The 115343-nt window shown below is 70.0% G+C and carries 101 protein-coding genes and 2 tRNA genes; 49 read left to right on the top strand and 54 right to left on the bottom strand.

Translation table 11 applies throughout. The annotated features are described in order from the left end of the window. Nucleotides 1-62: 62 nt before the first annotated feature. Complete coding sequence (lat, locus tag AB0C30_RS45825; RefSeq protein WP_357956081.1) at nt 63-1349, top strand: L-lysine 6-transaminase; 1287 nt, start codon at nt 63-65, stop codon at nt 1347-1349. Between the two features lie 378 nt (nt 1350-1727). Here the strand turns inward: lat and AB0C30_RS45820 are convergent, their stop codons facing one another. Next, entirely contained in the window at nt 1728-2465 is a 738-nt protein-coding gene (locus AB0C30_RS45820) for a TetR/AcrR family transcriptional regulator (RefSeq protein WP_357956079.1), read from the bottom strand. 269 nt (nt 2466-2734) lie between these two features. Here AB0C30_RS45820 and AB0C30_RS45815 point away from each other — a divergent pair, with 269 nt between their 5' ends. Further along, entirely contained in the window at nt 2735-4198 is a 1464-nt protein-coding gene (locus tag AB0C30_RS45815) for a serine hydrolase domain-containing protein (RefSeq protein ID WP_357956077.1), read from the top strand. Nucleotides 4199-4455: 257 nt separating this feature from the next. On the opposite strand, the gene AB0C30_RS45810 is transcribed toward AB0C30_RS45815, so the two are convergent. The 9 genes from AB0C30_RS45810 to AB0C30_RS45770 form a co-directional block, all read right to left on the bottom strand. Further along, entirely contained in the window at nt 4456-5226 is a 771-nt protein-coding gene (locus AB0C30_RS45810) for a helix-turn-helix transcriptional regulator (protein WP_357956075.1), read from the bottom strand. Nucleotides 5227-5613: 387 nt separating this feature from the next. Further along, the gene (locus tag AB0C30_RS45805; protein ID WP_357956073.1) at nt 5614-5841 is read right to left on the bottom strand and encodes a response regulator transcription factor; all 228 of its coding nucleotides are present in this window, start codon (nt 5839-5841) and stop codon (nt 5614-5616) included. A 156-nt stretch (nt 5842-5997) separates the two neighbouring features. Continuing rightward, nucleotides 5998-6073: transfer RNA gene (locus AB0C30_RS45800), tRNA-His, on the bottom strand. Nucleotides 6074-6139: 66 nt separating this feature from the next. After that, complete coding sequence (gene orn, locus AB0C30_RS45795; RefSeq protein ID WP_357644114.1) at nt 6140-6733, bottom strand: oligoribonuclease; 594 nt, start codon at nt 6731-6733, stop codon at nt 6140-6142. Nucleotides 6734-6803: 70 nt separating this feature from the next. After that, nucleotides 6804-7922: a DUF2510 domain-containing protein gene (locus AB0C30_RS45790; protein WP_357956071.1), complete on the bottom strand. Its 1119-nt coding sequence runs from the start codon at nt 7920-7922 to the stop codon at nt 6804-6806. Nucleotides 7923-8011: 89 nt separating this feature from the next. Continuing rightward, entirely contained in the window at nt 8012-9367 is a 1356-nt protein-coding gene (locus AB0C30_RS45785) for a hypothetical protein (protein ID WP_357956069.1), read from the bottom strand. 23 nt (nt 9368-9390) lie between these two features. Beyond that, the gene (locus tag AB0C30_RS45780) at nt 9391-11037 is read right to left on the bottom strand and encodes a serine/threonine-protein kinase (RefSeq protein WP_357956067.1); all 1647 of its coding nucleotides are present in this window, start codon (nt 11035-11037) and stop codon (nt 9391-9393) included. A gap of 113 nt (nt 11038-11150) precedes the next feature. Beyond that, entirely contained in the window at nt 11151-13586 is a 2436-nt protein-coding gene (locus AB0C30_RS45775) for a serine/threonine-protein kinase (protein ID WP_357956065.1), read from the bottom strand. Nucleotides 13587-13672: 86 nt separating this feature from the next. Then, a complete protein-coding gene (locus AB0C30_RS45770) occupies nt 13673-14311 on the bottom strand; it encodes a pyridoxamine 5'-phosphate oxidase family protein (RefSeq protein WP_357956063.1) in 639 nt (212 codons plus the stop codon). A gap of 71 nt (nt 14312-14382) precedes the next feature. Between AB0C30_RS45770 and AB0C30_RS45765 the strand changes: the two genes are divergently transcribed. After that, nucleotides 14383-15768 (top strand): PLP-dependent aminotransferase family protein, encoded by a 1386-nt coding sequence (locus AB0C30_RS45765; RefSeq protein ID WP_357956060.1) that lies wholly within the window; start codon nt 14383-14385, stop codon nt 15766-15768. 45 nt (nt 15769-15813) lie between these two features. Here the strand turns inward: AB0C30_RS45765 and AB0C30_RS45760 are convergent, their stop codons facing one another. Both AB0C30_RS45760 and AB0C30_RS45755 read right to left on the bottom strand, forming a co-directional pair. Continuing rightward, nucleotides 15814-16920 (bottom strand): DegT/DnrJ/EryC1/StrS family aminotransferase, encoded by a 1107-nt coding sequence (locus tag AB0C30_RS45760; protein WP_357956058.1) that lies wholly within the window; start codon nt 16918-16920, stop codon nt 15814-15816. Further along, nucleotides 16917-17999, bottom strand: a complete 1083-nt coding sequence (locus tag AB0C30_RS45755) for a GNAT family N-acetyltransferase (RefSeq protein ID WP_357956056.1) — start codon at nt 17997-17999, stop codon at nt 16917-16919. Before AB0C30_RS45755 ends, AB0C30_RS45760 begins: the two co-directional genes overlap by 4 nt. Nucleotides 18000-18152: 153 nt before the next feature. On the opposite strand from AB0C30_RS45755, the gene AB0C30_RS45750 reads away from it, so the two are divergent. The 9 genes from AB0C30_RS45750 to AB0C30_RS45710 all read left to right on the top strand — a co-directional run bounded on the left by AB0C30_RS45750 (nt 18153) and on the right by AB0C30_RS45710 (nt 28196). After that, nucleotides 18153-19193, top strand: a complete 1041-nt coding sequence (locus AB0C30_RS45750) for a phosphotransferase family protein (protein ID WP_357956053.1) — start codon at nt 18153-18155, stop codon at nt 19191-19193. 53 nt (nt 19194-19246) lie between these two features. Further along, nucleotides 19247-19996, top strand: coding sequence for an SDR family NAD(P)-dependent oxidoreductase (locus tag AB0C30_RS45745; RefSeq protein WP_357956051.1), 750 nt, complete (start codon nt 19247-19249; stop codon nt 19994-19996). A 94-nt stretch (nt 19997-20090) separates the two neighbouring features. Then, nucleotides 20091-21476 carry a xylan 1,4-beta-xylosidase gene (locus tag AB0C30_RS45740; RefSeq protein WP_357956048.1) on the top strand — a complete coding sequence of 462 codons (1386 nt, stop codon included), beginning with the start codon at nt 20091-20093 and terminating at the stop codon, nt 21474-21476. Nucleotides 21477-21904: 428 nt separating this feature from the next. Further along, nucleotides 21905-23782: an ABC transporter ATP-binding protein gene (locus AB0C30_RS45735; RefSeq protein WP_357956332.1), complete on the top strand. Its 1878-nt coding sequence runs from the start codon at nt 21905-21907 to the stop codon at nt 23780-23782. Nucleotides 23783-24113: 331 nt separating this feature from the next. Beyond that, nucleotides 24114-25589: an ATP-binding protein gene (locus AB0C30_RS45730; protein ID WP_357956046.1), complete on the top strand. Its 1476-nt coding sequence runs from the start codon at nt 24114-24116 to the stop codon at nt 25587-25589. Between the two features lie 16 nt (nt 25590-25605). Then, the gene (locus tag AB0C30_RS45725; RefSeq protein ID WP_357956044.1) at nt 25606-26025 is read left to right on the top strand and encodes a roadblock/LC7 domain-containing protein; all 420 of its coding nucleotides are present in this window, start codon (nt 25606-25608) and stop codon (nt 26023-26025) included. Continuing rightward, complete coding sequence (locus AB0C30_RS45720; protein WP_357956041.1) at nt 26022-26381, top strand: DUF742 domain-containing protein; 360 nt, start codon at nt 26022-26024, stop codon at nt 26379-26381. The genes AB0C30_RS45725 and AB0C30_RS45720 overlap by 4 nt, the downstream gene beginning before the upstream one ends. 31 nt (nt 26382-26412) lie before the next feature. Further along, nucleotides 26413-26970: an ATP/GTP-binding protein gene (locus AB0C30_RS45715; protein ID WP_357956039.1), complete on the top strand. Its 558-nt coding sequence runs from the start codon at nt 26413-26415 to the stop codon at nt 26968-26970. After that, nucleotides 26967-28196, top strand: a complete 1230-nt coding sequence (locus AB0C30_RS45710; RefSeq protein WP_357956036.1) for a cytochrome P450 — start codon at nt 26967-26969, stop codon at nt 28194-28196. Before AB0C30_RS45715 ends, AB0C30_RS45710 begins: the two co-directional genes overlap by 4 nt. Before the next feature lie 60 nt (nt 28197-28256). Here the strand turns inward: AB0C30_RS45710 and AB0C30_RS45705 are convergent, their stop codons facing one another. From AB0C30_RS45705 to AB0C30_RS45695, 3 genes are all read right to left on the bottom strand, one after another. After that, nucleotides 28257-29849, bottom strand: a complete 1593-nt coding sequence (locus tag AB0C30_RS45705; RefSeq protein WP_357956033.1) for an alpha/beta hydrolase — start codon at nt 29847-29849, stop codon at nt 28257-28259. Nucleotides 29850-29969: 120 nt separating this feature from the next. Further along, nucleotides 29970-30395 carry a nucleoside deaminase gene (locus AB0C30_RS45700; RefSeq protein ID WP_357956030.1) on the bottom strand — a complete coding sequence of 142 codons (426 nt, stop codon included), beginning with the start codon at nt 30393-30395 and terminating at the stop codon, nt 29970-29972. Nucleotides 30396-30406: 11 nt separating this feature from the next. Next, nucleotides 30407-31261 carry an LLM class flavin-dependent oxidoreductase gene (locus AB0C30_RS45695; RefSeq protein ID WP_357956028.1) on the bottom strand — a complete coding sequence of 285 codons (855 nt, stop codon included), beginning with the start codon at nt 31259-31261 and terminating at the stop codon, nt 30407-30409. Nucleotides 31262-31354: 93 nt separating this feature from the next. Between AB0C30_RS45695 and AB0C30_RS45690 the strand changes: the two genes are divergently transcribed. After that, nucleotides 31355-31810, top strand: a complete 456-nt coding sequence (locus tag AB0C30_RS45690; protein ID WP_357956026.1) for an Lrp/AsnC family transcriptional regulator — start codon at nt 31355-31357, stop codon at nt 31808-31810. Here AB0C30_RS45690 and AB0C30_RS45685 read toward each other — a convergent pair. The 11 genes from AB0C30_RS45685 to AB0C30_RS45635 form a co-directional block, all read right to left on the bottom strand. Next, on the bottom strand, nt 31789-32970 hold the full coding sequence (locus AB0C30_RS45685) for a DUF418 domain-containing protein (RefSeq protein WP_357956024.1): 1182 nt from the start codon (nt 32968-32970) through the stop codon (nt 31789-31791). The two genes, AB0C30_RS45690 and AB0C30_RS45685, sit on opposite strands and share 22 nt — an antisense overlap. A 78-nt stretch (nt 32971-33048) precedes the next feature. Further along, a complete protein-coding gene (locus AB0C30_RS45680) occupies nt 33049-35868 on the bottom strand; it encodes a hypothetical protein (protein WP_357956021.1) in 2820 nt (939 codons plus the stop codon). 8 nt (nt 35869-35876) lie between these two features. Then, nucleotides 35877-37193, bottom strand: coding sequence for a hypothetical protein (locus AB0C30_RS45675; protein WP_357956019.1), 1317 nt, complete (start codon nt 37191-37193; stop codon nt 35877-35879). Continuing rightward, the gene (locus tag AB0C30_RS45670; protein WP_357956016.1) at nt 37186-37989 is read right to left on the bottom strand and encodes a polysaccharide deacetylase family protein; all 804 of its coding nucleotides are present in this window, start codon (nt 37987-37989) and stop codon (nt 37186-37188) included. Before AB0C30_RS45670 ends, AB0C30_RS45675 begins: the two co-directional genes overlap by 8 nt. Next, a complete protein-coding gene (locus AB0C30_RS45665) occupies nt 37989-38927 on the bottom strand; it encodes a glycosyltransferase family 2 protein (protein WP_357956014.1) in 939 nt (312 codons plus the stop codon). The genes AB0C30_RS45670 and AB0C30_RS45665 overlap by 1 nt, the downstream gene beginning before the upstream one ends. 11 nt (nt 38928-38938) lie before the next feature. Continuing rightward, nucleotides 38939-39772: a glycosyltransferase family 2 protein gene (locus tag AB0C30_RS45660; RefSeq protein WP_357956012.1), complete on the bottom strand. Its 834-nt coding sequence runs from the start codon at nt 39770-39772 to the stop codon at nt 38939-38941. Nucleotides 39773-39922: 150 nt separating this feature from the next. Then, nucleotides 39923-41041 carry a GNAT family N-acetyltransferase gene (locus tag AB0C30_RS45655; RefSeq protein ID WP_357956009.1) on the bottom strand — a complete coding sequence of 373 codons (1119 nt, stop codon included), beginning with the start codon at nt 41039-41041 and terminating at the stop codon, nt 39923-39925. Nucleotides 41042-41049: 8 nt separating this feature from the next. Further along, complete coding sequence (locus tag AB0C30_RS45650) at nt 41050-41418, bottom strand: hypothetical protein (protein ID WP_357956007.1); 369 nt, start codon at nt 41416-41418, stop codon at nt 41050-41052. 368 nt (nt 41419-41786) lie between these two features. Next, complete coding sequence (locus AB0C30_RS45645; RefSeq protein WP_357956005.1) at nt 41787-43331, bottom strand: sigma-70 family RNA polymerase sigma factor; 1545 nt, start codon at nt 43329-43331, stop codon at nt 41787-41789. Between the two features lie 181 nt (nt 43332-43512). Beyond that, the gene (locus AB0C30_RS45640) at nt 43513-45288 is read right to left on the bottom strand and encodes a substrate-binding domain-containing protein (RefSeq protein WP_357956003.1); all 1776 of its coding nucleotides are present in this window, start codon (nt 45286-45288) and stop codon (nt 43513-43515) included. 134 nt (nt 45289-45422) lie between these two features. Next, nucleotides 45423-45995 (bottom strand): cation transporter, encoded by a 573-nt coding sequence (locus AB0C30_RS45635; protein ID WP_357956001.1) that lies wholly within the window; start codon nt 45993-45995, stop codon nt 45423-45425. 211 nt (nt 45996-46206) lie between these two features. On the opposite strand from AB0C30_RS45635, the gene AB0C30_RS45630 reads away from it, so the two are divergent. From AB0C30_RS45630 to AB0C30_RS45620, 3 genes are all read left to right on the top strand, one after another. Then, entirely contained in the window at nt 46207-46980 is a 774-nt protein-coding gene (locus AB0C30_RS45630; protein ID WP_357955999.1) for a DUF4184 family protein, read from the top strand. Further along, the gene (locus AB0C30_RS45625; protein ID WP_357955997.1) at nt 46928-47788 is read left to right on the top strand and encodes an RNA methyltransferase; all 861 of its coding nucleotides are present in this window, start codon (nt 46928-46930) and stop codon (nt 47786-47788) included. The genes AB0C30_RS45630 and AB0C30_RS45625 overlap by 53 nt, the downstream gene beginning before the upstream one ends. Before the next feature lie 257 nt (nt 47789-48045). Further along, entirely contained in the window at nt 48046-50592 is a 2547-nt protein-coding gene (locus AB0C30_RS45620) for a M4 family metallopeptidase (RefSeq protein WP_357955995.1), read from the top strand. Nucleotides 50593-50638: 46 nt separating this feature from the next. Here AB0C30_RS45620 and AB0C30_RS45615 read toward each other — a convergent pair whose 3' ends face one another. Further along, nucleotides 50639-53551: an AAA family ATPase gene (locus tag AB0C30_RS45615; protein ID WP_357955993.1), complete on the bottom strand. Its 2913-nt coding sequence runs from the start codon at nt 53549-53551 to the stop codon at nt 50639-50641. 476 nt (nt 53552-54027) lie between these two features. On the opposite strand from AB0C30_RS45615, the gene AB0C30_RS45610 reads away from it, so the two are divergent. The 4 genes from AB0C30_RS45610 to AB0C30_RS45595 all read left to right on the top strand — a co-directional run bounded on the left by AB0C30_RS45610 (nt 54028) and on the right by AB0C30_RS45595 (nt 58030). After that, a complete protein-coding gene (locus tag AB0C30_RS45610; protein WP_357955992.1) occupies nt 54028-54525 on the top strand; it encodes a hypothetical protein in 498 nt (165 codons plus the stop codon). Nucleotides 54526-54603: 78 nt separating this feature from the next. Continuing rightward, the gene (locus AB0C30_RS45605; protein WP_357955989.1) at nt 54604-54966 is read left to right on the top strand and encodes a hypothetical protein; all 363 of its coding nucleotides are present in this window, start codon (nt 54604-54606) and stop codon (nt 54964-54966) included. A gap of 114 nt (nt 54967-55080) precedes the next feature. Next, nucleotides 55081-55782 carry a hypothetical protein gene (locus AB0C30_RS45600; RefSeq protein ID WP_357955986.1) on the top strand — a complete coding sequence of 234 codons (702 nt, stop codon included), beginning with the start codon at nt 55081-55083 and terminating at the stop codon, nt 55780-55782. Nucleotides 55783-56446: 664 nt separating this feature from the next. After that, nucleotides 56447-58030 (top strand): NAD(P)/FAD-dependent oxidoreductase, encoded by a 1584-nt coding sequence (locus tag AB0C30_RS45595; RefSeq protein ID WP_357955983.1) that lies wholly within the window; start codon nt 56447-56449, stop codon nt 58028-58030. Between the two features lie 205 nt (nt 58031-58235). On the opposite strand, the gene AB0C30_RS45590 is transcribed toward AB0C30_RS45595, so the two are convergent. Then, nucleotides 58236-59081: a serine hydrolase gene (locus AB0C30_RS45590; RefSeq protein WP_357955981.1), complete on the bottom strand. Its 846-nt coding sequence runs from the start codon at nt 59079-59081 to the stop codon at nt 58236-58238. Nucleotides 59082-59143: 62 nt separating this feature from the next. Next, nucleotides 59144-59638, bottom strand: a complete 495-nt coding sequence (locus AB0C30_RS45585) for a VTT domain-containing protein (RefSeq protein ID WP_357956329.1) — start codon at nt 59636-59638, stop codon at nt 59144-59146. Nucleotides 59639-59787: 149 nt separating this feature from the next. Here AB0C30_RS45585 and AB0C30_RS45580 point away from each other — a divergent pair, with 149 nt between their 5' ends. Next, nucleotides 59788-60309: a hypothetical protein gene (locus tag AB0C30_RS45580; protein WP_357955979.1), complete on the top strand. Its 522-nt coding sequence runs from the start codon at nt 59788-59790 to the stop codon at nt 60307-60309. Here the strand turns inward: AB0C30_RS45580 and AB0C30_RS45575 are convergent. The 3 genes from AB0C30_RS45575 to AB0C30_RS45565 form a co-directional block, all read right to left on the bottom strand. Next, on the bottom strand, nt 60278-63646 hold the full coding sequence (locus tag AB0C30_RS45575) for a BTAD domain-containing putative transcriptional regulator (RefSeq protein ID WP_357955976.1): 3369 nt from the start codon (nt 63644-63646) through the stop codon (nt 60278-60280). The two genes, AB0C30_RS45580 and AB0C30_RS45575, sit on opposite strands and share 32 nt — an antisense overlap. A gap of 81 nt (nt 63647-63727) precedes the next feature. Further along, on the bottom strand, nt 63728-64783 hold the full coding sequence (locus AB0C30_RS45570; RefSeq protein ID WP_357955974.1) for a lysylphosphatidylglycerol synthase domain-containing protein: 1056 nt from the start codon (nt 64781-64783) through the stop codon (nt 63728-63730). Between the two features lie 49 nt (nt 64784-64832). Next, nucleotides 64833-65651 (bottom strand): PIG-L family deacetylase, encoded by an 819-nt coding sequence (locus AB0C30_RS45565; protein ID WP_357955972.1) that lies wholly within the window; start codon nt 65649-65651, stop codon nt 64833-64835. Nucleotides 65652-65690: 39 nt separating this feature from the next. Between AB0C30_RS45565 and AB0C30_RS45560 the strand changes: the two genes are divergently transcribed. Beyond that, nucleotides 65691-66773: a glycosyltransferase family 4 protein gene (locus AB0C30_RS45560; RefSeq protein ID WP_357955970.1), complete on the top strand. Its 1083-nt coding sequence runs from the start codon at nt 65691-65693 to the stop codon at nt 66771-66773. A 10-nt stretch (nt 66774-66783) separates the two neighbouring features. On the opposite strand, the gene AB0C30_RS45555 is transcribed toward AB0C30_RS45560, so the two are convergent. Continuing rightward, complete coding sequence (locus tag AB0C30_RS45555) at nt 66784-68241, bottom strand: DUF2079 domain-containing protein (protein WP_357955968.1); 1458 nt, start codon at nt 68239-68241, stop codon at nt 66784-66786. Nucleotides 68242-68367: 126 nt separating this feature from the next. After that, nucleotides 68368-68748 (bottom strand): hypothetical protein, encoded by a 381-nt coding sequence (locus AB0C30_RS45550; RefSeq protein ID WP_357955966.1) that lies wholly within the window; start codon nt 68746-68748, stop codon nt 68368-68370. Nucleotides 68749-68942: 194 nt separating this feature from the next. Here AB0C30_RS45550 and AB0C30_RS45545 point away from each other — a divergent pair, with 194 nt between their 5' ends. After that, a complete protein-coding gene (locus AB0C30_RS45545; protein WP_357955964.1) occupies nt 68943-70052 on the top strand; it encodes an aromatic ring-hydroxylating dioxygenase subunit alpha in 1110 nt (369 codons plus the stop codon). On the opposite strand, the gene AB0C30_RS45540 is transcribed toward AB0C30_RS45545, so the two are convergent. After that, nucleotides 70022-70576 (bottom strand): DUF1707 domain-containing protein, encoded by a 555-nt coding sequence (locus tag AB0C30_RS45540; RefSeq protein ID WP_357956327.1) that lies wholly within the window; start codon nt 70574-70576, stop codon nt 70022-70024. The genes AB0C30_RS45545 and AB0C30_RS45540 overlap by 31 nt on opposite strands. Nucleotides 70577-70771: 195 nt before the next feature. Here AB0C30_RS45540 and AB0C30_RS45535 point away from each other — a divergent pair, with 195 nt between their 5' ends. Both AB0C30_RS45535 and AB0C30_RS45530 read left to right on the top strand, forming a co-directional pair. After that, nucleotides 70772-71701: an anti-sigma factor RsbA family regulatory protein gene (locus AB0C30_RS45535; RefSeq protein WP_357955962.1), complete on the top strand. Its 930-nt coding sequence runs from the start codon at nt 70772-70774 to the stop codon at nt 71699-71701. A 166-nt stretch (nt 71702-71867) separates the two neighbouring features. Then, nucleotides 71868-72497, top strand: a complete 630-nt coding sequence (locus tag AB0C30_RS45530; protein ID WP_357955961.1) for a DUF998 domain-containing protein — start codon at nt 71868-71870, stop codon at nt 72495-72497. Here the strand turns inward: AB0C30_RS45530 and AB0C30_RS45525 are convergent. Further along, complete coding sequence (locus tag AB0C30_RS45525) at nt 72458-72823, bottom strand: hypothetical protein (RefSeq protein ID WP_357955959.1); 366 nt, start codon at nt 72821-72823, stop codon at nt 72458-72460. The two genes, AB0C30_RS45530 and AB0C30_RS45525, sit on opposite strands and share 40 nt — an antisense overlap. Nucleotides 72824-72881: 58 nt before the next feature. Here AB0C30_RS45525 and AB0C30_RS45520 point away from each other — a divergent pair, with 58 nt between their 5' ends. The 6 genes from AB0C30_RS45520 (at nt 72882) to AB0C30_RS45495 (ending at nt 76607) form a co-directional block, all read left to right on the top strand. Then, nucleotides 72882-73346, top strand: coding sequence for a universal stress protein (locus AB0C30_RS45520; RefSeq protein WP_357955957.1), 465 nt, complete (start codon nt 72882-72884; stop codon nt 73344-73346). 69 nt (nt 73347-73415) lie between these two features. Further along, nucleotides 73416-73592: a class I tRNA ligase family protein gene (locus AB0C30_RS45515; RefSeq protein WP_357955955.1), complete on the top strand. Its 177-nt coding sequence runs from the start codon at nt 73416-73418 to the stop codon at nt 73590-73592. Nucleotides 73593-73639: 47 nt separating this feature from the next. Then, nucleotides 73640-74617, top strand: a complete 978-nt coding sequence (locus tag AB0C30_RS45510; protein WP_357955953.1) for a phosphotriesterase-related protein — start codon at nt 73640-73642, stop codon at nt 74615-74617. A gap of 41 nt (nt 74618-74658) precedes the next feature. Beyond that, complete coding sequence (locus AB0C30_RS45505; RefSeq protein ID WP_357955951.1) at nt 74659-75045, top strand: STAS domain-containing protein; 387 nt, start codon at nt 74659-74661, stop codon at nt 75043-75045. Between the two features lie 10 nt (nt 75046-75055). Beyond that, nucleotides 75056-75949, top strand: coding sequence for a sigma-70 family RNA polymerase sigma factor (locus tag AB0C30_RS45500; protein WP_357955949.1), 894 nt, complete (start codon nt 75056-75058; stop codon nt 75947-75949). A 166-nt stretch (nt 75950-76115) separates the two neighbouring features. Then, nucleotides 76116-76607: a hypothetical protein gene (locus AB0C30_RS45495; RefSeq protein ID WP_357955947.1), complete on the top strand. Its 492-nt coding sequence runs from the start codon at nt 76116-76118 to the stop codon at nt 76605-76607. Between the two features lie 322 nt (nt 76608-76929). On the opposite strand, the gene AB0C30_RS45490 is transcribed toward AB0C30_RS45495, so the two are convergent. After that, the gene (locus tag AB0C30_RS45490) at nt 76930-77169 is read right to left on the bottom strand and encodes a hypothetical protein (protein WP_357955945.1); all 240 of its coding nucleotides are present in this window, start codon (nt 77167-77169) and stop codon (nt 76930-76932) included. 32 nt (nt 77170-77201) lie between these two features. Between AB0C30_RS45490 and AB0C30_RS45485 the strand changes: the two genes are divergently transcribed. Next, nucleotides 77202-77450: a Scr1 family TA system antitoxin-like transcriptional regulator gene (locus AB0C30_RS45485; RefSeq protein ID WP_357955943.1), complete on the top strand. Its 249-nt coding sequence runs from the start codon at nt 77202-77204 to the stop codon at nt 77448-77450. A 91-nt stretch (nt 77451-77541) separates the two neighbouring features. Here AB0C30_RS45485 and AB0C30_RS45480 read toward each other — a convergent pair whose 3' ends face one another. After that, a complete protein-coding gene (locus AB0C30_RS45480; RefSeq protein ID WP_357955941.1) occupies nt 77542-78666 on the bottom strand; it encodes a hypothetical protein in 1125 nt (374 codons plus the stop codon). A gap of 164 nt (nt 78667-78830) precedes the next feature. Here AB0C30_RS45480 and AB0C30_RS45475 point away from each other — a divergent pair, with 164 nt between their 5' ends. Continuing rightward, on the top strand, nt 78831-79124 hold the full coding sequence (locus AB0C30_RS45475; RefSeq protein ID WP_357955936.1) for a hypothetical protein: 294 nt from the start codon (nt 78831-78833) through the stop codon (nt 79122-79124). A gap of 315 nt (nt 79125-79439) precedes the next feature. On the opposite strand, the gene AB0C30_RS45470 is transcribed toward AB0C30_RS45475, so the two are convergent. The 3 genes from AB0C30_RS45470 to AB0C30_RS45460 all read right to left on the bottom strand — a co-directional run bounded on the left by AB0C30_RS45470 (nt 79440) and on the right by AB0C30_RS45460 (nt 83684). Then, complete coding sequence (locus tag AB0C30_RS45470; RefSeq protein ID WP_357955934.1) at nt 79440-81983, bottom strand: Tex family protein; 2544 nt, start codon at nt 81981-81983, stop codon at nt 79440-79442. A gap of 27 nt (nt 81984-82010) precedes the next feature. Next, on the bottom strand, nt 82011-83174 hold the full coding sequence (locus tag AB0C30_RS45465; protein WP_357955932.1) for an amidohydrolase: 1164 nt from the start codon (nt 83172-83174) through the stop codon (nt 82011-82013). 75 nt (nt 83175-83249) lie between these two features. Further along, nucleotides 83250-83684: an RpiB/LacA/LacB family sugar-phosphate isomerase gene (locus AB0C30_RS45460; RefSeq protein ID WP_357955929.1), complete on the bottom strand. Its 435-nt coding sequence runs from the start codon at nt 83682-83684 to the stop codon at nt 83250-83252. A gap of 345 nt (nt 83685-84029) precedes the next feature. Between AB0C30_RS45460 and AB0C30_RS45455 the strand changes: the two genes are divergently transcribed. From AB0C30_RS45455 to AB0C30_RS45425, 7 genes are read left to right on the top strand one after another with little or no spacing between them, the layout of a single operon-like run. After that, a complete protein-coding gene (locus AB0C30_RS45455) occupies nt 84030-85109 on the top strand; it encodes a DUF917 domain-containing protein (RefSeq protein ID WP_357955926.1) in 1080 nt (359 codons plus the stop codon). Next, nucleotides 85102-86673, top strand: coding sequence for a hydantoinase/oxoprolinase family protein (locus AB0C30_RS45450; protein WP_357955924.1), 1572 nt, complete (start codon nt 85102-85104; stop codon nt 86671-86673). The genes AB0C30_RS45455 and AB0C30_RS45450 overlap by 8 nt, the downstream gene beginning before the upstream one ends. Before the next feature lie 23 nt (nt 86674-86696). After that, nucleotides 86697-88316, top strand: coding sequence for an ABC transporter substrate-binding protein (locus AB0C30_RS45445; RefSeq protein ID WP_357955922.1), 1620 nt, complete (start codon nt 86697-86699; stop codon nt 88314-88316). Between the two features lie 3 nt (nt 88317-88319). Then, the gene (locus tag AB0C30_RS45440; RefSeq protein ID WP_357955920.1) at nt 88320-89336 is read left to right on the top strand and encodes an ABC transporter permease; all 1017 of its coding nucleotides are present in this window, start codon (nt 88320-88322) and stop codon (nt 89334-89336) included. Beyond that, nucleotides 89333-90235: an ABC transporter permease gene (locus tag AB0C30_RS45435; RefSeq protein ID WP_357955918.1), complete on the top strand. Its 903-nt coding sequence runs from the start codon at nt 89333-89335 to the stop codon at nt 90233-90235. Before AB0C30_RS45440 ends, AB0C30_RS45435 begins: the two co-directional genes overlap by 4 nt. Continuing rightward, on the top strand, nt 90232-90966 hold the full coding sequence (locus AB0C30_RS45430) for an ABC transporter ATP-binding protein (protein WP_357955916.1): 735 nt from the start codon (nt 90232-90234) through the stop codon (nt 90964-90966). Before AB0C30_RS45435 ends, AB0C30_RS45430 begins: the two co-directional genes overlap by 4 nt. A 2-nt stretch (nt 90967-90968) precedes the next feature. After that, the gene (locus AB0C30_RS45425) at nt 90969-91832 is read left to right on the top strand and encodes an ABC transporter ATP-binding protein (RefSeq protein WP_357956324.1); all 864 of its coding nucleotides are present in this window, start codon (nt 90969-90971) and stop codon (nt 91830-91832) included. A gap of 34 nt (nt 91833-91866) precedes the next feature. Here AB0C30_RS45425 and AB0C30_RS45420 read toward each other — a convergent pair whose 3' ends face one another. Beyond that, nucleotides 91867-92343, bottom strand: a complete 477-nt coding sequence (locus tag AB0C30_RS45420; RefSeq protein WP_357955914.1) for a MarR family winged helix-turn-helix transcriptional regulator — start codon at nt 92341-92343, stop codon at nt 91867-91869. Between the two features lie 72 nt (nt 92344-92415). Here AB0C30_RS45420 and AB0C30_RS45415 point away from each other — a divergent pair, with 72 nt between their 5' ends. Next, nucleotides 92416-93807, top strand: coding sequence for an MFS transporter (locus AB0C30_RS45415; RefSeq protein WP_357955911.1), 1392 nt, complete (start codon nt 92416-92418; stop codon nt 93805-93807). A gap of 30 nt (nt 93808-93837) precedes the next feature. Here the strand turns inward: AB0C30_RS45415 and AB0C30_RS45410 are convergent, their stop codons facing one another. After that, the gene (locus AB0C30_RS45410) at nt 93838-94194 is read right to left on the bottom strand and encodes a DUF742 domain-containing protein (RefSeq protein ID WP_357644254.1); all 357 of its coding nucleotides are present in this window, start codon (nt 94192-94194) and stop codon (nt 93838-93840) included. Then, on the bottom strand, nt 94187-96088 hold the full coding sequence (locus tag AB0C30_RS45405) for a nitrate- and nitrite sensing domain-containing protein (RefSeq protein WP_357955909.1): 1902 nt from the start codon (nt 96086-96088) through the stop codon (nt 94187-94189). Before AB0C30_RS45405 ends, AB0C30_RS45410 begins: the two co-directional genes overlap by 8 nt. Nucleotides 96089-96249: 161 nt before the next feature. Between AB0C30_RS45405 and AB0C30_RS45400 the strand changes: the two genes are divergently transcribed. Beyond that, nucleotides 96250-97812 carry an ABC transporter substrate-binding protein gene (locus AB0C30_RS45400; protein WP_357955907.1) on the top strand — a complete coding sequence of 521 codons (1563 nt, stop codon included), beginning with the start codon at nt 96250-96252 and terminating at the stop codon, nt 97810-97812. 7 nt (nt 97813-97819) lie between these two features. On the opposite strand, the gene AB0C30_RS45395 is transcribed toward AB0C30_RS45400, so the two are convergent. Then, nucleotides 97820-97987, bottom strand: coding sequence for a hypothetical protein (locus AB0C30_RS45395; RefSeq protein WP_357955905.1), 168 nt, complete (start codon nt 97985-97987; stop codon nt 97820-97822). A 20-nt stretch (nt 97988-98007) separates the two neighbouring features. On the opposite strand from AB0C30_RS45395, the gene AB0C30_RS45390 reads away from it, so the two are divergent. After that, nucleotides 98008-98634: a hypothetical protein gene (locus AB0C30_RS45390; RefSeq protein WP_357956321.1), complete on the top strand. Its 627-nt coding sequence runs from the start codon at nt 98008-98010 to the stop codon at nt 98632-98634. A gap of 45 nt (nt 98635-98679) precedes the next feature. Here AB0C30_RS45390 and AB0C30_RS45385 read toward each other — a convergent pair whose 3' ends face one another. After that, nucleotides 98680-99849 (bottom strand): MFS transporter, encoded by a 1170-nt coding sequence (locus AB0C30_RS45385; RefSeq protein WP_357955903.1) that lies wholly within the window; start codon nt 99847-99849, stop codon nt 98680-98682. Nucleotides 99850-99922: 73 nt separating this feature from the next. On the opposite strand from AB0C30_RS45385, the gene AB0C30_RS45380 reads away from it, so the two are divergent. From AB0C30_RS45380 to AB0C30_RS45370, 3 genes are all read left to right on the top strand, one after another. Next, complete coding sequence (locus tag AB0C30_RS45380) at nt 99923-102613, top strand: AAA family ATPase (protein ID WP_357955902.1); 2691 nt, start codon at nt 99923-99925, stop codon at nt 102611-102613. Between the two features lie 66 nt (nt 102614-102679). Then, nucleotides 102680-104020, top strand: a complete 1341-nt coding sequence (locus AB0C30_RS45375) for an AlkA N-terminal domain-containing protein (RefSeq protein ID WP_357956318.1) — start codon at nt 102680-102682, stop codon at nt 104018-104020. After that, entirely contained in the window at nt 104017-105189 is a 1173-nt protein-coding gene (locus AB0C30_RS45370; protein ID WP_357955900.1) for an MFS transporter, read from the top strand. Before AB0C30_RS45375 ends, AB0C30_RS45370 begins: the two co-directional genes overlap by 4 nt. On the opposite strand, the gene AB0C30_RS45365 is transcribed toward AB0C30_RS45370, so the two are convergent. The 7 genes from AB0C30_RS45365 to AB0C30_RS45335 are packed head-to-tail and all read right to left on the bottom strand — an operon-like array spanning nt 105134 to nt 111833. Next, nucleotides 105134-105952 (bottom strand): ABC transporter ATP-binding protein, encoded by an 819-nt coding sequence (locus tag AB0C30_RS45365; protein WP_357955898.1) that lies wholly within the window; start codon nt 105950-105952, stop codon nt 105134-105136. The two genes, AB0C30_RS45370 and AB0C30_RS45365, sit on opposite strands and share 56 nt — an antisense overlap. Further along, a complete protein-coding gene (locus AB0C30_RS45360; protein WP_357955896.1) occupies nt 105949-106740 on the bottom strand; it encodes an ABC transporter ATP-binding protein in 792 nt (263 codons plus the stop codon). Before AB0C30_RS45360 ends, AB0C30_RS45365 begins: the two co-directional genes overlap by 4 nt. Beyond that, complete coding sequence (locus AB0C30_RS45355; protein ID WP_357955894.1) at nt 106737-107549, bottom strand: ABC transporter permease; 813 nt, start codon at nt 107547-107549, stop codon at nt 106737-106739. The genes AB0C30_RS45360 and AB0C30_RS45355 overlap by 4 nt, the downstream gene beginning before the upstream one ends. Nucleotides 107550-107586: 37 nt before the next feature. Next, a complete protein-coding gene (locus AB0C30_RS45350) occupies nt 107587-108552 on the bottom strand; it encodes an ABC transporter permease (protein WP_357955892.1) in 966 nt (321 codons plus the stop codon). Further along, on the bottom strand, nt 108552-110063 hold the full coding sequence (locus AB0C30_RS45345; protein WP_357955889.1) for an ABC transporter substrate-binding protein: 1512 nt from the start codon (nt 110061-110063) through the stop codon (nt 108552-108554). Before AB0C30_RS45345 ends, AB0C30_RS45350 begins: the two co-directional genes overlap by 1 nt. Before the next feature lie 47 nt (nt 110064-110110). Next, a complete protein-coding gene (locus tag AB0C30_RS45340; protein WP_357955887.1) occupies nt 110111-111067 on the bottom strand; it encodes a cobalamin biosynthesis protein in 957 nt (318 codons plus the stop codon). After that, a complete protein-coding gene (locus AB0C30_RS45335) occupies nt 111048-111833 on the bottom strand; it encodes a phosphotransferase (RefSeq protein WP_357955885.1) in 786 nt (261 codons plus the stop codon). Before AB0C30_RS45335 ends, AB0C30_RS45340 begins: the two co-directional genes overlap by 20 nt. A 95-nt stretch (nt 111834-111928) precedes the next feature. Here AB0C30_RS45335 and AB0C30_RS45330 point away from each other — a divergent pair, with 95 nt between their 5' ends. After that, nucleotides 111929-112663 carry a ZIP family metal transporter gene (locus tag AB0C30_RS45330; protein WP_357955883.1) on the top strand — a complete coding sequence of 245 codons (735 nt, stop codon included), beginning with the start codon at nt 111929-111931 and terminating at the stop codon, nt 112661-112663. Nucleotides 112664-112737: 74 nt separating this feature from the next. Here AB0C30_RS45330 and AB0C30_RS45325 read toward each other — a convergent pair whose 3' ends face one another. Continuing rightward, the gene (locus tag AB0C30_RS45325) at nt 112738-113691 is read right to left on the bottom strand and encodes a tyrosine-type recombinase/integrase (protein ID WP_357955881.1); all 954 of its coding nucleotides are present in this window, start codon (nt 113689-113691) and stop codon (nt 112738-112740) included. Nucleotides 113692-113783: 92 nt separating this feature from the next. On the opposite strand from AB0C30_RS45325, the gene AB0C30_RS45320 reads away from it, so the two are divergent. Beyond that, nucleotides 113784-113857 (top strand) — tRNA-Arg (locus tag AB0C30_RS45320). 309 nt (nt 113858-114166) lie between these two features. Beyond that, a partial coding sequence (locus AB0C30_RS45315) for a hypothetical protein (RefSeq protein ID WP_357955879.1) occupies nt 114167-115343 on the top strand: 1177 nt, incomplete at its 3' end.

Here is a 115343-nt window from a genome sequence, read left to right as displayed (position 1 = left end):
CCGCATAGACCTAGGTTCGGCCGGGAAACGTATGCCATGTCTGGTTTCAACGTGGAGGTGACATGGACGTACACGACCGCCTTGCCCGCCATCTGCTCGTCGACGGTTACCGGCTCGTGCTCGATCTGGAGCACAGCCAGGGCTCCTGGCTCGTCGACGCCGGCAACGGCCGCCGATACCTTGACTTCTACACGTTTTTCGCCAGCGCGCCGCTCGGCGTGAACCCGCCCTTCGACCCGGAGTTCGTCCGGCTTCTCGGCGAGGTGGCCCGTAACAAGCCCGCCAACTCCGACATGTACACCGCCCACCTGGCGGACTTCGTCGAGACCTTCTCCCGTGTCCTCGGTGACCCCGAGCTGCCCCACCTGTTCTTCGTCGAAGGCGGTGCGCTGGCCGTCGAGAACGCCCTGAAGACCGCCTTCGACTGGAAGAGCCGGCGCAACGAGGCGGCGGGCCGCTCCCGCGACCTCGGCACCCAGGTCATGCACCTGACGAAGGCGTTTCACGGCCGCAGCGGCTACACCTTGAGCCTGACCAATACCGAACCAGGTAAGACCGACCGTTTTCCCCAGTTCCGCTGGCCGCGCATCGACGTACCCGCCGTACACCTCGGAGATGTGGAGGCCGCCGAGGAGCACGCGCTCGCCCAGGCGCGCGCCGCCTTCGAGGCGCACCCGCACGACATCGCCTGCTTCATCGCCGAGCCCATCCAGGGCGAGGGCGGCGACAACCACATGCGCCCGCAGTTCCTGCAGGCGATGCAGCGGCTGTGTCACGAGTACGACGCGCTGTTCATCATGGACGAGGTGCAGACGGGCGGCGGCACCACGGGCACCCCCTGGGCCTACCAGCAGCTCGGCCTGGCGCCGGACATCGTGGCCTTCGCGAAGAAGGTCCAGGTGGGCGGCATCATGGCGGGCCGCCGCGTGGACCTGGTCCCCGACAACGTCTTCCAGGTCAGCGGCCGGATCAACTCGACCTGGGGCGGCGGGCTGGTGGACATGGTCCGCTCGCGCGGCCTCCTGGAGATCATCGAACGCGACAACCTCATCCCGCGCGCCGCCACCCTCGGCACCGTCCTCGTCGAACGCCTCGTCAAGCTGCAGGCCGAACACCCGGACCTGGTCTCCAACGCCCGGGGGCGCGGCCTGATGTGCGCGTTCGACCTGCCCGACGGGGCCACGCGCGACGCGCTGGTCACGCGGTTGCGGGACGAGGCGGGCGTGCTGCTCCTGGCGTGCGGGCCGCGGTCGGTACGGCTCAGGCCCGCGCTCAACATCCCCGAATCCGACCTGGAACACGGCCTCACGGCCATCTCGGCGGCCCTCCCACTGAAGGCGCGGGCCTAGGCCGCCTGGCCTCTGGCACGCGTCCACGGGGCGTCGTCCACGTGATGTCGTCCATGCGGCGTCGTCCACGCCCCGCGGGCCAGCGACACGGCACTGGCTCGGGGGGCGATTTATCCGGCGTTGACGGTGTTCCCGCTGATCAGCGAGCCGAGCGTTTCCCTGCCGCAAAACGCGGCCCGCGCCACCAGCCCCGACGCCCCGCCCCAGCCAGAACCGCGCCCGTGTCCTGCTCGACACCTACGCCGGACTCGACCCGCATCGTTCGGCTCGACGAAGCCGAACACCATGGCCGGCTCGGAGCCGGCCGCGAAAGCGCTCCGCATCGGCCGCCTGCAGAAGTGGGCTACCGGTTCCGCTCCGTCGCCCTCCGGCCGTGTCTCAACGGGCGGGGGTGCGGCCGAGCCTGGTCTCCAAGCCATCCAGGATGCGCTCGACGCCGTAGACGAAGGACTCTGCGCGGATCTGCTCCGGATCCTTGGTCTGCTCCGCGGCGCGCCCGTCGCGCAGGAGCGGGTAGTCCTGCAGGGCCTGTTCGGTGGTCGGTCGCAGGCTCTCAAGCCAGTCCTGCTCGTTCTGGCCACTGCGGGCGAGCACCGACAGGTAGGCGGCCTCGCTGGTGGTCATTCCGATGACGTAGGCGATGAGCAGATTCATGGCCTGATCGGCCTCGTCAACGGCAATGCCCGCCGCCTTGAACAGGGCGAGCATGCGCTCCGACTGCCGCATCAGGTTGGGCCCGAGGTAGGCGAGCCCGATCTGGCCGAGCACGGAGACGACCCAGGGATGACGCAGCACCATCGAGCGCAGGCTGTGGGCGGATTCGGTGACGGCCACCCGCCAGCGTGCGGGGTCGGCGGCGGGCACCCGTACCTCGCCGTAGATCTCGTCCACGACCAGCTCGATCAGCTCGTCCTTGTTGGCCACGTGCCGATAGAGAGACGTGGCTCCGGCGCCGAGCCGGGCGCCGAGGCTGCGCATGCTCAGGGCGTCGATGCCCTCGGTGTCCAGGAGGTGGATGGCCTCGGACACGATCCGGTCGCGACTCAGCGACGGCTGCTCCCGTTTGGGACGCGGGCGGGCCCATACCGAGGGGATGGGCTGCTTCTCGGCTGGCATCAGGTCTCCTCGTTGCGGGACCCCCATGGTAGCGTACGGCGTTCGCAGCATGCGTACAGTGATCCCACCCTGTGACCAACGAAGGCCCGCCAAGCTGCACGGCCGCACGGCTGGAGCGCCGCACCGCTGCGGCTGCTGCACGGCCGCCCCGCCGCTGGGCGGGGCCCCATGTCTGCTGACCGCCTCGACCGTTTCACCGTGCGCTGTTGCGTACACCGATCCACTATGCGTACAGTGTGCGCATCAGGGAACGGCGTACAGGAGGAAGCATGGCGACGAACGTGCAGTGGACCGAGCAAGGTGGCTGGACGGCCAGCGGCGACTGGGGGAGTGCCGGCTCGCAGGGACAGACCTTTGACCTGGCCCGCTGGCAGGCGCGCTTCGACGAGCTGCGCCGGCGGCATCACGTGCCGGGCGCATCGCTGGCGGTGCTGGTCAACGGGCGGGTGCACGAGCTGGCGAGCGGCGTGCTGCACCGGGGCACCGGCGTGGAGGTGACGACCGACTCGGTGTTCCTGTCCGGCTCGATCGCCAAGGTCTACACGGCCACTCTGGTGATGCGGCTGATCGACGAGGGCCGGCTGACGCTGGACACCCGGGTGGCCGACGTCCTGCCCGAGTTCGCTACTCCCGACCCCGTGGCCACCCGGACGATCACCGTCCGCCAACTCCTGTCGCACACCGGCGGCGTCACCAACGACTTCAATTACGACGGCGGGCGCGGCGACGACTGCCTGGCCCGCTACGTCGAGGCCGCCCGGGACGTGCCGCTGGACTGCCCGCCCGGCACTGCGATCTCCTACGGCGGGCTCGGCTACATCGTGCTGGGCCGCCTCATCGAGGTCCTCACCGGCCGCACCTGGGACCAGGCTCTCAAAGACCTGCTGTTCACCCCGCTCGGCCTGGAGCGCTCGATGACGCTGCCGGAGGAGGCGCTGCGCTTCTCGGCCGCGATGAGCCACCTGGGCGAGCCCGGCGCCGACCCCGACCCGGCCCCCGCCTGGGACCTCATGCCGCGCTCGGCCGGCCCCGCCGGCCGCGTCATCACCTCCGCCGGCGACATGGCCCGCCTGGCCGCCATGCACCTGGCCGGCGGCGGCCCGGTGCTGTCGGCCGAGGCGGTCGCCGCCATGCAGCGCCGCGAGACCGACGTGCCCGACAAGTGGACCGTCTCCGCCGACGGCTGGGGCCTCGGCTGGACCCTCTACGACTGGAACGGCGTTCCCGGCTACGGCCACGACGGCGCCGCCATCGGCCAGTACGCCTACCTGCGCGTCGTCCCGCACGCCGGTCTCGCCCTGGTCCTGCTGACCAACGGCGGCAGCGCCCGGCTCCTGTACGCCGACCTGTTCCGCGACCTGCTCGCCGAACTCGCCGGCGTCACCATGCCCGCCCCCTTCGGCCCGCCCGCCGAACCCTCCACCGTGGACGTCACCCCGTTGCTCGGCACCTACCGGCGCGCCGGCGTCGTCATCACCGTCAGCCAGGACAGCGGAGGCGCCGGTGATGACGACGGTGACAGCCTGCGCATGCGTTACGAGTTCGTGGACGACATGAAGGACATGTCCCCGCCCCTGGACATGGAGCTGCTCCCGGTGACCCAGACCGTCTTCGCGGCCACGGGGGCGGGCCCGTCCTTCAGCGAGGACTACATGCCCGTCGTCTTCTCCACCCTGGCCGACGGCACGGCCTGCGTGTACGTCGGCATGCGCGCCACCCCCAAGATCGCCTGACGCCGGCGAGCAGGCATACGACCTGGCGGAGGTGATGCGGGCCACCGGACAGCCCGCTCACCCTCCACGCCGGACTCTCACTCGCTACCTGGAGCAGGCAGGGGCAGAGTGCCGGTGGAAGCTCCGGTCAGGCGGCGACGCCGCGTGAAGTCCGCGACGCCTGCTTGCGTGGGAGGCCGGGAGGGGGTTAGTGGCGGGGGAGCGGGCGGGTCGGGCCCAGCCGACAGCGGTCATGGGCGGGGTCGGCCAAGTCGGGGTCAGTGGCGGTGGCGGGACCGCAGGAAGGCCGCTGTGGCGGCGTCGGCGGGCAGGAACGCCTCAAGCTTGAGCTCGGCCAGCGTGACGTCCACCGCGGTGGCGAAGGACGTGAGCGTGGTCAGCAGTCGCAGCTCGGCGTCGCCGGTACGCAACCGCAGCGGCACCGCGAACCCGAGATGATCGCTCCCCGGCACCGCGTCGGGCACATAGGACTCCAGCTCGGCGATGAACGCGTCGAGCCGCGGATCCGGGCTGCGGAGGAGTTCGGCCCGCAGGCTCTCGATGATGTGCCGGCCCCAGTCCGCGAGGTTGACCACCCGAGGGGCCATGCCCTTGGGATGCAGGGCGAGCCGCAGCACGTTGACCGGCGGCTTCAGCAGCTCGGGCGCCGCCCCCTCGGTGAGGACGCCGAAGGCCGCGTTGGCCGCCAGCAACTCGCCGTAGGGCCGAACGACGACCGCCGGATACGGCAGGTGCCCGTCGAGGATGCTGTCCAGAGCCTCGCGTACGGGGCGCAGCATGGCGTCGTCCAGACCCGACTCGGGGAACACGGGAGCGTAGCCGGCCGCCAGCAGCAGGCCGTTGCGTTCGCGCAGCGACAGCTCGAGTGACTCGGCCAGGCGTACGACGATGGCCCGCCCGGGGCGGGAACGGCCTTGCTCGATGAAGCTGAGGTGACGCTGGGTGGTGCCGGCCCGGTTGGCGAGCTCCAGCTGGCTCACCCGCCGACTGCTACGCCATCGCCGCAGCTCGCTCGCGAATCGTTCCACGCCCCCTTTCTAGCCCACCCGGGTGACGGAGCACGATTCCCCGCAGGGAATCGCCGGGCCTCCCCGTAGGGCGTCATCAGAGGGTGGGCTCGGGCTCACAAATGGCCCTTAGACGGTCTCACCGTCTCGTAACGGCGGCTGACCACCTCCACCGGAGGAGCGTCCCCCTGGACAGAGCTCAGCCACGTGTGGCGGGTGGGGGTGCCCCATGCCGGCCGTAAAAAGACATGCGGACCGTAAGACAAAGGCCCCGCAACTCCCGCGCGGGGATCTGCCACGCGCGGGGATCTGCCACGCGCGGGGGTTCGCCACGTGAGGTGGCCCGCCACCTGAGAAGGGCCGTCACGCGAGACAGCCCGACACGGCGAGACGCGCGAGATCGCCGGGTCAGGGCAGGGGACGAGACTGCCAGAGGCCGATCGCGGTGACGCGTGAGTCCACGCCAAGCTTGGCGTAGATGCGGTTGACATGGTTCTTGACCGTTTTCTCGCTGAGAAACAGCCGCTGCGCGATCTGCCCATTCGACTGCCCAGTGGCGATCAGGTCCATGACCTCGGTTTCGCGCTTGCTCAGGGACGTGAACACGCTATCGAACGCTGCGTCTTCGACTCTCATCCGGCCTCCGGGGGCGCGCGCAGACGGTCAGATCGCCGAGGCCCCCGCGCATCCGGCGTAAGCGGTAGACAGCGAGCATAACTCGCAATGTCATGTTTTGGGGACGTTGCCGTAGAAAAACGACAACGGCCGGTCCCGAAGGACCGGCCGCGTGCATGGGGTGAGTGAAGGGACTTGAACCCTCGACATCCAGGACCACAACCTGGCGCTCTACCAGCTGAGCTACACCCACCATTGGCCGCCGACGTGGCGGCACAGGAAAAGTGTAGCGTTCTTCGGGAGTCTTTACGCCACTCGATTAGCCGCTGACACGCTCGGCGACCGCTCTGGCGGTGGCCGAATCGGGGCCGGGCTGGCCGACGAAGATGGCCGCCCGGTAGTAGCGGAGCTCCCTGATGCTCTCCGTGATGTCGGCCAAAGCGCGGTGTCCGCCCTGCTTTTCCGGGGCGGCGAAGTAGACCCGGGGGTACCAGCGGCGGACCAGCTCCTTGATCGACGACACGTCGATCATCCGGTAGTGCAGATAGCCATCGACCACGGGCATGTCGCGCGCGATGAACGTGCGGTCGGTGCCGATGGAGTTGCCGCAGAGCGGCGCCTTCTTCGGCTCGGGGATGTGGCGGCGGATGTAGTCGAGCACGAGCGACTCCGCCTCCGCCAGCGTCACCCCGCTCGCCATCTCGGGCAGCAGCCCCGAGGCGGTGTGCATCTCGCGGACCACCTGCGACATCTGCTCCAGCGACTCGGGCGGCGGCTTGATGACCACGTCGACGCCTTCGTCCAGCTGGTTGAGCTCGCTGTCGGTGATGATGCACGCCACCTCGACGAGCGCATCGCGACCCAGGTCGAGCCCGGTCATCTCGCAGTCGATCCAGACCAGCAAGTCACTCATTCGATCTCCTCGCCCAAGCGGCTCGGAGTCATCCGCCCGCCTGAATACCCCACCAGCCTAGTGCCACCGGTTACGCGGGCTTGAGCGAGCTGAGAACCTTCTCGACCACGTCGGTGCCCAGATTGTCCGGAACTGACACGTATACGAGGGCTGGGCTCTGGCCCGCGCCGCGATCCATCACCACGATCGCGCCGTTTTCCTTGTTCCACTTGTAACCTTTGGCCTTCGACTCCTTCGAGAAGTCGAGCTGGAACTGGAGCACCCAGGCGGACTTGTCGCCGATTTTGAGTGCTTTGTCCTGAATGATCTTGTTGGTGTGGGTAACTGGGTAGTACTGGGCGAAGTCCACGAACACCGCCTTGGCCGTGTCCACCAGCCCGTCCGTCCCCGTGTAGGGGTATCTCTTGCTGAGCAGTCCCGTGTAGACGTTGCCGCTCCAGTCGTCCTTGCCGTTGTACTTCTCCTGCGAGGTCGCCCCCACGCCGCTCGACCAGGCCTGCTGGGACGGGTCGCTGCCGTTCAGGGAACTGGCGGCCGGCACCTTCCAGCCCTCGGGCACCTGGTATGACAGGTTGGCCTGCGGGTCGGTGATGCGGCCGTCCTGGGGCTGTGGCAGCTCTGTGATGCTCGGCGGCGGCTCGGTGGTCTCCTGTTGCTGCGGCAGCTGCTCCGTCTCGCTGGGCGTCGGCGACGAGGCGAGGGTGCCGTCGGTGTTGCGGTTGACGAAGAAGATCCCGGCCACCACGATCAGGCCGACCACCACCAGCGCCGCCAGGCCGCCGAACACCCAGGGCAGCGGATTGCTCTCCTTCGGCGGCGTACCGTAGCCGGGTCCGGGCAGCGGCGTGTTACCCCACTGACCCTGCCCGTAGGGGGCCGAGCCCTGACCAGGTTGCCCATAAGAGGGCTGGCCCTGGGTGGATTGCCCGTACGCGGGCTGTTCCTGCGTCGGTTGCCCGTACGCGGCCTGTCCGTATGTCGGCTGCCCGAACTGCCGCGTCGGGTTCGCCGGCGTGGCGGACCAGTCGGGGCTCGACTGCTGCTGCGGTCCGGACGGCGGTTGCTGTTGCGGTGACGCCCCCTGCTCCAGCGGGTGGGTGGCGTCCGTCCACTGGCCGCCGTCCCACCAACGGAGTTGGGGCGATCCGTACGGGTCGGGGTACCAGCCCGCGGGGGTCTGCGTGGTCATGTTCGTCAGCGTAGTAACAACAGCTTTGATATGCATTGCTGGCTCGGCACCAACACTCAAGATCAGCGCCCAAGATCAGCGCTCAGGGATCAGCACTTGTACGTGAAGCTCGCCTTGTCCGTCCTGAGCGGACCGGGAGACAGCACCCGCAACGTGGCCGTGGCCTTGACGGTGCTCTTGCCCTTGAGCGTCCACCGGAGCGGCACGGTGTAGGAGGTCTGGTCGGCGGTCGTCTGGAGTGTCTGCTTGACGACCTCCTTGTCCAGGTTCTTGCGCCACTCGTAGCTGATCTCGCCCGCCTCGCCATTCGTGACGATCTTGCCCGTGACCACGACGGCGCTGTCGCAGCCCTGCGTCTTCTTCGGGGCCACGACGTCGATCGACTTGATCGCCAGCTCCGGCGCGCCGCTCAGCTTGAGCCAGGCCAGGATCGCGCCGCCCATGATGACCGCGAACAGTATCGCCGAGAGGATGGTCCGGCGCCGCCGCGCCCGTGCCGCCTTACCCGGCTTGCCGCCGCGCTGGACCGTTCCGACCTGCTCCCGGCCCTCGCGCCAGATCCGTTCGGCCGTGGTGGCGGCCTGCGGCGACTCCGTGCTCACTCCAGAGCTCACGCCGGGCCCGAAGTGCACCGGCGTCTGATGCGGGCTGGGAACGGCGAGCAGCGTGACGATGTCGCCCTCGTCGAGCGGCGGCTGCGCCTCCACGGGAGGATGCGCGAACGCCGACCTGCCCCGGGCCGCCTGGGCCAGCTGATCGTGCCTGATCGCCCCACCCGGCAGCGCAGCGGGTTCGGAGAGCACGACGGACCTGGCGGTGCCCAAGCCGTGCGTCGTCGTGGTGACCGCGGCCCGCTCGAACAGCGCCGCCGCGCGCGGGGCGCTCCGCGTGACCGAGGCGGCCAGCGCCCGCGCCAGGGACGCCCACGCCGCCACGTCCCGCTCCGGTGGGGAGACCTGGCCGCGGATGGCGTCGGATAAGCCGCGTTCCGACAGCAGCGCCGCGCCTTCGGCGGTGATGACCACCGAGCCGGGATGCACCGAACCGTGGGTGACCCCGGCCGCGTGCAGCGCGAGGAGGGTCTGGGCCGTCTCCGCCAGTACGGCCGCCGCGCCGCTCGCTTCGATCGCCCCCGAGGCCAGCAGGTCCGACAGCGTCGGGCTCACGGCCTGCGCGGTGAGCAGCCAGACCTGCTCGCCCGCCGCGACGACGTCGGCGACGGGGATCAGCCCGGCCAGCCCGCCCAGGACCAGCCGCTGGTCGGTCAGAACCGTCGCCACGACGCGCTCGCGCACCCCGGGCAGCCCGATGATCTTCGGGTCGAACAGCAGGGCCCCTGCCCGGCGCCCGTCGGGCGAGATCGCGTCGATCCAGTTGCCCAGTTCGGTGTTCCAGGTGTGCTCGGTGAGCCGGAAGCCGGCGATACCGTTCCTCGGGTTGTCCATCGCCGTAGCCCCCCGACGCCTTTCTAGCGCTTTCTCCGATGTCGTCCCGCCATACGGCGCTTAACCGCAAGTGTGACCGGAAGCGCGCCAGACGTCACCAGCACGAGCCCCAGGAGGGCGCCGTCCTGCGGTGACGGAGTCCGCGTGGATCCTTCCCCGCTGCCGCTGCCGCTGCCGCTGCCGCTGCCTTCCCCGCTGCCGGGGCTGCTCGGCGGGTTGGAGGAGGGCGCCGGGCTGCTGAGGGTACGCGTCGGACGGACGGTCGGGGGCGCGGTCGTGGGCGCCTTCGTGGCGGCGGCCGTGGCCCCCGACGGCGGGCTGTCGACCGTGCCGGTGAACTCGGGCTCGGCCGACTCGACCGGCGGCGGAGTCTTGATGACGGTCTTCGACGGCCTGGGCTTCACGGTCCTGATGGGCTTGCGAGTCGGCGTGGGCGTCGGCGTCCGCTTCGGCGTCGCGCTGGTGACGGGCGGTGGCGCGGTGCTCGCCGGGGTCGTCGGCTCCGGCGTCGTCTCCTTCGCCGTCGGCGTGGGTTCCTCGGAGGGCTCCTCTTCCTCCTCGGCCGCGGCGGACGGCTCCGGCGCCGTCGTGGTGGGCGTCACCTGCGTGGTCTGCGCCTGCAGGGCGGGCTCGCTGGACATGGTCTTCACCAGGACGACCGCCACGCCGATCAGCAGGCCCGTGCAGGCGGTGCCGACCAGGATCTTCGTGGAGAGCCTGCTCAGCAGCCCGCGCGGCTCGGTGAAACGGGTTTCGGCGAGCGAGGTCTGCGTCTCGGCCGGCACCTCGGGCGGGCTGGGGAACAGCATGAGCAGCAGGCCGGACAGCCGGGCCAGGCGGCGCCTGCCGCGCTCCTCCCAGTCGGACCCGTACGCCCTGGCCGCGACCGCTTCGAGCTCGGCCAGGAAGGCGTCGGCGGACGGCGGGCGGTCGAGGGCGTTCTTGGCCAGGCCGCGCTCGACCAGGTTCCGCAGCGGGCCGGGCACCTCCTCGATGGGCGGTGGCGAGCCTTGGTGCTGGCGGGCCAGCGCCGCGAGGTTGGGCGAGCGAAAGGGGCGGGTGCCGGTCAGGCACTCGAAGAACACGATGGTGGCGGCGTACACGTCGGTGGCCGGTGCGGCGGAGGCGCCCGACCACTGCTCGGGCGCCATGTACGGCGGGGTGCCGGCGGCGCTCGCGTCCTCGCCGGTCCTGACCGCGATGCCGAAGTCGACCAGCTTGCTGGAGCCGTCGCCCTGGACCATGACGTTCTCGGGCTTGAAGTCGCGGTGCACGACGCCGATCGCGTGGGCCGCGGCCAGGCCCTGTAACGAGCCCTTGAGCACCAGCAGCGCGGCCTCCGGGCCCGTGGGACCCTCCGACCTCAGCAGCTCCCGTAAGGAGACCCCGTTGACGAGCTCCATGACGATGGCCGCGCCCCCGCCGGCCTCGACATAGTCGATCAGGCGGGCGTTGTGCGGGCTGCGCATGGTGCCCAGCAGCCGGGCCTCGTGCCGGAACCGGGCCACGAAGCCGACATCGGACCGGAGCTCGTCGGACAGGTACTTGACGGCCACCTCCACGCCGTCGTGATCCCGCCGGGCCAGCACGACCCGCCCGGCGGATCCCGCGCCGAGTTGGCGAATCTCGGTGTAGCCCGGGACCCCCCACTGACCATGGTCGTCGTACATGCGGTCTCCCTCTGCGGTCCTCTGGGCCCCCACCCTCATCAGACGGACCGTAGCTTAACCAGAGGCGACCGCTTTCCCACAGTTAATGTCCGGACACAGTATGAATCTGGAGGTCAACCGATGGTGCCCGAATCGTCGTCCGACGGGGTGTCGGGGGCCGGGGTCTTCGGTCCGTCCTTCGTGGGGTCGTCCTTCGTCGGGTCGTCCTTGGGTGGGTCGTCGTCCGTGGGCGGGTCCTCCTGGCAGGCCGCGGTCCTGCCGCCCGAGCTGTCGCCGCCGTTGTCCGCCGTGGGCCGGGTGGCGGCCGTCACGAGCCAGGACGTGCCGCACGGCACCTTGTCGAAGGTGTAGCTCACGGTCCTGGTGTAGGAGGTGTCGCCGGACAGGGTCAGGGTCTCGGTGTGCGCGATCCGGCCGCCCAGGGAGAAGGCGACGCTGAGCCGTACCGGCTGGTCGTTGTCCGTGGTGACGGCGACGACCGCGGTGGCCGGGCCGCGCGGGCTGAGCGAGGCCCGCACGATCGACACCTTCCGCACGCTCGGCGGGCAGGTCACCCTGGTCCGGGCGGTGGCCGTCCGGTCGCCCGCGCGGACCACGACGGAGACGGTGGTGTCGCACGGGCGGGACCTGAAGGTGTAGGTGAACGTCCGCGAGTAGGCCGTCCGGCCGGACAGGGTGGCCGAGCGGGTGGCGACCTGGTCGCCGTTCAGCGCGAACGCGGCCTCGGCGGGCACTTCGGCGGTGCCGCTGGTGGTCATCCTGACCCGGGCCTGAGCCGTACGGCCCGGCGAGGCGGCCAGATCGAGCGAGACCCGCAGGCCCGTCACCCGCGTGGGACACGGCGGTACGTTCACCGTGGCCGTCCGCGCCCCGCCGGGAGCGGCAGGGAAGGTGGTGACGGTCAGCGTGACGGTCTTGCCGCACGGGCGCTCGTCCGCGGTGTAGCTGAGCGCGCGGTCATAGGACCGGTCGCCGCTCAGCCGCAGGGTCTGGCTGCGGACGCCGACGCCGCCCACGGACCAGGCGGCGGTCGCCGTGACCGGTCCCGTGCCGGTGGTGCGGATGGACAGCGAGGAGCCGGCCACGTTGTCGTCGTTGAACGTCAGCCCGCCGAGCGTGAGGCCCGCGACCGAGGTCACCGGGACCGGCGTCGGCGTCACCGTCGGCGTGGTCACGGTGACGATGGGCGTCGGCGTGATGGTCTTGGGCGGCTTAGGCGTCTTGGTCGGCGTGGGCTTGCCGGGTTTGGTGACTGTGGGCGTGGGTTTGACAGGCTTGGTGACAGTGACCTTGGGAGTAGGCGTGGGCGCGGGCTTGGTGGTCGGTGGCGTGGTGGCCACCACGGGCTCGGCGGTGTGCGGCTTGGGGCTGGGGGAGGCTACGGCCAGTGCCGTCGGCTGGTCGCGGGGCAGGCCGACCGGGGACTCCTCGGGCGGCTGGCTCAACGTGACCGGCGTGGCCGGCGGTGAGCCCTCCTCGGCCGGTCCCTGCGACTGCGAGGGCCTCGCCAGGGCCACTTCCACGGCCTGGTCGCGGCTCGACAGCACGACGATCACGGCGATGGTCGCGACCGCGGCCACCCCCACGCCCATGGCCAGCCGCGCCGCGTTGTGCTTGGCCGTACGCAGCGTCGTACGGAAGACGGTCTGCGCCAGCGAGGTCGTGACCTCGGCGGGAGGCGTCTGGGGCACGGGCAGGAGGAGGGCGAGCAGGGCCACCAGCCCGGCCAGCCGCCGCCTGCCGCGCTCCTCCCAGTCCTCGCCGTACGCGGCCCGCGCCGCCGCCTCCAGCTCGATGACGAACGCGGCGGCGCTGACGGGCCGCGCGGCCGGGTCCTTGGCCATTCCGCGGGTGATCAGCTCGCGCACCGGCTCGGGCGCGTCGTGGACCGGGATCGGCGCGTGCATGTGCTGGTAGCCGAGCACGCTCGGCTCGGTCGACCGGTACGGCCGGTGCCCGGTCAGGCACTCGAAGAACACCGCCGTCGCCGCGTACACGTCGGTGGCGGGCGAGGCGGGCATGTTCTCCCACAGCTCGGGCGCCATGTAAGGGGGCGTGCCCTCGGCCCGTGAGGCGGTCCCCTGCCGCACCGCGATGCCGAAGTCGACCAGCTTGCTGGCCCCGTCGTCGCGGACGATCACGTTCTCGGGCTTGTAGTCCTTGTGCACCAGTCCGTGCGAGTGGGCTCGGGCCAGGCCGAGCAGCGAGCCCTTGAGCATGGCCAGGGCCGCCTCCGGCCCCGTCGTCCCGTGCTCGCGCAGCAGCGCCCGCAGGGACACGCCGTTGACCAGCTCCATCACGATGGCCGCGCCGTAGCCGTCCTGGATGTACTCCCACAGCGTGGCGATGTTCTGGTCCCGCAGCGTGGTCAGCAGCCGCGCCTCCGACTGGAACCTGGACAGGGCCACCGGGTCGCTGAGTAACCGCTGCGAGAGGTACTTGATCGCGACCTTGACGCCGGTCTCATCGTGCACCGCGAGCACGACTCGGCCGCTGCCGCCCGCCCCGAGCTGCTTGATCTCCGTATAACCAGGAGCGTTCCACTCCATCGCCATCCCCCATCAGGAGTTGGGCCCACCTGATGAGACGTGTGATCAAGGAGAGAAGTTTGCCAGGTGGTTCCTGAATTATGGAACTACCTCCGGCCGCGGATGTGAACAGGTACATCGATACCTTCTGGGAGTGCCGTGTCCGGCAGGGGCTCTCCCCAGGACGTCACGAGCGGCAGAACCCCGGCCCAGATGGGCAGCTCGTAGTCCTCCTCCTCGTCCAGAGGACCGCCGCGCCGCATCTTCACCGACGCCTCTTCGAGCGACAGGGCCAGTACGGCCGTCGCGGCCAGCTCCTTGGGCGAGGGCTCCCTGACGTAGTCCCACTGGCCCGGCGCGAGCTGCTCGGACACGGCGCGGAGCCCGGCCAGCCGCTCTTCCGGGTCCGTCAGCAGTCGGGCGCGGCCGTAGATGATCGCGGAGCGGTAGTTGACGGAGTGGTGGAAGATCGACCGGGCCAGGACGATGCCGTCGAGGTGGGTGACGGTGACGCACACGTCCGTGCCCTCGCTCGCGCGCAGCGACCGCGCGCCGGTGGAGCCGTGCAGGTAGAGGGTCTCGCCCAGGCGCCCGTATCCGGTGGGCACCACCATGGGGTGGCCGTCGACCACCACACCCAGGTGGCAGATCAGCCCGGCGTCGAGCACCTCGTACAGGTCGTTCCTGTCGCTGCTGCCCCGGTCCTTCGAGCGGCCGAGCGTGGTGCGGGGTGTGGTGGAGAGCATGGGGCCACGGTAATGAGAAAGTGGACATAGCCTGTAGGGCCACTAATGACCGCTTCCCGGAGACCACTTTCGTGCGCACCCTCGTCGACCTGCCCGTATCCCTGTCCAGGGAGTCGGGTGTCCCGCTCTCGGCACAGCTCACCGGCTGGCTGCGCCAGGCCATGCTCGCCGGGACGCTCGCGCCGGGGGAGCGCCTGCCGTCCTCGCGCGGGCTCGCGGAGCAGCTCGGTGTGAGCAGGACCGTGGTCACGGAGGCGTACCAGCAGCTGTACGCGGAGGGGTGGCTGGAGGGGCGGCACGGCTCCGGCACGTTCGTGGCCGCGCTGGAGGCGTCACACCTGGCCGTCGAGCCGCCGGCCGCGCCGCAGCCGCCGCCGCGTCCACCGGCCGAGCGGATGATCGACCTGACCCCTGGCACTCCCTGGGTGCGCGACTACGACCACGCGGCCTGGAAGCGGGCCTGGCGCCGGGCCGCCGACCTGCCCCCTGGCGCACACCCGGACCCGTACGGCCTGCCGTACCTGCGCGAACTGCTCGCCGACCACCTGCGGCGGGCCAGGGCCGTGACGGTCGGCCCCGAGAACGTCCTGGTCACCAGGGGCACCGGCAACGGCCTCGACCTGTGCGCGCTCGCGCTGCTGCGTGAGGGCGGCCGGGCGGGCGTCGAGGATCCCGGCTATCACGTGGCGCGTACGGTGTTCGGGGCCAGGGGCGCGAAGGTCGTGCCGTGCCCCGTCGACGAGGAGGGCGTGATCGTCGAGGCGCTCCCCGACGACCTCCGCGTCCTCTACACCACGCCAGCCCACCAGTACCCGCTCGGCGGGCGCCTGCCGATCCCGCGCAGGGAACGGCTGCTCGCCTGGGCCAGGAGCACCGGCGCGATCATCGTGGAGGACGACTACGACGCCGAGTTCCGCTACGACGTCGCGCCGCTGCCCGCCCTCTACGGCCTCGACCCCTCGCGCGTCGTCCTGCTCGGCACGCTCTCGAAGACGCTCGCCCCCGACATCGGCGTCGGCTGGCTGGTGGGCTCGCCCGAGCTGCTCGACCGGATCGCCGCCATCCGTGTCTCGATGTCCGACCGCACCAGCGGCCCGGTCCAGCAGGCCGTCGCGACCCTCCTGGAGCGCGGCGACCTCGACCGCCACCTGCGCAGGATGCGCCTGGAGTACGCCCGCAGGCGCGGCGCGATCGTCGAGATCCTGGGCCCGGTGTGCCGCCTGCGCGGCGACACGGCCGGCCTGCACCTGGTGGCGGAGCTGCCGCTGGAAACGGTCCCCGGGCTGGTCGCTTCCGCGCGGCGGCAAGGCGTGCTGCTCGACTCCACCGCCCGCCACCACTACGGCACCGAGCGCCTGCACGGCCTGGTGATCGGGTACGGTTCGGCCACGCTGGCCGAGGTCAGGCGCGGCTGCCGGACGGTGGCCGCGCTGATCCGCTCGGCCACCGGCGCGTAGCTCAGCCATCCGCGCGGAGCTCAGCTACCGGCGCGCGCGGCCGTCTCAGGCGGGCTCGAGCTCGCGCAGGATCGGTAGGGAGCGGGCGGCGTAGAGCGGGTCGACGGGCAGGGCGTGGCGGGCCCACCAGCGGGCCGGGGCCGGATCGGGGGAGGGGTCGGTGAAGGCGGGCGCGTAGTCGTCGTACGGCGGGTCGTAGAGGTAGCCCGTCACCACCCCACGCCGCTCCAGCGCGGCGATCGCCGCGTCCCGGTCGCGCACCAGCAGCGGCACCCGGAACAACGGCTGGCCGACCTGATCCTTTACGCCCGCCGCCACCGACGGCAGCTCCGCCAGCGAGCGCACCCCCGCCAACCGGCGGGCCCGCTCCCCGGGCACCTTGGCCAGCCGCCTCGACTGGTACCAGCGGGCGAGCGCCCCTCTCCGGGCGCGGTAGTCGTGCAGGTCGGCACGGACCCACGGATCGAACGGCGGCAGCGACGGCACCTGCTTCATGGCCGCCGCGAGCTCGTCGGCCCGTAGCGGGATGCGGTAGCCCTCGCGCGACTCCTCCATGCCCAGCAGGCGCGAGAGCCGGAGCGCGGGCCGGACCAGGTCGAGCCGGAGGGCGGCCTGGCGGGCCATCGAGGTGGTCACGGCCAGCAGTTCGGCGCGGAAGGCGCCCGGCTCCAGCAGCGCGTCGCGGGCCCGTTCGAGCGCGCGCAGGTCCGCCTGGCTCTCCACCGCGAGAACCCCACCCGAGCCCGCGCCCGGGTGCTTGGACAGGCTGAAGACTCCGGCCTGGCCGAACGTGCCGAGGGGGCGGCCGGCGACGCTGGTCTCCATGGCGTGGGCGACATCCTCGATCAGGATTTTTCCCGTGAAGGCGGACACGGCGTCCGGCAGGCCGTACAGGTTGGTGGTCAGGACGGCGTCCACCTGGCCGAGGTTGACACGGGTGGCGTCGATGTTGCCGTCACGGCGCGACAGCGGCGCGATCACCGGGCGCAGGCCCGCCGCCAGCACCAGGAAGAGGATCTCGTCGGCGGAGATCGGCGACATGAGCAGCCGCTGGCCCGGCGTGCACCAGTGACGCAGCGCGAGGTAGAGCCCGAGGCGGTTCGAGGGGAGCAGCAGGCAGTGACGCCCGGTGCGCTCGGCGATCCCCCTCACGACTGCAGGGCCGTGCGCAGTCGCCCGAACGTCTTCAGCGCCCGGTCGGCCGTCCTGTGCAGCAGCGGGTTGGCCAGCACGGTGGCCCGGGTCTTGCGCGCGGGCACCCGCAGCAGCCAGTGGACGGCCGAGGCCGCGCCGACCGTGGCGACCCGCCCCTCGGCCACCTGGAACTCGCCGTTCTTGAGCTTCTCCTTGTACTCCTTCTCGCCCCGGCCCATGTCGATCACCTGGATGCCGGAACCGGCGGCCTGCTCGGCCATCGCCAGGTGATGGATGAGGCCGGGGGAGTATTTGGCGTAGTGGGTGTCGTAGGCCGGGAACCAGCCCGCGAGCGTGGTGCGCGTGCGGAGACCGAAATGCCCGGCCATCGGCAGGTCGTTCACGTAGATCATGTCGAGCACCCCGGCGAAGCCCTCGGTCTGCGTGGCCAGCAGCCGCTCGACCAGCTCGACGATCCACTGCTGCGCGAACCGGTCGGTGCGCCCCGTGCGCCGGTATTGGTCGGTCTTCCAGCCGAGCAGCGTGTGCAGCGGCGCCGGGTCGGTGGTCGCGTAGTCGTGCCGGATCGGCCCGACGTCGCGCTGGAGCTTGCGCGACTTGGCCAGGGTCGTCTTGTACGTCTTGCCGGAGTGCAGGCGCAGGAACTCGGTGTAGGGACCGTGCCCCTCACGCAGGTCGATGATCGGCGACGGGTGACGCTCGTGCCGCCCGGAGATCAGCGGCTGTCCCGCGACCAGGTGGTCGAACTCGTAGACCGACAGCCCGCACTGTTTGATCAACCGGCGTGGGTCGATCTCCAGGTCCTTGGCGTGGACCAGGCCCTGCGCGTCGGTGAGCCCGGCGGCCACCGGCTTGCCGATGCCCATCGGATGGCGCTCGAAGGGGAAGAACCCCACGATGTCGGGCCCGTCGTAGAGCACCGCGACGCGCACCATGTCGCGCAGCTCGCCGACCGTGATCGTGAACTCGGGAGACAGGAACGGATTGTCGAAGGCCGCGTGCCCCTCCTGGAGAGCCCGCCATCGGCTCAGCTCAGGTGCTCCCAGCTCGCTAGGGTGAGCAAGTGTGACGCGCATGGGCTCCTACGTTCGGCATACCTTCAGTTAGTTTGGAGGTAGCTGTGTATACCCAGGGTAAATGGTCTCGCATGATGGTCGTCTCCGCAGCTCCGGAACGTTACACAACTCTCAGCTAGCGTTCAGGACAGAGTGACGTTCTAATGTGTGTGCATGACCGTACCTGGGATTGACCGGCCCCGGCTGTTCGGCTGGATGGGCGCGAACGTGCCCGAGGCGGGCGAACCCCTGTCCGTCTCCCTGATCTCCGGCGGCAGGTCGAACCTCACGTACCTCATCGAGACCCGCGAACGCCGGGTGGTGCTGCGTCGCCCGCCCCTCGGTCACGTGCTGCCCACCGCGCACGACATGCGGCGCGAATGGCGGGTCATCTCCGCGCTCGCGGGAACGCCGGTCCCGGTGCCGGAGCCGGTCGCGTTCTGCGCCGACGAGGAGGTCATCGGAGCGCCGTTCTACCTGATGGGGTACGTGGACGGCCTGGCCGCCAGGACCCGCGAGCAGCTCGGCGAGCCCGCGCCCGCCGAGACGCGGCGGCTGGCGGAGCGACTGGCCGAGGTGCTGGCCGCCATCCACGCCGTCGACTACCAGGAGGTCGGGCTCGGCGACTTCGGCCGCCCGGACGGCTACCTGGCCAGACAGCTCGGCCGGTGGTGCCAGCAGTGGGACCGCTCGAAGACGGCCGACCTGCCGGAGTACGACCGTCTGGTCACGCGGCTGCGCGCGGGCATGCCGGCCCACTCGGCCAGCACGCTCGTGCACGGTGACTACCGCCTCGACAACACGCTCGTACGGCTGGCGCCCGGTCCGCCCGAGATCCTGGCCGTGGTCGACTGGGAGATGTCCACCCTCGGCGACCCGCTGGCCGACCTGGGGCTCACGCTCACCTACTGGCAGGACTCCGGTGACGAGGAGCGGGCGGGGATCCCGGTGGCCGGAGATGTGACGCTCACCCCCGGGTTCCTCAACGCCGCCGAGTTCGCCGCCCACTACACGAAGGTCTCCGGCCGTGACATCCCCGACCTTCCGTTCTACGTGGCGTTCGGGAACTTCAAGCTCGCGGTCATAGTCGAAGGTATCCACGCCCGTTTCCGGCAGGGTAAGACCGTGGGTGAGGGCTTCGAGAACATCGGCTCCGCCGTACCCGCGCTCATCGCCCGCGCGCACCGCATGCTGGACCAGCCCGTGAACCCCTGAGCGTGAACGCCGGACCCGTGAACCGCCCGAGCATGAGCCCCTGAGGAGCGCACATGAGCACTGTGGCACTGATCACCGGAGCGGCGAGCGGCATCGGCGCCGCGGTGGCACGGCGGCTGTCGGCGGGCGGGGCCAAGTGCGTCCTCCTCGACCTCGACGCCGAAGGGGCCGAGCGCCTGGCGAAGGAGGTCGGCGGCGTCTGGCTGGCCGGTGACGTCGGCACCGAGGAGGCTTCGCGGCAGGCCGTCGCGCTCGCCGAGGAGACCTACGGCCGGCTCGACCTGGTGCACCTCAACGCGGGGATCTCGGGCGGGGTGGACCTCGCGGCGTTCGACGTCGAGCGGTATCGCCAGGTCGTCGGAGTGAATGTGGACGGCGTGGTCTTCGGCGTCGCCGCCTGCCTGCCGTCGCTCAAGCGCTCGGGCGGTGGCGCGATCGTGGTCACCTCGTCGCTGGCCGGGCTCGTCGGCTTCGCCGGTGACCCTGTGTACACGATGACCAAGCACGCCGTGGTGGGGCTCGTCAGGGCGCTGGCCGCGCCGCTGGCCAAGGAGCGGATCCGGATCGGCGCGGTCTGCCCGGGGTTCACGGACACGCCGCTGGTGGCGGGAGCGCGCGAGATGTTCGTCAACGCGGGGTTCCCGTTGCTGAGCGCCGCCGACGTCGCCGCGGCCGTCGAAAGCGCCTTCTACGCCGACGAACCCGGCACGCTCCTCATCGTGCAACCGGGGAGACAGCCAGTGCCGTACCGTTATGCGGGAGTCCCCGGACCGGCTGGAGGGCAGCGCCCGCCAGCCCCTTGATCGACCGCAAGTCCCTTGCAAGTACTGATATATACCGTGGGAAGGGCTGGGAGAGGCGTCCCGGCCCTTGTCTACGCGCGAGGGTGGAGGCACCATGATTCCCACCGATGGCAAACACGCACGCAGACGGCCGCCATGGCCGATCGCGCTGGGCGTCGGCATCCTCGCGGTCGCGCTCGTCGCGGCGATCATGGTGTACGCGGGCACGCGAGGCGGCCCCCGCGACGAGTACAAGGGCGGCGAGATCGCCCAGACCCAGCCGAGTGAGCCGCCGCCCACACTGGAGCAGCCGCCGGCCCTGGACGACTGGCCGCGCTGGGGCGTCACCCACACCCAGTACAGCGCCGACAACGTGCCCCGCGAGATCACCGAGCGGGCCAAGAACATCCTCGGCCGCGTCCCCATGGTGCAGAACCAGCACATCATGGGCTGGGGCGTGGGCAACCCGGAGCCGAGCCCGGACCAGTACAACTTACGGGACCTCGACCGGCGGCTGAAGCTCATGGCCTCCTCGCGGGCCGTCCCGGTCATCACGCTGTGCTGCGCGCCCGACTGGATGAAGGGCGGTCAGGCCGGTCGTACGGACTGGTCCAAGAACCACACGGTCGCCCCCAAGCGTGAGCATTTCGACGATTACGCCAAGCTCGCCGCGCGGATCGCCAGGCAGTATCCGACGGTGAAGTACTTCATGGTGTGGAACGAGTTCAAGGGCTTCTGGAACGCCTCCACGAACCGCTGGGACGCCGAGGGCTATACCGAGCTGTACAACAAGGTCTACGCGGCGCTGAAGAAGGTGAACGGCGACATCCAGGTCGGCGGCCCGTACATCCCGGTCGAGACCAACTCCGGCAGCGGCCCCTCCGAGCTCAGCGGCCCCTGGGGCACGGTCGACCAGCGCGCGCTCGACGCGATCGAATACTGGATCGAGCACAAGAAGGGCGCCGACTTCATCGTGGTCGACGGCGCCTCGATGACCAACGACAAGGCCAACGTCCCGGACGACTTCGCGGCCCAGGCCAAGTTCAGTGCGGTCACCGCCTGGCTCAGGCAGAAGAGCAACGACATGCCGGTGTGGTGGGCCGAGTGGTACGTCGAGCCCACCAACTCCGGCTGGAGCGAGGACAAGCGCACCGCCGTACAGGCCACGACGCTGATGGAGTTCGCCAGGAGCGGTGTGACGACGGCGCTCTACTGGAACCCGGAGCAGAAGGACGGGACGGAGTGCCCCGGCTGCCTCTGGTCGTCCGGCACGGGCCAGGAGCTGCCGATGGCGGGGCTGCTGAGCGGGTTCGCGAAGTGGTTCCCCGCCGGGGTGAAACTGGATGCCGTCACCACCTCCGACCAGCGCATCAAGACGCTGGGGCAGGAGCGGCAGATGGTCATGGTCAACACGGCCGACACGAGCGTCACGGCCACCGTGGACGGCAAGCGGGTGACCTTGAAACCGTACGAGATCCAGTGGGCGGGACGCGGCGCCTGAGGCCGGTCAAGGGCTCTGTCCGTCTGCTCGTACGGACGGGCGGGGCCCTTCTCTCACCATTCTTCGGAACAATCATTGCCGTCCCCCGGAATTCCATTGCCCAGGGCGACTTGCGGCGGACGGAAAAACGTCAAACCGCTTTTCCACTTCTGTGGTGATCGAGGCGTCGGCTTGGGTTTGGCCAGGTCCCAGCGGGGTTCTGGTATGGGGCGGGATGTGCGCGCTTTAGCGGTGATTTACATATCACACACGCGCAGATCTTTTCCATGAGCACCGGTCAAATCCGATCAAAGAACGCCCCCAAGCCCTGATTTTTCACCATTTGGGTGCTAGCGTCCTATTTTGAAAGCCGAAATAGTGCTACTGGCACAGGGGGGAATCATGACTCTCGGTAAGCTCTTCCCGGCTCACCGTAGCGACTGGTGGGGATGGGGCCGTCGCGGTTGTGGTCGACGTCGCTGGTGGGGTGGATGCGGCGGCGGCTGCGGTGGCGGCTGGCGCAGGCGGTGGTGGTGGTAGAAGAGGTGCCACCTGAGAGCCGTCGGGTTACCCAACGGCTCTCACTCTCCGCTCAGCCCCTGGCGCCGACGGTGTCCATCCGGAACACCTTCCGGGAGTTCTGGCCGGACACTCGTGGCGTCAGGGCGCTGTTCGCGGCCGGGGTCGTTTTCGCGATCTTGGCCGCTCTGTGTGAGGTCGCCGCGATCGCCCTGTTCGGCTACATCACCGACAAGGTCCTCAGCGAACGGGACCTGGGCGCCTTCTGGGCCCCCGCGGCCGCCTGGCTCGGCCTGGCGGTTCTGGCCGGTCTCGTCTCCTTCGCCGGCGCGTACATCACCGCCGCGGGCGCGGAACGCTTCCTCCTCAAGCTCCGCGACCGCGTCTTCGGCCACGTCCAGACCCTCACACCCGACTTCTTCGAGAACCGCCGCACGGGCGACCTGATGGCCCGGCTCACCGACGACATCGAGGCCATCGAGGAGCTCGTCGGCTCCGGCCTGGTCAAGATGTTCACCACCGTGGCCAGCGTGATCTTCTTCGCCGGCGCGGCGTTCATCATCAGATGGGACCTGGCGCTGGTCACGTTCGCGCTGATCCCGGCGTTCCTGGTGGTCTCCAAGGTCTTCGCGTCCCGGTTCAGGAACGCGGCGGCCCGCGAGCGGACCAGCAACGGCTCCATGAACAGCGTCATCGAGGAGAGCCTGTCCAACCAGTCGCTCGTCCAGGCCTACAACCAGCAGGAGACCGAGGCCAGGCACCTGCACCGCGAAGGTCGCACCTGGTTGCGCGCGAACCTGTCCCAGGCGTGGCTCTCCGGCCTCTACGGCCCCGCCGTACAGGTGCTGGAGACCATCTGCCTGATCGTCATCCTGGGCTTCGGCGCCTGGGAGATCACCCAAGACCGCCTCACGCTCGGTGGCCTGCTCGCCTTCGCGGCCTACCTCGCCTATCTCTATCCCGCCGTCCAGGGTCTGGGCCAGCTGGCCCTCACCGTCTCGGAGGCCGCCGCCGGTTCGGACCGCGTCATGGAGGTCCTCTCCGTACGCCCGTCCGTCGTCGACCGTCCTACCGCCGTGCCGGTGGTCGGGCGCAGCAAGGGGCGGATCGAGTTCTCGCGGGTCGGCTTCACCTATCCCAAGCGGATCAGGGCGACACTGCGCGAGCTGTCGTTCGTGATCGAACCGGGGGAACTCGTCGTCTGCACCGGAGCCAGCGGTGCGGGCAAGTCCACGCTCGCCAAGCTGCTCCTGCGTTTCTACGACCCGAACACCGGCCGCATCCTCCTGGACGGGGTGGACCTGCGCGACCTGACCCGATCGTCACTGCGCGACACCATCACGCTCCTGCACCAGGAGAACCTCCTGTTCTCCGGCACGGTGCGTGACAACATCGCCTACGGCTCACCGGGCGCCGACGACGCCGCCGTGATTCTGGCGGCCGAGCTGGCCGACGTACACGATTTCATCCAGACATTGCCCCAGAAGTACGACACGCCCATCGGTCAGCGGGGCCGCCTCATGTCAGGCGGCCAGCGCCAGCGCCTCGCCATCGCCCGCGCGATCCTGCGTGACACGCCGGTGCTGGTGCTGGACGAGCCGATGACCGGGCTGGACGTGGTCACGGCCGAGCGGGTGATGGTGCCGTTGCGCCGGTTGATGGAGGGGCGGACGACGCTGCTCATCACCCATGACCTGCGGCATGTGCCGGAAGGGGTGCGGCGGATCGACCTGGAACCGGTACGACGTTCGGATCGGATCCGGCTCCGGCCGAAACGAAGTGACCTCGGGGTGCATGGCGCGTACTGACCTGACAATTCACCGGCCTGGGCGGGGAACCGCCCAGGCCCTGTCATGTGAACGCCACCCCCACCCCGGCCAACTGTGCCATGATCAACAACGCTGCGGATGTCGAAGCGCGACCGCCGCTCAGTAGCCGGGAGCCTACTGATCCGGCATACTCCACACCCAGCAAGATCTGTTGTCAGATCCGGCGCCCTTGCTCAAGGAGCTCGACTATTGGGCAGGGCAGGCGACAATGGCCGCAATTGGTGACCAAGTGCCCACGTAAAGCGAAGATTCCCCTACAATCCGATCAAGACTTCCAGGCCGTATGTTTCTGACCTCCGACGAGGACTTGATGTCAGCAACTCACATACCTGTTCACCGTCGGGCCCTGCTCGTACCGCTTGGCGTCGCCGTCGTGGCCGGCGTCGCGTGCGTATGGGCCGTGGCCGAGGCGCCGGTCGAGGGGCGGACGCTCGTGGCCTGGTGCCTGGGCATAGCCGCCCTGCTGCTGTGCGCCGCCATCACCTATGGCTTGTACGGCCGACAGCAGGCGAGCCTGCTGCGTGACCGGCTCGCCATGAGGGAGGCGGACCTCGCCCAACTGGCCGACCACACACTGCCCGCGCTGGTGAAGAGGTTGCGTGACGGGGCATCGGTCGACACCGCGCTCGCCGAGGTGCCCAGGCCCGCCGACCTGGCTCAGCAGCGCATCCTGTGGACGCTGGCGCAGGAGGTCGGCAGAGGAGACCGGATGCGCGCGGCCGCGATGTCGGCCTGCGCCAACGCCGCCGGCCGGGTGCAGGCACTGGCCACCAGCATGCTGGCCGATCTGCGGGAGATGGAGGACCGGCATGACGAGAAGGTCCTCGGGGACCTGCTGAGGCTGGACCACAGCACCGCCCAGGCGGGCCGGCTGGCCGACAGCATCGCCGTGCTGACCGGTTCGCGTTCCGGGCGGCGCTGGACCAAGCCGATCGTGATGGAGAGCATCATGCGCGGCGCGGTGGGCCGGATCAGCGCCTACCAGCGGGTTCGGGTGCACTCGGCCAGCACCGTCGCGATCGCCGGGCACGCCGCAGAGGGCGTCATGCACGCCCTCGCGGAGCTGATGGACAACGCCACCAGCTTCTCGCCTCCGTCCGAGGAGGTGCACGTGTACGTCGAAGAGGTGAGCACGGGCATCGTGATCACCATCGAGGACTGCGGTCTGGTCATGAGCCCCGTCGCGCTGGCCCGCGCGCGGCAGGCCGTCTCGTCCGAGCCCCTGGATCTGACGACGCTGTCCGGTACGCGCCTGGGCCTGGCGGTCGTGGGCTGCCTGGCTCGCAAGCACGGTCTGACCGTCTCCTTCAGGCCGTCCTCACGCGGGGGCACCGGAGTGGTGGTCATGATCCCGCAGAAACTGGTCACCCAGCCCGCGCCGGCTCCCCAGGTGGAGGCCCCGCGTAGGCCGAGCGTCCCGGCCGCCCGCCGGGCCACCTCGGCCCCCGTCCCCGCGCCGGCCGACCCCGCGAAGGCCGACCCCGTCGCGGATGGCGAGCTGCCCAGGCGACGGCGCGGTCAGACGCTCGCGGCGGCGACGTCCGCGGCTCCCGTGCCCGAGCAGGCTCCGGCGCGGCCCAGGCCGTCCCTCTCCGAGGCCGGAGCGAGATTCAGCGCTTTCCGCCAGGCCAGCCGTGGGGCCGGCGCCGGCGCCGGCGCCGCCGCGGCGGGCCAGGAAGTGGAACACCCGCAAGCAGAGGGCCCGGCAGCAGAAGGCCCGAAAACGACACCCGGTGACCAACTTACAGATTGGAGGGAGGGCTGCTCGTCCGGCGACGCCGGATGACCGTCCCAGACTCTCGATGAGAACCTCAGACCGCGACCTCGCCTGGCTGCTGGAGAACCTCCTGGAGAGGACACCGCAGACCCGGCACGTCTTGGTGCTGTCGAAGGACGGCCTCAAGCTCTCCCACACCCACGGGTTGTCGGTGGACCGGGCCGATCAACTGGCCGCCATCGCCTCGGGCATCCAGAGCCTGGCCCACGGGGCGTCGATGGAGTTCGGCGACGGTTCCGGCGGGCTGCGGCAGTCCATGACGGAGTTCCACGGCGGGCTGCTGTTCATCGTGGAAGCGGGAGAAGGCGCCCATCTCGCCGTCATAGCGAGCGACGACGCCGACCCCGGCATCATCGGCCACAACATGAACGAACTGGTCGAGCAGCTGGGGGAGTATCTGACCGCCCCGCCGCGTGAACCTCAGCAGAGCAGCCGCTCGCTATGATCTCGCGGCGAGTGGCCAGCGAGAACCCGGATCGGCTGTACACGGTCACCGGGGGGCGCAGTCGCGCGGACGAGAGTGCCATGGACGTGGTCACGCTGATCGTGAGCGAATGCGATCCGACCCCCGGCATGCAGTCCGAGCACGTCAAGATCCTCCAGATGTGCCGCCAGCCGATGGCGGTCGTGGAGATCTCCTCGGAGCTGAGACTGCCCGTCAGCGTCGTACGGATTCTGCTGTGCGACCTGCTGGACACCGGACGCATCACCGCCCGCCATCCGCCCAAGGCTCCCGCCAAGGCGCAACTGCCCGATCCCGAAATCCTGGAGCAGGTGCTTGTTGGACTTCAGAACCTCTGACCCACCCGGCCGTACACCGCTACAGAGCACGATGACCACCGGTCTCAAGATCGTGGTCGTCGGCGGGTTCGGCGTGGGCAAGACGACCATGGTCCGCTCGGTCAGCGAGATCCGGCCGCTGAGCACCGAAGAGACGATGACCCAGGCAGGCATGGGGATCGACGACGCGAGCGGCGTACAGACCAAGACCACGACCACGGTGGCCTTCGACTTCGGCCGCATCAGCCTGAACGAGCAGATGGTGCTCTACCTGTTCGGGGCGCCCGGCCAGGACCGGTTCTGGTTCCTGTGGGACCGGCTGTTCTCCGGGACGCTGGGAGCGGTCGTCCTGGTGGACGCCCGCCGCCTGGCCGACTCGTGGTACGCCATCGACCGGCTCGAACACCACGGAATGCCGTTCATCGTCGCGCGCAACAACTTCGACGAGCCGACGCACCCCCTGGAGAAGATCCGGGAGGCGCTGGACCTGTCCGAAGAGGTTCCGCTGATCGACTGTGACGCCCGTCAACGTGACTCGAGCAAGGCCGTGCTGATCGCCCTCGTCAACCACCTCCACGCGATGTCCTCCGCCCAGGGGGTTACCCGATGACCGATACCCACTACACACCCGAGCCCATCCGGATGTACGGGCCCCAGTTCCAGGAGGATCCGGAGCAGCTGTACCGGGACATGCGCAAGCTGCACGGGCCCGTCGTCCCGGTCCTGATGGAGGGCGATATTCCCGCCTGGCTGGTGGTCGGCTACCGCGAGCTGCGCTACGTCCTGAGCAATCCGCAGCTCTTCGGCCGCGACTCCCGCCGGTGGAACGCCTGGGACCGCATCCCGCCGGACTGGCCGCTGATGGCGTTCGTCGGCTACCAGCCGTCCATTCTGTTCACCGAAGGCGCCGAGCATCAGCGGCGGGCCGGCGCCCTCAGCGACGCCCTCGCCTCCGTCGACCAGTTCGAGCTGAGATCGCAGTGCGAGAAGGTCGCCGACAGCCTGATCGACGCGTTCACCGGCCACGGCCGGGCCGACCTGATCGCGCAGTACTCTCAGCCGATGCCGCTGCTGTCCATGGTCACGATGTTCGGGTTGCCGGAGGCGGAGACGCCCCGCATCGTGGCCGACGTGACCATGGTGCTGAACGTCGGCCCGGAATCCGCGGAGGCGTACGGGCGAGTCACGACCGCGATGCAGCGGCTGATCGCCACCAAACGCGAGCGCCCCGGCCCGGACCTGCCCTCACGCCTGCTGGCCCATCCCGCGGGGCTCAGTGATGAGGAGATCGTCCAGGACCTGGTCGTGCTGTTGAGCGGGGGCCAGGAACCGACCGCCAACTGGATCGGTAACACCCTGCGGTTGATGCTGACCGACGAACGGTTCGCCGTGACCCTGTCGGGCGGCCGCCGCAGTGCCAGCCAGGCCCTGAACGAGGTCATGTGGGAGGACTCGCCCGCCCAGAACAGCCTGGGCCGCTGGGCGGCGCACGACACGCAGCTGGGCGGGCAGCGCATCCGCGCCGGTGACGCGCTCATCATCGGTCTCGCCGCCGCGAACGCCGACCCGCAGGTGCGGCCCGACTCCTACGGCGGCTCCGCCGGCAACCACGCGCACATGTCCTTCGGCCACGGCGAGCACGGCTGCCCGCACCCGGCGCCGGAGCTCGCCGAGGTCATCGCCTATACGGCCGTCGAGGTGCTGCTGGACCGGCTTCCGGACATGGGGCTGGCGGTGCCCGCCGACCAGCTCGTCTGGCGGCCGTCCTTCCGGCTGCGCGCCCTGACCACCCTGCCGGTCGAGTTCACGCCCGGCTACCTCAGGGGACCCGGCTAGGACTGCCGAAGTGGTGTGTCCCCTGACACGTCAGAGGACACACCACCGGTCAGCTCGCCGTCAGTGGACCGGGCGGCCCGTGATGGACCGCGGGGAGTCCTGCGGGGCCAGCGTCGTCGCGGGCGGTTCCGTCGGGAACTGCGTGGCGCAGTGCGTTCCCGGCGCGGGCATGGTGCGGTTGATCAGGTACTTCTCGATGTAGTCGCGCGCACAGGTGCTGTTGCGGAACTGGCCGTGGCCGACGCCGTCGTACTCCAGTACGACCGAGCGCGGGATCTGCCGTGCGGCGGCGTAGTTCCAGGCCGCCGGAGTGGCCACGTCATCCTTCGCCTTGATGACCAGGATCGGCGGAGTGCCGCTGATCTTGAGGCGATGCTGCGGGTTGGACGTCTTGCCCTGCCAGTTGAGGCAGCTCATGACGTCGGTCCAGAACGGGGAGAGCTCCGTGTGCGGGGCGATGGCCTTGAGACGGCGCTTGTAGGCGTCGAGTTCGGCGAAGCTTCTGATGTTCCACTTCCAGTCGGAGCACCAGATGACCGGGTAGGCGTAGTTGACGCCCTCGGCGGTCGACGTCGAAGCCTCGGCCGAGGCCTTGGCCGTCGATTTCGCCTCCGCCGATTCCGCGGCCACCGGCTTGTCCGCGACCTGCTGCTCCGCCTGGCCGACCGCCAGCGCCTTCAGCCGCTCGGCCAGCGGGAAGAAGCCCGTCGACGGCTTGTACATCGGCTCGAACACCTCGATCCGAAGCTCCTCGTCCGAGATCACGGCGCCGGTCTCCGGGTCCTTCAGGGTGCCGGCCCTGGCCTTGGCCAGCAGGCCGTCCAGGACCGCCGTGGCGTCCTGGCCGTGCAGCGCGCAGGCCGCCGTCTCGCCGCACCACTTCGCGAACGCCAGGTAGGAGCCTTCGAGGTCCTCGGTGGCGGTCTTCATGTACTGGTAGGCCGAGGTGATGCTGTGGTCCATGTTGGAGTCGATGGCCATCGCGCGCAGGTTCTTCGGGAACATCTCGGCGTACTGCTGGCCGACCTGCGTGCCGTAGGAGATCGCGAAGAAGCTGATCTGGCGCTCGCCGAGCGCCGCGCGGATCGAGTCCACGTCGCGCACCACGTTGGTGGTGCCGACGTGGTCGAACAGCGGGCCCGTGCGCTCGCGGCAGTCCTTCGACAGCTTGGCGTTGAAGGCCAGCCAGTTCTGATACTCCGCCTCGTTGGCCGGATAGGTGAGCGGGGTCTCGTTGACCACGTCCTCGCCGCACAGAATGGGCGTGCTGCGGCCGACGCCGCGGGGGTCCACGCTGACGATGTCGAAGTACTGGCGCAGCGGGCTGTCGTCGGGGATGCCGCGGCCCATGATGTACGCGTTGAGGCCGGATCCACCGGGACCGCCCGGATGCACGAACAACACGCCCTGCCGCTTGGCCGGGTCGAGCGCTTTCAACCGGCCGATGGCCAGGTCGATCTTCGCGCCATCGGGCTTCGCGTAGTCCATCGGTACCTTGATGGTCGCGCACTCGCCCTTGTACGTGGTGCCACATTCCGCCCAATCGATCGCGGTCGATGGGGCTGCCTGCGCTGTCTGGGCTGATGCCGCTCCGGCGAGCTGGGTCATCAGCGCGGCACCGGCCAGTGCCGCGGTGAACAGTCGTAACCTCACTGTCTATCCTTCCCATGCATCAAGCGGGCACATCGGCGCCGATGTGCCCGCTTTGATCATCCTGGCGGACGACAGTGTGGTTTGCGTGGCTTTACTGGGCTTGTTGATGAAATATGAGCACTAGACGTAGTAGCCCTCGACCGGGGCCCGAGCCTCCTCGTACAGTGCCGGTCCGTCGAGTCGCGCCCCGGTGTTCCCGGCGGGTGGCTTGAGGCCGCCGAGCTGTTCGGTGGACAGCGCGAACACCACCCGCCCGAGCCTCGACCGCTCGATGGCGCCCGTGCACATGCCGCAGGGCTGGCAGCTGGTGTACATGACGGTGGTCGCCGCGGCCTCGGGGCTGAGCTCACGGGCCGCCCAGCGGGCCAGCTTCAGCTCGGGGTGCGCGGTGATGTCACCATCGCTGATGGAGGTGTTGACGTCCTCGGCGAGCACGCTGCCGTCCGGCCCCACCAGGAGCGATCCGAAGGGCGGGTTGCCCGCCGCCCGCGCCTTGGCGGCCAGCCCGATGGCCCGGCGCAGGAACTGCTCGTCGTCGTGTGTCATGGTCGCTCCGTTCATAGGTGGTTCGCGTGAAGGTCCCAGGAGGCGGCTACGGCCGCGAGGGCGTGCCAGGCCACCTCGGGGTGGCACGTCTCCTGCGGGTCGCCGTCGAAGGGGTCGAGGACGACGGTGTCCGCGCCGAGGAGGCGTAGCTGTTCGAGGTCGTCCACGATCTGCTCGATCGTGCCCTCACCGGCGCGCCGCTCGGGATCGGTGATCGGGGACGTGGTGAGCCTGAGGATGATGCGGGGTGCCTGGGCGGGCATCGGGCGGCCCTGCTCGTCGGCGAGGGACTTGAGCCGGCCGAAGGCCTCGCGCAGCCAGGGCAGGGTGCTGCGCAGCGGGTGCCAGGTCTCGCCGAGGCGCACCGCGCGGCGCAGGCCGGCGTCGCTGTTGCCGCCGATCCAGATCGGCACCGGCCCGCCGCGGTAGTCCGCGCCGTCCGCCCAGGCGGCGCGCAGCGCGTCGAGGTATTCGTCGGTCAGCGCCCCGCGCCGGTGGAACGGCATGCCGAGCGCCTCGAACTCCTGCCGCGCCCACCCCACGCCCACGCCGAGGACCAGCCGCCCGCCGCTGAGGTCGTTGAGGTTGGCGGCCATCCGGGCGACGAGCAGCGGATGCCGGTACGGCATGATCAGCACCGTGGTCCCGAGCCTGATCCGCTCGGTGATGCCCGCCAGCCAGGCCAGCGTGGTGAAGGGCTCGTAGAACGGGGCCGGATACTGCTGGGCCACGTCCGGTGTCACTACCACGTGGTCCGACAGCATCAGCAGGTCGTAGCCGAGGCCCTCCACCGTCCGCGCCCAACGGCGCAGCACGTCGGGGTTGGTGCCTGGTCCGAAGTTCGGGACGTTCACGCCTATTCGCACCCGTGCAGGCTAGCTAATGGGTCATAGCGGTAGGAAGGGAGTTCTCCCTGCGCACGGGACGATTGGCCGGGGAATTGCCGGTATTTTGGGCCGATGACCGAGAGCCTTGACGCGACGGACTGGGCGATCATCGCCGAGCTCCAGAGAGACGGGCGCGTCGCGCTCACCGAGCTGGGGCGGCGGGTCAACCTCAGCTCCTCCGCGACGACCGAGCGGGTCAAGCGGCTGGAGGCGGTCGGCGTCATCACCGGCTACCGAGCCGAGGTCGACCTGGAGAAGGTCGGCTACGCCGTGCTCGCCGTGGTGCGGCTCAAGTATCCAGGCAGTCGGCACGAGCCGCTGCATCGGCTGCTCGGTGAGCGCTCCGAGATCCTCGAATGCCTGCGCACCACCGGCGACGACTGCTACCTGCTGAAGGTGGCCGCGGCCTCCATGGCCCATCTCGAACGGGTCGTCGACGAGCTCGCCCAGTTCGGCAGCACCACCACCAACCTGGTCTACAGCCGGACGCTGCCCTACCGGGGGCCTCAGGCGCGCGCCGACTTCTGATGAGCGCCCCGCTGGCCGGGCCGGCTCCAGTACGTCACGGCGCGGAGCAGCCATTCCACCGGCCCGTACCGGTGCCCACGCAGCCACCAATGGCTGAGGAAGACCTGCGCGACGAAGACGACCAGCGCGATCACCACCTCCACAGGTGGGCTGACGCGGTCCACGAGCGCCAGGCCGTACCCCGTGAAGATCAGTGAGCAGATGAGGGACTGCCCCAGATAGTTGGACAGCGCCATCCGGCCCGGCGCCGCCAGCGCCCGTCCGATGCGCGGCAGGTGCGGCAGCAGCCGCAGGAACGTCGCCGCGTAGGCGGCGGCGAGCAGGGGAGCCGTGACCAGGTCCACGGCCTCGCCGAGGAACTTGTTCACGCTGCCGTGCCAGGCCGACAGCGTGTAGACGAACGCGCCGCCCAGCCCGACGGTGAACCCGAGCCACTGCAGCCGGCGGAGCGTGGCCGTGTGCGCGGACACGTCGCGCAGCACGCCCAGCTTGCCGACCGCCAGACCGATCAGGCAGGCGGCCAGTACGGCCGGACCCTGGAAGAGCACGCGCAGCACGACGATGAGGGAGAGCTTGCGCAGGTGCTCGCCGATGATCTGGAAGCCCGAGCCGCGCAGGGCCGTGTCGGAGTGCACCGCCTCCGCCACCCCGTGCGAGACCGTCCCGGCCGTGTCCAGACCGACCATCGCGAGGACGGCCAGCAGCACGAAGCCCAGGGCCAGCATGGAGGTCAAGGCGATGGCGAGCATGACCGCGGTCTTGGGCGAGACCTTGCGGAGCAGCAGCAGGGCCAGGCCGACCGCGGCGTAGGTGGTGAGGATGTCACCCGGGAACAGCAGCACCGCGTGGGCCAGCCCGATCAGGAACAGCCCGGCCAGGCGGCGCAGGAACATCGGCACGAACGCCTTGCCCCGCCGTACGGCCGAGTCGACCTGCAGCGTGAAGCTGTAGCCGAACAGGAAGGAGAACAATAAGTAGAACTTGTTCTCCATGAACAAGGTCACGGTCCACCGCACCGCCCAGTCGAGCGGTGAGATGAACGCGGGCTCCGCCATCCCGGCCATCCGGTAGCCGGACGCCAGAAAGGCGATGTTCACGACGAGGATGCCGAGCAGCGAGAAGCCGCGCAGGGCATCGACCGAAGTGATGCGTGTAACCATGGATCGCCCAGGGGAAATGGCGGGGTGTGTCCTCATCAGCGAACATCATTCCGCAAAACCTGTGGGTTTCCTGTGAATCTAGGTATTTGATGCGATATAGATAAATCGCTCGATGATCACGCCCACGGCCACGGCGAATGCCGGGATGGCCACCCACAGCAACCGCCGGCGCGCCTTGACCGCCCGGTTCGGCCCGTTGAGCCGGATCACCTCGTAGCCGAACAGAGTTACCCAGGTCACGGCCAGTGCCGCGAGGCCGACCGGCGTCCAGGGCGAGGTGGGGTCGCCGCGTCCTGTGTACGGGAGGGGTTCCGGGATCTCGGTGCCCTTGACGAACTTCTTCCAGGTGTACAGAGCGGCGTCCTTGTTGGCGTAGACCCTCTTGACATCCGGCGAGGCGTCCAGCGCGGCCCTGAACCTGGGACCCCAGTCTGCCGGGAAGCCCTCGTTGAGCTGCAGGTAGGCGATCTGACCGGTGCTGACGGCGAGATAGGTGTTGCGCGGGCTCGCCTTGAGCGTCGCGACCGCCTTGGCGATGTTCGTCGGATCCTGGTAGACGAGCGCCTGGCCGTTGAAGTTGACCAGTTCGATGTCCTTCTCGCCCCACGGCAGCGTCGGCGTGACCTCGGGACCCTCCTTGGCCGTCAGGTAGAGGACCTTGGCGCTCGGCTTGTCGTGCGCGTAGATGTAGTGCATCGCGGCGACCTCGCCGGTCGTCACCCGCTCGAACTTCTCGTTGCCATAGCGGGCGATCAGGAACGCCCCCGCGAACACCACCGCGAAGCAGGCCGCGAGCACGACCGACAGCTTCCTGGTCAGCTCGGGGTTGAAGCGGACATTCCGCTTGCGCATGGGCACGGTCTCTTCGCGCACGTCCGCGCTGTCGGCGGGCAGGTTCGGGAAGAACGCGTACGCGGCCAGCAGGCAGGCGCCGGGCAGCGCGAACATGTAGATGCGCAGCCCGATCTCGCCGCCGTAGCTCTGCAGCCCCAGCGCCAGCACCGGCACACAGAGCAGGATCAGCGCCGCCCGGTCGACCACCCCGCGCCGCAGCCGCCTGAACAGGCCGGTCGCCGCCAGGGCGAGGATCACGACCAGGATGCCCAGCCGCGCCTGCAGCACCATCGCGTGCGCCGGGTCGCTGCCCGCGATGCGGTCGCCGGTGTTGCGCTGCAGGTTCGTCAGAATCCGGCCCAGGCCGCCGAAGATCGCGTCGATCTGGCCCGCCCAGAAGCCCACGGTCTCGTAGCTGATCCAGGCCAGCACGGCCAGGCCGAGGAAGAACGGCAGCGCCCAGGTCAGCTTGGTCCGCTTGAAGATGAGGAAGGCCGTCACCACGCCGAGCATCATGAACGGCGTGATCTGGTGCGAGGCCGTCGCCGCGAAGAACAGCGCGAGCAGCATCAGCAGCATCAGCAGCCGGTCGGCCCGGAACGTGCCGGTGTTGGCGATCTCGCCCGGCGTCATCGCGTCGAGACGGCCGAGCAGCTTGCGCAGCCCCTTCGGCGCGATCGGCTTGGTGCGCGGCTCCACCCGCCCGAACCAGCGCAACAGGATCGCGACAAAGGCCAGATAGAGCGCGAAGGTAAAGCCCTGCGGCGAGAAGTAGTCCTGCCCGATCCACTGCACCAGCACGAACAGCAGCGCCGCGTACCAGCGCGCCCGCGTGGTGGCCACCACCTGGCGCAGGATCAGCACGAACGGCAGCAGGTAGAGCAGGTTCGTCAGCAGCGGCGTCCACTGGAGGATCGTGGTCATGTCGCTGATGCCGGCGGCCTTCGTCACGAAGGCGAACAGCGCGAAGTAGCCCGGCCAGCCCATGCGGGCGTCGATGCTGATCGCGGTCTCGCCGGTCCGGCCGATGAAGTCGACGAAGCCCGCGTGGATGTACGCCGTGGGGAACCTGGGCTCGCTGGCCACCAGCGAACCGGCGCCGTGCAGGGCGAAGGTGATGACGGCGATCTGGAACAGCAGGAGGAACTTACGGTCGGTGCTCTGGGCGACGGTGACGAAGAACGACACCAGCATGATCAGGATCGCGGCGAACGCGCTGGCCGGGAGGGCGGCGATCAGGCCGAGACCGTTGATGTCGGCCGGGTCCACGCCGCGCAGCGGGCCCGGGGCCACGCGCAGGGCGAGGACGTACATGATCAGGCCCTCGACCGTGAGCAGCGCGGGGAGCCACATGGGCGCGCTGCGCCCCAACTGCCGCAGCCGCTCGCCCAGGCCCCTCGCCTTGGCGGGGGCGGGTTCGGTAGCGGCGGGTGCCTTGGCCGGAGGCTTGGCCGGAGGCTTGGCCGGGGTCTTGGTGGCGGTTGAGGCGGGGGGTGGGGCGGGGGGCTCGACGGGCGTTTTCGCGGGAGCCGGGGGAGCTTCCACGGCCAGACTCGCGACCGGGGCGGCCGCCACCTTCGTCGGCACGGTCCCCGCGGCATCGTCATCCGCGGCGGACACCGCCTCGTCCGCGGCCGGACCCTTGGCGCCCTTCGGCTCCTTCGCGGCCTTGGGCGCCTGCGGGCCCTCAGCCTCCTTCGGGTCCTTGGCGGCCTTGTGCTCCTGCGGGTCTTCGGGCCGCTGCGGGTCCTCCGACTCCTTCGCATCCTTGGTGTCCTCGGGGGCTCTTGGCGGCGAGCCGATGTGGAGGGTGGCGGGCAGGCGGATGGCGGGCAGGGTGCCCGTCTCCGCCTCGTCATCACCGTCGTCGTCACCGTCGGCGACGTCCGTGGCGGGGCCGGTCGGGCCCTTCGGGACCGGCGGCCGGGGGATGATGCCCGTGGCGTCCGGATCGAAGGGCACGCCCGTTTCCCCCTCTGCCTCGGTGCCGTCCGTGGAGTCGCCCACGTGCTCGGAGGAGCCCGTGATCCCCGTTGTCATGCCATCGCCGTCGCGTTGCCTCACGTTGACCATCATGCGGCCCCGGACGACCCCTGAGTGACGGGAGTCCGCCGTGTATCGCCAAGAATGAGTATTTTGCGAAGAGATTTGAAGATCAAAAGTGCCATCAAAGTCTCGCTGAGCAACAAGCCGTACCCAACGGCGTTGACTCCGGCGAACGGGAACAGCGCCAGGATCGACACGAGAACGAGCACCGCGAGCCCGATCTGCACGAAGGCCAGCTGCCGCGCGTCACTCCGCGCCCGCAGCACGCTCAGATAGACCTCGATCAGCACCCGTGGCAGCACGGCCAGCGCCATGAGCCGCAGCAACGTCGTACCCACCGCCGCGAAGCCGTCCCCGAAAACGCTCAGGATGAGGGGCGCGCCCGCGAGCACCACGACGATGATCGGTACGATGATCATGAAGGCTCGCTGCAGCGCCCGGCGGCAGTTCTCGGCCAGCTGCGACCGGTCGAAGGAGCCCTCGACGGTCAGTGACACGGCCATGTTCATGGCCAGCAGTTCGATCATGCTGGCCAGCGTGTGCGCCATCGAGAAGCGGCCGAACGTGGCCTCGTCCACCCGGGTCGCGACGACGGTGGGCACGAGGTAGACGATGGCCAGGATCGACAGCGTGCCGGGGAAGTCGCCGGCCAGGAACCGGCCGATCTCGCGCAGCCGCGGCGGCTGCTGGACGGTCTCGGTCCGCTTCATGTGCCGGGGGACGATGACGCCGAAGATCAGCCAGTTGACCGGGATCAGCGCCAGCGCCGTCGGCACCATCCAGGAAGTGAAGATGCCGCCGTCGGGCAGCGCGCCGGCCATCGCGATCAGCAACCCCATCTTGGCCAGGCCGAAGACCAGGTTGTTGAGCGGCACCCAGGTGGCGTTGCGCAGTCCGGTCAGCACCACGTCCTGCAACGTGAACACCGACCAGACCAGCACCGAGCCGAGGAAGAACAGGCCGGGCCCGAACGCGCCGAGCACCGAGTAAGTGCGTCCCCACAGCGGCAGGGTCAGCAGGAAGCCGAGTGCCGCCACGCCGCCGGTCGCCGCCGCCAGGCCGTACCCTCGCAGGATGAGCTCGGGGATGCGGCGGCCCGCCAGCGGGAGAAAGCGGGAGAGCGCGCCCACCAGGCCCAGCGCGGTCAGCGACGCGAACAGCCGCATCGCGGTGATCATCGCCTGGCCCCGGCCGAACTCCTCGGGCGTGTAGAAGTGGGCGGCCAGCAGCCAGTAGCCCATGCCGAGCGTCGCGGTGATCGCCGTGTTGGCCATCAGCGCGTAGCCGTTGCGGAACAGGGGGTTACGAAGGTCGCGCAGGACCCTCCCCCAGAGGCTAGACATTTCCACGCACCCGCTGCAGGCCGTACCTCGTGCGCCTGACGATCGCGTAGCCCTTGGTGAGGACCCGTTCCTTCAGGTAGATCAGGGGCACACCAGTGCCTTCGACGGCGCGCTTGAACATGCTGATGGACGTGTGCCGGGCCACGGTCAGCCGGGGGATGGCCAGCATGTCGTGACGGTCGGCGGCGATCGAGTTGTTCACCGCGCAGGCGGCGAAGTAGCCGGCCTTGCGCACCTCGCGGCGTACGCGGGCGCTGGAGTAGCCATAGGGGTAGGCCATGGTGGCGACCGGCGCGCCGATCTTCTCCTCCAGCAGGCCCTTGTTCTTACGCAGCTCCTGGCGCAGCTCGTCGATGTGGAGCTGGTCGAGCTGCGGGTGGCTGTGGCTGTGGCCGCCGATCTCCATGCCGGCCTGGGCGGTCTCGCGGGCCTGGCCCCAGGTGAGCATGTCGTCGAGCGGCCGGCCCGCGGCGTCGTCGCCGGCGTCCGCCACCCAGCCACTGGTCAGGAAGACCGTGGCCGGGAACTTGTAGCGGTCGAGCAGCGGCAGCGCGCGGCTGTGGAAGTCGGCGTAGCCGTCGTCGAAGGTCAGGACGATGGGTTTGTCCGGCATGCACCTGCCGTTGTTCTTGTTCAGTGAGGCCACCAGATCGCCCAGCGTGAGCGGGGTGAACCCGCTCTCCGACAGGTAGGCGAGCTGCTCGTCCAGGTCCGACGGCCGTACCGAGTGAGGGAGTGTCTCCTCGTTCGGGTCGTCGGCGACAGAGTGGTACATCAATATCGGTACGCGGATCATCAGCGCACTGCCTTCAGTCGTGCCGAGCCGATCAGGTAACCCCAGGTGGTCCAGGCCAGGCCGACCACGATCGCGGCGGCCCGGCCGAGCCCGCCGACGTCGCCCCGGAACGCCTCGCCGACGCCCCGCAGCGCGCCGAGCGGCAGCGTCTTCAGCGCGTGCGCCCGCTCACTGGCCAGTCCGTCCTGGGTGCCCACCTCCTGCGTGACCAGGGCCTTGGACAGTCCCTCCGCGTAGCACCTGGATCTGAAGTAGGCGAATCGCTCGCGCTGGCGCGACACCTTGTGCCCGATCAGCGCGCGCGGCTCGAACAGCATGACCGAGCCGGGCTTGCGCTGGCTCAGCCTGATGCAGAACTCGGTCTCCTCGCAGCCCAGCGGCCGGCTCTTGCGACCCTGCACGCTGCGCCCGATGCCGCTGTGGAAACCGCCCACCTCGGAGACGACCTCGCGCAGGAAGGCGGCGTTGCCGCCCATCACATTGCGGATCGGCGCTCTCACCGCGGGCATGCCGCGATAAGAGCAGCCGACCGTCCAGTCGAACTCGTAGGGGAACCAGCGCGGCCTGCGCTGGGACGCCCACAACGGCTCGGTGCGACCGCCCACGCCGACGACACCCGGTTCCTGGAAGCCCTCCTCCAAAGCCTCCAGCCAGCCGGGATCGGCGACGGCGTCGTCGTCGAGGTACGCGACGATGTCACCGGTGGCCGTGGCCACGCCGGTGTTCTTGCCGCCGGACAGCCCCTTCTCGTGCGTGTTCTCCACCACAATGGCCTGTGGGTAAGCACGCTTGAGTTTCAGGTGCAGGTCCGGGTTGTAGTCGACGACCAGGATCAGCTCGTACGGTCGTCGCCGCTGATTCTCGACCGACTCGACGGCTTGCCTGATGTCCTCCCACCGCTCGTCGGTGTATACGCAGATGACAACAGACGTCTTCACAACGGACCTTCTTACGCGACACCCCGGTCCGCGGCCGGAGCAGTGGCGGGCTTGGGCTGCGGAGGGGCGGGCTGGCGGCGCCACTCTCGCAGGATGGTCTTCAGCACACGCATGCCGTCACGCACGACGCGCAGGTTGCTCTCGCCGTGGATCCGGTTGCGCTCGTGGCTCGGCACCTCGTGCACCTTCAGTCCGGCCTTGGCGGCGCGGACGTTCAGCAGCGTTTCCACCTCGAAACCGTCGCAATCGAGGTCGAGCACCTCGAGGTGGCGGGCCCAGAAGGCGTTGTAGCCGTAGCACAAGTCGGTGTACTGCGTGCCGTACATCATATTGACGATGCTGGTGAGGACCTTGTTGCCCAACCGGCGGCCGAAGGTCAGGTCGTCGCTGCCGCCACCGGCGGCGTAGCGCGATCCCTTGACGAAGTCGGCGCCGGTCACCAGCGCACCGACGAACGTGATGATCTCGTGGCCGTCGGTGGAGCCGTCGGCGTCGATCATCACGATGATGTCGCCGCTGGCGGCGGCGAAGCCGGCGGCCAAGGCGTCACCCTTGCCCTTGCCGGTCTGGGTGACCACCTTCAGGTTGGGCCGCAGGCGTCTGGCCACCGCCACGGTGTCGTCGACGGAGTTGCCGTCGACCAGGATGATCTCATCGATCCACTGGGGCAACGTGGCGAAGACATGGGGCAGGTTGTCCGCCTCGTTCATGGCCGGGACCACGACGCTCACCGTGGGAGAGATGGCCAGGTGAGGCGTGACCGGGGTGAAACGCTCAATAGGTGGCATCGATCGCAGCGGCGCGATCTGCACTTTGCCGTTGTGCTTGGTGATGTCGGGACTCATGGTGAGGGAATTCCTTCCGAGACCCAGCACACTGGCCGGACGCAGCCACTCCCGGGTGCAGGAGGAATGGCGGTGCTGCGAACGGTGCATGAAGGGTCCACTGGGAGCGAGGGTTGCGCGGGGATTGCTAGGGCTGTACGGGTGGGAGCGCTAGCGCGCTCCCGTTGGTTCCTTGACGACTGCGTTGGATGACTCCTGGTGCTGCAAAGTGCTGCGCACCCGACCGAAACCCTTCAGGACTCTGTCGGCTGCCCTATAGAGAGACGGCCGGTCCATGACAATTGTTCGGGCTTTGTTGAAAGGAGTTCTGCCCATCCAGTGCACCGCCGCCGACGCGGAGGGTCTGGAGACCCGGCCCTCGGCGACGTACAGCACCCCACTCTTGAGCCAGTCCTTGTATTCCTTGCCGCCCTTGCCCATGTCCACCATGTGCAACCCGGCCGCCGCGGCGGCCTCTGCCATTTGCAGATGGTGCACGATGCCCGGTGAGTACCGGGCGAACTCGGTGTCGTAAGCGGGGAACCACCCGACGAGCGTGGTGGCCGTGCGCAGTCCAAAATGGCCGGCGACTGGCACGTCTCCCGCGTACAGCATGGTCAGGACACCCGAGAAGTCAGCCGACTTCTCGGCGAACATCAGGTCGATCAGCTCGACGATCCAGGGCTGGGCGAACCGGTCGACCCGGCCCGTCCGTCTGTACTGGTCGGACTTCCACGCGAGCAGGGTGCGCAGCACCTCCGGATCGGCCGAGGCCCATTCGAAGCGCAGCCCACCGTGCTCCCTGCCGAACTTGCGCTCCTTGTAGCGCACGGTCTTCAGGTTCTTGGGGGAGTTGGTCTTCACCTGCTGGAGCCAGGCGTCGAAGCCCTGGGTGAAGTCCATGACCGGCGCCGGGCGCACGTCGCTCTCGTAAGGAGCGAACGTCGGCTGCCCCGCGACCAGGTGGTCGAAGTCGAAGACGCTGAGCTTGCAGGCCCTCAGCAGCGCGCGGGCCTCTAACTTCAGGTCCGGCTCGGAGATCAGGCCATGGCAGGTGGTGAGGAAGCCGCCGAGCGGCTTGCCGATGCCGAAGCTGTGGCGCTCGTACGGGAAGAAGCCGGCGATGCCGGTCTCGTCCTGGATGACCGCGACCCGGACCCGATCCCGCAGGCGGTCCATCGCCAAGGCGAATTCGACGGAGAGGAATGGGTTGTCCAGGCTCGGGTCCGCCTTCTGAAGCGCCCGCCACCTGGCCCGCTCGGACTCGCCGAGGTCTCCGGGGCGAACCACTGTGATGTTCACCTTGGCCTGGCCCCCTGTTCGGTCTGCATGTTCTTCCCCCGGTACAACACGCGAAGCACGTACATGAAGCCTCCGAGCACGGCGACCGTTGCCACACCGGCCCGAGGCGACCATGCGTTGAACTGCAGCATGGCTTGGGCGAGAAGCACGTTAAGCACGAGACTTGCCGCAGCTCCTACTGATAGTGCGGCAAGCGGGTCACGATCACGCAACAGTCCTACGACTGCGGCTCCTGGCACCACCAGAAGGAAAAGAGAGATGAGGAGCGGGCGCAGCGGTGTCTGGATGTCGAACAGCGCGATCACCGCTCCCGCGATGCAGGCGAGCGCGAGGAGCCACGTCAGCGCTCTGCGGTGCTTGAGCATCTACTTGTCTTCTCTCCTGGGGCCTAGCTGGGTAAAGGCGCGATTGATCGCATTTCATGGGACCAATGCACCCGTGGACACGTCAATGCCGACGCTTGGCGACGCGCTCCGGTTTACCGGCAGGCAGATATTCTTCGTGTGTTTTTGAACACACGGTCATACTCCGGCCTCCGTTGCGGTCCCCAAACCACAAGGATGCCCTACTTGCGGCAAGATCTTCGAGCTATGGTCCGTTTTATCCCCACTTGTCACGTAAGTGTACTCCGGGCTCAGCAGTCACTGGCGTGGGGGCGGGCCATTTGACGACCGGGAGTCAGAATTTCCTGCCTTATCAGGCGGAATATCATCCCGAGTAACCATGTCACACATCAGGAGTCGTGGGGCGGGTCTACCTGGACGTTGTCCACGGACGTGCTCTGCGTCGGCCCGCTGGGCGTCTCGCTCGGCTCGGGACCGCTCGTCGGCTGGTCCGTGGGCGGCTCCGGGGTCTGCTCCGTGCCGCCGTGCCACGACAGCGAGCATTTCGCGCCGCCGCCGTTGGAGCTGAAGGACACCGAGCCGCTGCCACCGGTGCCGGGGTCGTCGACCGTGACCCAGATCGCCATCGAGCCGCCCGCCTTGATCGACCCGCTCGCGGGATACACCTGCAGCCCCGCGGACGCGGTCGCGCGCCAGGCGACGGTGGCGTTGCGCGCGGTCAGCCCGATCTTCGCGGCGTCCTCGACACCGTCCGGGCAGGAGGTGGCGAACCGGGCGCCGCGCACGGTCTGCCGACGGGTGGCCGTCGGGGCGGCCGCGGGCTTGGTGGTGGCTGGTCTCGTGCTCGGCACCCCGCTGCGGGACGCTGTGGGCGACGGATCAGGCGTGGGCGTGGTGTCGTCCTCCGACTCGGGCTCCGGCGTGGTGCCGGTCAGGTCGTCAGGAGAGCCGGTCAGGTCGTCAGGAGAGGCAGCGGGGGAGGCCGAGGGGGCGGGGGCCACGCGCAGCGCGGTCTTGGCGGGGTCGCCGCTGTTCATCGCGACCATGGCGCCGGTCGCCGCGAGCACCGCCGCGCCGGCCAGCAGCACGGGCCCGAGGCGGCGCGGCCGGCGGCGGCGCGAGCGCCGCTCGACCGCCACCGGAAATCCCGTGCGGTCGAAGCTGTCACCCCGGTCGGTGATCAGCGTCCGGGTCTGGTCCCGCTCCGGGTTGACGCAGGTGTCGACCACCCTGCGGCGCAGCGAAATGGGGGGATAGGCCACCGGCACCATGTCGAGCAGCCGGGTGGCCGCCACCTGCCGGTGCCGCCCCTCCGTACACACCTCGCACCCTGAGATGTGTCCCGACAACCGCCGCCGCAGCAACGAGGTGAGCGGCCCTTCCCACGAGTCCAGCATCGCCGACAGGTCAGGACAGTGCGCCCGCCCGGTCCTGGCCAGGATCACGGCGGCGGCGGCGTTCTCCAGATGATCGCGGGCCCGGCCGAGCCGGGCGGTGGCCTGGCGAGAGGTCAGCCCGAGCACAGCGCCGACCTCCGCCGGGGTGAGCCCGTGACGCAGTGACAGCTCCAGGACCTCGCGCTCGTTCCTGCTCAGCTCCCCGAGCGCCTCGTGCACCAGCGCGGCGAGCTCGGGATCCTCCGGCTCGTCGAAGACCGGCAACGGAACGCTGTCGGTCTTGGCCGAGCCGCTCCTGTGGGCCAGCCGGGCGACAGCCTGGAACCTGGTCAGCGCGTACAGCCAGGCTCTCAGCCGGCCGGTCTCCTTCAACCGCGAGACGCACCCGTGCGCGGTGACGAGCGCGTCATGTACGGAGTCGGCCGCGGCGTCGCGCTCCCCGGTAAGAGAGCACGCGTAGTCGTGCAACCGCTCGGCATAAGCGTCATAGAGCTTGGCCGCGCCTTCGACGGCACCCATCCGAAGCGCGTCGACCACCTGCTGATCGTCACCGCGGTCAACAGCCGGCCATCCAGACACGTTTCCTCCCCGCTGGTCGAGGGCGGAAGCCCTCACGGCGGGTAGGACGCCTCCCCGCGCGAGCGGGGTTACCACAGCGTGCCAGTCCATGCCCAACTGGCATGAGCTGGGAAAACGGTGTCAGATGTGACTAATGGGGTCAGCCATCGCAGCGCGGCGCGCAGAGGCGGCGCTGCATGCCCTGGAGGAAGAAGTCGCGCACCTGCAGCACGTTCTTGGCGATGTAAGCCTCGCCACCGGTCGCCTGCGCGAGCGCGTCCATCTGCTGCTTGCCCTTGGGCGCGTCCGGGCCGAAGGCGATGAGGAGGATGCTGACCGGGCGCTTGGGGTTATACGTCTTCTTGAGATAGTTCAGGATCTGCTTGTTGCTGAGCCCGCCGTCCGGATCGTCGTTGCCGGCGCCGTCGGTGAGGATCACGATCGTGTTGATCTTGTCTTCCTGGTACGACTTCGTCATTTCCGCGTACGCGGCCTTGAGCGTGTCGTTCAGTCCTGTGTCACCCGTGGCCTTGGCCTGGGCGGCCCCCAGTTGCCGGCCCAAGGCGTCCTTGCGGAGCACGCCGTTGACGCTCTCGCTGAGCGGCCCGACCGAGACCACCTCGCGCCAGTCCTTGCCCTGTCCGTCGAGGTGGGTGGAGAACGCCCACACCCCGATCTCCGCGTCGGCGGGGAACAGCCCGAGCCCCTCGACGGCGATCTTGCCGATGGCCTGCATGCGGGTCATCTTCGTGCCGGGGACGGGCAGTGCCATCGTGCCCGAGACGTCGAGCAGGGTGAGCAGGCGGGTGCCGAGGTTCAGCCGGGACCAGGTCTGCGCCATGCTCACCACGGTCTTGTCGTCCGGGGTGGGCAGCGGTGTCGGCGGGGCCGGGGTGAAACCCTTGTCCTTGGACAGGGCGTCGCCGGCCTTGCCGTCGGGTGTACGGAAGCCCTGCTCGCGCAGCGTCCGGTGGGCCGACTCGGTGCCGAGCTCCTGCTTGAACGCCGCGGCCGCCTTCTGCGCCGCCGCGTCCTTGGTGACGATCACGAGCGGGTAGTCGAGGCTGAGCGTGCCTTCGGCCGGGTAGAGCGGCACCACCGGGGTGTCAGGCTTTTTCGTGTTGTGGAGGTAGATGGTCTGCTCGGACGTGACGCCGATCGGGACCTTGCTCCCGGACTTCACGGTCAGGCTGGCCAGCAGCGCGGCCGGGTCGGCGACGAGCTGGCCCGACAGCTCCTTGAGCGCGCCCACCAGCGCCTTGCTCTGACCGGCCTGCTGGGCCGAGCCGGCGGCGGCCAGCAGCGCGGCCATCCCGGCCGAGTTCTTCTGCGGGTCGAGGGCCAGTACACGGACCTTCTTACCGGGTCCGTCCGGATTGGCGACGTTCGCCGCCGCGATGACGCCCGCCCAGCTCGGCTGGAGGCTGCTGGCCAGCTTGGCCGCCGCGGCCTTGGCGGCCACCAGCACGACCGGCGAGGTGGCGATCGAGCCGCTGGACTCCGGCAGGGCGGCGCCCGCGGCCTGGCCGCGGAGCCTGGAGACGACGAGGCTGGAGTCGGCCACCCACAGGTCGGCGTTGATCTTGCCGGCGGCCAGCGCGTTCGCGGTCCGCGCCGCGGCCTCCTTGGCCACCGTCACCTCGACGCAGCGGCTGTCGATCGAGTGCATGGCCTTGTTGTAGTTGCCGGCGATCTTGTTGAGCGCGGGCTGGATGTCCGGGCTCGCGACGACGCGCAGTGGCAGCTTGCCGTTCGAGCAGTCGTGGTCGCGGTTAAAGATGACGAACGCCGCGACGCCCAGCAGCACAGCGAGTGCGACCGCCCCGGCGAGCGGGACGAACACCTTGCCGCGGCCACCACCGTTCCCACGCTTTCGGGGAGTCGGTTCCTGAGCTTGGTAGCCGCCGTCGAGCTCGTCTGTGCGGTGTCGCCCCACGATGTCCTCTTCGGTGTGTCGGGACCTTTCGGAGACCCTAGCGGGAGATGCTCCGCAATACTTCCGGAACGATACTCGGTGCGCTTACTGTGGCAAAACAGCCCGTTTGGTGCGACGATTACCTGGTGTGACGGTCAATGGCAGCATGAGTGACCGCGCCAGGCCCGAGTTCCCTCCCTCGTGGCGACCGCCGCCAGAGCCAACGCCACCACCGGATCGACCCACCACCAGCCGAGCGTGTTCAGCCACAATCCCGTCAGGACGCCCGCGGCCATCGCGGCGCAGATGAGGTTCTGGGTGCCTTCCCCCGAGGTCGCGGGGGACCCGAGCCGCCGGCCGAGCCGCCGCTTGACCAACCCCAGCACCGGCATGCTGGCCAGGCTGACCGCGGTCACCACGATGCCGAGCGCGGTCGGTACGGCCCGATGGCCGGCGTCGAGATCGTGGGCGACGTGGATGACCAGATAGGGCGCCAGCAGCCAGAAGCTCACCGCGACCGCCCGCCCCGCCCGGCGCTCCGCGCTCGGCGACAGCGTGCGCGAGCCGGTGAACCGCCACACCACGATCAGGCTCGCCACCGCCTCCACGAGAGCCGACAGCCCCCAGCCGATCAGCGCCACCGAATGCGCCCCCAGCCCCGCGGCCAGCCCGAGCGTGCTCTCCACCGCCAGCCACACGAGGGTGAGCACCGAAAGGGAGCGAGCCACGCGCGCAGCGCGCAGCCAGGCGGCTGACGCGGCCGGATGAGCGTGAACTCGCTGTTCAGGCACCTTGAACCCCCGAATCCCGACTCCGGCCGTCGACAGCGATAAGTAAGCTACCCATTACTAATGGTGACCTTAGGGTCTACGAGCAAAGCTTGTTCAAGGTTCGCGAGGTAATCTTCGAAGATCAGCTACGGGGGAGGAGTTGGGGCCGGTGCCGTTCACGCCCAGTCACATCGCGGCGGTGCTTCCCCTGGTGTCGTCGCCCCGATTCCGCAGGCTGGCCAACCCATGGGCGCTGGCGATCGGCGCGATGGTCCCCGACCTGCCGATCTTCCTGCCGTTCCTGCCCGACTACACCGACTGGCACTCCTGGCGCGGCGTCGTCACCATCGACCTGGCCGCCGTACTCATCCTGCTGGCCCTGTTCCATCTCTTCTTCCGCGAGCCGCTGATCTCCCTGCTCCCACCCGCCCTCGCGGGCCGCGCCGCGACCCTGCTCCCGCCGCGCCTCCGCGACCTGCCGGCCATCCTGGCCGGCGCCCTGATCGGCGCCGCCTCCCACGTCCTGTGGGACTCCTTCACCCACTCCACCGGCCCCGGCGAGTGGGGTCCGTGGCTGGGGGTGTCGGTGTTCGGGGTGATCAGGCTGTTCCGCCTGCTCCAGTACACCTCCTCAGTGGTGGGCCTGGCCATCGTGGTGTGGTGGGCCTGGCGCGGCCTCACCCGGATGGGCGCCGCGACCGTCCCCGACCGGCTGCGGCTCCACGCGGGCGTACGACGGGCGGTCCTGGCCCTCTGCATGGCCGGCACCGTCGCGGGCGCCTTTCTCTGGCCCCTGGTCGACGAGCCCGTCCCCCAGCTCGGCATCGCCAGCGTCATCACCAAGGTGGGCGCGGGCACGCTCGTGGGCCTCTGCCTGGTGCTCAGCTGCTATGCGGTGGTCTGGCAGGTCATGCGCCTCATGGCAGTATCTGAAGGTGCCTGACTACGTAACGGACCCCGCCGACCCACGCCTGACCGACTACACCCGGCTCAGGGACGTGGACCTGCGCAAGAGCCTGGAGGCGGAGCGCGGCCTGTTCGTGGCCGAGGGCGAGAAGGTGATCAGACGCGCGATCGGCGCCGGCTACCCGATCAGATCGGTCCTGACGACCCCGCGCTGGCTGGAACCGCTGGCGGACGTGCTCGGGGACGCGACGGTGTACGTGGTGAGCGACGAGACCATGCTGGGCGTCGCCGGGTTCCAGGTGCACCGGGGAGCGCTGGCGTCGATGGAGCGCCTGCCGCTGCCGTCGGTGGAGCGGGTGCTGGCGGGCACCTCACGCGTGGTGGTCCTGGAGGACCTCGTGGACCACTCGAACGTCGGCGCGATCTTCAGGTGCGCCGCCGCGCTGGGGGTGGACGGGATCGTCCTGTCGCCTCGGTGCGCTGATCCGCTGTATCGGCGGTCGGTGAAGGTCTCGATGGGCGCGGTGTTCTCCATCCCGTACGCGCGCATGGACGACTGGTACAACGGGCTGGAGCAGATGCGTGACGCGGGCTATCAGCTGCTCGCGCTGACCCCTGATCAGAGCGCCACGCCGCTGGACGCGGTCAAGATGACGGATCGGGTGGCGCTGCTGCTGGGCTCCGAAGGAGACGGGCTCTCCTCGCGGTGGTCGCAGGAGGCCGATGAGCCCGTGTGCATTCCCATGAGCCCGGCGGCCATGGCGGCCGGTGTGGACTCGCTCAACGTGGTGGCGGCGGCTGCGATCGCTTGCCATGGCCTCATGCGCGGCAGTGCCGGGCTCTAGGAGTCGTCTCTCTCGGAGGCTCTGACCAGGGCGGATCGAAAGATCGGTAGGGCTACCGATAAACATACGTATTTGCACACCCGATCGCAGCGCTTAGCGTCTGGCGGCAGCAAGGTCAACGGTTCGGCGCTCAAACCGCTCCCTCACCCACCCCCCTTTCCCGGTCGGTTCCGCGGCCCAGGCGATCCCTGAGGCGGCGTGGTCGGCGTGCGCGCGCACGCCGCGGCGTCCGGGAAACGCCGAAAGGAGCACCACGCGTGAAACGCACTGCCTTAGCCGCCGCGGCTGTGGGACTCGCCACTGCCGCGTCGATGGTTCTCGCCGTCCCCACCGCGTACGCCGCCCCACCCGGAGCCGGCAAGCAGGACTCCGGCGCGCAGGCACGAGCGGCGGCCGACCCGGCCTCCCTCGCCGCGGCGGTCGCCGACAAGGCCGTCTCCAGCGGGCTCGACAAGCTGGCCAAGGGGTCGGACGAGGCGTACAGCCGCGTGTCGGTCACCCGCGGCACCAGCGACATGTACTTCGTCGGCTACGAGCGCACCTACAAGGGGCTGCCGGTGGTCGGCGGGGACGCGGTCGTCGTCACCGACTCGGCGGGGCACGTCCGCGACACCGTCGCGGCCGGGCCGAGCGCCCAGGACGTGCGGACCACGGCCGCGATCAGCGCGGAGAAGGCCACGGAGGTGGCGAAGACCCGGCTCTCGCGCGTCGACGACTCCGCCGCCCCGCGCCTGGTGGTGCTCACCTGGAGCGGTACGCCCACGCTGAGCTGGGAGGCCGTCGTCAGCGGCCTGGTCAAGGGCCGGCCGAGCATCCAGCACGTGTTCGTGGACGCCCGCACCGGCAAGATCGCCGACTCCTACGACCTCGTACGTGAGGGCAGCGGCAACGGCTACTACTACGGCCAGGTCACCATCAACACGAGCGGCTCCGGCAGCTCGTACTCGATGACCGACACGACCAGGCCCGGCATCCAGTGCGGTGGGCAGGGCGGCACCGCCTACACCGGCACCGACGACGCGTGGGGCAACGGCAGCGGCACCAACCTGGAGACCGGCTGCGTCGACGCGCTCTACTCCGTCCAGCGCGAGTGGGACATGCTGGGTGCCTGGCTCGGCCGCAACGGCATCAACGGCAGCGGCAGGGGCTTCCCCGCCCGCGTCGGCCTGGCCGACGTCAACGCCTACTGGAACGGCAGCTACACCAACTTCGGCCACAGCCAGGACAACGCCCGGCAGGCCACCAACATCGACGTGGTGGCGCACGAGTTCGGGCACGCCATCTTCCAGACCACGCCCGGCGGGGCCGGTTCCGGAAACGAGAACGGCGGCATCAACGAGGGCAACGGTGACATCTTCGGCGCTCTCACCGAGGCCTACGCCAACAACCCCAACGACCCGCCGGACTACCTGGTCGGCGAAGAGGTGGACCTCGTCGGTGACGGGCCGATCCGCAACATGTACAACCCGAGCGCGCTCGGCGACCCGAACTGCTACTCCTCCTCGATCCCCAGCACCGAGGTGCACGCGGCGGCCGGCCCGCTGAACCACTGGTTCTACCTGCTGGCCGAGGGCAACAATCCCGGCGGCGGCAAGCCGACCAGCCCCATCTGCTCCGGCGGCCCGTCGTCGGTGACCGGTGTCGGCGTGCAGAAGGCCGGCCAGATCTACATGGGCGCCCTGAACCGCAAGACCTCGAGCTGGCGCTACACCAACGTCCGCGCGGCCTCGGTCGCGTCCGCGATCGAGCTGTTCGGCGCCAACAGCGCCGAGTGCAACACCACCAAGGCGGCGTGGAGCGCGGTGAGCGTGGCGGCGGCGACGGGCGAGCCCGCCTGCGGCACGTCCACCAACGACTTCTCGCTCTCGCTCAACCCGTCGACCGGTAGCGCGCAGCCCGGCCAGCAGGTGACCACCACGGTCAACACGCAGACCACATCCGGCAGCGCCCAGACGGTCACCCTGACCGCGTCCGGGCAGCCCACCGGTGTCACGGCGAGCTTCAGCCCGTCGTCGGTCACCTCCGGCAACTCCTCGACGCTGACCCTGTCCGTCGGCTCCTCGGTGGCGCAGGGCTCCTACCCGATCACCGTCACCGGTGCGGGGTCGGCCACGCACACCGCCGTCTACACCCTCCAGGTCGGCACCGCGACCCGCGACTTCTCGATCTCGGCCAACCCGACGTCCGGCACGGTGCAGGCCGGCTCCGCGGCCACCACCACGATCGGCACCACCACGACGGCGGGCACCGCGCAGACCGTGAACCTGGCCGCGACCAGCGGTCTCCCCACGGGCGCCACGGCCGCCTTCAACCCGGCCTCGGTGACCTCGGGCGGATCGTCCACCCTGACGATCTCGACCGCGCCGACCACGCCCGCCGGCTCGTACACGGTGACCGTGACCGGCACCGGCGTGACGGCGACGCACACCACGACCTACGCGCTCACGGTGCAGAGCACCTCGGGCGGCAGGACGTTCACCAACGGCACCGACTACACCATCAACGACTTCAGCACCATACAGAGCCCGATCACCTCCACGGCGACGGGTACGGCGGTCTCGCCGGTCAAGCTGTCGGTCACCATCGCGCACACCTGCGCGGAGGATCTCGACATCCGGCTCCGCGGGCCGAACGGCACGTGGTACTCGGTCGACAGTTCCGGCGGCACCAGCTGCACCTCGTACGGCACCAGGACGTACTCGGTCCCGGTGAGCCAGCAGGCGGCGGGCACCTGGGTGCTCGAAGTCACCGACGACTACTTCCTTGACACCGGGCGCCTGGACACCTGGAGCATCACCCTCTGACACACGACACCGAAGCCCTGGCCGGTCATCCGGCCAGGGCTTCGGCTCATGGCGGGAGAGCCACTTCGTTACGGGTGCGGACGCCGAGTTTCTGCAGCACCCGCGCCACATGGGTGTCGACCGTGCGACGTGACAGGAACAGCACCTCGGCGATCTCCCTGTTGGTCCGGCCGAGCACGACCAGCCTGGCCACCTCGCTCTCCCTGGGCGACAGCACCCCGCCGGCCGGCTTCCGCCCCCGGCGCGGCCGGCCGCCCGCGCCGATCTCCCGCAGCAGATGGCGGCAGCGTGCCGCGTCGTGGGTGGCGCCGAGCGCGGTGAAGCGCTCGTCCGCGTGAGTGAGGATCTCCGCGGCGGCCGCCCGGTCGCCGAGCGCGAGCCGCGCGCCCGCCTCGGCCTCCGCCGCCCGAGCCGCCCCGTACGGCCTGGGCATCGCCTCGTAGGCGGCCCGCGCCCGACCGTAGTAGCGGGCGGCCTCCTCGAACCGGCCGCCCGCTCCGGCCAGCGCGCCGCGCGCCGACTCCAGCGCCGCCTCGGCCGCCGGCGCGGTCGTGCCCGCGACGCCCGCCGCGAACTCGGCCACCAGCTCGGCGGCCTGGGCGCAGTGCTCGGCCCTGAGCAGCGCGGTGACGGTCGCCGGCACCACCTGCTCGCCCCACACCCACACGCCCTTGCGCCGCAGCCTGGACACCGCGCTGTCGGCCTCCGACAGCGCGTCCTCCACCGAGTCGCGGGTCAGGTGCAGCTCGACCAGCCCGCCGGAGGCGGCGGCCGCGACCGGGAGGAAGGCCGAGTCCGGCTCACGCGGGCCGGCCGCCTCCAGGTGCTCGCCGGCCTCCTGCCACTCGCCCCTGGCCAGCGCCAGCATGCCCAGGACCAGCCGGGCGTCCACGCTGAGCAGCGGCGTCTCGGGGGTCATCTCGACCGCGGCGAGTGCCCGCTCCCGCAGGCCGTCCCAGCGTCCGGTCAGCCAGTCGAGCTTGATCGACGACACCTCGACCAGGTAGGCGGGGTACAGGGCGCCGGTCTCCCCGGCGATCCGCCTGCCCTCGCGCGCGAACCGGCCGGCCGGGCCGTAGTGGCCGAGCGCGGTCGCCGCGTCGCACAGGTTGGAGTAGCCGCGCGCGGCCTGCCTGCGTATCGCCGCCGACGGATCGCTCACGGGCAGCGTGTCGGCCAGCGCGAAGGCGTCGGGCGCGCCCACGAGCATGGCGAAGGTGACCTTGTTGACGTACACCGTCGCCGTCAGTTCGGGGTCCTCGTCGGCGACGGTGACGAGGAGGCTCTCGGCCTGGTCCATCCACTTCTTGTGGGTGGCGATCGGCTCGCCGCCCCAGGCAGGCATGGCCAGCAGCGCCAGCCCTCTGGCGGCGATGCCGGGCCGGCCGGTCAGGTCGGGGAGCGCGGCGAGGACCTCCTGGCGTCCCGCCGCGATGTCGCCCGCCTGGTTGGCCAGCAGTACGCCCAGGTTCAGCCTGGCCTCGCCGCGGACGTCCCCGGTCAGGAAGTCGTCCGACAGCAGGCGGCGGAGCATCCGCACGGCGCGCCGATGCGAGAGCCCGATCGTCGCGAGCCGGCTGAGCCGGAGGACCAGCGGGCCGCGGGCCTCGCGCGGCAGCTTGGGGTCGGCCAGCATGCCCTCCAGCAGTTCGACCACGAGCGGGACGTCGCCGAGCGCCGCCGCCTGGTCCGCGGCGGCGACGCCGTGTCTGCGCCACGCCTCGTACTCGCCCGCGCGCCTGGCATGGTAGGCCAGCTGTACGAGCGGCGGCGGGTCCAGTGCGGCCAGTGCCGCCATGGCCCGTCTGTGGGTGAGCTGCCTGTCGGGGCCGGGGATCGCGTCGTAGACGGCCTGCTGGGCGAGTGCGTGGCGGAAGCCGTACTGGCCGTCGGGGTGCTCCAGCAGGACACCGGCCTTGAGCGCCTCGCGCAGGGCGGCCCCGGCGGGGGCGATCGTCGGTTCGTCGGTGGTGCTGGAGATGGCGGCGATCGGCGGTTCGTGGGCGGTGTTGGAGACGGCGGCGATCAGTGATTCGTCGGCGGGGAGCTTGAGCACGGCGGCGGCGTGCACCGCGCGCAGCGCGGGCGGCGACAGGTCCGCGAGCCGCTCCGCCATCGCCTCGCGGAGCAGCAGCGGCACCGCGACGCGGTCGAGCGCCTCCGGCTCCTCCACGCCGCCGGGGAACTGGCCGTCGCCGTCGAGCAGCGAGCGGACGACCTCCTCGATGAGGAACGGTACGCCGGCGGTCCGTTCGCGCAGTCTGGCGGCGAAGCCCGCCGTCACCTGGGGGTGGCCGAGCAGCGTGCTGGTCAGGGTCCTGACGGCCTCGACGTCCAGCGGCTTGAGCGAGATCACCACGCTATTGGCGCCCGGCGGATGCCGGTAGGCGTGGCCCAGCGGCAGCCCGGTCACGGGCAGGTCCTCCCGCCGGAAGGTCACCACCAGCGCCAGGCCCTCGGGCGGTTGCTGGGTGAGGAACCGCAGCAGGTCCCGGGTGCCGTCGTCGGCCCAGTGCAGGTCCTCCACCACCAGGACGACCGGCGCCGCGGCGTCCAGCAGCGCGTGGACCGCGCGGAACAGGCGGTGCCGCTCGGCTCGCGGGTCGTCGACCGGCGGTAGCGAGGGCGGCAGGTGCCCGGCCAGCTCGGGGAGGTAGCCGCGCAGCGCCCCCGTCACCGGGTTGAGCGCCTCGGTCCCGGGCAGGGCGGCGGCGACGTGGCGCAGCGCGTCGAACACCGGGCCGTACGGGAAGGGCTCCCTGAGCTGGTGGCAGTGGCCGAGCAGCACGGTGCGACCGCCGTCGCGCAGGACGTCGATGGCCGCCCGCGCCAGCCGAGTCTTGCCGATCCCCGCCTCGCCCTCCACCAGGGCCACGGCGGGCGGTCGGGTGATCGCGCCGAGGAGTGCTCGCAACGGCGCTTCGCGTCCGACCATCGCGGGACTGGCGACACTCGTCATCGGCGTCTCCGAGGGTCCGGGTTTGGTGCCCGTGCCGGAATACCGTTATCTACTACCAGTCATCTACGGTCAACCCTCGCTTTACTGACATATCATCCTTTAACGCTATAAAGCGGACGGGCGGGAGGGGTATCGGCGCTCGGCTCAGCGGGCGCGCTGAGGAGGCTGTGCGCGTCCCGATGGGCCCGGGCCACTGATCGCTCCGTCGGCCGAGCCTCGCCGAAGATATGACCCAGGCTTCTGCCGCTGTCCCGGACTGTTCGGGTGGCCGATAAAGGGCTTGGGCGATTTCAGCGACATAGAGCGCTTGATGGCTGCATGGCTCTTCTGCGCGACGCCTCATAATGCAGCGCCAATCGGAATCATAGTGTCCGGCGTGATGTCGCGGCCACCCCTAAGCCTGGGTATGTGGGCTCGGCCGAATCCCTCCTAACTTTAAGGAGTCAGGAGCTCGCCACCCTAAAAGGGGAACAGAAATGCGCGGTAAAGTCACCACCAGGCGCGGGATGCGCAGGCTCGGCAGTGCCCTCATCGCCACGGGGCTGTTGTCGGCCGGCCTGATCGCGTCCGCGGCCGGAGCGAGTGCGAGCACCGCCTCCGCTCGCTCGTTCTTCAGCTTCGAGGTCTTCCTGAGCAACCACACGGGTTGCGACCTGGTGCTCGTCACGGCACGGCTCGACCACGGCGAATGGAGCAGACGGCCGCCGGCCCGGATCAAGTCGGGCAGGCTCGTCAGCTGGGAATCCGAGTCGAACGGGGTCGCCACTGGAACCGAAGGAGAGGCCGACTACATCACCGAGAACTGCGATCCCTCGAGCAACAACACCAAGAGGATCCATGCGCACTGGGACAACCCGGCCTTTGGTAGCAATTCCGGCGACGCTGCCGGAACGGACCCCGCCTTCCGTACCAACGTCGTGATCGGGGGCGGTCACCACGCGGGCGGGCAGTTCACCTACTTCCTGCCTGAGTGATCCAGCCCGGTAGCAGAAGTACCAGCGGATTCACCGAGCGGTGGGCGCGGGGTTCCCCGCGCCCACCGCTTACCACCGATGGGCCCTGTCGGCTGTGGCCGGCGCGACCTCGACGGCGGCCGTACGGTCGGCGGGTACTTCGACGGCCTGGGTGTCACCGGAGGATGGAAATCCGAATTCAGCGAGATTTTCGCGGGGACCAATGGGTCTGCCGTGGCCCATGACTGCATGGACGGGCGGTTGACCTCACGAAGTGTGCGCGTTAACTGGTTCACCTCGTTCCTCGCCGCCATTTCCTATGATGCCGACAGCACCGAGCCGGCCTTCCGGGTCGATATCAACGGCGATTCAGAAGAGCACGCGACCGTGCGGTTCACGCTGCGGGCGGCATGGCTTCAGGTCGGCAAGTTATTCCGAAACGATGGTCAAGGTACGCCTTGACGGCTTCCTGGGCCGAAGTTATTTTGTGCGCATGATCAAGAGGAAAAAGCGGAAGCGTACGTTATGAGAGGGCCGTTCCGCAGTTGGCGGCACGTGCTCACCACCCTCTTACTCGTGGCGGCGACCCTGGCCATAGGTCAGGGCGCCGCGTACGCCGACTACCCCGGCGACGTGTGCAACGAGGCGGCGCAGGACGACATCGTCACCGTCAGCGGCGAGACCTGGGAATGCGCCTACGACGGGGACATCGACGACTACATCTGGAAGCCCACGTTCGAGGAGCTGGGACCGCCCGACTACTGGATCTTCAGCTACGGCTGGGCCACGTCCACCACGGGCGGCTATGAGCACGGCACCCGGTCACGGGTGGAGTTCCTGCGGGACGGCGTTCACACCGGGGCCGACGGCTTCTCCTACCGCGATGGCAGCCGGCGGCGCACCACGCAGGTCAGCGAGAGCCTCCTCTACTACTGGGACGGCGGCACCTGGGTGCAGTGCGGCGGCACCGGGCAGGTGTCGGGCTCGTCCTCCTTCACGTTCGCCCCGACCTGGGGCTGGGGCGGCGCCTGCGGCGAGGACCGCTACTACGCGACGACCGCCTGGTCGTGGCAGTGGACGGGCTCGGCGTGGAACGGCTCCTCGGCTTGGTCCGGCTTCCTCTGGGCGCCGTGCCGGGGGTGCCTTGCGGCGACGGACCCGCCACCGCCACCTACGGGACGGCCCTCGGTCGACCCGCCCGCACCGCCGATCGGGCCACCTGGACGCCTGAAGCTGCGCCCGCCGACGGGCACGACCCCGAAATCGGTACGGATGTGAGAAGCCCGGCTCGGGCCTGACTCCGGCTCGGGCCCCGCCCCGGGGCCTGGCCTGCCCCCGGCTCGGGCTTGTCCGGCCTGCCCCCGGCTCGGGGACAGGCCCGTGCCTGGAGGCGCTTGGCCCGTCATGCAGAACGCCGCCACCCGGCGGGTGGCGGCGACCTCTTGGGCGAACCGGGCTCTGGCCTTCGCCCTTTCCATCCGGTCGAGCCTGAGCGGCTTGCCGGCCGCCCCGGGTGCCGTCCTTTTCGAAGACCTCGCAGACGGCTCCCTGTCCGCCGGAGCCGAGCCGTCCGCAGAGCCGGTGATCGCCCACCTGCCGGTCAGCTCCTCGGGCGAATGGCGCTTGAACCATCGAGCCCCCCGCTTTCGATGGAGGAAGCCACCACGCGCGCCTCGGGCCGCAGGTGGGATCCAGCGTAGATCGGGTGACGGGCCGGGCACCTCAGGGCCCGGCCAAGGGATAGCCCTAAGGCGGCACCGCACCAGGACAGCCATTCGAGCCCCGGGCCGGCCGGTAACCGCTGTCCGGCGGCCGTGTTCTTCCCACAGGCCGTGCTCTTCTGTGCGGTCGGCCGGTAACCGCTGTTCGCGGGGCCGTGCTCCCTCGTACGGGCCGTGTTCTTCTAGAGGGGAGGTCCATCTCGATCGCCGATGGAGGCGCGATGCCCGCAGGATCGACCGACCACGACGTGATTATCATTGGTGCCGGATTCGCCGGCCTGTACATGCTCCACCGCCTGCGCGGCCTAGGCATGGCCGCCCGGGTCCTGGAGGCGGGCAGTGGCGTCGGCGGCACCTGGTACTGGAACCGCTACCCCGGAGCCCGCTGCGACGTCGAGAGCCTGCAGTACTCCTACTCCTTCGCCGAGGATCTCCAGCGCGAATGGACCTGGACCGAGCGGTACGCCGCCCAGCCCGAGATCCTCCGCTACCTCGATTACGTCGCCGACCGCTTCGACCTGCGCCCCGACATCCAGCTGGACACCCGCGTCACGGCCGCCTCCTGGCAGGCGCCCGGAGTCTGGAGCGTCGAGACCGGCGACGGCGAGCGTCTGTCGGCCCGCTACCTCGTCACCGCGGTCGGCTGCCTGTCTGTGGCCAACCTGCCCGCTCTGCCCGGTTCCTTCGAGGGGCCGAGCTATCACACGGGACGGTGGCCGGCCGAGGGCGTGGACCTGTCCGGGCGGCGGGTGGCGGTGATCGGCACCGGCTCGTCGGCCATCCAGTCCATTCCGGTCATCGCGGAGAGCGCCGAGCACGTGACGGTGTTCCAGCGGACGCCCAACTTCAGCGTCCCCGCGCACAACGGGCCGCTGTCGCCGGAGTACGACCAGTGGTTCAAGGCCAACCACCAGGACCTCCGCCGTCAGCTGCGTACCTCCCACAGCGGTCTCCTGACCAGCCCCAACCCCGACTCCGCCCTGGCGGTGACGGACGAGGCGCGGCGGCACGAGTTCGAGGCGCGCTGGGAGCGGGGCGGCCTGGGCTTCCTCGGCTCGTTCTCCGACCTGCTGACCAATGAGGAGGCGAACAGGACAGCCGCCGGCTTCGTCCACGGCAAGATCCGGGCCACGGTCCAGGACCCGGCCGTGGCCGAGCTGCTCCTTCCCGGCGGCCACCCCATAGGAAGCAAGCGGCTCTGCGTCGACACGGGCTACTACGCCACGTACAACCGCCCGAACGTCACCCTCGCCGACCTCAGGACCGCGCCCATCCGGAAGCTCACCCCCGGCGGCGTGCGTACGGCCGAGCGCGAGCATCCGGTGGACGTGATCGTGTACGCGACCGGGTTCGACGCGATGACCGGGCCGCTGCTGGCCATCGACATCCGGGGCGAGGGCGGGCTGTCGCTGCGGGACAAATGGCGGGCGGGGCCCAGGAGCTATCTCGGGCTGATGAGCGCCGGTTTCCCCAACCTGTTCACGATCACCGGGCCGGGGAGTCCGTCGGTGCTGAGCAACATGATCGTCTCGATCGAGCAGCACGTGGACTGGATCGCCGAGTGCCTGGAGCGGCTGGACGGGCAGGTCATCGACGCGGATCCGCAGGCCGAGGACACGTGGGTGGGGCAGGTGAACGAGATCGCGGCGCTGACGCTGTTTCCGCGGGCGAACTCCTGGTACATGGGGGCGAACATCCCCGGAAAGCCTCGGGTCTTCATGCCTTACGTCGGCGGTGTCGGCGTATATCGGGATAAATGCAGTGAAGTGGCTGCCAAGGACTATCAGGGGTTTCTCCGCGGCTGAGGCGCCGCCCCACGGCCCCACGGCCCCGCGGTCCCGGCCGCCTCGCCGAGAGCGGGGGCCGCCCGGTCGTACGCGAGGTCGGTCAGACAGCGGGCGCGGCGGTCGAGCCGCGGACGATCAGCTCGTGCGCGAACAGCAATCGCCCGTCCTCGGCGAGCGGTCGCGGCCCGGCGATGACCGGGCAGGTCGTCGCCGGGCCGTGGGATCAGCTGCCGGCGATCTGCTCGCCCGCGTAGTCGAGCAGCTTCTCGGCCGTGCTGAAGCGGCGCGCGTCCTGGTCCCCGAGGAGCACGCCCACCACCTGCCTGCCGCCGCGCTCCGCCGCGAACAGCAGGCAGTAGCCCGCCGCGTTCGTGTAGCCGGTCTTGACCCCCAGCACCCCGTCAGCCTGCGTGAGCAGTTTGTTGGAGTTGCGCCAGGTGTGCGCCCGGTGCGCGGATGTCTTGGCCACCTTGTGCACCTCGCGCCCGACGACCGTCTTGAACGTCGTGTCGCGGAGCGCCGCCTGCGCCAGCTTGGTCTGGTCGACGGCCGTGGAGTAACCGCCGTTGCTGGGTACGGGCAGGCCGTCGGCGTTGGTGTAGCGGGTGTCGGCCAGGCGCAGCTGCTTGGCCGCGGCGTTCATCTTGGCGACGAATGCCGCGTTGCCCGGCCCGTACGTCCTGGCCAGCGCGTTGGCGGCGTCGGCCCCCGACGGGAGCATGAGCCCGTACAGCAGGTCCCTGACCGTGAGCCGCTCGCCCTTCTTCAGCGAGGCGGTGGTGCCGCCGTACTTGGTCGCGTGCTTGACGTCAGCCGCGGTGATGGTGATGGTGTCGCCCAGTTTGGCCTCGCGGAGCACCACGTACGCCGTCATCACTTTGACGAGGCTGGCGACCGGGACGCGGCTCGTCTCCCGCTTGTTGAAGTGGATCGTTCCCGCTGAATCGACCACATACGCTGATTTTGCCGCCACAACGGGCGGGTCCGCCGCCTGCGCGGCCGTTGCGGGCGACGAGATCCCCACGACCACGGCGAGTGCGGCGCCGCCGATGAAACCCCCAATATGCATGCCGACATGGTCGCAGGTGATCAACGCTTAATATGCCGAACTCTGTCCCAAGTTGAGGACACTCAGGCGGCCAGCACCTTGTCCGCCCGCTTCTTCCGGCGCCACACGACGAACCCGACCACTCCGCCGACGAACAGCACCGCCAGGACCGCCGCCGTGATCGGCGACCGCGCGGCGACCTGGAGCCAGGCCCAGACCAGCGCGCTCAGGCCGAACCACCAGATGGGCGCCCAGGTCAGGCAGCCCAGCGCGCTGGCCACGAGGTACCAGGGGTAGGAGACGCGCAGGGCCCCGGCGACCCACGGCAGCGTGTGCCGGAGCATGGGCACCCAGAAGCACCCGTAGACCGCGAACGCGCCCCACTTCTCCACGACCCGCTCGACCTTCGCGATCCGCTCGCGACCGAGCCGGACGCCGATGCGCGAGTCGTACAGCTTCTCGCCGAGCCTGCGGCCGATCCAGTAGTACGCCTGGAACGCACCGAACAGGGCGATGATCAGCACGACCCCCAGCCAGATCGGCCCCACGGGTTCGATGGTGATCGCCAGCTGTCGCATCAAGGACCCCACCCCCCGTCGCGTGCTTTAGGTCAGCCTTACCTTAGTTGAAGGGGCAAGCCGTCGCCACAGCAGGGTGCAACTCGTCGACAACCAGGGTTCAACCACCTTCGCGTACCACTGTAGGTGAGCAAGAAGGAGTGTTGATCATGGCAACGAGAAGCACCGCGGTTCTGGCCTCCGGCACGGCCAGCACGGCCAAGCTCTTCGTGGCGGCCCTCGCCTTCACCGGAGCCTATGTCGGTTTCTCGGCCTACGACACCGCCAACTCCGCGCCGCACCCGGCGCAGACGGTCACCTTGTCGGCCCGCGAGCTGCCCATCATCTCCCCGACCACCGCCCGGACGCCCCAGGCCGCCAAGCCGGGCAAGATCAGCGTCAGCGCGCTGCCGGTCGGCGATGCCGGGTGTGTCAAGACGTTCGTGGCCCGCAGTGTGGTGATCAACCCCGAGCCCGACCACACCGTCCTGTACGGCTGGGAGCTGTCCCGCTGGAGCCCCGGCACCAACACCTGGCACTCCTACTTCGTCAACTACGACGGCTTCGCCGGTAACACGAAGACCGTGCGCTGGAACCCCAGCATCACGAACAACCCCGGCTGGTATCGCATCGAGCTCACCGTCGAGGGCGCCAAGACCATCAAGAGCGACCGCTTCCAGGTGAGTTGCTGACCGACCGCCGCGCCGCTTCCACCCAGCGCGGCACGCCGACCCGCTCGGCCACCTCCAGCGCCTTCTCGTAGTGGGCCCGCGACGCGTCCGGCTGGCCCAGCCGCACCGCCAGGTCGCCGAGCGTCAGGGCCACCGGCCAGAGCGCCACGACCCCGGTGCCGGCGCCCGCGATGCGGTCGGCGAACGGCTTGAGCTTGTCGTAGCAGTCGATCATCCGTTCGCGGTCGTCGAGCAGCATCCCGGCCAGCGCCCGCCAGGTCATCGCCAGCTCGTACAGGAAGTCGGGCCGCACGGGCGGGCGTACGGCGGCCACGGCCTTGGCGTCGGCCACCCGGCCCGCGGAGGCGAGCGCCAGCGCGTAGGCGTCGAGGGTCCACTTCGCGCCGCGCTGGTGGGCCGCCGCGATCTGCCCGACCGTCTCGGCCGCCCGGCCGTCGACCAGGTGCAGGCAGAACGTGGTGATCAGCGGCAGGTCCTGGCGGCCCTCCAGCATGCCCGCCCGCTCGGTCATCCTGGCCGCGTCGGCGTAGGCCCGCTCGGCGCCGCGGTAGTCGCCGGCGATCATCAGTCGCTGGCCGGAATACCAGGCGCAGACGGCCGCCGGCGCCGACAGGTCGTACTGTCTGGCCAGCCGGTCGGCCGCGGCGGCGTGCTCGTCGGCGATGGCGAACTCGCCGCGGGCCGCCGCGCATTCGAGCAGCACCAGGTGGGCCAGCGCCTGCGTGGCCATCTGCCCGGAGCGCTGGGCGACCTCCAGCAGCTCGCGGCCGATGCTCTCGCGGGTGTCGACCGCCGGGATGTCGTAGGACTGCCGCAGCCGCCCGCTGAGGGCCGCCGCGAGCAGCGTCGGGTCGCCGCTCTGCCTGGCCAGCTCCAGCGCCTCCAGCGACGCCTGCCGCCCCCGCTCGGGCGAGGAGGAGCCCTCCAGCTCCAGCGCCAGCGTGGTGAGCAGGCTCGCGCGCAGCGTCTGCTCCCCTTCGGGGAGCTCCATCAGCGCCTTCTCGGTGACGTCGACGATCTCCCACGCGGTGCGGGTGAAGTCGCGGGCCATCCCCTTGTGCGGTACGGCGAGCGAGGCCGCCACCCGCGCGGTGATCTCCAGGTCGCCCAGCGGCAGCGCGGAGTCCATGGCCTGGCGGCGCAGCAGCCGCGCCGCGGTCATGTCGCCGCACAGCGCCAGGGCCCTGATCTGGCGGAGCATGAGCTGCAGCCGGTCCTTGGTGTCGCCGCCGGTGCGGTCGAAGGCCGCGATGGCCTGCTCCCACAGCGTGGCGGCCTCGCGGTGGGCGAATCTGCGCTCGGCCTGCTCGGCGGCCAGCCCGGCGTAGTGGACGGCCTTCTCGGCGGCGTCGGCGAGGAAGTAGTGGTGCGCCAGCGCCGCCACGTCGGACGGTGTGCGCCGCTCGATGACCGACGCGACCGCCGCGTGCAGCCGGGTGCGGCGCAGCCGGGAGGCGTCGGAGTAGATCGTGTCGCGCACCAGGTCGTGATCGAACCTGAGCAGCCCGGGCCCCGGCTCGGTCACCAGCCCGGCCAGCAGCGCCGCCTCGACCGCCTCCACCACGGCGTCCTCGTCGCCCGCCACGTCGACCAGCACGTCGACGTCGACGTCGCGGCCGATCACCGCCGCCTGCAACAGGATCTGCTGGGCTCCGGCGGGCAGCCGGGAGATGCGCCGCCGCAGCACGTCGCGCACCCCTGAGGGCACCCGCGACAGCACCTCGACCGCGCTGGCCCGGTCGGCCGCGCCCTCGGAGTCGAGCAGGCGTACGGTCTCGCGCACGAAGAACGGGTTGCCGCCGGTGCGCTCGACGATGGACTCGACCGCGTCCTCGTCGATCTCGCGCACACAGGTGGCCCTGACCAGCTCGCCCACGGCCTTGGGGTCGAGGCCGGACAGCCCGACCCGCACCGGGCCGAGCCGGGCCAGCGCGGCCAGCACGTCGGACTGGCGGTCGTCGAGCTCGCTCTCCCTGCAGGTGACCACGAGCAGCACCCGGCTGGTGGCCAGCAGGCTGGGCAGCGCGCGCAGCAGCGCCAGCGTCTGGTCGTCGGCCCAGTGGAGGTCTTCGAGCGTGAGCAGCACCGGCGCGCGCCGCGCCACCCCCGCGAGGTAGCCGCCGACCGCCCGGTGCAGCCGGAAGCCGCCGGACACCTCGTCGTCGTCGGGATCGGGGTCGGCGTCGTCGAGCAGCGGCGCCAGCAGCTGGGCGTATTCGCCCGCGCCGGTCATCCCCACCAGGGCGCGCAGAATCTCCACCCACGCCCAGCCCGGCGGTGTCGCGCTGGAGTCGGGGCAGGCGCCGGAGGCGGTGATCCAGCCGTCATTGGTGAGCTTGCCGTCGAGCTGGCGCAGCAGCGTGGTCTTGCCCGCGCCCGCGACGCCCGCGACGATCGCCACCTGGAACCTGCCGGTGCGCGCGGCGGCCGTGGTGAGCCTGGCCAGCTCGGCGTCGCGGCCGACGAACGGCTCGGGCTCCAGTGGCGGCGGCTCGACCGGGGCGGCGGGCCGGGGCGGCCAGGTGTCGGTGGGCGCCTGCACGGGCCTGGACGGCCGTGGCGCGACGCTCAGCTCCAGCTCGGGCGCCTGGGCCAGGATGTCGGACTCCAGCTTGCGCAGCGCCGGCCCCGGGTCGATGCCCAGCTCGTCGGCCAGGATGCCCCTGGCCCGGCGCAGCGCCGCCAGCGCGTCGCCCTGCCGGCCGCAGCGGTAGAGGCCGAGGCCGAGCAGCCGCCAGCCCTCCTCGCGCAGCGGGTGCTCAGTGGTGAGCGCCTCCAGGTCGGGCACGGTCTCGGCGGGCAGGCCGAGGCGCAGCCCGGTGTCGGCGTGCCGCTCGCGCGCCACCAGCCGCAGCTCGGTCAGCCTGTTGACCTCGGCCTCCGCCCACTGCTGGTCGGCGAAGTCGGAGTAGGGGGTGCCCCGCCACAGGCCGAGCGCCTTCTCCAGGCGGGCGCGCGCGGACTGCGGATCGCCCTCTTCGAGGTGTTCGCCCGCCGCCCTGACCAACTGCTCGAACTTGAGCGCGTCGACCTGGTCGGGCGCCACCCGCAGCGCGTAGCCGGAGGCGACGGTCACCAGCAGGCGGTTGGGCCCGCCCCGCGGACGGCCCGGCTCCAGCACCCGGCGCAGCCGGGAGATGTAAACCTGGAGCCCCGACTGGGCTCCCTTGGCCGTGTCGTCATCCCACAAGTCGTAAAGGAGCGTGTCAACCGGCACGACCTGACCTCTGGCCACGAGAAGTCGGGCGAGGACGGCCCGCTGCCGCAACCCGCCGAGGTCGAGTTCGTCGTCGTGTTCGTACGCCTCGACTGGCCCCAGAACTCGGAACGCCACCATGTCAGCCGCCACGCTATGCGGGCTTCCGAATCAGGCACAAGGGCCGTGATTGATTAACGCCTGTTCGGTTTGGGATTGTCACTAGGGGGCCTTCGAGATCGCGGACGGGGGCTCCGCGTCGGCGTTCCTGGCGTTGCGCCTGCGCAGTAGCGCCCACGCGCCTAGAGCGAGGCCGCCGAACGGGATCTCGATAGTGTAAGTCCAGAAGCCGAAAAGCAGTGCGGTCGCCGTCGCCGGGGCGGGTGCCACGCCGAAGGCGTAGAGCAGCGCGGCCACGCCGCTCTCCATGATCCCCGCGCCGCTCGGGGTGACCAGTGCGCTGGTCAGCACGCGTGACAGGGCGAAGACGGCGATCGACTGGGCCAGCCCCGGATAGGCGCCGGTGGCGTGCATGCAGACGACCATGATCGCCCACTGGAAGCCCAGGAAGAAGACCATGGCCAGCGACAGGCCGATCGAGCGCGACTTCACGATCTCGGCGGTGTCCTTGCGCAGCCGCTCAAGCGCCTCGGAGGCGTGGAACTTCAGCCTGAGCAGGCGTACGAGGAAGTCGAGGCCCTTGCCCAGGAGGGCGGCGGCGCGGTCCCAGTAGAGGGCGGCGGCCACGACCAGGCAGAGCGCCAGGATCGACACCGCGCCCACCCAGCCGGCCTTGGCCACCGTCGGGTTGGGCGCCTTGCCGGCCGCCAGCAGCGCGATGATGCCGACGGCGGGCAGGATGAATCTAAACAGAGTGTTCCAGATGCCGCTGACCAGGGTCATCACCACGATCGAGCGGTTGGCGAACCCCCAGCCCCTGGTCATCGCGAACGTCAGCGCCACCCCGGCCGCGCCGCCGAACGGCAGCAGGTTGCTCACCGCGCTGCCCGCCGCGTTGAGCGAGAGCGCCTGCAGGTTGTTGAGACCCGGCAGCGAGTTGGTGAGCACGAAGGTGTAGGCCAGCAGGCTCAGCAGCCAGACCACGGTCATCAGGGCGATGGTGCCGAAGCTGAGGCTGTGGAAGAGCGCGCCGATCTCGCGCCAGGACACGGGCTTGCCGGTCAGCGAGTGGACGATCTGCGGCAGGTAGACCACGAGGGCCAGGGCCAGCGCCAGGGAGAGCGCCGACAGCGTGATCTGGAGCCATCTGTTCTTCATCGGGGTACAGTCTGCCGCTCGCGGGGGCGGCCCGGATCATACTGGGGACTTATTTCGGCCATTGGTCCAGAGGATGATTGAGGCGGGTGCCGGGTGGGAGATCACGCCGTACGTACCACTCGGTGCCGAAGACGAGCCGGTAGAGCGGGCCGGGCACCTTGAGCATCACGGCCAGCGTGCGGTCGCTGTCGCCGCCGGTCGCCTGGGAGGCGTGCGCGGACATGGACGCCCGCTTCTGTTTCGCATATTTCCGGACATTTACCCGGTGGGTGATCGTCTCACTCGCCGAGTAGGCGCTCTCGAAGGTCCGTACGTCGAACTCGGGCGGGAACCGGTAGAACTTCCCCGCCAGCTTCAGCAGCCTGACCAGCGGGTCGCGGTTGACCGTCGCCTCCAGCACGACCGCCGTGCCCGCGATCTCCGCCGCCCGCCGCCCCACCCGGTGCACCTGGACGTGGTCGGGATGGCCGTAGCCGCCCGCCGGATCGTAGATCGACAGCAGGTCCGCCTGCTCCTCCTCCAGGATGGCGGCCAGCTTTCCGGCGGCCTTCTCGGAGTCGGCGTCGATGAAGGCGTCGTCGGGCCGCTCTTCGGCGCTGCCGCCCTGCGGGCTCAGGCCCGAGTCGCCGTAGCCGAGGCACTCGACGCGGGCGCAGCCGAGCAGGGCCGCCGACTCGTACAGCTCCTTCAGGCGGGTCGCGCGCAACTCCTCGCCCGGCCCCATCTCGGCCAGGCCGCGCTCGCCGGCGGTCGCCACCACGAGGACCACGCGGTGTCCCTCGGCCGCGAGCATCGCCATCGTGCCGGCCGTCAATAGGGCCTCGTCGTCGGGATGGGCGTGGAAGAACACAGCGGTACGTGGAGGCACAACGCCCAGATTAGTCTGGGAGGGGTGCGGATCTTTCACGTGAGTGACTGTTACCTGCCGCGACTCGGGGGGATCGAGGTTCAGGTCGCCGACCTCGTGCGTACGCAGCGCGAGGCCGGCCACGCCGTCGATGTGGCGACCGCGACCAAAGGAGAGGCGCTGCCCGGCGTGCACCGGATCGTCGCCAGGATGCCCTTCGACCTGCCGGTTCACCCGTTCGGAGTGGGACATCTCACGCGGCGGCTGACCTCCACGCGGCCCGACGTGGTGCACGTCCACATGGGCGCGGTCTCGCCGTTCGCCTGGATGGGGGTGCGGGCCGCGAAACGGGCCGCGATTCCCTGCGTCGTGACCGTGCACAGCATGTGGGATCCCGTCACGCGCGGCGTCTACCGGTTGCTGCGCCTGGTCTACGGCTGGCAGAGCTGGGGGCTGGTGGCCACCACGGTCAGCAACGCGGCGGCGGCCCCGATCCGGTCGGTCGCGGGGGAGGGGGTGCCCGTGCACGTGGTGTCCAACGGCCTCGACCTGTCGGGCTGGCGGTTGTTCTCCGGGTCGCCGCCGGAGCCGCGCGAGGAGGTGCACATCGTGGCCGTGGGCCGTCTGGCGCCGCGCAAGCAGCCGGTCCGGCTGCTCAAGCTGCTCGACATGGTCCGTTCCCGGGTCCCCGCGGGCATTCCGCTGCGCGCCACGGTGATCGGCGACGGCCCGGCGCGCGCCCAGATGGAGCGTTACCTGGCCAGGCACGGCATGACGGGCTGGGTCTCGCTGCCGGGACGCTACACCCGCGAGCAGATCGCCAAGGTGCTGGAGTCGGCCGACGTGTTCGTGGCGCCGGCGCCACGCGAGTCGTTCGGGATCGCCGCGCTGGAGGCCCGCGCCGCCGGGCTTCCCGTGGTGGCGCGGGCGCAGAGCGGGGTGGCCGACTTCGTCCGGCACGGCACGGAGGGGCTGCTCGGCCGCAGCCTGGGCGACCTGGCCGCCGCCGTGGCCCGCCTGGCCACGGATCCCGAGCTGCGGCAGCGCATGATCGCTCACAACCGCGCCGTCCCTCCGTCGGCGGGCACCTGGCCGACCGTCCTGGCGGGCTTCGACCGGGCGTACGCGGAGGCCATCGGATAAGCCGACCGGGTCATGTACGGCGTAGCACCACATAACCATCGCGGTCGAACACCTTCGTGTATCCCTCGGTCACCAGCCGGTCCACCTGGGCGCGCTGATCGTCAGGGGAGCCGAACGGGTACTGCCAGCGGGCCGTGTCGGCCGCCACCCACGCGGCGCCGCGCGGCTGCCCGGTCCAGAGGAGGACGGTGGTGCGGGAGGTCAGGGCCGGGCCGAGCGAGTTGGCGGCCTCCACGGTGACGCCCGTGGGCACCGCGGCCACCGCCGCGGCGGCCGATTCGGTCCTGATCTCCTCCGCCTTGTAGAAGGCCGGATGGTAGAGCTGATCCAGGGCGAACTTCGGCACCAGGGTGAGCGCGACCACGAGCGCGCCCGCCGACCAGGCCAGCTTGAGCGAGCGGTCGTCGGCGCGCTTGACCCGGCGCAGCAGCCTGGACAGCCCGTCGACCCCCGCGAGGAGCAGGATCACCACGGTGAAGGCGTTGTACTGGAAGTCGGCCCGCCACCACGGCTCGCGGTCCGACAGCATGCGTTCGAGCACGTGCGGCAGCGCGACCAGCGACAGCGGCGACAGCAGGCAGAGCAGCAGCGTCGGCCAGGCCAGCAGGAACAGCGTGTCGACCTTGGTCTCCTCGCTGAACGGCAGCAGCAGGGCGTTCAGCGGGTCGCGCAGCAGCGTCAGGATCGCGCTCGGCGCGTCGGGCCCCAGGTGGCCGTAGGCCCAGAAATCCTGGCTCTGGCCGCCGAGCAGCGAAATGAGCGCGCCCCGGGTGAGCATGACCCCGCCGAGGCCGATCGCGGCGCAGCACAGCCCGCGGAACCTGTCGCCGGTGAGGAAGAGGTAGAGGCCGAAGCCGATCACCGTGAGGCCCATGTCCTCCTTGACCAGGAGGAGCGCGCCCATCGCCGCGAAGGCGGGCAGCAGCCGCCCCGCGTGGTAGCGCTCGATCATGATCGCGGTGAGCAGCGGGACGAACATCACCTCGTGCGCGTCGAACGCGATCGCCTGCGCGACGGGCCACGACAGCGCGTAGGCCACGGCGACCAGGTAGGCCGGGGCGGTGCCCAGCATCCGCCTGGTGAACAGCCAGATGAACGGGATCGCGGCGGCGAACAGCAGCGCCTGCGCCACGATCAGCGAGGCCGGGCCGTCATGGATCCAGTAGAAGGGCGCCAGCAGCGCGTAGATGGGCGAGAAGTGGTCGGCGAGCTGGAGGTAGTCCAGCCCCCGGTCGTGGAAGGCGCCGACCATCGGGATGTACGGCGGCCGGAAGTGCGCGTAGTTGCGCACGGCCTGGTCCACGATCACCAGATCGAACGTGCTGGCGCGATAGGTGGCCAGCTTGACCAGGCCGAGTACGGCGTAGACGGCGGCCGAGATCACGGCGATCAGCCCGACGCGCAGGCGGTTCGGCGTGATCCGGGCCGTCCAACGGGCAGCGCCCGCTGCCAGAGCTTCCCCCGTCACGGGCAGCAAGCGTAGACCGATTCCCCCTGATCGCGTTCGCGGAAAAGTTCCCCCTGGACCGCGAACGCGACAAGGCCGCCGCGCCGAGCCGCCCCCCGCGGCCGGTGCGGCATGCCGACACAAGCGTCAGGTGCAGGCGCTCTGGATCTTCGTTACGAAGCTCTGCAACTTCTGGACAGAGTCCATCGAGCCGGTGGGATCCTTGGCGTCGATCTTGATGCCGTCGAGCCCGGTGGCAAGGTCATTGAGCGCGGCGGCGAGGTCGCCGTCGTACTTGCCGGCCAGGGTCTTCACCTTGGCGGCGGCCTCATCGCCGGCCTTCTCGAAGGCCTTGGGATCGGTCGCGGCCGAGGTCATGCTTCCGTTGAAGTCAGTCATGATCTTCGTGACTTCGCTGCCCATCTGGTTGCAGTCCACAGCGTTGCCGATGGCACCACAGGCGGTGGTGAGGCCGGCAAGAGAAAGCGTCGCGATCGCGATGGCGATGCGACGACGAGGGGGTGTCATTTCCGTGCCCTTCGTTGCGTTTAGCGACGAATCGACATTATGGAGTAATCCTTGACAGGTGCTTGCACCCCACTAGCACCATCAGTATCAAGTCGTTGTAAAGCGGGCGCCCAACTCTTGACAGCTTCTGAGGCCGACCAGACGATGTCGCATATAGAGCAACTCGGTGCGTAATACGCAACAAGGGGTGCCGGTTGACCACATCGAGCTTGATCTCCACGCTGCCGGGCCACGCCTACACCGACCCCGCGACCTTCGCCGAAGAGCAGGCCAAGATCTTCGAGAGCCTCTGGTTCTGCGCGGTCCGGTCCGGCGAACTGGCCCGGCCGGGGACGTTCAGGACGGTCCAGGTCGGAAGAGAGAGCGTGCTCGTGGTTCGCGGCCGCGACGGCGAGCTGCGCGCCTTCCTCAACGTCTGCCGGCACCGCGGCGCCCGCCTCTGCCTGGAGGAGGCGGGCGAGGTCAGGCGGACGATCAGGTGCGCCTACCACGCCTGGTCGTACGACCTGGACGGCCGCCTCGCCGCCGCGCCCAACCTGGCGAAGATGCCCGACATCGACCGGGTGGAGTACGGGCTGATCCCGGTGAGCCTGCGTGAGTGGCTCGGCTACGCCTGGGTCTGCCTGGCCGACGAGCCGCCGTCGTTCGAGGAGACGGTGACGAGCGCGGCCACCGAGCGCCTGGGTGATCCGGCGGCGATCGAGCACTACCACGTCGACAAGCTCGACCTCGGGCGCCGCATCGTGTACGACGTCAAGGCCAACTGGAAGCTCATCGTCGAGAACTTCATGGAGTGCTACCACTGCGCCACGATCCACCCGGAGCTGACGGCCGTGCTGCCCGAGTTCGCGGGCGGCTACGCCGCGCAGTATTACGTGGGCCACGGGGCGGAGTTCGCCGAGCGGGCCGAGGGGTTCACCGTGGACGGGAGCCCCGGGTTCGGCAAACTGCCTGACGTGTCGGCCGAGCAGGACCGGCGCTATTACGCGATCACCGTCAAGCCGCAGGTGTTCGTCAACCTGGTGCCCGACCACGTGATCCTGCATCGCATGGTGCCGCTGGCCGCCGACCGGACGATCGTGGAGTGCGACTGGCTCTACCACCCCGACGTGGTCGCCTCCGGCGCCGACCTGTCGCTCTCGGTCGAGCTGTTCCACCGGGTCAACGAGCAGGATTTCGCCGCCTGTGAGCGGACCCAGCCCGGTATGTCGTCACGCGCCTACCGGGCGGGCGGGGTGCTGGTGCCGAGCGAGCACCACATCTCGATCTTCCATCAGTGGGTGAACCAGCGCTTACGCGGATAGCGGATCGCCAGGTTCCCGTACTTCGCCTGGCCGCTCACCACCACATAGAGGGCGCCCGGCTGGGGCCGGCCCGGCACCTCCGACGTCGCGGTGTTGCCCCACTCCGTGCGGAACCTGTCGATGTCGGCCGCGGCACCGTCGGGCAGCACGATCTTGGCCGAACCGTACTTGAGGTCGAGGTCGATCTCGACGACCGGATGGGAGATGACGGCCTCCGACAGGTCGAGTTCGACGCTGCCGTACTTGGAGGCGACCTTGAGCCGGCGGGGGACCGCCCAGTCGCCTGATCGCTTGATGTGGCCGTTCTTGGACTCCAGTTCCACCACCTCGTCGGCCACGGGCCCGTCCACCGCGGGCCCGTCAGCCGGTAGGTCGGCGGTCAGGTCGGCCAGATCGCCGTAGGTTCGCGCGGTGAGGGCCAGTTCGAGCCGGTCCTCAAGCTCCAACTGGGTGAGACGGCCTTCCATGAACGCGTCTTGGAGCTTTCGCGCGCTTCGCTCACGGTCCGCATCTGAGACGCGCATCTGTAAATCCGACATGTTCCGAGCATAGGTTCGCCTGCTTCAGAACGGGAGGCGTCGGCCGGAGGGCGTACGCAGATCGAGAGGGAGCGGCCGGGGGGAGGGCTTCGTCGGCCGGACGATCTGGAGTCTCTTCATAACACATGGATACCCAACGGATTGCCGTAAAGACCTCATGGCGAGGTAGCTTGAAGTGTGATGGCGGCGGATCCCTTCGTACACCCGGCACTCTTCTATCGAGGCGATCGGGAATATGTGGCGGCTACCACGGCTTTCGTCCGCGAAGGGCTAGATTCGGGAGAGCCCGTCGCCGTCGCGGTTCCGCCCAGGAATCTCGCCCTGATCAAGGCCGGGCTGGGGCGCGACGCCGACGAGGTGCTCCTGCTCGACATGACCAGCGCCGGGCGCAATCCCGGACGCATCATCCCCGCCGTGCTCCGCGAGTTCGCGGACCGCCACCCCGTCGGTCACGTACGGATCATCGGCGAGCCCATCTGGCCGGGCCGCACGGTGACGGAATATCCCGCCTGCGCCCAGCACGAAGCCCTGATCAACTACGCCTTCGCCGGGCGCCATGTCACGATCCTGTGCCCCTACGACCTCGACGGGCTCGACCCCGAGGTCATCCGCGAGGCCGAGCAGACCCATCCCGTGCTGCGCGACGGCTCCGGCGAGTGGCACAGCGGCGACTACGCGCCCCAGAAGGTCGTCGACGGGCACAACCAGCCGCTGGACGAGCCCGCCGACTTCCTCTCGCTCCGCTTCGACCACACCAACCTGGCCGCCGCGCGCGGGCTGGCCGCCGGGCGGGCCGCCGAGCTGGGGTTCAGCCGGGCCAGGCTCGACGACATCCGCCTGACGGTCGCCGAGCTGGGCGCCAACAGCCTCGATCACGGCGGCGGCGCCGGGCTGATCAGGGTCTGGGCCGAAGCCGACCGGCTGGTGTGCGAGGTCAGCGACTCGGGCCACATCATCGACCCGCTGGCCGGGCGGATGCCGGTCGATCCGCGCACTCCCGGTTCGCGCGGCCTGCTGATCGTCAACCTGCTCAGCGACCTGGTCCGCGTGCACACGCGAGCGGGCGCCACCGTGATCAGGGTCTACTTCGACCTGCCCGCGGTGGTATAGCTGGCCCTACCTACCCTGAGGCGGCGGGCTAGACCCAGGGGTGGGTTCCCGCAGGTCAGTGGGCCGGTATCCGAAGTGCTACGACCTAGGTATTAAGGGGCGCTTCAGGGCCTGTTCGGGTCGATCTCCGATACTCCGGAAGCCCGTATTCCACGACCTTTGAAGCATGAAGGCATTGCTTGTCAGTGGATTCGCGGCCATCGGAACCGGCGCCGGCGCCATGCTCACCTTGCACGCGGAATCGGGGCTGGACCCCATGCACAGCGTGATCAGTGAGTACGCTTTTCAGCCCTTGGGATGGCTGCTGCCGACCTCGCTGACGCTGTTCGCGGTCGGCTCGGCACTGATCGCCGAGTCGCTGCGCCGGGCGGGCGCGAGTGTCTGGGTCGTGCTGCTGCTGCTGGCGTGGGGCGGGAGCATGTTCCTGATCGGTGCCTTCCCCACGGACCGGCCGGGGGTGCCGCTTTCGCTGTCGGGCGGCATCCATAGATATGCCGCCTTCGCCGCCTTCCTGGTGATGCCGGCCGCGGGAATGCTGCTGGCCAACGCGCGAGTCCGTTACGCCAGGGCCGTACGGGTCCTGAGCGCGGTGGCGCTGGGCGCGCTGCTGCTCGTCGTGGTCCCGTACGTCGTGCGGATGTTCGGCATCGAGTTGTCCAACGACGACATCCCCGCCGGGCTCACCCAGCGGGTCGTGGTCCTCACCGAGATCGGGGTGCTGGCCCTGGCCGGGATGTCGCTGCTCAAGCCTTCGGTTCAGCGCTCCCAGGGTGGCGTGTCGCCCATCTTGGCGTAGTACTTGGCCAGGTTCTTCTTGACCCTCTCGATGTCGCCCTGCGGGATCTTGACCCCGCCCCTGGCGCCGTCCACGACCGCGGCGGCGGCGATCACGGCCCGTGGGACGACTTTCAGCTCACCACCGACGACGTCGGCGATCGGCAGCTTGTAGGCGCCGAACTCGTCGGCGTCGTCGCTGTCGTACCAGAGGAAGGCCTGGCGGTACTTCTCGTCGGGCTTCTTCTCGGCGTCCGCCCACTTACGCACCCGCTTGTCGGCCGCCGCCGCGTCCCATTCGCGGTCGCGGTCGGCGAGAGGCAGGTCCCGGAACTGTGTGACAGTCATACCCGCTGGCTACCCGGATCCAGAGCGTGAAACGGGCTGATCTGGAAAGAGCTCGCCTATGGAAGCAACTGAGCAGACCATTCTGATCGCGTACGACGGCTCCGACGACGCCAAGGCAGCGATCGCCTTCGCGGGCCCGCTGATGCCCGGCGCGCGCGCCGTTGTACTGACCGTGTGGGAACGCCTGGCGCTGGCCTCGGCGCGGGCGTCGGCCGGGCTGATGATGACCATCGACGATTCGCCCGTCGAGGACGAAGCCGTCGGACAGGCCATGAGAGAGCTCGCGTCGCAGGGCGCGGAGCTGGCCAGACAGGCGGGGTTCGACGCTTCGCCGCGGTGTGAGCCGGACGCGTTGTCCGTGTGGTCGTCCATCGTGGACGTGGCGAACGAGATCGAGGCCACGTTGATCGTCACCGGGACGCGGGGGCAGGGCGGGGTGAAGTCACTGCTGCTCGGGAGCACGTCCGACCGCGTGCTGCACCACGCGCGCCGGCCGGTGCTGGTGGTGCCCACGCCGGAGTAAGCGTCTCGCGCGCCGCGGACCGGGCCCGCGGCTGGGGCATACCCGTGCCGGGCGCGCAAGGTCCATCTGATGGGCAAGGGCGTGATCCGCTTTCACGCGGTGTACTGGCCCGCGATGCTGCTCGCGGCGGGCCTGCCGCTGCCCACCGAGATCTTCGTGCACGACTACCTGACCGCCGGCGGCCGCAAGAGCCCGGTGACAGGGAGACCTCGCTGGCGACGCTCGTCCATTGTTGACGGGGGGTAGGGGGCGGCCTAGGTTGGCGGCACCGACCAGCCGGTATGGAGGCGCTCATGCCCACCGTCAACACCGTTCGCGGTCCCGTCGACGTCGATGAGCTCGGTCAGACCCTGATGCACGAGCACATCTTCGTTCTCTCTACCGAGTTTCTCGACAACTACGGCAAAGGCGCTTGGTGGGACGAGGAGTTCCGGGTCACGGACGCCATCGGCAAGCTCAAGGCGGTGGCGGCGAAGGGCGTGCGGACGATCGTGGACCCGACGGTGTGGGGCCTCGGACGGTACATCCCCCGCATCCAGCGCATCGCCGCCGAAGTGCCGGATCTGCACATCATCGCCGCGACCGGCATCTACAGCTTCGAAGAGCTGCCTCACCAGTACGACTACCGCGGCCCCGGCCTGCTCCTGGACATGCCCGATCCGATGATCGACGACTTCGTACGCGACCTCACCGAGGGCATCGCCGACACCGGGGTCAAGGCGGCGTTCCTCAAGTGCGTGGTCGAGCAGAAGGGCCTGACGCCCGGGGTCGAGCGGATCGGCCGGGCCGTCGCGCGGGCGCACGTGCGTACCGGCGCGCCGATCACCGTCCACACGAACTCCTTCACGCAGAGCGGGCTGACCGCGCTCGACCTCTTCGCCAAGGAGGGCGTGGACCTGACGAAGGTCGTGGTCGGGCACGCGGGCGACACCAACGATCTCGACTACCTGATGCGTCTGGCCGACACGGGCGCCACGCTGGGGATGGATAGATTCGGGTTGGATGCCTACAATGCGACGTCCGACCGGGTGGCCACCATCGCCGCCCTCTGCCAGCGGGGATACGCTGATCGGATGGTCCTCAGCCACGACACCGCCTGCTTTATGGACTACTTTGTGGAGTCTTGGGATGACGCACTACGCACGATGGCGCCCAACTGGCGCTACGATCACATCCACGATGAGGTCTTGGCCGCACTGCTGGACTCGGGTGTGACCGGCGATCAGATCGAGCAGATGCTGGTGTCCAACCCAAGACGCTACTTCTCGTAAAGTGGTGGCATCGGGCGAGCAATGCGGGTAGGTGGAACTGGGTGACTTCGGAGCAGGCCTTGTCGATCAGCCTCGGGCTCCAGGGACCGTGTGTCATCGCCAGGCTCACGGGAGACTTCGACTTCGGGTCCGCGGCCGAGGTGCGTGATCGCGTCACCAAGGCGCTCGACCTGACCCAGCCACCCTTACTCGTCATCGACATGCAGGCGGTCAGCGTCTGCGATTCTTCCGGGCTTTCCGTGCTCGTTTATCTGCACAAGGCGGTGACCGCCTCCGGCGGCCGGCTGTTGCTTTCCGGGCTGAATGGCAGGTGTAAGCACCTTTTCGCGATCACCGCCCTCGACAAGTTCTTCGACATCCGCACCACCGCCGAACTCGCCATCGCGGAACTCAATGAACAGGGGAGTTCGCCGCCGTTTACCGGGTAGTCGCATTGGTATGTCGGCCGAAGAGCCCGACCTGCTCGGCATGTATCTGGAGCAGATCGGAAAGACACCATTGCTCTCCGCCGCGGACGAAGTGGACCTGGCACGACGGATCGAGGCGGGGCTCTACTCGGGCTACCTGATCAGCCGTGGCGAGGGCACACCGGAGCTCGAACACGTCCGCCGCGACGGGCAGCGTGCTAAGGACCTGCTCATCAGGTCCAATCTCCGGCTGGTGGTGGCCGCCGCCAGACGCTACGCCTTTCGTGGGCTCCCACTCCTCGACGTCATCCAGGAGGGCAATCTCGGGTTGATCAGGGCCGTGGAGAAGTTCGACTACAAACGTGGCTACAAGTTCTCCACCTATGGGATGTGGTGGATCCGCCAGGCCATCGAGCGCGGCATCCACGACAAGAGCCGCACCGTACGGCTGCCCACGCACGTCGCCGAAGAGCTGGCGCGACTGAGCAGAATCGCCCGGCAACTGGCCGCCGACCTGGGGCGCGAGCCCCGGGAGGCGGAGCTCGCCAAGGCCGCGGAACGCTCGCTCCGCCACGTCGCCGTGCTACGGCGGCTCGCCCAGGAGACGGTCAGCCTGGACGTGCCCGTCGGCGAGAACGGCGAGGGGAGCATCGGCGACATGATCCCCGACGAGGACGGTCTCCAGGTGCAGGAGTTCACGGAGCGCCGCGCGTTCAACGCCGAACTGCACCAAGTGCTCACCTCGCTCCCGCCGCGAGAGGCATTCGTCCTCAGACTCAGGTACGGCCTGGCGGGCAATGAAGCCCGCAGCTATACCGAAATCGCGGATCGTCTCGGGCTCACCAGAGAGCGCATCAGGCAACTGGAGAAACAGGCGTTGAAACGCCTGCGACAGCTGCGTCCATTGCTCGCCTGGGCTTCGTGACGAGAGGTAATACGAGAGGTAATAGGGGTGTGGTCGGAAGGCCGATTGACTCGGTCATTTTCCTGACGGTTAATCGGGACCCTGATGCCGCTTTCAATGGCTTTCAATGGCTTTCGACGGTTTTCGACGGGCGGAAGCGGCGGCATGTTGACGCTATGGGGGCAACATGGTCAAGGATCTCGTCGTCTTCTTCTTAGCGGCCACGGTGGTGGCGGTGCTTGTGGCACCGGCCGCTGGGGACGCCGCTTCTCCGGCACCCGCCTTCACGAGGGTGGCCGCTTTCACGGGGGCTTCCGCTTTTGTCGGGGTGGCCGCGGGTCCGACGGCCACCCTCTCCAGCACCGCCAAGCCACACCTGGTCAAGTACAAGATCTACTTTGGCCGATGCAAGGACACGTGCCTGGTCAAGGTGCGGATCACCAACATCTCCCGCAAAACCCTCTATGCCGTCAGCCTGAACGCCCGGCTCAAGGTCAACGGCAAGAAGGTCGGGTCCTGCTACGACTACGTCGGCACCATCCGTGCCAAACGCACCCGCTGGGGGTCATGCACCGTCAGAACCCGTACGCTCTCGAACATGTGGAACCGGTGGCTCGACGGCGGGATCCGCTTCGACCGTGACGTCACCACGGTCGTGCACTCCGAGTATTACCGCTGACCAGGACGCCAGGGGTCGCACCCGGTCCGGCCCCTGACCGTCAGGAGGTGACCATCAGAGCGAGGCCGATGAGGACCACGACCGGGACGAGCCAGACCACGGCCTCTGCGGCGAACTCCTTGTACATTACGTTGATCTCCCTTGAGACGCCCGTGCGGGGGCGGCGGTAAAACGTCCAGTGCGCAGCATAGCCGCCCGTACCTACTACTCCAGTTGTAGATGGTGATGTTCGTGGTTGCTGCTGCGACTTGCCGCTGGTAGCGGACTTGCTCGGGGTGCCCGTTCGATCTCGCTCTCTGAGAAGGGCTTGGCCCGCCTGTGGTTACCGGTCGTTCTGGACCATCTCGGGCCGCAGGTCCGATACGTGCACGATCAGGGCCCTGGCGAGGGTGTATTCCAGCGTGTGGCAGTCGGTCAGTGGGACGTCGTGGAGAGTCGGCGGACGGGAGGGGGAGACGACGATTCCTTTTACTCCCCATGGTTTGTAGTCGGGCGAGGTGTAGACGTGGGCCTGGTGCTGGAGATGCGGGCACGCGTCCAGCGCCTCGGGGATGCACCGCATGCATGTCGGTGGCTTGCTGAGGCGGCATCGGTATGGACACCGTAGAGCTGGGCATCGTGCCACTGAGTGCCTCGCTGAAGATCCCGCCCGGAGCCGGCTTCTGGATCTACGACGATCGCCAAGTAGTCACCGAAACATGGCATGCCGAACTGTGGCTCGACGATGCGAGCAGCGTCGAGACCTACCTGCGCACCTGGAAGACGCTCCAGGAGTCCGCGGTGTACGGTGCCGACGCGCACAACGTGATCAATGCAGCGCGACGAGCACTCGCCTCGCGTTGAAGCTGCCTGTCCTCCGCGTATTTACGGGCCATTCAGCTAAGCCTGGCCGGCGAAAAGTAGCCAAATGATGAGCCCAGGCCGTAGCCCGGCGTCATCGTTCGCTTTGGGCGATGCGTTTGCGGAGGCCCGCCAGCGACTCGTCCGCCATCAGCGCGGGCAGGCGCGGCGCGTCGGCGTCGATTCGCTGGAGCACCTCCGGCTCGGCGCCGTGGAAGCGGCTCCAGGCGCGGACCACCTCGGGCATGGCCGAGACGGCCGCGTCCGTCAGGATCGCCTCGCGCGGCAACCAGGAGGTGAGGAACCGTGAGACCCGGGCCGGACTCCACCACAGGGGCCGATCGCCCACGAACTCGACCAGTTGCTCGAACGCCTCCTGCGCTCCCGGCAGGTCTGGCAGATCCAGGAACCGGGACAAGGTGTCATCGGGCGCCTGCCGTACCGGATCGGGGACGGTCTGCGCACGGGCGAGCGCCAGGGGGCGGACGGCGGGCAGGCTCTCGGCGATCGGTGCCCCCATGACGAGGTCGGTCATCTCGAACGCGTCCAGCACCCGCCCCGCCACCACCGCCGGATCCGCCGACCGCAGGTCCAGGTCGTCGAGGAACTTCGGCTCCTCGACTGTCGCGTCGACCGCCAGGCCGCCGTTGACCTGGTCGATGCCTACGATCAGGACGTGCGGTTCCTTGTCATCGGGGTAGCGGAAGCGCAGGGCAGCCAGGGTCTGCTCGCCGTAGCGGTCGGCCTTGCCGTACCACGCCTGCTCGCACTCCACCTGCCCCATCCGCCCGACCCACTCGGGCAGCCCCCGCGCGGCCTCCCTCCCGGCCTCACGCAGCGTCTCCCGAAGCGTCTTATCTCCTCCCGGCTCCTGCGCGGCCGTCTGTCCGGCGCCCTGATCCGCCTCGTCGCCCAGAACTGCGGCCTCCACGTCGTCCGTGGTTGCGGTCTCGACATCGTCCGAGGCGGTCTCCACTGCTTCCAGAGCTGCGGTGTCCGCGGCTTCCAGAGCTGCGGGCTCCACGGTGGCCAGGGCGGCGAGGGTGAGGCGCGCCTCCGGGCTGCCGTCTTCGGTGAGCTGTCGTATGAGCGGCTGGACCTCCGCCGGGCGCAGCGTGGCCGTGAGCCGGGCCGCCCAGAGCTCGGTGCGCAGTGGTGAGCGCCACCTGAGCAGGTCGCGGGCCTGGGTGATCGCCGTGGTGTACGCAGATGTGCTCACCCTCCGACCGTATCGCCCCAGCAGGCCTGGCCGACTCCCCGAAGTTCTGCCGGCAGCGGATCGCCCGACGGCGGCCGTCTCAGGTCGGTCCTGGCAACGGTCATCCGAAAAGCCGGATAAGTTCCGAATGCCTTACTAAGATCGCCCGCATGAAAAAGACGATCATGACTGTGATAATGGCCGCGACCGTCGCGGCTGTCATCCCCCTCGCGCCGAGTCCTGCCCTGGCCGAACCGGTGCCCAGCGGCTGCCACAGCGGTATCTATTACCAGAAATACAAAACCTGGGCCAGCTGCGATAGGGGCTCAGGGTACGTACAGGCCGTGGCCACGTGTCCCACCGGCAAGGTGCGTGGCCCGTGGGTCGCCGTCTCGTCGGGCATAGAGGGGCAGTCCGTCGCCACCTGCCCCGGCAAGCGCAACGCCACTGGCCACGCCTGGGACATCAAGAAGTACTGACAGATCCTCGCGGGGTGCCGACCACCGGGAGGACCCAGTGGTTGAGTGAGGTGTAGTCCTCCGATCCCGGCAGCGGACCACCTCGACGGCGGGCGGCCCCTCGGCCCGGTGCGCGGTGAGACCGGGCCGTTCGTCCACGACACAGGCCGAAAGGGCAGGCATGGCGTGCGGTGACGCCGTGGTGCGTCCGTCCAAGAGGGCGGGCACGATGAGCGGTGACGCCGTGGTGTCCGGTCCACGACGCGGGCCAACAGGGCGGGCACGGCGTGTGGTGACGCCGTGCCCGCTGCCCAAGGCGCAGGTCGAGGGCGGGAGTTACTGGTCGTCGCCGGTGAGGCCGGCCTTGCGGAGGGCTTCGGCCATGGCGCCTGAGGGGGCCGGGCGGCGGGCGCCGCCCCGCTGGCCTTCCCCACGACCCCGCTGGCCGCTGTCGCCGCGCTGACCGCCGTCACCGCGACTGCCATCTCCGCGACTGCCATCTCCGCGACCGCCGCCACCTCGCGCACCGTCTCCGCGTCCGCCGGACCCGGCGGCCCCACGGCCCGCCGCGCCGCGCCCGCCGTTTCCGCCCGCCGCGCCGCCGCGGGCACCGCCCGCCCCGCGGCCGCCGTCTCCTGCTGAGCCCCGGCCCGAGTCTCCGGCTGAGCCTCGGCCACCGTCTCCAGCCGAGCCGCGGCCCGCGCCGCCCTGGCCGCGGGAAGCGCGGCCCTCGGAGGTGGTCTCGTCGTCCAGGCGCAAGGTCAGGGAAATGCGCTTGCGGGGGATGTCGACCTCGAGGACCTTGACGCGGACGATGTCGCCGGGCTTGGCGACATCGCGGGGATCCTTCACGTAATTTCGGGACATGGCGGAGACGTGGACCAGGCCGTCCTGGTGTACGCCGACGTCCACGAACGCGCCGAAGGCGGCCACGTTCGTCACCACGCCCTCCAGGATCATCCCGGGCAGCAGGTCGGAGATCTTCTCCACGCCCTCCTTGAAAGTCGCGGTCTTGAACGCCGGCCGCGGGTCACGGCCGGGCTTCTCCAGCTCGCGCAGGATGTCGGTGACCGTGGGCAGGCCGAACGTGTCGTCCGTGAACTCCTGCGGCTTGATCGCCCGCAGCGTCGCCGTGTTGCCGATCAGCGTCTTGAGGTCGGTCTGGACCGAGCTGAGGATGCGCCGGACCACCGGGTAGGCCTCGGGGTGCACGCTGGAGGCGTCGAGCGGGTCGTCGCCGCCCGCGATGCGCAGGAAGCCCGCGCACTGCTCGAACGCCTTGGGCCCGAGCCGGGCCACGTCCTTCAGGGCCGCGCGGGTCTTGAAGGGGCCGTTGGAGTCGCGGTGGCGCACGATGCTCTCGGCCAGGGTGGCGCCGATGCCCGACACGCGGGTGAGCAGCGGCGGCGACGCGGTGTTGACGTCGACGCCCACAGCGTTGACGCAGTCTTCGACCACCGCGTCGAGCGAGCGGGACAGCTTGGTCTCGGCGAGGTCGTGCTGGTATTGGCCGACGCCGATCGACTTGGGATCGATCTTGACCAGCTCGGCCAGCGGGTCCTGGAGGCGGCGGGCGATGGAGACCGCGCCGCGCAGCGACACGTCGAGGTCGGGCAGCTCCGAGGAGGCGTAGGCCGAGGCGGAGTAGACGGAGGCGCCCGCCTCCGATACGACGATCTTGGTCACCGACGGCATGTGCTTGACCAGCTCACCGGCCAGCTTGTCGGTCTCGCGGGAGGCGGTGCCGTTGCCGATGGCGATCAGCTCGACGCCGTGCTTCTGCGCCAGCGCGCCCAGGACGGCCAGCGACTGGTCCCACTGCCGCTTCGGCTCGTGCGGGTAGATGGTGGCGGTGTCGACGACCTTGCCGGTCGCGTCGACCACGGCCACCTTCACGCCGGTGCGCAGGCCCGGGTCGAGGCCCATGGTCGTGCGGGTGCCGGCGGGGGCGGCCAGCAGCAGGTCGCGCAGGTTGGTGGCGAACACCCGGACCGCCTCGTCCTCGGCCGCCTGCCACAGCCGCATCCGGATGTCGATGCCCAGGTGCACGAGGATGCGGGTGCGCCAGGCCCAGCGTACGGTCTCGTTGAGCCAGCGGTCGGCCGGGCGGCCCTGGTCGGAGATGCCGAAGCGGGAGGCGATGCGCATCTCGTAGTCGGGGCTGTCGTCGGGCTCCAGCGTGACGGAGAGGATCTCCTCCTTCTCGCCCCGGAACATGGCCAGGATCCGATGCGAGGGCAGCTTGGTGAACGGCTCCCCGAACTCGAAGTAGTCGGAGAACTTCGCCCCCGCCTCCTCCTTGCCCTCACGGACCGTGGAGATCAGCCGGCCCCGACCCCAGAGCTGCTCGCGCAGGCCGCCGATGAGGTCGGCGTCCTCGGCGAAGCGCTCGATGAGGATCGCTCGCGCGCCTTCCAGCGCGGCGGCCCCGTCGGCGACGCCCTCGGTGACGAACGTCTCGGCCAGCGCGGCCGGGTCGAGCGAGGGATCGGCGAGCAGCTGGTCGGCCAGCGGCTCCAGACCCAGCTCGCGGGCGATCTGCGCCTTGGTGCGCCGCTTGGGCTTGTAGGGGAGGTAGATGTCCTCGAGCCGGGCCTTGGTGTCGGCCGCCATGATCTGGGCGCGCAGCTCGTCGTCGAGCTTGCCCTGAGACTCGATCGACTCCAGGATCGCCGTCCTGCGCTCCTCCAGCTCGCGCAGGTAGCGCAGCCGCTCTTCGAGCGTGCGCAACTGGGCGTCGTCGAGGGCGCCGGTGACCTCCTTGCGGTAGCGGGCGATGAACGGCACCGTCGCGCCGCCGTCGAGCAGCTCGACGGCCGACAGCACCTGCCCGTCGCGTACGCCGAGCTCTTCCGCGATCCGCTGGTGAATAGAGAGCACTTGCCTGCCTTTCGATGGTCCCGCCGGTCAATTGTGCAGGACGGTGCCGTCTTTCATGACCAGAGTGCGCGCCGGGTGCGTGATCACGGCCTCGGCCGCGCCGCTCGCGGGGACGACGACGAGGTCGGCCCGGTCGCCTGGAGCCAGCCCGTAGGCGTCGAGGCCGAGCACGCGGGCGCCGCCGTAGGTGGCCGCCTCCAGCGCGAGCTCGATGTCCTCGTCCCTGCGGAACGTGCTGCGGTAGGCCACGTGCATGGCGCGCTCGAGCATGTCGCCGCTGCCGTAGGGGCCCCACAGGTCGCGGATGCCGTCATGACCGCACGCCACCGTGACGCCCGCGGCCCGGAGCTTCTTGATCGGCGGCACCGGGAAGCTGTAGACGGCGGCCGTCGCCAGCGCCACCCCGGCCTCGGCGAAGCCCTGGGCCAGGCGGTCCTGGTAGGCCTCGTCGACCTGGCCGAGCGCGTAGGCGTGGCTGACCGTCACCCTGCCCGCCAGCCCGAGCACCCTGGTGCGCTCGGTGATGAGCTCCAGCTCCCAGGCGCCGAGCGAGCCGCCGTCGTGGAGGTGGATGTCGAGCTGCGCGCCGTAGCGCTCCGCCAGCCCGAAGACGATGTCGAGATGGCGCACCGGGTCGCGGTCGATGCCCGCCGGGTCGAGCCCGCCGACCGCCTCCACGCCGCTCTTGAGCGCCGCTTCGAGCAGGTCGGCCGTGCCGGGGTTGGTGAGCACGCCGTGCTGCGGGAAGGCGACCTGGCGCACGTCGATGGGCGAGCCCGCCGCCGCCTCCCGCACGGCCTCCACGCCGCGCAGGCCGACCAGCGGGTCGATGTCGGTGTGGGTACGGACGTGGGTGGTGCCGTAGGCGCTCATCCGCGCCAGCAGCGCGGCGACGCGTTCGACGCTCGGCACGCCCAGCTCGGCGCGGCGGCCCAGGTCGTTGCCGATGCGACCGGCCAGCGTGTCAGCGGCCGAGTGGGGCACCCAGGGCCCTCCGTAGAGGGTCTTGTCGAGATGGCAGTGAGCCTCGACGAGGCCGGGCAGCACGAGGCCGCCGGTGACGTCGAACGATTGCGCCGCGGGCGTGTCGATCCCGGCCGCGACCCGCTCGATACGACCGTCGCGGACGAGGATGTCGGCAGGCGCCTCGTGACCCCACGGCCGCCCGCCGTGGAGGAGCACATCCGTCATGCCCAGCACCCTAAAGGGCGGCACCGACGTTTCCGCGATTCCGCCCAAGGTCATTTCCCGTACGGCGAGGCGTCGTCAGATTGTGTCGAGGTGGGAGACGTTCGCCTGGTCTGTGGCGTCCGTGCTCGGTACACCGGCCAGCCAGGCGTCGAGGATCTCGTCGAGTACCACCTCGGACGTCAGCCGCAGGCTCAGCGCCAGCACGTTGGCGTCGTTCCACTTGCGGGCCCCGCCGGCCGTGTAGGCGTCGACGCAGAGCGCCGCCCGTACGCCCGGCACCTTGTTCGCCGCGATCGATGCGCCCGTGCCGGTCCAGCAGCACACGACCGCCTGGTCGGCGCGTCCCTCGCTCACGTCGCGCGCGGCGAGCTCGGACGCCCACGCCCAGTCGTCGCGTTCCTCCGGGTTGAGCGCGCCGTGCGTGACCACCTCGTGCCCGCGCGTACGCAGCAGCTGCACGACGCGCTCGGCCACGCCGTCCAGGCTGTCGGTCGCCACCGAAATCCGCATGCTCGCTCACCTCTCCGGATATGTCGGGACGGCACCCATACCGCCACCACCATGGCACCCATGCCGCCACCACGGCGCACATGCCGCCACCACGACACCCTTGCCGTCGCCACCTCGGCACCTATGCCGCCGCTACCACCGCAGGTATGCCCGCCACGAGCTTCACCGCGCGGAGCCGGATCGCGCAATCGGATCACGCACTCGGTTTGCCGGTTCGCCGATTTGAGTCGGCCTCCGTAACCCCGGTTCGCCGACCTGAGCCGACGGTTCACAGGCCCGAGTTGGTCCTCGTAACGCCGACCTGACTGGCGCAATGAGTGGCTATGTGCTTGGTTGTGTCGCCATATGACCATCGACATCAGTGACATTCCCGCCCTCGCCCGGGGATGTGCCGTGCTGGGCACCGGAGGCGGCGGGGACGTGCGTACCGGGTCTCTGGCGGCGATCCGGGCGATCCAGACGTATGGCCCGGTACCGCTCATCGAGCTCGCGGATCTGCCCGCGGACGCGCTGGTCGTGCCGCTGTCCGGCATCGGCGCGCCGACCGTCAGCCACGAGATGATCCACGGCGAGGACGAGCCCAGGCGGATCGCGGAGGAGATCGAGCGGATCTTCGGCCGCCCGCCGGCCGCGGTCATGTCGTCGGAGATCGGCGGGGCGAACGGTGTCGCGCCCGTCGCCTGGGCCGCCCAGCTCGGCCTGCCGCTGCTCGACGCAGACGGCATGGGGCGGGCGTTTCCCGAGGTGCAGATGGTGTCGATGTACGTGGCGGGGCTGCCTGCCGACCTCGTCATCATGTCCGACATCGTGGGGAACATCGTGACGATCCGCCCCATCGACGGTCTCTGGTCCGAGCGTCTGGCGCGCGCCGTCTGCGTGGCGGCGGGCTCGCACGCGCTGATGGCCGACTACGTGCTCACCGCCGCACAGGCACGCGGCGCGGTCATCGAGGGTACGGTCACCCGCGCGCTGGCCGTCGGCCGGGCCACCGAGGGCGTGGCGGAGCCGCTGCGCGCCCTGGCGGAACGGCTCGGCGCGGCCCGGCTGATCACCGGCAAACTGACGGACGTCGAACGGCGCACCACCGGCGGGTTCGTCAGGGGTACGGCCACGATCGAGGGCACTGGTGACGACCGGGGCCGCACGCTCACGCTGGAGCTCCAGAACGAGAACCTCGTCGCCCTCGAGAACGGCCGCCTCAGGGCCATGGTGCCCGACCTGATCACCGTGGTCGACACCGAGACGGCCGCCGCCGTACAGACCGAAAGCCTGCGCTACGGCCAGCGCGTCACGGTGCTCGCCTGGCCGTGCGACCCGCTCTGGCGCACGCCCAAGGGGCTGGAGACGGCGGGGCCGCGCGCGTTCGGCTACGACCTGGAGTACGTGCCGATCGAGGAGCTGGCGAAGGGGGAGCCGCGTGACTGAGGGCGCGCTGCGGATCGGGATCGACGTCGGCGGCACGAACACGGACGCCGTCGTGCTGGACGCCGCCGACCGGGTGGTGGCCAAGGCCAAGCGGCCGACGACGCCGGACGTGACCGAGGGGTTACGGGCGGCCCTGGACGCGGTGCTGGCCGACGTGGCGTCGTGGGAGCGGATCACCCGGGTCATGCTGGGCACCACGCACGCGACCAACGCGATCCTGGAGCGCAGGAACCTCGGCCGGGTGGCCGTGCTCCGGCTCGGCGCGCCCGCGACCTCCGCCGTGCCGCCGCTCTCCGACTGGCCGGACGACCTGCGCAAGGCCGTGTCCGCCGGTGAGGTCATCGTGCCGGGCGGACACTACGTCGACGGACGGGAGATCGGCCCGCTCGACCTCGGCGCGATCCGCCGGTTCCTGGACGGCGTACGGGCCGACGCCGTGGCGGTGACCGGGGTGTTCAGCCCGGCCAGCGCCGACCACGAGCGGGCGGTCGAGGAGCTGGTCCGGAACGAGTACGGGCTGCCCGTCTCGGTGAGTCATGAGATCGGCTCCCTCGGGCTGCTGGAGCGGGAGAACGCGACCGTGCTCAACGCCGCCCTGTACGGCGTGGCGGCGCATGTGACCGAGGCGCTGGTGACGGCGCTGGCCGAACGGGGGCTGGGGGCGCGGCCGTACCTCGCCCAGAACGACGGCACGCTCATGACGGTGGCGCACGCCGCGCGGCTGCCGGTGTCCACGATCGGCTCCGGACCGGCGAACTCGCTGCGCGGGGCGGCGTTCCTGTCGGGGGTACGTGACGCGATCGTGGCCGACGTGGGCGGCACCTCCACGGACCTGGGCGTGCTGGTCGGCGGCTTCCCTAGGGAGTCGGCGGCGGCGGTGGAGATCGGCGGGGTGCTGACGAACTTCCGGATGCCGGACATCCTGGCCATCGCCCTGGGCGGCGGCACCGTGGTCCGGATGGGCGGGAGCGGAGCGCGGGTGGGGCCGGACTCGGTGGGGTACCGGATCGCGGAGGAGGCGCTGGTCTTCGGCGGCGCCACGACCACGGTCACCGACGCCGCCGTGGCGGGCGGCCGCGTCCCGGCGAACGCCGCCGACTGGCGCGAACGGCTGGAAGCCGCCACCGACATGACGGAAACATTCCGCGACACTCTGCAAAGCGCGCTGGCCGTCGCCGACGCCATGGTGATCGACGCCGTGGACCGGATGGCGCTCGGCCGGGCCGACCGTCCGCTGGTGGCGGTGGGTGGCGGCGCCTTTCTGCTGCCCGCCGAGATCCCCGGCGTGAGCGGTGTCATCCGTCCCGAGCACGCCGAGGTGGCCAACGCCGTTGGTGCCGCTATCGCCCTCGCGAGTGGCAGAGTCGATACGATCTTGCCTGCGGGCGAAAGCCGGGCAAAGGCGATCGAAAGAGTCAAAGAGGAGGCGGCGGCTCGTGCCGTGGCGGCGGGTGCGGACCCGGCCAGGGTGGAGATCGTCGACCTGCTCGAGGTGCCGCTGAGCTACCTCTCAGAACCCGCGGTGCGGGTACACGTCAAAGCCGCCGGACCTCTGTCCCGGTGACAGATCGAAAGGACTCCCCACCCATGCGCTGGCACAAGCGTCTGCTCGTCGCCGGGGTCACCGGGGCCGTGGCCATGACCGCAACCGCGTGCGCGGGCGGCCAGGTACGCGGTGCGGACCGGACACCGAGGCCGAGCGCCACGACGAGCGAGTCCGCCGTCGCCGCCACCAAGGCCAACGACGCCACCTTCGTCTACGCGCCCAACCTCGACGTGGTCACCGACTGGGACCCGGCGACCTCGTACTCCAACGAGATCATCGCCATGTCCAACATCTACGAGGGCCTGACCAGGTACAACACCCAGTCGCAGAAGCCCGAGCCGCGTCTGGCCACCGAATGGACGTCGGCCGACGGGGGCAAGCAGTGGACGTTCAAGCTGCGCCAGGGCGTGAAGTTCCACACCGGCGCCCCCATGGACGCCGAGGCGGCCAAGAAGGCCATCGAGCGCACGATCAAGATGAACGCGGGCGCCGCCTACATCTGGGGCTCGGTCAAGACGATCGAGACGCCCGACCCGGCGACGCTGACGTTCAAGCTCAAGTACGCGGCGCCGCTCGACCTGATCGCCTCCGCCGGCTACGCCGCCTACATCTATGACACGGCCGCCGCCGACAAGCTCAAGGACGGCAAGACCGACGCCGGCACCGGCCCGTACACCATCGACACCTGGCAGAAGGGCAAGGAGACCGAGCTCACGCTGAAGGCGTACGAGGACTACTGGGGCGGCTGGAAGCCCGAGCAGTACAAGAAGATCGCCTTCCGGGTCACCCCCGAGATCACTACCGCCTGGCAACTGCTGCAGAAGGGCGAGGTGAACTTCGTCGAGCGCCTCAACCCGCAGCTGTTCGAGCAGGCGGGCGCGACCCAGGGCGTGCAGCCCTCGCAGACGCCGTCCTTCCAGAACCTCCTGCTGCTGTTCAACACCGCCACCGGGCCGATGAAGGACGTCAAGATCCGCCAGGCGCTCCAGCTCGCGCTCGACTACGACGGCCTCGTGGCGGCCCTGAAGGGCGCGGGCAAGAAGAGCACCGGCCTGGTGCCGCAGGGCCTCATCGGCTACACCGCCAACCTGGAGCCCAAGCAGGACCTGCCCAAGGCGCAGGCGCTGCTGGCCGAGGCCGGCTACGGCCCCGACTTCCCCGAGCTGAAGCTGAAGATGACCTACGCCCAGGGCGACGAGGACCAGAAGCTCCTGGTGACACTGCTCAGCTCGGCGCTGAAGCAGCTCAACGTGCGCCTGGAGGCCAAGCCGATGGCCTGGAACGCGCAGTGGGACCAGGGCAAGAAGCAGGGCCAGGACATCTTCGTCATGTACTGGTATCCCGACTACGCCGACGCCTACTCGTGGTTCCTCAACGTGTTCAGGAGCGCGGACAAGCCGCAGTTCAACCTCTCCTACCTGAAGAACGCCGAGATCGACAAGGAGATCGACGCGCTGCCGCAGCTCACGGCCACCGACAAGTTCGCCGCCGAGCAGTCGTACGCGACCATCCAGAAGCAGATCATCCAGGACCAGGCCGCGGTGGCGGTGCCGTACGTGCAGACCTACCAGCGCGCGCTGACGGCGGACGTGCAGGGGTACGTCGACAACCCGGCCTATCCCAACGTGGTCTTCTTCTACGATCTCAAGCCCGCAAGCTGAGCCGTGCCGCGCTATCTGGCCCGCCGCCTCGGCCAGGCCGTCCTGGTCGTGGCCGGGGTGGTCGTGCTGACGTTCGCCATCATGCGGCTGGTGCCCGGCGATCCGGCGGTCGCGTTCGCCGGGCCGAAGGCGACGCCCGAGGAGCTCGCCGCGGCCAGGCTGCGGTTCGGGCTGGACGACGCGATCCCGGTGCAGCTCTGGAACTACCTCAGAGATCTGGTCACGGGCGACTGGGGCACCAGCCTGCGCACTCGGCAGCCGGTCCGCGACGATCTGCTGCTCGCCTTCCCCGCCTCTCTGGAGCTGGTCGGTACGGCGCTGCTTATCGCGATCGCGGTGGGCATTCCGGTCGGCGTGCTCGCAGCCCGCTATAAGACGAAATTTCCGGACTTTGGGGTGCGGGTCGCGAGCATGCTGGCCGTCTCGGTCCCGGTGTTCTGGCTGGCTCTGACCCTGCAGACGGTGTTCGCCAGCAACCTCGGCTGGTTCCCGGTCGCCGGAGAGTACGACTCCACGCTCGACACCACCAGCCCGCTGACGCTCTGGACCAACATCACCGTCGTCGACGCGCTCATCACCGGCAACTGGCCGATCTTCACCAGCACACTTGAACACCTGGTGCTCCCCGCGCTGGTCGTGGCGGCCTACCCGGCGGGCGTGATCGCGCAGATGACCAGGGCGGCGCTCATCGAGGAGTCCGGCCAGGACCACGCCCGGCTGGAGCGGGCGCTCGGCTTCGGGGAGACGTCGATCCTGACCAGGTTCGCGCTGCGGCCCGCGTTGAACCCGGTGCTGTCCCTGATCGCCCTGGTCTTCGCGTACGCGATCGTGAACGGGTTCCTGGTCGAGGCGGTGTTCAACTGGCCGGGACTGGGCCGGTACGCCGTCGAGTCGATCCACAGCCTCGACACCCCGGCCATCGCGGGCGTCACGCTGCTGGTCGCGATGGTCTATGTGCTGGCCAACCTGATCGTGGACCTCCTCCAGGGCGTGGTGGACCCGAGAGCGAGGGCCCGATGAGCGAGGGGCTGACGAGCCAGGAGGGCCGCTTGGAGCCGCGTCCCGAGGACGCTCCGGAGCCGGTGCGGTTGCGCCGTACGCTGCCGAAGATCACTGACCGGTTCGCCGCCGCCGGGGCGGTGCTCATCGTGCTCATCCTGCTGGCCACGATCCTGGCGCCGTGGCTCGCGCCGTACCCGGTGGACCGGCTCGATCTCGTCAACACGCTGCTCCCGCCGAGCGGCGCGCACTGGTTCGGGACCGACAAGGTCGGGCGCGACGTGCTCACCCAGGTCCTGTACGGCGGGCGGACCTCTTTGACCATCGCCGCGGCCGTGCTGGCGATGTCGGCGGTGGTGGGCGTCACGCTGGGCGTGGTGGCGGGCTACGCCGGCGGCTGGGTGCGGGACGTCATCATGCGCGTCACCGACGTCTTCCTGGCCTTCCCCGCGCTGCTGCTGTCGCTGGCGCTGGCTGTGGTGCTGCAGCCCAGCGTGACGACCGCGATCGTGGCCATCGCGGCGACCTGGTGGCCCTGGTACGCCCGGCTGTCCGCCTCCGTGGCGGCCTCCATCTCGACGCGTGGGTACGTGGACGCGGCCCGCTGCCTGGGCGTGCCCGCGCCCATGATCGTCCTGAGACACGTCCTGCCGAACTCCCTCACCCCCGTCCTGGTCCAGATCTCCCTCGACGCGGGCGGGGTGATCCTGACCGCCGCCGCGCTGTCGTACCTGGGGCTCGGCGCGCAGGAGCCGACGGCGGAGTGGGGGCTGATGGTGGAGCAGGGTCAGACGCTGTTCACCACGAACTGGTGGGTCGTGACCTTTCCCGGCCTGGCGATCCTGGTGACGGCGTTCGCCTTCAACGTGCTGGGGGAGGGGCTGCGCAACGCCCTGGACCCGCGAAGGGGCGTGAAGTGATCGAGGTCAGGGATCTTCAGGTGCGGTACGGCGAGCGGCTGGTCGCCCACGTGCCGGAGCTGGACGTGCGCGCGGGGGAGTGCGTGGCGATCGTGGGGGAGAGCGGGTCGGGCAAGTCGACCACGCTGCTCTCGCTGCTGGGCCTCACCGAGGGCGCCCACGTGTCCGGAAATATCCGGGTCTGTGGGGTTGAGGTGCTCCAGGCCCCGGCACGGCGGCTCCGCGAGATCAGGGGCGCCAGGGTGGCGCTCGTGATGCAGTCACCCCAGGCCGCGCTCAGCCCCACGACCCGCCTGGGCACCCTGATGCGCCGCGCCCTGAAGCTGCACGGCCTGAGCGCCGACCGGATCATGGTGGAGGCCGTTGAGGCGGTCATGCTCGATCCGGGCATCCTGCGCCGCTATCCGCACGAGATCTCCGGGGGTCAGGCGCAGCGGTTCGCGATCGCGCTGGCCATCGCGCTCGGCGCCGAGGTGATCCTGGCCGACGAGCCCACCAGCGCGCTCGACGTGACCGTGCAGGCCGAGGTCGTCGGCGTGCTGCGGCGGCTGCGCACCGAGCGCGGCCTGGCCCTGCTGCTCGTCTCCCACGACCTGGCGCTGGTCTCCACGATCGCCGACCGGGTGCTGGTCATGAAGGACGGCGCGGTCGTGGAGAGCGGCCCGGCCGCCGAGGTGCTCGCCGAGCCGTCCCATCCGTACACCCGTGAGCTGCTGGAGGCGCTGCCGTGACGATGCTCAGGGCGGAGGGGGTGACGCTGGGGTACGGCAAGACGCCGGTCGTGCACGACGTCACGCTCGACCTCACCGACGGCGGCGTCGGCCTGATCGGGGAGAGCGGCTCGGGCAAGACCACGCTGGCGCGGGCCTTCCTGGGCCTACTAACCCCCACATCAGGAAATATCTGGTACGGCCAGCAAACCCTGAAAAAAGCGGACATGAGGGCGTTTCGCAGAGACGTCCAACCGGTCTTCCAAGCCGAAGCCCTCGACCCCAGGATGCGCGTCGGCGCCTCCATAGCCGAAGCCCTCCCCAGGAACGCCAGGCACCGCGTCCCCGAACTCCTGGACCAGGTCGGCCTCTCCCCGGACCTGGCCACCAGACGCCCGCACCAGCTCTCGGGCGGCCAGCGCCAGCGCGTGGTCATCGCCAGGGCGCTCGCGGTCGGCCCCCGGCTGCTCATCCTCGACGAGCCCACCAGCGCGCTCGACGTGACCGTCCAGGCCAGGATCCTCGACCTGCTGGCCGGCCTCGACACGGAACATTTGCTCATCACGCACAACCTGGCCGTGGTCGGCCGGCTCTGCCGCACCTCGCACGTCCTGTTCGCGGGTCGCGTCGTGGAGTCGGGGCCGACGGCCGACATTCTGGCCAGGCCCGCGCATCCGTACACGCTGGCGCTGCGGGACGCAGTACCGAAGCTCGGGGGAGAGCCGCCCGTGGCCAGGGGCAGGACGGAGGCCCGGCCCGCGGAGACGGGCTGCCCGTTCCGGCTGCGCTGCCCGCTGGCCGTGCCGGAGTGCGCGACGGCGCCCGCGCTCAGGGAGATCGACGGCCGTCAGGTGGCCTGCCACCGCGCCGAAGACGTTCTGGGCTGAGCACGCTCACCCAGCTGGGCCGGGCTGAGGGCGCCTACTTGGCCGTGCTGTCCGCGAAGCGGCCCTGGAGGTGGGTGCACAGGTCGTCGGAGAGCTTGGACAGCAGTCGCTCCAACTCGGCCCGCTCCTCCGTGGGCCAGTCGGCGATCGCGGCGTCGAACCAGTCGACGGTGATGCGGCGGCATCGGGTGGCCGCCTCGGCGCCCTCATCGGTGAGCGCGATCCGCCAGGCCCGGCCGTCGTCGGGGTCCTTGACCCGGGACAGCAGCCCGCGCTGCTCCAGCGACGAGACGTGCCGGGTCACGTGCGGGCTCTCCACCTGCAGGCCCTCGGCGATCGCGCCCACCCTGCGCGGCTCACCGGCGTCGAGGAGATAGACGAGGATCTGCACGTCAGGACGGTCGAGCCGGACGCCGGCCGCCTGGGTCAGCTGATCATGCGTCTTGGCGCGGTTGAGGGTGGTCACCAACCGCCTGAAGGCCGACACCGTCTTGCTGAGATCTTCACCCATCGCTTTGATTACCTAACTTACGTATGTATTATCGTCTCTCGGTTACTTACCCAAGTTATCTAAGGAGCCGACATGGCGACAATCGTCGCTTCCGCGCCGCCTGAGACGTCCGAGCGGAGCCCGTGGCCCGCGGTGGTCGCGCTCGCGTTCGCGGCCTCCATCGCCGCCTTGCAGAACACGGCCGTGGTCCCCTTGCTTCCCGTGCTCCAGCGCGAGCTGCACACCTCGCTCTCCGCCGTGAGCTGGACGCTCACGCTGAGCCTGCTGGTCGGCGCGGTGTCCACGCCGTTGCTGTCCAGGTTCGGCGACATGTACGGCAGGCGGCCGATGATCCTCGGCGCGCTGGCCCTCCTGGTGATCGGCTCTGTCATCGGGGGACTGGCCACCTCGTTGCCGTGGCTGCTCCTGGGCCGGGTCCTGCAGGGATTCGTGGCGGCGCTGGTGCCACTGGCGATCGGGGTGGTCCGTGACCTGCTGCCCAGGCAGCAGCTGGCCACCGGCATCGGGGTGCTCAGCGCCACGATGGGGTTCGGCAGCGGGGGCGGGATGATCCTCGCGGGGCTCGCCTCGGGTGACTACCACGCCGTGTTCTGGATCACCGCCGCGATCACGGTGGTCGCCGCGGTGATCGTCGCCTTCCTGGTGCGCGACCAGGCTCCGGGTCGCGGCGGGCGGCCGGACCTGGCCGGGGCGTTCCTGCTGACCGTGTGGCTCGTCGCGCTGCTGCTGGCCATCAGCGAGGGCGGATCGTGGGGCTGGGGCTCGCCGGGGGTGATCGGGCTGTTCGCGGCCGCGGTGGTGGTCGCGGTGGTCTGGGTGGCGGTCGAGCGGCGGGTGGCCGAGCCGCTGGTGCAGATGTCGATGCTGGTGCAGCGCGGCACGGTCGGCGCGACGGTGGCCTCGATGCTGCTCGGGTTCGCCTTCTTCACCGTCATGACGGGCATCTCGGGGTTCACCCAGGCGCCGGCCTCGGGGTTGGGGGCCTCCACCTTGGAGGTGGGGTTCTACCTGCTGCCCAGCACGCTGTTCATGCTGGTGATCTCGCTGTTCGCCGGGCGGTTCATGCGCAGGTTCTCGGCCTCGTCGATGGTGGCGGCCGGTGCCGGGGTCGTCGCGCTCGCGGCGGTCTGGCTGGTCTTCGCGCACCGGACCGGGGGTGACATCTACGTGGCGACGTCGCTGCTGGGCATCGGGCTCGGGGTGGGCTACGCGGCTCTCGGCACCATGGCGGTCGAGCACGTCGCCCCGGACAAGACGGCGCTGGCCGCCGGGGTCAACGCGCTGGTACGCATCGTGGGCGGCAGCACCGCGGGCGCGGTCATCGCCGCCGTCCTGGCCGCTCAGCCGGGCGTACTCGGATATCAGTGGGTCTTCGGGGTGGCCGCCGTCGCGGGCGGGGTGGCGGCGGCCTTCGCCGCCGTGTTCGGCCTGCTCAACCGCCGTGTGACAGTCGTGGCAGCCTGAACAGGACAGCCCGTGCGGCCTGGGGCGCTCTCAGAGCGCCTTCAGGCCGCTGATCACCTCCAGCAGCACCGTGGCGTCGGGCGCGGGGCGCGGCGGCTCGACCTGAACGAGCTGCTGCGCGTGCAGGTCGCCGACGAGCACCCGGACCACACCGATGGGCAGGTTCAGCTCGGCGGCCACGTCCACGAGCCGGGTCGGTTTCGTGCACTTCTGCATGATGATCAGATGCTCGGGGCCGAGCCCGGCGGGCGGCGTCAGGCCGCCGGCCGTGATGATCACCGCGATGAGGTCGATGGCCTTGCTCGCGGGGACGGTCCGGCCCCTGGTCAGTAAGTAGGCGGGGACGATAGGACCAGCGTCCTCGTCCAGCCACCGCTCGTCATTCACTGGGCACCACCCGCATGGGCCGGGCGGCGGGCTCCTTGGCGCGGCTCTCCGGCTCGGCCGGCGGGTCGCTCACGTGTTCTGCCGGGATCAACACGATCGCGGTGGTCCCTCCATATGGTGAACCGCGTAACGTGACGCGGATGTCATGCCTGGCGGCCAGGCGGGAGACGACGAAAAGGCCGAGCTCGTCACTGTCGGCCAGGTCGAACTCCGGTGGGCTGGCCAGGCGCTCGTTGCACTCGGCCAGCTTCTCTTCGCTCATCCCGAGCCCGCGGTCCTCAACCTCGAAGACGAAGCCGCGGGCCGCCGCCTCGCCGCGCACGACGACCGTGGTGTGCGGCGGGGAGCTGACGGTGGCGTTCTCGATGAGCTCGGCGATCAAGTGAATCACATCTCCGACGACCGGACCGGCCAAGCGCTGCCCGGGCATCGGCTCGACGGTGACGCGCTGGTAGTCCTCGACCTCGGCCGCCGCGCCACGCGCCACGTCCAGCAGCGGCACGGGCTTGCTCCAGCCGCGGCCGGGGGTGGCGCCCGACAGGATGATCAGGCCCTCGGCGTGCCGGCGCATGCGGGTGGTCAGGTGGTCGAGGCGGAACAGGTCGTCGAGGGCGTGCGGATCCGTCGTACGGTGCTGCATGCCCTCGAGCTGGATCCGCTGGCGGTGCAGCAGGGTCTGGCTACGCCTGGCCAGGTTGCGGAAGACGTGGCCGACACCGTCGCGCAGCTGCGACTGCCCGACCGCGGCCTCCACGGCCGTCTGCTGGACGGTGGAGAACGCCTGGCCGACGTCGGCGATCTCGACGGTCGTGCTCGCCACCGACAACTCGGGCACCTCGACCTTCTCACCCTTGCGCAGCTTGGCCACCACCTGCGGCAGCCGTTCCTGGGCCACTTCGAGCGCGGCCTGCCGGAGTCCGAGCAGTTCCTTGGACAGCCGCGTGCCCATCCGCAGCGAGAAGGCGATCGACACGATCACCAGGACGAAACACGTCCCCGCCAGCACGAACGACTGGTAGAGCACCGAGTCCGCCACCGGCTCCGCCCGCGCGGAGAGCATCGTGCTCGCCTGCATCTGGGCTTCCTGGAACGACTTGGCCAGCGTGTCGGCCGTGGTCAGCCAGGACTTCGGGGCGCCGCCCGCGATGATCTGGTCCTCCATGAGCCGCATCCGCTGATAGGCGGCCGAGGTGATCAGCGACACCTGCGTGTCGCGCAGGCGCGGGTCGAGCTCGTCGAGCGCCTGGTCGATGAGGAAGCGCCGGTTGCCGACCCACTGGGTGAACAGCCTGCGCTCGGCGACCGTGGTCGGCCCGACCGCGATGGCCTGCTCCCTGGTGAGCAGCTCCTTGGCGTACCCCATGTCGATGACGATGCGCGACTGCTCGTAGATGGGGATGTCGTCGATGAACGCCACCCGCCGGTGCAGGCCGAAGAGCGCGTCGGTCATCGCGTTGTAGGACTCGACCGCGCGCAGGCGGTCGGACAGGCCCGCGTCGATCTCGGCCCTGACCGCGTCCAGCCGGTCCATCTGCGTGAGCACGGAGTCGACCTGGGTGCGGATCGTCTCCGAGGAGTTCATGGACAGGCTGGAGAGCTTCTTGAAGTCCGCGTCGGCCACGTCGGTCTTGGTGCGCTGCGCCGCGGTGGCCGACCGGTCGGCCGGACTCCCCGTACGCAGCAGCTTCACCGAGGCCAGGCGCTCGCGCTGGATCTCGTTGATGAGCTTGTACGCGGGCAGCCGCAGGTTGGTCCAGAGCGTCTTGTACTGGCGCAGTTCCAAGCTCTGGCTCGCGCTGACGGCGGTGATGACTCCCCACAGCACCACCATCGAGGCAAGCGGAACCAGCAGTAGGCCGATGATCTTCATGCGGATCGTTCGGCTACGACCCATGGCACCTCATTCCGGTCGGTCCCCTGCTGGCAACCCCGGACGGGACAAGCCCAGAGGATAGCAATTCGATCTCTGGATTGGCTAATTTTTCGGGACTTTTGGACTTTTGGCGGGCATCGTGCAGTAGGTTTCGGCGTACATCCGTCACAGAGGGAGATGCGTTGCGCCGTCGTCTCGCAGCGGTCGCCGCGCTGGTGCTCTCCATCGCCGCGTGTTCGACCCCTACAGAGGTACGGCAGGCACCGGCCGGAGAGTCGCCGTTCGTGTACGTCCAGAACCTGGACGTGATCACCGACTGGGACCCCAGCCGCTCGTACTCCAACGAGATCATCGCCCTGCAGAACATCTACGAGACGCTGACCGTCTGGAACCCGGTGACCAAGAAGTCCAGCCCCCGGCTGGCCACCGCGTGGCGCTCGTCGCCGGACGGCAAGACATGGACGTTCACGCTGCGCTCGGGAGTCACCTTCCACACCGGTCGGCCCCTGGACGCCGCGGCGGTGAAGGCGTCGATCGAGCGGACCATGAAGGGTGGGACCGGGGCGTCCTACATCTGGGACGCGGTGTCCGGCATCCGGGCCGACGACGCGGAGACCGTGACGTTCACCCTCAAGTACCCGGTCCCGCTGGACCTGGTCGCCTCCTCCGGCTACGCCGCCTACATCTACGACACCCAGGCCGCGCCCGATCTCGGCAAGTGGTTCCAGGAGGGCCGGGACGCGGGCTCGGGCCCGTACACGGTCGCGAGCTGGCGCAAGGGCAAGGAGAAGGAGCTCACGCTCAAGTCGTACGACGGCTACTGGGGCGGCTGGAGCCAGCCCCACTACCGCACGGTCGAGTTCCGCGTCATACCCGACCCTCAGCGGGCCTGGAAGATGCTGCTCCGTGGCGACGTGAGCTTCGTGGACCGGCTCAACCCGCGCCTGTACGCCAGGGCGTCGGTCACGCCGGGCCTGCGCACATCCGAGCGGGCGTCGTTCCAGACGATGATGCTGCTGTTCAACACGGCCGCGGGCCCCATGGCCGACGTACGGGTACGGCGCGCGGTGCAGAAGGCCGTCGACTACCAGGGCATCATCCAGGCGCTCAAGGGCGCCGCCTCACCGACCAGCGGCATCGTGCCGGAAGGGCTGCCCGGCCACACCCCGGGACGAGCGCCGAAACAGGACCTCGTGGAGGCCGCGCGGCAGCTCCAGCTGGCGGGCTACGGCCCCACCGGTCGCCCCCTGCGGCTGCGGCTCACCTACGCCGAGGGCGACAACGACGAGCGACTGCTCGTCACACGGCTCCAGGCCACGCTCAAGACGCTCAACGTCACGCTGGACGCGCGGGCGATGCCGTGGAACGCCCAATGGGAGCAGGGCAAGAAGCGCGGCCAGGACATCTTCGTCATGTACTGGTGGCCGGACTACGCCGATGGCTACTCGTGGTTCGGCAACGTCTTCCACAGCGCCGAGCCGCCCGTCTTCAACCTGGCCTATCTGAAGGACAAGAAGACGGACGCCCTGCTCGACACGCTGCCCGAGCTCACGGTGACCGACAAGGCCGCCGCCCAGCGAGGCTTCGCGCAGGCCACTAGCCGCATATTGGACCAGCAGGTCGCCGGGGCGCTGCCTTGGGTGGTCAACTACCAGCGGGCTTATCTTGGCGGCATCCAGAACTATGACGACAACCCGGCTTATCCCGACGTGGTATTCGTCTACGACCTGCGGCCGGCCGGCTAAAGCGTTGTCACTTTGTGAGGTGGTCTTGATCGCCCGCCTCGACGCGGTCCCGCAGTCGTTGTTTGATCTCTTCGGGGGTGTAGGCGCGGCGGCGTCGTTCGGCCCGCGCGATCGCCACCCCGGTGGCCGCGACTCCCGCGACCCCGGCCAATCCGAGTACCTTCCACCAGCGCATGTGCCTAGGCTAACGGTGTGCTGACTCTCGACGAGGCCGTGAGCCTGACCAGGACCGGTGATCTGTGGGTCTTCCGCGGGCGCTCGGTGCCGGACCGCGCCATCCAGACGATGACCAACAGCCCGATCAACCACGTCGGCATGGCGATCGTCGTCGAGGACCTGCCGCCCATGATGTGGCACGCCGAGCTCGGCAGGTCGCTGCCCGACCTCTGGTCGGGCAGCCACCAGCGTGGGGTGCAGCTGCACGACCTGCGCGACGCGGTCACCGTCTGGGCCAACAGGTACGGTCAGCGCGCCTGGCTCCGCCAGCTCGAACCCGAGGCGACCCCCGAGATGGAGGACGCGGCCCTGCGTGCGGTGGCCCGGCTCGACGGCACCCCGTTCCCCTCCACCGCGAGATTGGCGGCCCGCTGGGCCAGGGGGCGGATCCCGCAGCTGCGGCGCCGGCTGGGGGAGAGCACCCTGGAGAGCGCCTACTGCGCCGAGATCGTCGCGATCACGTACGAGGAGATGGGGCTGCTGCCCGGCGGGCGCCGGCCCAACTGGTATGACCCGGGCCGGTTCTGGAGCGGCGACTCACTCGACCTCGTGGGTGAGCACAAGCTGGGCAACGAGATCACGGTGGGCGTCGAGCGGACCGGCTGACCCGCATTTTCAGCGGTGCGTCGTGGCGCGGGTTTGCCGCAGTCTTCAGTGGTGCGTTGTGGCGCGGGTGCGTCGCAGGGCCAGTGGCAGGGTGGCGGCGACCAGCGCCGCGGTCACGGCGAAGCCCACGGGGTAGCCCGTGTGCCCGATGAACAGGCCGAACCCCATCGCGCCCACACCCATCCCCGCGTCGTAGGCGAGGTTCCACAGGGCACTGACCGGACCGGCGGGGCCGCGTTCGAGCATCAGCGCCAGCGTGGCGTTCTGCAGCACCCCGAACCCGAGGCCGAACAGCGCCATCCCGGCCACCACCGCGACCGGCTCGGCGGACCAGACCTGGAGGGCGACGCCGACGGCGGTGACGAGGACGCCGGGCACCAGCAGCCGCTCCGAGCCGTGCCCGTCCCCGACCTTGCCCGCCCACCAGCGCGCCAGCGGCGTGCCGAGCGACTGGGCGAGCAGCGCGCCCGAGGCCAGCTCTGGCGACCCGGCCAGCGGCAGGAACGTCACCAGCACGCCGACGGCCAGCGTGACCGCGGCGAAGATCAGCGTGGGCCGCACCTGACTCCGCAGATCGAACGTCCCGGCCGCCTTGGCACCAGGCCCAGTGGTGGGCGCTGCGTCGGTCTCTGCGGCGGGTCTGAGGGCGGGCAGTCCGAGTACCGCGACCAGTCCGGCCAGCGGGATCAGGCCGCCCACGACGAGCACCGGGGTGAAGCCGAGCACTCCCGCCGCCCACAGGCCCAGCGGCAGCCCGATGACCGACGGGACACCCACCGCCACGCCGTACAGGCCAAGTCCCTCGCCACGCCGTTCAGTGGGCACCAGTTCGGCCGCCAGCGCGGTGCCCGCGACGACCAGGATGCCGAGCCCGCCGCCGCGCAGCAGGGCCACCGTGAGGATCAACGGCAACCCCGCCGAGAGGGGGAGCAGCAAGGAGGGCAGGCCGAGCAGCACCAGACCGAGCGCCAGCACGGCGCGGTAGCCGTACCTCGACAGCAGCCACGGGACGGCCAGCTCTAGCAGGACCGTGGACAGCATCATGGCGCCGGTCGTAAACCCCACACCGGACTCGCCCGCGCCGCCTGACGCGGCGTAGAGCGGCATGGTCGCGAACAGCAGGTAGAACCCGAGCAGCCCACCGGCCGCGGCGGCCATGGTCATGAGCAGCGGGCGGGTGAGCAGCGCGCCAGAAGGGGCGGGGTGGGTCAGCATGCTGCCAACGGTGCCGGAGTCGCGTCCTAGGCACATCCGGCATGATGCGTAGCCCCCTCTTCATAATGGTGCTGTGTTCGTCGGACGTCAGAAGCAGCTCGCCGCATTGGCGGCCGCCCTGGAGCGCACACCGGGCGCGGTGCTCGTCGTGGGAGAGGCGGGCATCGGCAAATCGGCCCTGGTACGCGAGTTCACGCGCGGCGTCGACGCGCTGGTGGCCGAGGGCGGCGCCGACCCGGGGACGGCCCTTCAGACGGCGGCGGCGCACGGCGTTCAGGCCGGTGTGCATGGCGTTCAGGCGGGCGTCCATGGCGTTCAGGGCGGTGTGCCGTATGCGGTGTTCGTGCCGGTGCTGCGCCGTCTGGTCCGGGAGTACGGTGCCGGGCTCGTTCCCGGCGGCGGCCGGAACGGGCTGGCTCGGCTGCTGCCCGAGCTCGGCGAGCTGGAGGAACACCCGGAGCTGGGGCGGGCCCGACTGTTCGAGGAGGTGCTGTTGCTGGTCGAGCGGGCGGCCGAGCGGCGGCCCGTCGTCCTCGTACTGGAAGATCTGCACTGGGCCGACCAGGCCAGCCGCGACCTGCTGGCCTTCCTGCTGCGCAACCTGACGCGACCCGGTGTGCTAGTGATCGCGACCTCGCGCGAGCCGCTGCGCCTGCCCATGGCCGAGGTACTCAAGGTCCCGCCACTGGGCCGAGACGAGGTGGCGCGCATGCTCGGCGGCAGCGAGGGTGAGCAGGCCGACATCGACCGGATCGTGGCGCGTAGTGAGGGCAACCCGCTGTTCGTGGAGGCGCTGGCCGACGCGGGCACCGCCACCACGCCCGCGTCGCTGCGCGAGCTGCTGCTCGCCGGAGCCGAGCGGCTCGGCCGGGCCAGTCTGGACGTGCTGCGGATCGCCGCCGTGTCGTCGTCGGTGTCGCCCTCGTACGGAGGGAGCCGGACGCCGCACGAGGTGCTGCGGGCCGTGGCGGGGCTGGACGACCTGGCGCTCGACGAGGCGCTGCGGCCGGTCGTACGGGCTCGGCTGCTGCTGGTGGACGGGGACGGCTACGTGTTCAGGCACACGTTGATCCGGGACGCCGTCTACGACGACCTGCTGCCGGGGGAGCGTATCCGGCTGCACACCCGCTGCGCCGAGGCGCGGCCCGAGCTGGCCGCCGACCACTGGTACGCGGCGGGCGACCGGCGCCGCGCCTTCGAGGCGGCCTGGCGGGCGGGCCGGTGGGAGCGCGTACTGGAACTGTGGGATCAGTCCGACCTGCCTGACGGCGGCATGGAACCGTGGGATCGGTCCGATTCGCCTGGTGGCGGCGTGGGTCGGTTCGACCCGCCCGATCGCGGTATGGATCACGCGGCGGTGCTGGAGCTGGCCGCCAAGGACGCGCTGCACGCGGGTGACGCCGAGCGGGCCGAGGAGCTCGCGAGCCGGGCGCTCGACGAGGTACGCGACCCGCTGCGGGCCGCCCACCTGCTGGAGCTGCGGGTGGCGATCCGCGATCTGCTCGGCGAGGAAGGGTTGGCTGACCTCCGTGAGGCGATCCGGCTGGCGCCGCGCGAGGCCCGGCTGATCGGCGCCCTGGCCAACACGCTGGCCTGGAACGGCCAGGACGCCGAGGCCCGTGCCCATGCCGAGGACGCGCTGGCGCTCGGCGACTCCAGATCCCTGGTCACGCTGGCCGCGCTCACCGCGCTCGAAGGCGACCTGGCGGCCGCGTCGCGACTGCACGCCGAGGCGCGGGCCGCCGCTCCCGATGACGACACGGTGCTGGCCGCGTACGCCGGCGAGGCCGACGTGCTGGAGGCGGCGGGCGAGCACGCCAAGGCGGAGGCGGTCGCGCGCCGGGGCATGGCACAGGCCAAGCGCCTGGGCATGGCCCGCTCGCGCGGCGCCCACATCGCCGCGAACCTGGCCGAACCCCTGGCCTCCCTCGGCCGCTGGAAGGAGGCGCGCGAGGTCATCGACGCGGCCCTGGCGCTCGACCCGCCGCCGATCCACCGGGCCTGGCTGCTGATGGTGCTCGGTACGGTCGCGGTCTGGGAGGGCGCGCTGGAGGAGGCGGCCGACGTTCTGGATCGGGCCAGGCCCCTGATGCGCGGGCGCTCGCGCGGCTACGACTCGTGCCTGGAGCCCGATCTGCTCGAAGGCAGGCTCGCCGTCGCCGCCGGTGACGTGGAGCGGGCCGGGCGGCTGGCCGACCACGTGCTGTCCGCGCACGACCTGACGCTCAGCCGCCGCTACGCGTGGCCGCTGCTCGTGATCGCCGCGCGTACGGGCCGGGTGCGCCAGGCGCCCGCGGGCATGGCGACGACGGGGCGGGTCCAGGAGGCGTACCAGGCGACGTTCGAGGCCGAGTGCGGGGGCTCGTGGGCGGCCGCCGTGGCCGCCTGGCGGACGGTCGGCCAGCCGTACGCGCTGGGACAAGCCCTGGTCAGGGCGGCCGAGCAGGATCCGGAGTCGGCACGCGAGCTGCTGCGTGAGGCCGCCGCCATCGCCGAGCGGCTGGGCTCGGCGCCACTGCGGCAGGAGGTCGAGGCGGCCGCGGCCAGCGGCCGGGTACGCCTGACGGCCGAGCCGGGGCTGTCGGCGCGGGAGCTGGAGGTGCTGGAGCTGGTGGCCGAGGGGCTGAGCAACAGGCAGATCGCCGAGCGGCTGTTCATCTCGGCCAGGACCTCGGGCGTGCATGTGTCCAACATCATGGCCAAGCTCGGCGTGGCCTCCCGGGTCGAGGCGGCGGCCCTGGCCCGCCGTACCGGGCTTCTGTAGCACTGTCGTTGACGTCCGATCGTGGCTAGCCGCCGCGCTCCGGGCCACGTCACAGTGGGTCGGGTGATGGATGCGGACAATCTGTACGCGGTGCTCAGGAGCCGCGATCGGCGCTTCGACGGGCGGTTCTTCGTCGGGGTCGTCACCACGGGCGTCTACTGCCGGCCGAGCTGCCCGGCGGCCATGCCCAAGCCGGAGAACCTGCGGCTCTACCCCTCAGCCGCGGCCGCCCAGCAGGCGGGCCACCGGGCCTGCAAGCGCTGCCGTCCCGACGCGGCGCCCGGCTCGCCCGACTGGAACCTGCGGGCCGACGTGGCCGGCCGGGCGATACGGCTGATCGCCGACGGGCTGGTGGACCGGGAGGGCGTCTCTGGGCTGGCCGCCCGGCTCGGCTACAGCGAGCGGCAGCTGCACCGGCTCCTGCTGGCCGAGCTGGGCGCCGGGCCGCAGGCGCTGGCCAGAGCGCAGCGGGCGCAGACCGCGCGGGTCCTGCTGGAGTCGACGGGGTTGGGGGCGGGGGAGGTGGCGTTCGCGGCGGGGTTCGCGAGCATCAGGCAGTTCAACCAGACGATCAGGCAGCTGTACGGGCTGACGCCGACCGAGCTGCGGTCCCGTGCCTCCGGGCACCCCGCGACTGAGCGGGGGTTCGTGGAAGGGTCGCGGGCTGTCCGGGTCGAGGTGCGGCTGGCCTACCGGCCGCCGCTGGACGCGGAGGCGCTGTTCACCTACCTGGCCGCGCGGGCGGTGCCCGGCGTCGAGGAGGGCGGGGCCGGGTTCTACCGAAGGTCGCTGCGCCTGCCGTACGGGACAGCCGTGGTGGGCGTGACGGACGGCGGCGATCACATGCGGTGCGAGCTGCTGCTGGCGGACGTCAGGGACCTCGCCGTCGCCGTGCGGCGGTGCCGGGTATTGCTCGACCTCGACGCCGACCCGCGCGAGATCGAGGAGGTGCTCGGCGCGGACCCGGTGCTCGCCCCGCTGGTCACGGCCCGTCCGGGGCTGCGCGCGCCGGGCCATGTAGACCCGGCTGAGCTGGCCGTACGCGCGATGTGCGGGCCGGGGAAGGAGCTGGCGGAACTGGTCGAGCGCTTCGGCGAGCCGCTGGGCAGCCCGGCCGGGGCCGTGACCCACCTGTTCCCGCCGATGGCGGCACTGGCCGACGTCGTCCCGATCGCCGAGGCGCTGGTCACCGGGCGGCTCACGCTCGATCCGGGCGCCGATCGGGACGAGGCCGAGCGGCAGCTGCGCGCCGTACCCGGCGTGGATGAGCGGACCGCCGCCTACATCCGCATGCGCGCGCTCGCCGACCCCGACGTCTTCCTGCCCACCCAGCAGGTACGGCAGGCGCCCGCGAGCTGGCGCCCATGGCGCTCCTACGCCCTGCACCACCTGTGGGCCGCGGCATGACACTCACCGTTCTGGCCGCGCGGGACTTCCGCAGGCTGTGGATCGGCTCGTCCATTTCGCTGGTCGGCGACGGCATGACGCTCGTGGCCCTGTCCTGGCTGGTGCTCAACGGGCCGGGCGGCGTCGGCGCGCTCAGTCTGCTGGCCGCCTGCTACACCGCGCCGGTGCTGGCCGGCGGGCTGGCGGTGGGCCCGCTGCTCGACCGCTTCGACAAGCGGCACGTGCTGGCCGCCGACAGCCTGATCAGGGGCGTCGCGGTGGCCACCGTGCCGCTGACGGCCGCGCTGGGCGGCGTGCCGGGGTGGCTGCCGTTCGTCGTGGCGGCCCTGCACGGCCTGCTCAAGATGGTGCCCATGGCCGGTGTGCCCGCCGCCATCCCGGATCTTGTCGAGCCGGACGCGCTCGACAAGGCCAACGCGCTGGAGTCCCTGGCGTACGCCGTGTCCGGAATCGTGGGCTACGCCCTGGCCGGGACGATGATCGACGCCATCGGCGCGGCGAACGTTCTCGCTCTCGACGCGGCCAGCTATCTGTGCTTCGCCGTGGCCGCGCTGCTGGTCCGCACGCCGCTGCGGCCGCACGTGACGCCGGAGACGGGCCGGCCGCGCCTCGGCCACCTGCTGCGCGATCGGGCGCTGGTGCGTACGACGCTGGCGTTCATGGCGTTCAACATCGCCGAGGGCGCCCTGGTGCTGGTCGCCGGGCCGTGGCTGGCCAAGGATCGGTTGCCCGGCGGCCCGGCCACGCTGGCACTGCTGCTGAGCGCCCTGTCGGTGGGCGAGCTGGTGGGCGGGTTCCTGGCCGGATCGTGGAAGCCGAACGTCAGCCGGATGCGGGCGATCGGGCTGGCGCAGCTCGTGGCGGCGGCCGGATTCCTGGCGCTGCTGGCCGTACCCGACCGGTGGGTGCTCGCGGCCGGGTTCCTGCTGATCGGGGCGGCGGGCGTGGTGATGACCGTCTGGGCCCAGTCGCTGCGCATGGAGCTGATCCCGCCCGCTCTGCGCGGCCGCACGTTCAGCGTGCTTCGTACGCTCATGCAGGCCACACCGCCGGTCGGCGCCGCCGCCGTGGCCCCGCTCCTGGCCGGCGGGAACCTCACGCTGACCGCCGTCCTCATGGCCGCTCTGGCCGGGCTGCCCGCCCTTCTCCTGCTCCTGCCGCGCGACTGAGCCGGGGCACGCTGTCGAGGAGCTTGCGCGTGTACGGGTGGGCGGGGGAGCCGAGTACGGCCGGGGTGGGGCCCTGCTCGACGACGCGTCCGCGTTCGAGCACCGCCGTGTCCCGGCAGAGGGCCGCCACCACGGTCAGGTCGTGCGAGACCATCACCACGGCCATGCCCCGGCTCTCACCCAGCTCGGCCAGCAGTTCGACGACGCGTACCCGGGTCGAGACGTCCAGCGCGCTGACCGGTTCGTCGGCGAGCAGCACCTTCGGCTCGCAGACGATGGCCCTGGCGATCGCGATGCGCTGCCGCTGCCCGCCCGAGAACTCGTGCGGGTAGCGGCGCGCCGCGTCGGCGGGCAGTCCGACCGCCCGCAGCGCCTCGGCCACCCGGTCCCCCGCCTCGTCGCGTGAGCCGAGCAGTCTCAGCGAGCGCAGCGGCTCGGAGACGATCCGGCCCACGCGCTGCCGGGGATCGAGGGACGAGTACGGGTCCTGGAACACGGGCTGCACGTTCCGCCGGAACTCGCGGCCAGTGGGCTCCCTGCCGTCGAACAGGATCCGGCCGCTGCTCGGTCTGGCCAGGCCGAGCAGCAGCCGCAGCAGCGTCGTCTTGCCCGCGCCGGACTCGCCGACCAGGGCCAGGCTGCGCCCGGGGGAGACGGCGACCGACACGTCGCTGAGTACGGGGGCCGCCTTCCGGTAGGCGAACCCCACGTCGCGCGCCTCCAGCACTACGCCGCCCCCGGATCCGGCTTCATCGGGGTTCATGGCGCCATCCGATCCAGCTCGCCTTCCAGCTCCCACGCGCTGGCCACCAGCGAGCGGGTGTACGCGTGGCCAGGCTCGTACACGATGTCGCGCACGCTGCCCGACTCGACCGCCACCCCCTCCTTCAGCACCACGATCCGGTCCGTGACCCCCGCCACGACGGCCAGGTCGTGACTGATGAACAGCAACGCCATCCCCCGGCTCCCGACCAGCCCGTCGAGCAGCGTCAGCACCTCGGCCTGGACGGTGACGTCCAAGGCCGTGGTCGGTTCGTCGGCGATCAGCAGCTTCGGCCGGCAGGCCAGGGCCATGGCGATGGCCACCCGTTGCCGCTGGCCCCCGGAGATCTCGTGCGGGTACGCCCGCGCCACGCGCTCGTCGAGCCGTACCTCGGCCAAGGCCGCCATGACCGCGGCGCGCAGCGGGCCGCCGCGTAGCCGCTGATGGCGGCGGAGCGGCTCGGCGAGCTGGTGACCGACGCGCATCAGCGGATCGAGCGCCGTGAGCGGCTCCTGGAAGACGACGGCCGCCGCCCGGCCGCGTACCCCGTCGAGCTCGCCGTCACGTGCGCCGACGATCTCCGTGCCGTCCAGTACGGCACTGCCGTGCGCGGTCATGCCGGCCGGGAGCAGGCCCATGACGGCCAGCGCGGTCAGCGACTTGCCGGAGCCGGACTCGCCGATCAGGCCGAGCCGGTCGCCGGTGCCCACGGTGAAGGACACGCCGGTGACCAGCTCGCGACCGTCCGCCCGCCGTACCGTGAGGTCATGGACGTCCAGCAGGCTCATCGGCTCCTCCGGCGGGTCGGGTCGGCCAGGTCTCTGAAGCCGTCGGCGACCAGGTTCACGCCCACGACGAGCACCACGAGCAGCACGCCCGGCGCGATGGCGCCGGTCGGCGCGGTGAGCACGGTGGCCTGAGCCTCCTGCAGCAGCCGTCCCCATGAGGCGTTCGGCGGCGGCGGGCCGAGGCCGAGGTAGGACAGGGACGCCTCGGCCAGTACGGCCAGACCGAGCTGCAGGGCCAGGTTGACCAGCAGCGTCGGCCAGATGTTCGGCAGCACGTGCTCGGTCACGACGCGCGGCCACGATGTGCCCGAGGTACGGGAGGCCGTGATGTAGTCCTGGGCGAGCACCCGCTTGACCAGCACCCGCGTCAGCCGCGCGACGATCGCCGACATCGCCAGCCCGATCGCCAGCACGGCCGAGCCCAGTGACGCCTGGCGTACCGCGACCACCAGCATGGCCAGCAGCAGCGTGGGGAAGGCGATGAGGATGTCGAGCACGGCGGAGATCGTGTCGTCCAGCCACCGGGTCGCGAACCCGGCCAGCAGCCCGGCGGCCACCCCGAGCACGCCGCCGACCAGCACGGAGCCGAAGCCGACCGTCAGCGCGATGCGCGCGCCGACCATGAGCCGGCTGAGCAGGTCGCGGCCGAGCTTGTCGGTGCCGAGCCAGTGCGCGCCCCCGGGCGGGACGAGCCGGCCGCCCGAGGTGTCGGACGGGTCGTACGGCAGCCAGAACAGCGAGACCACGGCGACCGCGCACACCAGCGCCACCAGCACACAGCCGATCAGGAACGTCGGCGACCTCTTCACGCCCCGCCCTCGCTCCTCACGGCCGGTCTCCCGCTCCTCATGGCCTGCCTCCGGCGAGGTGGGCGCGGAGCCGGGGATCGACGAGCCGCTGTACCAGGTCGGCGGCGAACCCGATCACCAGCACCGCGAAGGTGCTGACCACCAGAACGCCCTGGATGACCGGATAGTCGTGCTCGGCGATGCCCTTCACCAGCATCCCGCCCAGCCCCGGCAGCGCGAACACACTCTCCACCACCACCGCGCCGAGGAACGTGGTGGCCAGCTCGATGCCGAGGATCGAGATGACCGGGACGGCCGCGTTGCGCAGCCCGTGCCGCCACATCGCGCCGACGAAGGACGAGCCGAGCGCCCTGGCCGTACGCAGATAGTCGGCGCCGAGCACGTCCACCGTGGCCGAGCGGACGTAGCGGATCAGCGAGGCCGACATGACCAGCGCGATCGTCACCACGGGCAGGGCCAGCGAGGTCAGCGCGGCGGCCGGGTCCTTCCACTCGTGCCGGGGGAACCCACCAGCCGGCAGCACCCGCAGCCGCAACGCGAACACCGTGACCAGCAGCATCCCGATCCAGAAGACCGGTACCGCGATGCCGAGCTGCGACACCCCGTTCAGCAGCGGCCCGTACCAGCGGTCCGCCCGGTAGGCGGCCAGGAAGCCGACCGGCACCGCGACCACCACCGCCAGCAGGAACGACAGCAGTGTCAGCGGCACCGTCACCACCAGCCGGGAGGCGATCTCCTGCCCCACGGGCAGCGTGCTGACGAACGAGGTGCCCAGGTCGAACCGGGCCAGCCCGCCCAGCCAGGAGCCGAACTGCTCGGGCAACGGCCGGTCCGACCCGATCTGGTGCCGGGCCGCCGCGATCTGCTCCGGCGTGGCCCCGACGGACAGCAGCGAGTTGGCCGGATCGCCGGGCAGCAGCCGGAGCAGCAGGAACAGCAGCGTCGCCGCCAGCAGCAGCGAGCCCAGCAGGAAGGCCGTCCGGCGCAGCAGGTAGCGCGCCATCAGCCCTTCTTGATGCCGTAGACGTAGAACTGCGAGTTCAGGCCGTTGATCGGGTAGCCCGACAGGTCCGACGACGCCACCACGATCTGCGGATAGAGGTAGAGCCAGTCGCTCGCCGCGTCCTCGGCGATCTGCCGGTTGACCTTCTTCAGCAGTTCGGTCTGCGCCTCGGTGGTCTCGGCCTGCTCGGCCTCAGTGACCCACTTGGTGACCTGCGGGTTGTCGTAGCCCCAGTAGAAGTCGGGGTCGCCATACCAGACCACGTCCCTGTCGTTGACGTGCTCCTGGAGGGTGGCGGCGAAGTCGCGGTTCTTGTACACCTTCGAGTACCACTCGTCGGCGGTGATGACGTTGATCGTGACCGTGATGCCGACCTTTGCCAGCTCGCTCTTGATGAACGCCGCCGCCGTGGGGTGCGGGTCGTAGTTGGGCGTGTCGAGCGTGAAGGCGAAGCCCTTGGCGTAACCGGCCTCGGCCAGCTCCTTCTTCGCCAGGTTCACGTCGTACGGGTTGACCTTGGTCAGGTCCTCGTACCACGGGTCGGTCGGCGGCACCATCGAGCCGATCAGGCTGCCGTAACCCGCCCAGATCGACTCCAGCAGCTTGGCATTGTCGATGGCCGAGGTGACGGCCTTGCGCACCAGCGGCTTGTCGAACGGCGCCTTCCGGTCGTTGAAGGCCAGCAGCAGCTTGGTCGTGGAATGACCGTCGCTGACCCGGTAATCCTTGTTGTCCTTGAACTGCGCGAGGGCGTCCGGGCTCTGCTCGCTGGTGACGATGTCGACGGCGTTGGTGAGCAGCGCGTTGTTCAGCGCGGTCGCGTCGGTGAAGTAGTGGAACACGACGCCCTTGTTCGCTGGCTTGGCGCCCCAGTAGCCGTCGAACCGGTCGAGGCTCAGCGTGGAGCCGCGCTTCCAGGCACCCAGCTTGTACGGGCCGGTGCCGTCTTCGGAGGTGGTGAGGTTCTTCGCCGCCGAATTGATGATCCACACGTAGCTGAGGTTGTAGACCAGCGAGATCGACCGGCTCGCCAGCTTCACCACCACGGTCGCGTCGTCCGGGGTCTCGATGCTCTTGACCGGCTTGAAGCCGCTCTTGCGCGCCGACTGCGAGTCCTTCGCGGTGACCTTCTCGATGCTGTACTTCACATCGGCCGAGGTCAGCGGCTTGCCGGAGTGGAACTTCACACCCTTGCGCAGCGTGAAGGTATAGGTGAGGCCGTCGGGGCTCACCTTGTGGCCCTCGGCGAGCAGGTTCTCGACCTTGCCGTCGTCGGTCAGCTTGAACAGGCCCTCGTAGACGTTGCCGTTGAACGCCTCCGTGACGCCCTGGCCGCCGCCGGCGGTGTTGTCGAGGTTCTGCGGCTCGTAGAGGGAGCCGATCTCGATGGTCGCGGCGGTTGGTGGAGCGGTGCTGGCGGTGACGCCCGACCCGGTGCCGCAGGCGGCGAGAGCTAGGCTGAGAGCGAGGGCCGCACCGACGATCTTGCTGGTCACGAGGATCCCTGACATTTAGGTACTAAATCGGTAGGTTTAGTAGATTATAGCCTCGGGGGCTTTCAGGCTCGGCGGCGCAGGCCCCACGCGGCCAGCACGGCGATTCCGGCGGCGGTCAGGCTCACCGCCCGGGTGAGGCGCACCGCGCGCCGGACGTCCGCCGGCTCGGGCTTGGGACCGTCGCCCATGGTCGGCCGGTGCTCGGTTCTGCCGCCGTAGACGTTCGTGCCACCCAGCGTGAGGTCGAGCGCCCCGGCGAATGCGGCCTCGCACCTGCCCGCGTTGGGGCTGGGATGGCGGTGCCCATCTCTTCGCAGTACGGCCAGCGCCTGCGCCCGGTTCGGGGCGACGAGTACGGTGATCAACCCCGTGAGCCGGGCCGGCAGGTAATTGGCCACGTCGTCGAGCCTGGCCGCCGCCCACCCGAAACGTTCGTAGCGGGGGGAGTGGTGGCCGATCATCGCGTCCAGCGTGTTGATCGCCCGGTAGGCCAGCAGCCCCGGCACGCCCGCCACGGCACCCCAGAAGAGCGGGGCCACGACCGCGTCGGAGGCGTTCTCGGCCAGCGACTCGACGGTGGCCCTGGCGATCTCGGGCGCCTCCAGCGCGGCGGGGTCGCGGCCGCACAGGTGGGGGAGGCGGGCGCGGGCCCTGGTCAGGTCGTCGTCCTCCAGCGCCGCGGCCAGGTAGGCGCCCTCGCGGGCCAGCGTGGTGCCGCCGAGCACCGCCCAGGTGGCGACGGCCGTCAACGCCGTACGGGCGACGGGGTTCGCCACGCGTTCGGCGAGCACGCCCAGGCCCGTGGCCGCGCCCGCGCAGAGGGCGACGTGTACGACGCCGTTCGGCCTGGCGTCGCCATACAGGGCCTGCTCCAGCCGGGTGGCGGCACGGCCGAACAGCGCGACGGGGTGGGCCGCGCGCGGGTCACCGATGACGGCGTCGAGCGCCACGCCCAACGCGATGCCCACCGGCCGCGAGATGTCGTTGACCGGATGGGACTTAGCTGACCAAATGCGCATGGAGCCTATCTTCGTGCTTGTCCAGCCAGGCGGCCGCCCGGCGGATGCGCTCGCCCGCGCCGCCCGCCCACATCCTGGCCCAGCTCCCGCCCGTCGCCGCCCGGTCACGCATGACCGTGTACGAGCGCTGGAACCGGAGCCTGGCCAGCTCCAGCAGCCGTCGGCGATCGCGCGGCGGCACCCCGTACGCGTCGCAGAACAGGCGCAGCCGCGCCCCCACGTCCAGCCCGCGCTGGAGCGGCGCCAGGTCGACCGGGTCGCCGATGGGCGCCCAGTGCCTGAGCGTCGTGACGACGTCGAACAGCCGGGTCGTCGGCCGAGCCAGATCGAAGTCGATCAGCGCCCGGGGCCTTCCGTCGCGAAATATCACGTTTTGAAGGGTTAAATCGCAGTGGCCGATGACCTCCGGGGCGGCGTCGTCGTTCGAACCGCCCTTCCATCCGCCGCGCGTCAGCGGGAAGCCCCGCGTCGCGTCGTGGAAGTCGCGCAACAGCTCGGCCAGCCGTACCAGCGCCTCGTCGGTGACCGTCACCAGGCCGAGCCCGGTCGTACCCGGAATATAGGTGAGGATCTCGCGCCCGAGCTCGTCCATGCCCACGACGCGCGGCGCGCCCTCGAACCCGGCGGCTTCCAGGTGGCGGAGCAGAGCGTGCACGGCGGGCGTCGACGGGCTCGCCGGTCTGCGGACGGTGTCACCGACCCGGACCACCCCGTCTGTCACGTCCCCGCCCTGCAAGGGGATCTCGTGCAGGAGCGTCGCGACCATGCCGAGAAAGCTTAGACCCTTTTACACCCCTCCCGCCTGGCGTTTTAGCGTGTCGCGACTCTGTGACGCGCACGCGCCCCCTAGCCTGGAGCCTCATGCCGATCATGCTGTCGTTCGCGGCATTCCTGATGACGCTGCTCGGCGGGCTGGTCGCGCATCGCGTCAGGGAACGCCGTCACCTCGTCCTCGGCGCCGCCGCCGGCGTCATGCTCGGCGTGGTGGCGTTCGACCTGCTGCCGGAGGCGCTCTCCCGCGACCCGGCTCAGCTGGGCGGGGTGCCGGTGCCGATGCTGATGTTCGCGCTGGCGTTCCTGGGCATTCACAGCGTCGAACGCTCGATGGGCATGCACGACGCCCACGAAGGCGACTACGCCTCACACCGCCACTCGCACGCGGGCGTCGGCCTCGTCGCCGGCGCCGCGCTCGTCGTCCACAGCTTCCTCGACGGCGCCGCGATCGGCGCCGCCTTCCAGACCGACACCACGCTCGCGGTCGCGGTCGCGATCGGCGTCATCGCGCACGACTTCACGGACGGGTTCAACACGTACACGATCACTTCCCTGTACGGGAACGCGCGCCGCCGGGCGCTGATCCTGCTGGGTCTGGACGCTCTGGCGCCGGTGACGGGGGCTACGTTGACGTCACTGATCGCGATTCCGGCGGGGGTGCTGGGGGCGTATCTGGGGATGTTCGCCGGGTTTCTGCTGTACTTGGCGACGTCGGACATCCTGCCGGAGGCCCACACCACCAGCCGCGCGGCGGGTCCGACGCTGCTGGCCACGGTGGCGGGGGCGGCGTTCATGTGGCTGGTGATCGCCCTGACGGACTGACTGACGTGCTGCTGTTCGTGGTCCGCTACGGGCAGTCGGCACCGAGGTTTGGTGACGTTCGGCGGCACCGAGGTTCAGTGGCGTTCGGCGGCGGCGCTGAGGTATCGGCGTACCATCTCCACGCTCTTCCACCCGGTGATCCGCATCAGATCGAGCGGATCGCCGCCCTTGTCCAGGTAGTCGTCGGCCATCGTCTGCCGGAACCGGTGCGGATGCAGCCGCCCAGGGATCCCCGCCTCCCGACCCCGCCGTTCCAGCATCTGCTGTATGCCCGTCGCGGTCAGCCGCCGCTCCCCGCCCTCGGCCGTGATACCGCGTACCGGAAGCCAGAGCCAGGGCGAGGCCGCGTGCGGATGCCGCGTACGGGCCCGCAGATACCGATCGATCGCCGCGGCGGCCTTCGGCCCGATCGGCACCAGATGCGCGTCGTCACCCTTACGGACGATCCGCAGCAGCCGCCGATCCAACCACACATCCCCGGTCCGCCCGGCTTGAGTATTGTCCCGCTGATCACCGGTAGGACCGTGCCGGAGCCCGGCCAGCCAGGACAGCCGCATTCCATTGTCCATGAGCACCCGCACGATCGCGGTATCCCGACGATCCACCCAAGACCCCCCGGAACACACCTCCAGTAGTGCCTCAAGCTCCCGATCAGCCAGCAACTCGACCGTCCGACCGGCCCCCTTCGGCGGATCGATCCCATCCATGGGCGTCCCCGCGATCCGCTCCTCTTCCGCGATCAGCCAGTTGAAGAACACCCGCAGGTTGCGAAAATGCTTGCGCGCGTTCCCGGAACTGGTCGCGGCCGTACTGGCATCGAGAAACGCGCGTACGTTCGCGGCGTCGACCGCCTCCACCTCCGCGGGCAACCCGCGCTCGGAGAGAAACCGGGCCAGGACGCGTACGCTGTCGAGGTAGCTCCGGATCGTTCCGGGTGACTTGTCAGCCGCCTGAAGGGACAATTCCCAGGAGGGCACCATGTCGAGCAGGGGAGGCGAAGGGGGCATCTGTCTTCGGGATCGTGCCATGGCCCCTCCAAATCCGATACTGTTCGATCGGCGTATGATTATGCTACCGTCTCTCCTGGTCGGCTGACATGCTGGTCAGAGGCCGAATTCGAGCGCCCTTAGCTCAGCTGGATAGAGCATCGGACTTCTAATCCGACGGTCGCAGGTTCGAATCCTGCAGGGCGCGCAGATCACGACCAGCGAAACCCCCGCCTGACCTGCGCTGTTGCGCAGGGGCGGGGGTTCTTCATGTCCGGCTGTCTACAGCTCTCACCGATCGATTGCGGGTGTCTCCGCCCAATGCTTGCCCACGGTTCCGGGGCTCACGGGTCATCCTCCTCAAGGGCCTCGGCGATCCGCCGGCGCAGGACCTGAGGACAAGGCCTCGGGTGGAATGGACAATGGGCAGGGGCGCTCGGGGAATCGGGTACGAGCGGAAGGGCGGCCTGCAATGGCTTCTGGGCGTCGGGCGCGGTGGGGTGGATTCGGCAGCGCGGTGCTGCTGCTGGTGGTCGCGGTCTTAGGCAATCAGGTGCTTGACGACAGCGGGTGGAGTTGGGGATGGGGAGCGGCAGCGCTGACCGCAGCTCTGGGAACTGCCGTCTGGGATCGTTGGAGGAGTCGGCCCCAGCTGGCCGGGAGGCTGCGCCTTGCCGATGCCGATGGGCGACCGTTGCGGCTGGAGCAGATCAGTCTTGCTCAGCTTGGGGTCGCCGACTCGCGTTTTGCCGGTCCTGAACGGGCGGCGCCGCACATACCTCGGCCGGTTGACGCGGTGCTAGGGGAGGCGCTGGACGCCCTGGTCGGTGGGCAGGGGCGGCAGGTGGTGGTGGTACAAGGGGAACGTCTGGCCGGCAGCACACACGCGTTGGCTCATGCGGCGCAGACTCACATGCCTCTTTGGAGGGTGGCTGCGTTTGAGCGTGAGCAGGGGTTGACGCTAGCGGCGATGGTGGAGCAGGCCACTGGGTGGGTGGAACCGCAGGCCGGGGTAGTGGTGTGGCTAGATGCGATCAGCCTGGATCATATGGGGCAGCTCACCGAAACGCTTCTGGCTGAGCTTCCGCCTCGGGTTGGAATTTTGGCCACCGTGCACACTGAGGAGGTTACCGGCCCGAACGGGGAGTCCGCGGCTCGGCTTCCCTCTCATGTGATGGGCTTTCTGGGCGAGCACACCGTCCATCTCATCCTGGAAGTGGTCTCCCCTGGCGAGCGGGAATTGATTCGCGCCGAACCCGCTTACCAGGTACTGCAGTCGGTCGTGGACGATTCGGCGACTGAGGTGCTGATGGGCCGTCTGATGGTTTCCCTGAGGCAACTGCGCGAAGCGCTGACACCAGGCAGTTCCGAACAGGCCGCCGACCGAGTGGCGTTGGTGCGCGCGGCCACCGACTGGTACCGCGCGCAAATGCCGGAGCCGCTAACTAGGAAAGCACTGCAGGAGCTGTGGAAAGATTACCGGCGCCACGTGGTACAGCTACCGGCGCGCACCCGGCTTCCAGCCGAGGGCTTCGCCCGCGCACTGGACTGGGCGAAGGCGCCGATGTCAGCGGGTCGTCCGCAACTGCTCAGCGCCACTGACCCCTTTTCATCCCCAGGCGGCTTGGGCAACGCGGTGATTTTGCAGGACGGCGATGGCCTTGCAGAGGTGGCCGGCCTTGCTCGGGCTGCAG

Origin of the sequence: Nonomuraea sp. NPDC048901 (assembly GCF_040649695.1) — a bacterium.
Taxonomy (GTDB): Bacteria; Actinomycetota; Actinomycetes; order Streptosporangiales; family Streptosporangiaceae; genus Nonomuraea.
Note: the sequence above shows the minus strand (reverse complement) of the source record. Positions and strands in the feature narration are given on the sequence as shown.

Coding starts and splice junctions, on each gene's coding strand:
- lat (WP_357956081.1), top strand. CDS start 63: ATGGACGTACACGACCGCCTTGCCCGCCATCTGCTCGTCGACGGTTAC.
- AB0C30_RS45820 (WP_357956079.1), bottom strand. CDS start 2,465: ATGCCAGCCGAGAAGCAGCCCATCCCCTCGGTATGGGCCCGCCCGCGT.
- AB0C30_RS45815 (WP_357956077.1), top strand. CDS start 2,735: ATGGCGACGAACGTGCAGTGGACCGAGCAAGGTGGCTGGACGGCCAGC.
- AB0C30_RS45805 (WP_357956073.1), bottom strand. CDS start 5,841: ATGAGAGTCGAAGACGCAGCGTTCGATAGCGTGTTCACGTCCCTGAGC.
- orn (WP_357644114.1), bottom strand. CDS start 6,733: ATGAGTGACTTGCTGGTCTGGATCGACTGCGAGATGACCGGGCTCGAC.
- AB0C30_RS45790 (WP_357956071.1), bottom strand. CDS start 7,922: ATGACCACGCAGACCCCCGCGGGCTGGTACCCCGACCCGTACGGATCG.
- AB0C30_RS45785 (WP_357956069.1), bottom strand. CDS start 9,367: ATGGACAACCCGAGGAACGGTATCGCCGGCTTCCGGCTCACCGAGCAC.
- AB0C30_RS45780 (WP_357956067.1), bottom strand. CDS start 11,037: ATGTACGACGACCATGGTCAGTGGGGGGTCCCGGGCTACACCGAGATT.
- AB0C30_RS45775 (WP_357956065.1), bottom strand. CDS start 13,586: ATGGAGTGGAACGCTCCTGGTTATACGGAGATCAAGCAGCTCGGGGCG.
- AB0C30_RS45770 (WP_357956063.1), bottom strand. CDS start 14,311: ATGCTCTCCACCACACCCCGCACCACGCTCGGCCGCTCGAAGGACCGG.
- AB0C30_RS45755 (WP_357956056.1), bottom strand. CDS start 17,999: ATGCGCGTCACACTTGCTCACCCTAGCGAGCTGGGAGCACCTGAGCTG.
- AB0C30_RS45750 (WP_357956053.1), top strand. CDS start 18,153: ATGACCGTACCTGGGATTGACCGGCCCCGGCTGTTCGGCTGGATGGGC.
- AB0C30_RS45745 (WP_357956051.1), top strand. CDS start 19,247: ATGAGCACTGTGGCACTGATCACCGGAGCGGCGAGCGGCATCGGCGCC.
- AB0C30_RS45740 (WP_357956048.1), top strand. CDS start 20,091: ATGATTCCCACCGATGGCAAACACGCACGCAGACGGCCGCCATGGCCG.
- AB0C30_RS45735 (WP_357956332.1), top strand. CDS start 21,905: ATGGGGCCGTCGCGGTTGTGGTCGACGTCGCTGGTGGGGTGGATGCGG.
- AB0C30_RS45730 (WP_357956046.1), top strand. CDS start 24,114: ATGTCAGCAACTCACATACCTGTTCACCGTCGGGCCCTGCTCGTACCG.
- AB0C30_RS45725 (WP_357956044.1), top strand. CDS start 25,606: ATGAGAACCTCAGACCGCGACCTCGCCTGGCTGCTGGAGAACCTCCTG.
- AB0C30_RS45720 (WP_357956041.1), top strand. CDS start 26,022: ATGATCTCGCGGCGAGTGGCCAGCGAGAACCCGGATCGGCTGTACACG.
- AB0C30_RS45715 (WP_357956039.1), top strand. CDS start 26,413: ATGACCACCGGTCTCAAGATCGTGGTCGTCGGCGGGTTCGGCGTGGGC.
- AB0C30_RS45710 (WP_357956036.1), top strand. CDS start 26,967: ATGACCGATACCCACTACACACCCGAGCCCATCCGGATGTACGGGCCC.
- AB0C30_RS45700 (WP_357956030.1), bottom strand. CDS start 30,395: ATGACACACGACGACGAGCAGTTCCTGCGCCGGGCCATCGGGCTGGCC.
- AB0C30_RS45690 (WP_357956026.1), top strand. CDS start 31,355: ATGACCGAGAGCCTTGACGCGACGGACTGGGCGATCATCGCCGAGCTC.
- AB0C30_RS45685 (WP_357956024.1), bottom strand. CDS start 32,970: ATGGTTACACGCATCACTTCGGTCGATGCCCTGCGCGGCTTCTCGCTG.
- AB0C30_RS45675 (WP_357956019.1), bottom strand. CDS start 37,193: ATGTCTAGCCTCTGGGGGAGGGTCCTGCGCGACCTTCGTAACCCCCTG.
- AB0C30_RS45670 (WP_357956016.1), bottom strand. CDS start 37,989: ATGATCCGCGTACCGATATTGATGTACCACTCTGTCGCCGACGACCCG.
- AB0C30_RS45660 (WP_357956012.1), bottom strand. CDS start 39,772: ATGAGTCCCGACATCACCAAGCACAACGGCAAAGTGCAGATCGCGCCG.
- AB0C30_RS45650 (WP_357956007.1), bottom strand. CDS start 41,418: ATGCTCAAGCACCGCAGAGCGCTGACGTGGCTCCTCGCGCTCGCCTGC.
- AB0C30_RS45625 (WP_357955997.1), top strand. CDS start 46,928: ATGCGGTGGTCTGGCAGGTCATGCGCCTCATGGCAGTATCTGAAGGTG.
- AB0C30_RS45615 (WP_357955993.1), bottom strand. CDS start 53,551: ATGACGAGTGTCGCCAGTCCCGCGATGGTCGGACGCGAAGCGCCGTTG.
- AB0C30_RS45610 (WP_357955992.1), top strand. CDS start 54,028: ATGCGCGGTAAAGTCACCACCAGGCGCGGGATGCGCAGGCTCGGCAGT.
- AB0C30_RS45605 (WP_357955989.1), top strand. CDS start 54,604: ATGGGCCCTGTCGGCTGTGGCCGGCGCGACCTCGACGGCGGCCGTACG.
- AB0C30_RS45595 (WP_357955983.1), top strand. CDS start 56,447: ATGCCCGCAGGATCGACCGACCACGACGTGATTATCATTGGTGCCGGA.
- AB0C30_RS45590 (WP_357955981.1), bottom strand. CDS start 59,081: ATGCATATTGGGGGTTTCATCGGCGGCGCCGCACTCGCCGTGGTCGTG.
- AB0C30_RS45585 (WP_357956329.1), bottom strand. CDS start 59,638: ATGCGACAGCTGGCGATCACCATCGAACCCGTGGGGCCGATCTGGCTG.
- AB0C30_RS45580 (WP_357955979.1), top strand. CDS start 59,788: ATGGCAACGAGAAGCACCGCGGTTCTGGCCTCCGGCACGGCCAGCACG.
- AB0C30_RS45575 (WP_357955976.1), bottom strand. CDS start 63,646: ATGGTGGCGTTCCGAGTTCTGGGGCCAGTCGAGGCGTACGAACACGAC.
- AB0C30_RS45570 (WP_357955974.1), bottom strand. CDS start 64,783: ATGAAGAACAGATGGCTCCAGATCACGCTGTCGGCGCTCTCCCTGGCG.
- AB0C30_RS45550 (WP_357955966.1), bottom strand. CDS start 68,748: ATGACACCCCCTCGTCGTCGCATCGCCATCGCGATCGCGACGCTTTCT.
- AB0C30_RS45540 (WP_357956327.1), bottom strand. CDS start 70,576: ATGCGCGTCTCAGATGCGGACCGTGAGCGAAGCGCGCGAAAGCTCCAA.
- AB0C30_RS45535 (WP_357955962.1), top strand. CDS start 70,772: ATGGCGGCGGATCCCTTCGTACACCCGGCACTCTTCTATCGAGGCGAT.
- AB0C30_RS45530 (WP_357955961.1), top strand. CDS start 71,868: ATGAAGGCATTGCTTGTCAGTGGATTCGCGGCCATCGGAACCGGCGCC.
- AB0C30_RS45525 (WP_357955959.1), bottom strand. CDS start 72,823: ATGACTGTCACACAGTTCCGGGACCTGCCTCTCGCCGACCGCGACCGC.
- AB0C30_RS45520 (WP_357955957.1), top strand. CDS start 72,882: ATGGAAGCAACTGAGCAGACCATTCTGATCGCGTACGACGGCTCCGAC.
- AB0C30_RS45515 (WP_357955955.1), top strand. CDS start 73,416: ATGGGCAAGGGCGTGATCCGCTTTCACGCGGTGTACTGGCCCGCGATG.
- AB0C30_RS45510 (WP_357955953.1), top strand. CDS start 73,640: ATGCCCACCGTCAACACCGTTCGCGGTCCCGTCGACGTCGATGAGCTC.
- AB0C30_RS45500 (WP_357955949.1), top strand. CDS start 75,056: ATGTCGGCCGAAGAGCCCGACCTGCTCGGCATGTATCTGGAGCAGATC.
- AB0C30_RS45495 (WP_357955947.1), top strand. CDS start 76,116: ATGGTCAAGGATCTCGTCGTCTTCTTCTTAGCGGCCACGGTGGTGGCG.
- AB0C30_RS45490 (WP_357955945.1), bottom strand. CDS start 77,169: ATGCGGTGCATCCCCGAGGCGCTGGACGCGTGCCCGCATCTCCAGCAC.
- AB0C30_RS45485 (WP_357955943.1), top strand. CDS start 77,202: ATGGACACCGTAGAGCTGGGCATCGTGCCACTGAGTGCCTCGCTGAAG.
- AB0C30_RS45475 (WP_357955936.1), top strand. CDS start 78,831: ATGACTGTGATAATGGCCGCGACCGTCGCGGCTGTCATCCCCCTCGCG.
- AB0C30_RS45465 (WP_357955932.1), bottom strand. CDS start 83,174: ATGACGGATGTGCTCCTCCACGGCGGGCGGCCGTGGGGTCACGAGGCG.
- AB0C30_RS45460 (WP_357955929.1), bottom strand. CDS start 83,684: ATGCGGATTTCGGTGGCGACCGACAGCCTGGACGGCGTGGCCGAGCGC.
- AB0C30_RS45455 (WP_357955926.1), top strand. CDS start 84,030: ATGACCATCGACATCAGTGACATTCCCGCCCTCGCCCGGGGATGTGCC.
- AB0C30_RS45445 (WP_357955922.1), top strand. CDS start 86,697: ATGCGCTGGCACAAGCGTCTGCTCGTCGCCGGGGTCACCGGGGCCGTG.
- AB0C30_RS45435 (WP_357955918.1), top strand. CDS start 89,333: ATGAGCGAGGGGCTGACGAGCCAGGAGGGCCGCTTGGAGCCGCGTCCC.
- AB0C30_RS45425 (WP_357956324.1), top strand. CDS start 90,969: ATGCTCAGGGCGGAGGGGGTGACGCTGGGGTACGGCAAGACGCCGGTC.
- AB0C30_RS45420 (WP_357955914.1), bottom strand. CDS start 92,343: ATGGGTGAAGATCTCAGCAAGACGGTGTCGGCCTTCAGGCGGTTGGTG.
- AB0C30_RS45415 (WP_357955911.1), top strand. CDS start 92,416: ATGGCGACAATCGTCGCTTCCGCGCCGCCTGAGACGTCCGAGCGGAGC.
- AB0C30_RS45405 (WP_357955909.1), bottom strand. CDS start 96,088: ATGGGTCGTAGCCGAACGATCCGCATGAAGATCATCGGCCTACTGCTG.
- AB0C30_RS45395 (WP_357955905.1), bottom strand. CDS start 97,987: ATGCGCTGGTGGAAGGTACTCGGATTGGCCGGGGTCGCGGGAGTCGCG.
- AB0C30_RS45385 (WP_357955903.1), bottom strand. CDS start 99,849: ATGCTGACCCACCCCGCCCCTTCTGGCGCGCTGCTCACCCGCCCGCTG.
- AB0C30_RS45375 (WP_357956318.1), top strand. CDS start 102,680: ATGGATGCGGACAATCTGTACGCGGTGCTCAGGAGCCGCGATCGGCGC.
- AB0C30_RS45370 (WP_357955900.1), top strand. CDS start 104,017: ATGACACTCACCGTTCTGGCCGCGCGGGACTTCCGCAGGCTGTGGATC.
- AB0C30_RS45365 (WP_357955898.1), bottom strand. CDS start 105,952: ATGAACCCCGATGAAGCCGGATCCGGGGGCGGCGTAGTGCTGGAGGCG.
- AB0C30_RS45360 (WP_357955896.1), bottom strand. CDS start 106,740: ATGAGCCTGCTGGACGTCCATGACCTCACGGTACGGCGGGCGGACGGT.
- AB0C30_RS45350 (WP_357955892.1), bottom strand. CDS start 108,552: ATGGCGCGCTACCTGCTGCGCCGGACGGCCTTCCTGCTGGGCTCGCTG.
- AB0C30_RS45345 (WP_357955889.1), bottom strand. CDS start 110,063: ATGTCAGGGATCCTCGTGACCAGCAAGATCGTCGGTGCGGCCCTCGCT.
- AB0C30_RS45340 (WP_357955887.1), bottom strand. CDS start 111,067: ATGCGCATTTGGTCAGCTAAGTCCCATCCGGTCAACGACATCTCGCGG.
- AB0C30_RS45335 (WP_357955885.1), bottom strand. CDS start 111,833: ATGGTCGCGACGCTCCTGCACGAGATCCCCTTGCAGGGCGGGGACGTG.
- AB0C30_RS45330 (WP_357955883.1), top strand. CDS start 111,929: ATGCCGATCATGCTGTCGTTCGCGGCATTCCTGATGACGCTGCTCGGC.
- AB0C30_RS45325 (WP_357955881.1), bottom strand. CDS start 113,691: ATGGCACGATCCCGAAGACAGATGCCCCCTTCGCCTCCCCTGCTCGAC.